This window comes from Streptomyces vinaceus, assembly GCF_008704935.1.
GTDB classification, from domain to species: domain Bacteria; phylum Actinomycetota; class Actinomycetes; order Streptomycetales; family Streptomycetaceae; genus Streptomyces; species Streptomyces vinaceus.
The window spans coordinates 1,708,297-1,823,639 of sequence record NZ_CP023692.1; the positions used below are offsets into that span (position 1 = coordinate 1,708,297).

A 115,343-nucleotide genomic window follows, 5' to 3' on the forward strand; every position below is an offset into this window, starting at 1 on the left:
CCCCAGCAGCCGGGGTCCGCCCTCGGTGAGCTGGCGGCGCAGCCCCCGGTCCGCGAGCTCCCGTACGATCCGGGCCGGATCCACGGCCGCCCCGTCACCCGCCAGGACCACCTCGGCCCCGGCCCCGGCGGCCGCCGCCACCCGTTCGGCGGATGCGGCCGCCCCCGTCACCACGAGGGTCGGCACGAGGGGCGAGGTGAACAGGGGCAGCGAGAAATCCAGGTCCAGGCTCGCCGTGACCACCGCGATGGCGGGGGCGGGACCCTGTCCGGCGGCCGCGCGCCGGGCCGCGAAGGCCTCCCGGGCCCGCGCCGGGCGGTACCCCTCCTGGCGAACCGTTTCCGCGCCGACCACCACCACGTCGGCCAGCGCCCGCAGGGTGCCGAAGATCCGCATGTCGGTCTCGCTGGAGATCGGCTGCGAGCGCCCGTCGTGCTGGGCCGCGCCGTCCAGGGTGGAGACCATGTTGGCCCGCAGCCAGTGGCCCTCCGGAGCGATCGCCGGGTACGCGTACGCCTCCGCCAGCTCGTCGAGCGACCACTCACGGTCACCGTGGTCCGCGGGGGCCGATGTCGGGTCGGCCGATGTCTGATCGGTCACAGGGAACAGGCGTCGCATCGGTGCAGTGTGCCACGCCCCGTAGAGTTAAGAGCTGTGTCAACATCACTCTCCACCTCCGGATCCACCTACGGGCGACCCCCGATAGCCGGCCCGGCCGCGACCGGCCCGCAGGCCCTGTGCGCCCGCGAGCCGCGGGTGCCCGCCGAACGGCTGGTGGCCGAGATGGTGCCGCCGCCGCGTTTCGACTCGGTGCGCTTCGACACCTACGAGCCCGACCCCGGTCAGCCGAGCCAGGCCGAGGCCGTCACCGTGCTCAGCGGCTTCGCCGCCGGGCTGGGCGGGGCCCACGCGAGCGGCGGCGCCAAGCGCCGCTGGTTCGCGAAGAAGGCACCTCTCTCCACGGCCCCGCGCGGGGTCTACCTCGACGGCGGCTACGGCGTCGGCAAGACGCACCTGCTGGCCTCCCTGTGGCACGCCACCCCGGCCGAACCCGCGCTCAAGGCCTTCGGCACCTTCGTCGAGCTGACCAACCTGGTCGGCGCGCTCGGCTTCCAGCAGACCGTCCAGACGCTGGGCGGCCACCGCCTCCTGTGCATCGACGAGTTCGAACTGGACGACCCGGGCGACACCGTCCTCGTCTCCTCGCTGCTCAGCCGCCTGGTCGAGCAGGGCGTGGCGCTGGCCGCCACCTCCAACACCCTGCCCGGCAAGCTGGGCGAGGGCCGGTTCGCCGCCGCGGACTTCCTGCGCGAGATCCAGGGGCTCTCGGCGCACTTCCGCCCGCTGCGCATCGACGGCCAGGACTACCGCCACCGCGGTCTTCCCGAGGCCCCGGCGCCGTTCTCGGACGAGCAGGTCACGAAGGCCGCGTACGCGACCGAGGGCGCGAGCCTGGACGATTTCCCGGGGCTGCTGGAGCACCTGGCCAAGGTCCACCCCAGCCGGTACGGCGCCCTCACGGACGGCGTAGCGGCGGTCTGCCTGACCGACGTCGGCCCCGTCCCCGACCAGTCGACGGCGCTGCGCCTGGTGGTCCTCGCCGACCGGCTGTACGACCGGGAGATACCGGTCCTGGCGTCCGGGGTCCCCTTCGACCGGCTCTTCAGTGAAGAAATGCTGAACGGCGGCTACCGCAAGAAGTACTTCCGGGCCATCTCAAGGCTCACCGCACTGGCACGCGACGCGAAACCCCTGGTGTCCCAGTAGGTTTGGGGACGCCGGACCGCCCCTCACCGGGACGGTCCGGCAGTTCCCAACATCTTCCGAAGGGATCCACCATGGCCACCACGCGTACCGCGCACACCGTCTGGGAAGGCAACCTGCTCAAGGGCGCCGGCACGGTCAGCCTCGACTCCTCGGGCCGGGGCTCGTTCGAGGTCTCCTGGCCCTCGCGCGCCGAGGCCGCGAACGGCAAGACCAGCCCGGAAGAGCTGATCGCCGCCGCGCACTCCAGCTGCTACTCGATGGCCCTCTCGCACGGTCTCGACGGCGCCGGCACCCCGCCCACCCGGTTGGAGACCAAGGCCGACGTGACCTTCCAGCCGGGCGAGGGCATCACCGGCATCCACCTGACGGTGCGCGCCGAGGTCCCCGGCCTGGACGCGGAGGGCTTCGCCGCCGCCGCCGAGGACGCCAAGAAGAACTGCCCGGTCAGCCAGGCCCTGACGGGTACGACGATCACCCTGAGCGCGGAGCTGATCTAAGGTTCCGCGGCCCGGCGCGTCCGGGGCAGGGGGGCGGGGGCCCGTGGTACCACGGGGCCCGTCACCCCCCTCGCCCCGGGAGCCGCCGATGTCCGTCACCCGCCGCACCCTGCTCGCCTCGGTCGCCTTCAGCGGCGCCCTCGGCTCCCTCTTCGCCGGCAGCTCCCGGGCCGTCCCGCCGCCCCGCCGGGGGTACGGGCCGCTGGTCCCCGACCCCCGCGGGCTGCTCGACCTCCCCGCCGGTTTCCACTACCGCGTGCTCTCCCGCGCCGGTGACCCCCTGCGCTCCGGCGAGGGCCCCGTACCGGCCAACTGCGACGGCATGGCCGCCTTCGACGCGGGCTCCGGCCGGGTCCGCCTGGTCCGCAACCACGAGAACCGCACCACCGCCGCCCTGCGCGTCCCCGCCGCCCGGGGCCTCACGTACGACCCCCAGGCGCTCGGCGGCTGCACGCTCCTCGAACTCGACCCGGCCGGCGCGGTCACCGCCGAGCGCGTCGCCCTCGCCGGTACCGCCGTCAACTGCGCGGGCGGCCGCACCCCCTGGAACACCTGGCTCAGCTGCGAGGAGACCGAGGACCGCGCCGGGACCTCCGGGTACACCAGGGACCACGGCTACGTCTTCGAGGTCGACCCCGCCGACCCGCACCGCAGCGGCGCCGTCCCGCTCACCGCGATGGGCCGCTTCGCGCACGAGGCCGTCGCCGTCGACCCGTACCGCGGGACCGTCTACGAGACCGAGGACGCCTTCACCCGGCCCTTCGGGCTCTTCTACCGCTTCCTGCCCGCCCGTCCCCTCGGCGGACCCGGCTCCCTGCGCGCCGGGGGCGTCCTGCACGCCATGCGCGTCCCGGGGCTGGCCGACCTCTCCGTCGTGGACGAGCCCGGGGCCGAGTTCCCGGTCGAGTGGGTCCCCGTGCCGGACCCCTCGGCGGCGCGGACCCCCGTCCGGTTCCAGGACTTCGGTCCGGGCGGGATCACCCACGCGCAGAAACTGGAGGGCTGCTACTGGGGCGACGGCGGCGTCCACTTCGTCTCCAGCTACGCCCGCCGACTCGAAGGCGCGCCCGCCGACCACCACGGCCAGGTCTGGTTCCACGACCCGCGCCGCTCCACGATCCGCCTGGACGTGCTCTTCGGTCCGGCGGCCGACGTGCAGCTGCCCGGGGACTCCCCCGACAACATCTGCCTGGCCCCGGACGGCGGCCTGATGGTCTGCGAGGACGGCGGCGGGGCGCAGTACGTGCTCGGCGTCACGCCGGACGGCGAGGTCTACCCGATGGCCCGCAACGCGCAGGACATCGGCCGGCCCGGCGCCCCGGAGTGGGGCGAGTTCGCCGGGGTCACCTTCGCCCCCGACGGGCGGACGATGTACGTCAACGCCTACGCCCCGGGGACCACCTTCGCCGTGACGGGCCCCTGGCACTGACCTGCGGCCCGCCGCCCCGCCCTCGCAACCCCGCCCGTTCTGATGGATTATCGGAGGAATCGACCGGATCGGGGTAGGTGGCTGTGGCCAAGGAGAGCAAGAAGGCCGACAAGGACAAGAAGAGCGGCAAGAGCGGCAAGGCCGGCAAGGGCAGCAAGGGCGGCAAGGCCGAGAAGAGGGACGAGAAGGAGAAGGACGGGCGTGCCAAGGGCCGGGCGGCCCAGGAATCCCGGCCCGCGCCGGAGCGGCGGGACGTCCCCCTGCGTACGCTGCTGCGCGCCCCGGCCGGCGAGCGCCTCGACCTCGGCGCCTTCGATCCCGGCGCGACCCCCGGCGGCCCGGCCGGCAAGGCCGCGGGCCTCACCGCCACCGCCGCGCTGGCCGAGCCCCTCGCGTCCCTTCAGGAGCGGCTGTACGCGGCGGCCACCGCGGGCGACCGCCGCCGCGTCCTCCTCGTCCTCCAGGGCATGGACACCAGCGGCAAGGGCGGCACGGTGAAGCACGTGATCGGCCTGTTCAACCCGGCCGGCTGCCGGATCAGGTCCTTCAAGGCGCCCACGCCGGAGGAGCACGAGCACCCCTTCCTCTGGCGCATCAGGAAGGCCCTGCCCGTGGCGGGCGAGATCGGCATCTTCGACCGCTCGCACTACGAGGACGTCCTCATCGCCCGCGTCCGCGAGCTGGTGTCGCGCAGTCAGCTCAACCGCCGCTACGCCCAGATCAACCGGTTCGAGCAGTCCCTCGCGGACGACGGCGTCACGCTGGTGAAGGTCTTCCTCCACATCGGCTACGAGGAGCAGCGCGAGCGGCTGCTGGAGCGGCTGGACAACCCCGACAAGCACTGGAAGTTCAGCCCGGGGGACATCGAGGACCGCGGGCTGTGGCCGGAGTACCGGCACGCGTACGAGCTGGCCCTGCAGCGCTGCTCCACCGAGGCCGCGCCCTGGTACGTGGTGCCCGCGAACCGGAAGTGGTACCGCAACTGGGCGATCAGCACGCTGCTGCTGGAGCATCTGGAGGAGCTGGATCCGCGCTATCCGGAGGCCGGTTTCGACGTGGAGGAGAGCCGGAGGCGGCTGCTGGAGACCTGATGCCCGTCACCCGGGCGGGCGATTCGTATGCCTGCCTCGGCGCCGCTGCGATCTGCTTGGCAGATGGTCATATATTTTGCGTCCGTGACCCTTTCTGTGCGCAATGTGGCGGTCGCGGCCGCCCTCACTGCCGCTCTCTGCACCGCCCTCGCCGGATGCGGAGGCGGCAGCGGCGGCCCGGCTTCAGGCGCCGGCGACCGGGCCGCCCGTATGGGTACCCCCGGGGCCTCCGCGCCGCCCTCCGCCGCCGCCTCCGCCTCCGCGCCGGGCACGGCCGGCTCCTCCCCGGCCGCCGCCCCGCCGCCCGCCAAGGCCCCGACCCTGGCGCCCGGGCCGAACGGTCTGACCCCGGTCTTCGAGCGCGCGAAGCAGCAGGGCGACAAGACCGTCGCGCTGACCTTCGACGCCGACATGACCTCCGACCAGGGGCAGCGCGCCGCGGACGGGGAGCACTTCGACAACCCGCAGCTCATCTCGACCCTGCGCTCGCTGAAGGTGCCCTCGACGATCTTCATGACCGGCCGCTGGGCCGAGGAGTACCCGGACCAGGCCAAGGCCATCGGCACCGACCCGAACTTCGAGATCGCGAACCACTCGTACAGCCACCACGCCTTCAAGTCGCCCTGCTACGGGCTGCCCGCGCTCGACGCGGCCGCCGCCCGGGCCGACGTGGACCGGGCCTTCGCCGCCTTCCGTACGGCCGGCGCGGTCAACACGGTCCCGTACTTCCGCTTCCCCGGCGGCTGCTACGACGACCAGGCGCTGCGGGCCCTGTCCACGGCCAAGGTCACGGCGGTCCAGTGGGACGTGGTCAGCGGCGACGCCTTCGCCAAGGACCCGGACGCGGTGGCCGAGCAGGTGCTCACCGGTGTGAAGCCCGGCTCGGTGGTGGTCATGCACTGCACGCGCAGCGCGGCCCCGGTCACCGAGGAGGCCATCCACAAGATCGTCCCGGAGCTGCGCAAGCGCGGCTACCGCTTCGTGAAGGTCTCCGAGCTCATCGGAAAGTAGGCGGGCGCGCGGCCTCAGCCGGAGCAGGCCGAGCGCTGCGCGTCCTGCCACTCGCACACCGGGCACAGCACCCGGCCCGGGGTCGCGGCCCCGTACTCGGTGGGCCTGCCGCACTCCACGCAGTCCGCGTACGGCGGCCCGGCCACCGGCTCCACGGGAGCCGCCGGGGCGGCGCAGTACGCCTCGGTTCCGGTCGGCGCGTCGACTTCGTCCATGCCCCCGAGCGTACTCAGCCCCGCCGCGCGCGGCCCACACCGTCGGGCTTCAGTGCGCCGCCGCCGTCTCGGTCACCTCGCTGGGGCGCACGATGACGAAGCCCTCGCCGCGCAGCATCAGCTGCACGGCCTCGCCGGAGCCGCCGCGGATCATCGAGCCGACGGACTGGGAGCGGTGCAGCCCCGTCTCCAACCGGGCGCTCCAGCCGACCACCGCGTCGGTGTCCACGTACACCGGGTTCTGCGCGGTGACCGGGATGATGATCGGGTGGCCGTCGCAGACCAGGGCCAGCTTGCCGGTGCCGGTGAAGAGGCTGTTGAAGAGGCCGCCACCGGTCATGCCGGCGCCCTTCAGCATCTTTATCTCGTAGGAGAGCGTCGGGTCGAAGCAGAGCACGTTGCGCCCGTTGACGGTCAGCGAGTCGCCCGGCTCGAAGTCCACGATGAAGCAGTTGCCGGCCTGGTGCGCGAACCAGGCCTCGCCCTGCCCGCGTACGGACATCAGCGCGAGGCCCTCGCCGGTGACGGCGCGCTTGAGCATGCCGCCTATGCCCTGGCCCTTCCGCTCGAACTGGAGGTTCCCCCGGAAGGCGACCATCGAGCCCTGGCGGGCCAGCATTTCACCGTTGACGGTGTACTTCACGGACTTGGCGTTCTGCAGGGTCATGCCCGGAGCCGCGGCCGACTGGGCAAGGTTCTCGGACGCGAAAAGGTCGCTCTTCATGCACCCGATCCTCGCCCGGCCGGACCCCCCGCGGCATCATCCTGAAGGGGGAGCCTGGCATCCTTGGCGGGATGAGCAGCCAGCACCAGAACCACACTTCAGAGGTACCGGCGGTCGGGGCGGACAGCCCCTTCCGGCGCGAGCACGCCGCCCGCGACGAGGCGCCCCAGTTCGTCCTTCCCCTGGTGGTGCGGATCGAGAAGGCCGAACCGCCCGCCCGGACCGACGCGCTGGAGACGGCGGCCCGCGCCGTGCTGGTGCTGCTGACCGACGAGCGGTCCCGCGGCGAGGGCGAGTGGGCCGAGGCCGTCCGGGACTGGCAGGACGCGCGCATCCGGAAGGTGGTGCGGCGGGCGCGCGGTGCGGAGTGGCGCAAGGCCGGGACCTTGCCCGGTATCACGGTGCACGGTGACATGGCGGAGGTACGGGTCTTCCCGCCGGTGCCGTTGGACGGCTGGCCCAAGGAGCTCGCGAAGCTCCAGGTCTCGGGGACCGACCTGGACGACCCGGAGCCGGCGCCGCCCGCCGCGCCGGGGACCGCCGTCCTGTGGCTCAACCCGGAGCTGGAGATGTCCGCCGGCAAGGCGATGGCCCAGGCCGGGCACGCGGCCCAGCTGGCCTGGTGGGAGCTGACCGCCGCCGAACGCGCCGCCTGGCAGGGCTCCGGCTTCCGGCTGGCCGTACGGACGGCCCCGCGCGAGCGGTGGTCCGAGCTGAGCGGCAGCGGCCTGCCGGTGGTCCGGGACGCCGGTTTCACGGAGATCGCCCCCGGCTCCGCGACGGTGGTCGCGGACCACCCGGCTCTGAGAGCCCGCCTCACGGGCGGCGTTCCCCACTGACCGGCCCACTGCGGCGGCGCCGGCCGGGAACCTCAAATGTTGCTCTGAACGTCCCTGACCGCGGTTGGCCCGACTCCGTCGGGGCCATCACATCGGCACACGACCGATGAGAGGGGGCGAGGGGACATGAACACCATGGCGCACCTGGGGGTGGGCATCGGATGGCGGCCGGAGATCGCTGACGCGGTGGAGCGGCTGCCGGGTCTGGACTGGGTCGAGGTGGTGGCCGAGAACATCTGCCCCGGCCACCTGCCCGCCTCGCTGCTGCGGCTGCGCGAGCGCGGGGTGCGCGTCGTGCCGCACGGGGTCTCGCTGGGCCTCGGCGGCGCCGAGCGGCCCGACGCGGCGAAGCTGGCCGCGCTCGGGGAGCGGGCCCTCGCGCTGGGGGCGCCGCTCGTCACGGAGCACATCGCGTTCGTACGGACCTCCTCGCCGGCGCTGGAGGCCGGGCACCTGCTGCCGGTGCGGCGGACACGGGACGCGCTGGACGTACTGTGCGAGAACGTGCGGATCGCGCAGGAGGCCCTGCCGGTGCCGCTGGCGCTGGAGAACATCGCCGCGCTGGTCTCGTGGCCCGGGGAGGAACTGACCGAGGGGCAGTTCCTGACGGAGCTGGTGGAGCGGACCGGGGTGCGGCTGCTGATCGACGTCGCCAACCTGCACACGAACCGGGTAAACCGGGGCGAGGACCCGTTCGCCGTCCTGGACGCGATCCCGCTGGAGGCGCTGGCGTACGTGCACGTCGCCGGGGGCGTGGAGCGGGACGGGGTGTGGCACGACACGCATGCGCACCCGGTGCCGGCCGTGGTGCTGGAGGTCCTGGCGGAGCTGCGCGAGCGGGTGGCCCCCGCGGGCGTGCTGCTGGAGCGGGACGACGACTTCCCCGCCGAGGCGGAGCTGGCCGGGGAACTCGCCGCCATCCGGGGGGTCGTGGGCCCGCCGGAGGGCGACGACTTCCCCGCCGAGGCGGAGCTGGCCGGGGAACTCGCCGCCATCCGGGGGGTCGTGGGCCCGCCGGAGGCCGTGGTGCTTTCCCCCGCCGGCCCGTCCGCCCTTCGCCGGGGCTCCGCCCCGGTGGACCCGCGGCGGCGGACCCGCGTCGGGGAGGAGCAGGGCGCGCTGCTCTCCGCGCTCGTGGCGGGGGCCGAGGTGCCCGAGGGCTTCGACGAGGAGCGCGTACGGGTGCAGGCACGGGCGCTGGCCGCGAAGCGGGCCGGGGTCGTCGCGAAGCTGGCGCCCGAGCTGCCCGGGATCCTGGGTGGTGAGGCCCCGTACCGCGAGGCCTTCCTCGGGTACGCCGGCAGCCGGCCCATGACCGCCGGATACCGGCGCGACGCCCTCGACTTCGCCGAACACCTGCTGATCCGGGACCTGCCCGCCGACCCCGCCGCCCGGCGCCGGCTGACCGCTTGGTGGCAGGACCGGGCCGGGGCGCGGCCGCCGCGCCGGATCGTGCGCTGGGCCCGGGCTCTCGCGGGGCGTGCGGCATGAACGCCCTCGCCCTCGCGATCTGGATCGCCGTCCTCGTCTCCACCCTCCTGCTGGCCCTCGGCGTACGGCGCTCCCGGCCGCGCCCGGTCGGCCCGGCGCCGCGCCTGCACGACCTGTCCGAGGCCGCGTTCATGGCCGGCGGCCCCGGCGCGGTCGTCGACAGCGCGCTCGTCTCGCTGCTCGGCGACGGCCGTCTGATGGTCGGCGGTCCGGGGATCGTCGCGCTGCGGCCCGGGGCGCGGGCCGGCGACATCGCCGAGCGTGCCGTGTTCGAGGCCCTGCGGCAGGCGCCGTCCGGCTGGCTGTACCAGGTGCGGTACGCCGCCATGCTCGACCCCGCCGTCCAGGAGACCGGTGACGCGCTCGCCGCCCGCGGGCTGCTCGCCGTGCCCGGCTCCGGGCGCGGGTGGCGGCGCTGGGCGCTGGCCCAGGTCGTGGTGTGCGCGGTGTGGGTGGTGGCCTCGCTGCCCCTCACGTTCGTGGCGCTGGCGCTCGATCCCGGCCCGCAGGTGCCGTTCGTGTTCAAGGTGCTCCCGGTGCTGCTGGCCGGGATCGTCCTCGGAGCCGTCCTCGCCGCCCGGGCCCGCGGGCGGCTCACCCCGGCGGGGCGGGCCGCGCTGCGCGAGATGCGCACGCACTACGTGAACGACCGGACCCCGCACGTGCAGACGGCCCTGTTCGGGCTGAAGGGGCTGCGGGATCCCCACCTGCGCGGGCAGCTGGTGCCGGCCGTGCGCGGTACCCGGCTGGCGGCGGCCCAGGCGCGGGGCGCCCGGCGCGGCTCCACCTCGTCCTCCTCCTCGTCCTCGTCGTCCTCGGGCGTCTCCTGCGGGTCTTCCGCCGAGGTCCTGCCCGTCGTATGGTGCGCGGGCAGTGACGGCGGTTCCTCCTCCGGCAGTTGCGGGAGCAGCGGCTCCTCCTGCTCCGGCGGTTCCGGCGGATCGAGCTGTTCCAGCGGATCGAGCTGCTCCAGCGGCTCCAGCTGCTCCAGTGGTTCCAGCTGCTCCAGTGGTTCCAGTTGCTCCAGCAGCAGTTCGAGTTGCGGCAGTTCGTCGGGTTCGAGCTGCAGCAGCAGTTCCTGACCGGGCACTTCTCCTCCTCGTGGGAGTCAGCCATGTTCTGGGTCCTGCTCCTCCTCACCGCCTGGGCGGGGGTGCTGGCGTCGTGCGCCCTCCTGCTGAGGGCGGCCGCCGTGGCCTCGGTGGCCGTGCCCGCGCCGCCCGACGGCGGTGCGGGCGGATACCGCCCCGACGAACTGAACCTGTACGAGACCGCCTACCTCGCGGGCGGCCCCCGGCGGGTCGCCGAGCTGACGCTGCTCTCCATGCAGCGGGGCCGCCGGCTGCTGCTGGCCCGCACCGGATGGGCGACCGTCGTCGACCCGGTGGGGCGGGACCCGCACGAGCACGCGGTCCTCGCCGCCCTGGGACCGGACGGGCAGGCTCCGGTGGTCGCCGTACGGAGCGCCGCGGCCCGGGACGAGGCCGTACGGGTCCTCGCGGACCGGCTCGACGCGGCGGGCCTGGCGCTGCCGGCCGCCGCGCGCGACGCCGTGGCCGGCGGGGTCCGGGCGGTGCGGCGGGCCGCCGCGCTGGTGGCGGCGACGGCGGTGGCCGCTCTGTGCCTCCCGGCGGACGGGACCGCCCGGGCGGTGGTCCTGTGCTGGTTCTCGATGCCGCTGCTGCTCGCGCTGGGGTGCCTGGCCATCGCCCGCTTCGAGACGTACCCGTACTCCGCCTGGGCCTCCCCGGCCGGACAGCGGCTGCTCGTCGCGCTGGACCGGGAGCAGGGCGAGGCGGACCCGCTCACGGCGGTGGCGCTGCGCGGGGTCCGCGTGCTGGCGGATCCCGCCCTCCGGGCGGCTATGGCCCAGGGGGTGTCCGGCGGATCATGGCCGGGCCCGGGGCGGCCGGACACCCCCTAGCCTGAAGCCGAGTCTCCGAAGGAGGAACCCGTGCAGATCGCCGTCACCACCCCGACCGGAAACGTCGGCCGTCACGTCGTCGCCATGCTGGTCCGCGCCGGAGTCCGGCCTCGCGTCCTGCTGCGCGATCCCGACCGACTGGCTCCCGGGATCCGGGACGAGGTGGATGCCGTGACGGTCGACCAATACGACGCCGACGGGGTGGCGGCCGCCACCCGCGGCGTCGACTCGCTGTTCTGGGTGGATCCGACCACCGGCGGCGAGGAGCCCCTGGCGGACTACGCCCGCGCCACCGCCGCCGTGGTCCGCGCCGTCACCGACAACCGGATCGGCCGCGTCGTCTTCCAGAGCAGCGTCGGAGCCGAGAAACGCCACGGCGCCGGCGAGATCGACGGCCTGGCGCACACCGAAGCCGCACTGGACGACACCGGCGTCCACGTCACCCACCTCCGCTGCGGCTACTTCTTCACCAATCTCGAACTGCAACTCGACGCTCTGCGGGCGGGAACCCTCCAGGTGGTCCTTCCGCTCGACCAGCCCATGGCCTGGGTGGCGCCCCGCGACATCGCCGAGGTCGTGACCACCCGACTGCTTTCCCCCACCTGGTCCGGACGCTGCGTACAGGCGGTTCACGGACCCGTCGACCTCACCTGGCGACAGGTCGCCGACATCCTCACCGCCGCCACCGGTCGGCGGATCAGGGTCGAACGGATCACCGACCATGCCATGCGCGTACAGCTCCACCAGGCCGGGATGACGGACGGATTGGTCGAGGCCGTGCTCGGAATGTCGACCGGCCTGCGCGAGGACTTCGTCCCCGAACAGCAGCGAACCGTCCGCACCACCACCCCGACCACCCTCGCCGCCTGGGCCTACGACCACCTCCGGCAGCGGATCGCCGACTAGCGCATCGGGGGGACAGAGCCCGACACCGGGCGGCGGTCCTGTACAAGGACCCCGCACACCGCATCTCATCGCTTCATCCGAAGAGATGAAGGCGGTCGCGATGCTGACTCCGCTCGCCCGCTGCGGAGTCGCCGCGGCGGTCCTCTCCCTCACCCTGTGCATCCCCTCCCCCCACGCCCACGCCACCACCGCCGCCCCGGGCCCGGGCCCGGACGCCCCGGGTGCGGCCGCCCGAAGCGCCGCCTCCGCGGCCCGGACGGCCGCCGCGGACGCGGGCGCCGAGCTCGTCGCGCGCCGCGCCGCCAAGGCGGCCGGCGCGCTGGACTTCCGGGCGTGTCCCGCCGTCGAGGAGCTTCCCCCGCCCGTCCGCTGCGCGACCCTGCGGGTGCCGCTCGACTACGCGCGGCCCGACGGGCCCCCTATCTCCCTCACCGTCAGCCGGGTCCCCGCGACCCGGCACGGCGGCGCGGCGCGCCAGGGCGCGCTCGTCTACAACCCCGGCGGCCCCGGCGCCTCCGGGATGTTCTTCCCCCTCGTCTCCGGCCTCCCCGAATGGGAGCGGATCGGGGCCGCCTACGACCTCGTCGGCTACGCCCCGCGCGGAGTCGGCCGATCCTCCCCGCTGTCCTGCGAGGACCCCGCCGGCCGGACGAAGGGGCCGACGCAGGTCCCGGCGGAGCCCTCCGCCGCGTACAAGCAGCGGCGCGTCGCCGAGGCCCGGGCCTACGCCCGCGGCTGCGCCGAGCGGGCCGGCGCCGCGCTGCCGTACTACACGACCCTGGACAACGTCCGCGACCTGCACGTACTGCGCGCCGCGCTCGGCGAGGAGAAGCTGAGCTTCCTCGGCGCCTCGTACGGCACCTACCTGGGCGCCGTCTACGCCACCCTCCACCCCGGCCAGGTCCGCCGGATGGTCCTCGACTCCGCGGTCGACCCGGACCCGCGCCGCATCTGGTACGTCAACAACCTCGACCAGGCAACCGGGTTCGAGCGGCGCTGGTACGACTTCCGCGCCTGGGCCGCCCGCCACCACGCCGCGTACCGGCTCGGCGCCACCCCCGAGGCGGTGCAGGCGAGTTACGAGCGCGTACGGGAGGCGGTGGCGCGCACCCCGGCGGGCGGGGCCGTGGGCACCGGCGAGCTCCAGGCCGCCTTCCTCCAGGCGGCGTACTACGACGACGTCTGGCCGGAGCGGGCGGCCGCGCTCAGCGCCTTCCTGGCCGGTGACCCCGGCCCGCTGGCCGAACAGGCCCGCCCGGACCCGGAGTCGGCGGCCGCCCGCGAGAACGCGCGGGCGGTGTACACGGCGGTGCTCTGCAACGACGCCGCCTGGCCCGCGCAGTGGGAGACCTGGGACCGCGACAACACCGAACTGGCCCGCCGGGCCCCCTTCGAGACCTGGGCCAACGCCTTCCTGAACCTGCCGTGCGCGTACTGGCCGGTCGGCGAGCGGCAGCAGCCGGTGGCGGTGGGCGGCCGGCCGGGGGCGGCCGGGGCGCGGCCGGCGGCGCTGCCCCGCACGCTGGTCGTGGCGGCGGAGCGGGACGGGGCCACCCCGTACCCGGGTGCGCTGGAACTCCAGCGGCGGCTCGGCGCCGAGGCGGCCCTCGTCACCGAGGAGGGGGCGGGCTCCCACGGAGTGGTCGGCGGACGCAATGACTGCGTGGACCGTCACGTGGAGCGGTACTTGCTGACGGGTGACACCGCAGGATGGCGTGTCACGTGTGCGCCGCATCCGGAGCCCGCACCGGTGTCGCTGGACGACCGGGCAGCAAGAGGCCCCGGGAAGGTACCCAGGGCTCTGCTGCCGCCAGTCGTCTGAACTTCCGGGCGGGATCTCCGGCTGCGTCGTTTCGGGGGTCAGGCCGTCATCCGGACCAGCCTCCCGATCCACCGGAGGCCGCTCCCCAGTCAAGAGAGCGGTCTTCCGGTTCCTTCCCCCCAGGGGAGGTATCAGGCGAGCCCGGCGACCAGATCGGCGACGGACTTGCGGCGCCCGGTGTAGAAGGGCACCTCTTCACGGACGTGCATACGGGCCTCGGAGGCGCGCAGGTGACGCATGAGGTCGACGATGCGGTACAGCTCGTCGGCCTCGAAGGCCAGCATCCACTCGTAGTCGCCCAGCGAGAAGGACGCGACCGTGTTGGCCCGGACGTCCGGGTAGCCGCGGGCCATCTTGCCGTGGTCGGCGAGCATGCGGCGGCGGTCCTCGTCGGGCAGCAGGTACCAGTCGTACGAACGCACGAACGGGTAGACGCTGACGTAGTCGCGCGCGACCTCGTCGGCCAGGAACGCCGGGATGTGCGACTTGTTGAACTCGGCCGGGCGGTGCAGGGCCATGTTCGACCACACCGGCTCCAGCGCGCGGCCCAGCTTGGTGCGGCGGAACAGGTTGTAGGCGCTCTGCAGCTCGTCCGAGGTCTCGGCGTGCCACCAGATCATGATGTCCGCGTCGGCGCGCAGGCCGGAGACGTCATAGGTGCCTCGGACGGTGATGTCCTTGGCGGCCAGCTGGTCGAACAGCTCCTGGACCTCGTCGGCGTAGCCGGCGCGGTCAGCGTCAAGACTGGGGAGAACGTCCTTCAGCTTGAAGACGGACCACAGGGTGTAGCGGATGACCTCGTTGAGGTCCTTCGCCTTCTTCCCCGCGTTGGGAATCTTCTCTGGTGCAGTCATGTGTCCATTGTCCCGTGTGCTGATCAGTGGTCGGTGCCAGGGGGGTCTTACGCGGTGCCTTGCGCGCCCACCCCGGCGAACGTGGCCTTCACCACGTCGGCGGCCCTTCCCGCGCTCGCGATGCACGCCGGGATGCCCACGCCCTCGTACAGGGCGCCGCACACGGCGAGGCCCGGCAGGGCCGAGACGGCGGAGCGGATCCGCTCCACGCGGGCGAGGTGGCCGACCGGGTACTGGGGCAGTCCGCCGTCCCAGCGGGTGACCGTGGAGGCGACCGGCCGGGCCGCGAGGCCCACGGCCGCGCCGAGGTCGCGCAGCGAGACGTCGACCAGCTCGGAGTCCTCGCGCCCCAGATCGCCCTCGTCCCCGTACCGGCCGACCGAGGTGCGCAGCAGGAAGAGCCCGGGGTCGGCGCCGGCCCAGGCCCACTTGTTGCTGGAGAAGGTGGAGGCCTTGATGGTCCGCCCGTCGACCGGCGGTACGAGGAACCCGCTGGCCCCGCCCTCGGTGATCGCGGCGGGCAGCTCGGAGCGCCGGAAGGCCATCGTCACCAGGGCCATGGAGGCGTACTCGACGCTCCGCAGCTCCGCGGCCGCGGCCGGGGCGAGCCCGTCCAGCAGCCGGGCGGCGGGCCCGGCCGGGACGGCCAGGACCACGGCGTCGGCCTCGATGGCCCCGGCCTCGGTGACGACCTTCCAGCCTCCGGCCGTGCGCAGGAGCTCGCGGACCGCAGTGCCGGTGCTGACGCGGGCCCCGGCCGCCCTGCACGCCTCGGCCACGGCCTGCGGGAGCCGGCCGATGCCGCCGTCGATGCCCGAGAACACGGGCCGGCCCGCCTGTTGGGCCTGCTGCGCGGCCGCCCGGTGCTGGAGTGCGCGTACGCCCTCGCCCAGCGAGGCGTGCGTACGGGCGGCCTCGAAGAGCTGGGGGACGGCGGCGCGCATGGAGATGCGGTAGGCGTCGCCGGCGTAGACCCCGCCGAGGAGGGGCTCCACCAGGCGGTCGACGACCTCGTGGCCGAGGCGGGCGGCGACGTACTCTCCGACGGCGACGTCCTCGCCGATCTCGGTGGGCGCCAGCTCCCGTTCGGCCTCGATGCGGGCCAGGCCCTCGGCGGAGAGCACGCCGGAGGCGGCGAGCGGGGCCAGGTCGCCGGGGACGCCCATGACGTGGCCGCGCGGCATGGGCCGCAGCGCGCCGCGGGTCCACAGGTGTGCGGTGGCGGTGGCGGGCGGCTGAAGGGCCTCGCCGAGGCCCACGGCCCGGGCCAGCTCCAGGGCTTCGGGGCGGCGGGCGAGCACGGACTCGGCGCCGAGGTCCACGGGGGCGCCGGCGAGTTCACCGGCCAGCAGCTTGCCCCCGAGGCGCGGGCCCGCCTCCAGGAGCGTGACGCGCAGGCCGTCGGCGAGCAGCCGGTGGGCCGCGGCGAGCCCGGCGATGCCGCCGCCGATGACGACGGCGTGGCGGGCCGGGGCGCCTTCGCCGGCCGCCGCGGCGGTGCCGTCCGTACGCATGTCCGCTTCGTGCATGGACACATCGTCTCAGACCGCACGGCGGACGATCACCGAGGCCGGACCGTGACCGCATCGGGACCGGGTCTCAACCGGCGGGGCGAAACCCGCGGCGCCACCCTGTACGTCTCACCGGCGACATCAGCCGATCCTTCGGGGGGACCACCGATGCGCACCATCCGCAGCAGCAGAGGTACGGCAGGACGACACCGCGGCGCGGCCGTACTGGCCGGGCTGTCCCTGGCCGGGGCGCTCGCGCTCACCGGGTGCTCGGACGGCCAGGACGCGGCGGGCCCGGCCTCCGCCGACAAGGCCGCGGTCGCCCCGGAGGGGGCGGCCCAGGGCAAGCCCGGAGCGGCGGCTCCCCCGGCGGCCGCCGGGCAGGCCGCCACCGGGGGATCCGACGCGGCCAAGAACGGGCAGCAGCCGGCCGTACGCCCGCACGTCATCCGTACGGCCACGCTCGCCCTGGAGACGGCGGACGCGCAGAAGGCCCTGGCCGCGGCCCGTACGGCGGCGGAGGGCGCGGGCGGGTACGTGGGCAACGAGTCCACCCGGCGCGGCGACGGGGGCCGGATCACCTCGACGCTGACCCTGCGCGTGCCGGGCGAACGCTTCGACGCGGTGCTCGGCGCCATGGAGGGCAGCGGGAAGCTCCTGAACCGCAAGGTCGAGGCGCAGGACGTGACGGAGAAGGTCGCGGACGTCGACAGCCGGGTCAGATCGCAGCAGGCGAGCGTCGCCCGGGTGCGGGACATGATGGACAAGGCCACGGCGCTCGGTGACGTGGTGATGCTGGAGAGCGAACTGAGCAAGCGCCAGTCGGACCTGGAGTCGCTGCTCGCGCAGCAGACGGCGCTGAAGGACCAGACCTCGATGGGCACGATCACGATGGAGGTCTCGGAACCCGCCCCGAAGGCGGCGGACAAGAAGGACGAGGAGCCCTCCTTCACGGGCGCCCTGAGCGCCGGCTGGAACGCCTTCACGAGGATCGTGCGCTACCTGGCCCTGGCGCTCGCCGTCGTGCTCCCGTTCACGGTGACGGCCGCGCTGGTGCTGCTGGCCCTGCGCGCGTACCGGCGGCTGCGCCCGGCGAAGCCGAAGACGGGCCTGGTCGCGAAGACCGTCCCGGCGGCCCGGCCCGCTGACCCGACGGAAACGACGGGGGTCCGCGACTGAACGGGCCTTGCGCCCGTAGCGTGTTCTCCACGAGACGGCGGTAGGCGTGCCTGCGCGGAGCACGGAGAACGGGGCGGACGATGGCGACGGAACGACTGGTGGTGGTCGGGGGCGACGCGGCGGGGATGTCCGCCGCGTCGCAGGCCCGGCGCCTCAAGGGCCCTGCGGAGCTGGAGATCACGGCCTTCGAGCGCGGGCACTTCACCTCGTACTCCGCGTGCGGGATCCCGTACTGGATCGGCGGACAGGTGCCCGGCCGGGACGACCTGATCGCCCGTACGCCCGAGGAGCACCGCGCCCGCGACATCGACCTGCGCATGCGCACGGAGGTGGTGGAGCTCGACCTCGCCGGGGGCCGGGTGCGCACCCGCGACCTGGACTCCGGGTCCGAGGCCTGGACGGGCTACGACAAGCTCGTCCTGGCCACGGGCGCCCGGCCGGTCCGGCCCAAGCTGCCCGGGATCGCCGCGCACGGTGTGCACGGCGTCCAGACCCTGGACGACGGCCAGCGCCTGATGGCCTCTCTGGAACTCACCGAGGGGTCGGAGCACGCCGAGGGCCGCAGGGCGGTCGTCGTCGGCGCCGGCTACATCGGCGTGGAGATGGCGGAGGCGCTGGTCGCGCGCGGGTACGAGGTCACGGTCCTGCACCGCGGACCGCAGCCGATGGCCACGCTGGACCCGGACATGGGCGCCTTGGTGCACACGGCGATGAACCGGATGGGGATCCGCACGGTGTCCGGCGCGGAGGTCACCAAGATCCTCACCGACGACCAGGGCGCGGTCCGCGCGGTGGCCACGGCGGCGGGCGACGAGTACCCGGCGGACGTGGTGGTCCTCGGCATCGGCGTGGAGCCCCGCACGGCGCTGGCCCGCGAGGCGGGGCTGCCGCTGGGCGAGTCCGGCGGCATCCTGACGGACCTGTCCATGCGGGTGCGGGGCCACGAGAACATCTGGTCCGGCGGCGACTGCGTGGAGGTCCTGGACCTGGTGGCGGGGTGCATGCGGCACATTCCGCTCGGCACGCACGCCAACAAGCACGGCCAGGTGATCGGTTCGGGCGTGGGCGGCGGCTACGCCACCTTCCCCGGGGTGGTCGGCACGGCGGTGAGCAAGGTCTGCGACCTGGAGATCGCCCGTACGGGGCTGCGCGAGAAGGACGCCCTGGCGGCGGGTCTGCGCTTCGTGACGGCGACGATCACCTCGACGACGACGGCGGGCTACTACCCGACGGCCGCGCAGATGACGGTCAAGATGCTCGCGGAACTGCGCACGGGCCGCCTGCTCGGGGTCCAGATCGTCGGCGGCGCGGGCTCCGCGAAGCGGGTGGACATCGCGGCGGTGGCCCTGACGGCGGGCATGACGGTGGACCAGGTGGTCTCCTTGGACCTCGGCTACGCCCCGCCGTTCTCCCCGGTCTGGGACCCGGTCCTGGTGGCCGCCCGCAAAACCGTCTCGGCCCTGCGGGCGGCGGGGTAGCGCCCCCGGCCCGTTCGGATCAGCGGGCCGTCTTCGTGTGGACGTAGTCGACCAGGCGGGTCAGCGCGTCCGGGGGGGTGGTGGGGAGGACGCCGTGGCCCAGGTTGAAGACGTGGCCCTCCAGGCCGGAGGCGGCCGCGAGGACCTCGTCGGTCTTCGTCCGTACGGCCTCCTCGGTGGAGAAGAGCACCGCCGGGTCCAGGTTGCCCTGGAGCGCCTTGCCGGGGCCGACGCGGCGGGCCGCCTCGTCGAGCGCGACCCGGTAGTCGACGCCCACGACGTCCGCGCCGGCCTCGCCCATCAGGCCGAGCAGCTCGCCCGTGCCCACGCCGAAGTGGATGCGCGGGACCCCGTACGAGGCGACGGACTCCAGGACCTTGGCCGACGCCGGCATCACCGAGCGGCGGTAGTCCGCCGGGGCGAGCGCGCCGACCCAGGAGTCGAAGAGCTGGACCGCGGAGGCGCCGGCCTCGATCTGGACCTTGAGGAAGGCCGAGGTGATGTCCGCGAGGCGGTCCAGCAGGTCGGCCCAGAGCTGCGGGTCGCCGTACATCAGCGCCTTGGTGTGCTCGTGGTTCTTCGACGGGCCGCCCTCGACCAGGTAGCTCGCGAGGGTGAAAGGCGCACCGGCGAAGCCGATCAACGGCGTGGCGCCCAGTTCACCCGTGAGCATGCCGATCGCCTCGGTGACGTACGGGACGTCCTCCGGAGTGAGGTCGCGCAGCTGTGCGAGGTCCTCGCGGCGGCGGATCGGCCGGGCGACGACGGGGCCGACGCCCGGCTTGATGTCCAGGTCGACGCCGATGGCCTTGAGCGGGACCACGATGTCGGAGAAGAAGATCGCCGCGTCGACGTCGTGGCGGCGGACCGGCTGGAGCGTGATCTCCGTGACCAGGTCGGGCCGCATGCACGACTCCAGCATCTGGGTCCCCTCGCGCACCTTGCGGTACTCGGGGAGCGAGCGCCCGGCCTGCCGCATGAACCACACCGGGGTGTGCGGCACCGGCTCCCGCCGGCACGCCTTCAGGAAGGCGGAATCGTACGTCTGACTCGGCTGGCCCTGGAAGGGGGTCTCCCCGGCGTCGGCGGAGCCGTGCGCGAGGGGAAGGTCGTTGGCGCTCACGCGCCAAATCTTCGCACGTATGAAGAAGTGCCCGGCCCGGCGCGGGTGTCCCTGCGCCGCACGGACGCTCGTTCCGCCTAGTCTTCCCCGCATGGCTGCGGCTCAGGGACGATTTTCAGATGGCGCTGACGGTATGGACAGCGCGAAGGAGAGCTCCGTCCCGCTCCCGTTCCGACGCGCGGTCGACGGCTTGAAGAAGGCGCGGCTGCGGCCGGGGATCGAGATCGAGCCCACCAGACCGCCCCAGCGCCTGGCCCCGCACGCCTACGCCCTGGAAGCCGCGGTCGTGGACGGCGAGGACGATCTGGCCGACGGCCGGCTGATCCTGCTGCACGACCCCTCCGGCCACGAGGCCTGGCACGGGACCTTCCGCCTGGTGACGCTCGTACGGGCGGAACTGGAGCCCGAGATGGCCGCCGACCCGCTCCTGCCCGAGGTGTGCTGGTCCTGGCTGACGGGCGCCCTGGAGGCGCGCGGTCTGGCGTACGGGGAGGCGAGCGGGACCGTGACCATGGCGAGCTCGCACTACTTCGGCGGGCTCGCGGAGCGGCGGCCGGCCACCCAGATCGAGATCAGAGCCTCGTGGACGCCCCGCGAGGGCGTCGGCGGGGTCCCGGACACCTCGGCGCACCTGTCGGCGTGGTGCGAGCTGCTGTGCCAGATCGCGGGGCTGCCGCCGGTCGGGCCGACCGACTCGGGGACGGGCGTGGTGTCCCTGCCACAGCGGCGCGGTCCGCACCACCCGTAGCCGTGCCCCCGTACGGCGGCGGCGGCCGCCGTACGCGCTGGGCCCCGTAGAACGGCCGATCGAGCGACGGCGGTCCCGTGTCGGAACCGGGCGCCCCTTGCGGGCTTCTGATCACCCGATGATCGATCGTGCGTCCGAATTGCCCGAATTGTTACTCACCAAATCGTGATCATTCCCTAAAGCCGGGCGGGTGACGTGCCGAAGGAGTCAGTGACCATCCGCACGGTTCGCACCGGCTTCCTTCCCCGAGCCGGCCGTCCCGCCACTCCCCCAGGAGGCCTAGGTGTCCGTTCTTCTCGAGCAGCCCGCAAGCCTGGTCGCCTACCGCCCGAACAAGCCGACGGCCATGGTCGTCGTGGCCGACCCGCGCGTCCGTTCCACCGTGACCCGCCATCTGTGGGCCCTCGGAGTACGCGACGTGATCGAGGCGTCGTCCATCGCGGAGGCCCGCCCCCGCGTCGGCAGCCCGCGCGACATCTGCGTGGCCGACGTACACCTGCCCGACGGTTCCGGTCTCACCCTGCTCTCCGAGACGCGGGCCGCCGGCTGGCCGAACGGCCTGGCCCTGTCCGCCGCCGACGACATCGGCGCGGTGCGCAACGCCCTCGCGGGCGGCGTGAAGGGCTACGTCGTCACCGGTACGCGGACCAACATCGGGCTCCCCACCCGGCCCGGCGCCGCCCCCATCGGTGCCGCCGCCGCCCGTATGCACCGCCGCCCCCCGGGTGCCCCGAGCCACCCGGGCGGCTACCGCGAGCTCTCCGGCCGTGAGGTCGAGGTCCTGCGCCTCGTCGCGGAGGGCCAGTCCAACAAGGCCATCGGCGTCTCGATGGGCCTGTCCGCCCTGACCGTCAAGTCCCACCTGGCCCGCATCGCCCGCAAGCTGGGCACCGGCGACCGCGCCGGAATGGTCGCCGTCGCCCTGCGGACCGGGATCATCCACTGACAGCCCGCACGCCGGCGCACCCGGGGCGAAGCCCCGCACCGGCCCGGGCGGCTCCCGGGCGAACTCCCGGCGAACCCGAGGAAACGCCCCCGCCCGCGCCCCGCACCCGTCGACGGAACGTTCCGGCGACGGGTGCGCCGTATCCACGGATACCCTTGAGCGGTGACCGACGCCCAAGAGACCGCAGCAGACCTGCGCACCACCACCGGGGGCGGCCCCCCGGACGACGTCGAAAAGGCGCCGATTCCGTTGCTCGAACCCCGTGAGGGGATCCCTCCGGTGGTCGCCGACGAGGACGCACTCGCCCGGGTGGTCGCGGCCTTCGCCGCGGGCACCGGGCCCGTGGCCGTCGACGCCGAGCGCGCCTCCGGATACCGCTACGGCCAGCGCGCCTATCTGGTGCAGCTGCGCCGCGAGGGCGCGGGATCCGCGCTGATCGACCCGGTCGGCTGCCCCGACCTGTCCGCACTGGGCGAGGCCCTGTCCGGAACCGAGTGGATCCTGCACGCCGCCACCCAGGACCTGCCGTGCCTGCGCGAAATAGGCATGGTGCCCACCTCCCTGTTCGACACCGAGCTGGCCGGCCGCCTCGCCGGCTTCCCCCGGGTCGGACTGGGCGCGATGGTCGAGAGCGTGCTCGGCTACGCGCTGGAGAAGGGCCACTCCGCCGTCGACTGGTCCACCCGCCCGCTCCCCGAGCCGTGGCTGCGCTACGCCGCGCTCGACGTGGAGCTGCTGGTGGACCTGCGGGACGCGCTGGAGAAGGAACTGGACCGGCAGGGCAAGCTGGAATGGGCCCGCCAGGAGTTCGACGCGATCGCCGCCGCCCCGCCCGCGCCGCCCCGCAAGGACCCGTGGCGCCGTACGTCCGGCATGCACAAGGTGCGCCGGCGCCGGCAGATGGCCGTCGTACGGGAGCTGTGGGAGTCCCGGGACCGGATCGCGCAGCGGCGCGACGTGTCGCCCGGCAAGGTGCTGGGGGACGCCGCGATCGTCGAGGCCGCCCTCGCGCTGCCGGCGAACGTGCACGCGCTGTCGGCCCTGCCCGGATACGGGCAGCGGATGGGCCGGCGCCAGCTGGAGCAGTGGATGGCGGCCGTGGACCGGGCGAAGGCCCTGCCCGAGAACGAGCTGCCGCAGCCGGGGGCCAGCCCGGCCGGTCCGCCGCCGCCGCGTTCCTGGGCGGACAAGGACCCGGCGGCCGCCGCGCGGCTCGCGGCGGCGCGGAGCGCCGTGTCGGCGCTCGCGGAGGGGCTGAACCTGCCCCAGGAGAACCTGATCACCCCGGACACGGTCCGCCGGCTGTGCTGGGAGCCGCCGCAGCGGCTGGAGCCGGAGGCGGTGGCGCAGGCCCTCGCGGGCCACGGCGCCCGCCCGTGGCAGATCGAACAGGTGACACCGGTGCTCGTGCGGGCACTGGCGGCGACCGCCTGACGCGGCACCACATCACGCAGAGCCCCCGGCCGTTGGCCGGGGGCTCTTTCCGTCCCGGTTCCGCAACAGGGTCGCCCGAGCGCTTTTGAACACGCTCAAACGTGGCTAGCTTTTGAACATGCTCAACAACGGATACGACACATGGGTACGCGATTTCGAGGCCGAGCGGGAGCGCCGCGCGGCGATCGGGGATCCGCAGTGGGAGCGGGGAGCGGCCCTCGACCCGGCGCTCGTACGGAGCCTCCAGCGGTTCCAGGTGGGTGAGGACGGGGACGGCTCGGCCTTGATCGGCAAGGCGGACCGGGCCGGGGACCCGGTCTACGCACGGGCCGTACGCCTCTTCGTGGCGGAGGAGCAGAACCACGCGCGGATGCTGGCCCTGCTCCTGGCGGCGGGCGGGGCCGGGACCCTGGCCAGGCACTGGAGCGACGCGGTGTTCGTACGGCTGCGGCGGCTGCTGGGGCTGCGGGTGGAGCTGCTGGTGCTGATGGTGGCGGAGGCGGTGGCCCTGCGGTACTACCGGGCGGTGCGGGACGGGGCCCCGGATCCGCTGGTCGCGGAGGTCGCGGGGCGGATCCTGGCGGACGAGGAACGCCACGTGCCCTTCCACTGCCGCCGGCTGCGGGAGGCCCTGGCGCCCCTGCCGGCGCCGGCCCGCCGGGCGGCCACCCTGGCCTGGCAGGGGCTGCTCGCGGGGGCGGGCGCGGTCGTGGCGGTGGACCACGGCCCGGCCCTGCGCCACCTCGGCGTGGGGCGCCGCGGTTTCACGGCGGACGTGCTGCGCTCCTCGGGCCCCCTGGCCAGGGCCATGCACGCCGCACCCGCCGCCGCCCCCGCCCCGGTCGCCCCCGCCGGCTCCGCCGGAGTGTGACGTTCGCCGCTCCTCCCGGAGGGGGTGTGCACGTCGGTTACCGACAAGTAGCATGGCCGGGTGAGCGGGCGCTCAGCCACTGGCCGACCGCCCCCGCGCAGCAGTGCACACCCGCACCTGGAGGAGAGCCAACGTGCCTCGTACCGTCAGGGACGTCGTCTTCGTCGACGGCGTCCGCACCCCGTTCGGCAAGGCGGGCCCGAAGGGCATCTACCACGAGACCCGCGCCGACGACCTCGTCGTGAAGGCGATCCGGGAGCTGCTGCGCCGCAACCCGGACCTGGACCCCAAGAAGATCGACGAGGTCGCCATCGCCGCGACCACGCAGATCGGTGACCAGGGCCTGACGCTGGGCCGTACCGCCGGCATCCTCGCGGGCCTCCCGCAGTCCGTCCCGGGCTACTCCATCGACCGCATGTGCGCCGGCGCGCTCACCGCCGTGACCGCCGTCGCGGGCGGTGTGGCCTTCGGTGCGTACGACGTCGCCCTCGCCGGCGGTGTCGAGCACATGGGCCGCCACCCCATGGGCGAGGGCGTCGACCCGAACCCGCGCTTCGTCTCCGAGAAGCTGGTCGACGAGTCCGCCCTCTTCATGGGCATGACCGCCGAGAACCTGCACGACCGGTACCCGACGATCACCAAGCTCCGCGCCGACGAGTACGCCGTGCGCTCGCAGGAGAAGGCCGCCAAGGCGTACGCCGACGGCAAGATCCAGCAGGACCTGGTCCCGATCTCGGTGCGCAACACCAACGAGGCGGCCGGTGAGACGGGCTGGGGCCTGGTCACCACCGACGAGCCGATGCGCCCGGGCACCACGCTGGAGAACCTGGCCGGCCTGAAGACCCCGTTCCGTACGCACGGCCGGGTCACCGCGGGCAACGCCGCCGGTCTCAACGACGGTGCCACCGCCGCGATCATCGCGTCCGAGGACTTCGCCCGCGAGAACAACCTCCCGGTCAAGATGCGCCTCGTCTCGTACTCCTTCGCGGGTGTCGAGCCCGAGGTCATGGGCTACGGCCCGATCCCGGCCACCGAGAAGGCCCTCGCCCAGGCCGGCCTGTCCATCGAGGACATAGGCCTGTTCGAGATCAACGAGGCCTTCGCGGTCCAGGTCCTCGCGTTCCTGGAGCACTACGGCATCGCCGACGACGACGCCCGCGTCAACCAGTACGGCGGCGCGATCGCGTTCGGCCACCCGCTGGCCTCCTCCGGCGTCCGTCTGATGACGCAGCTGGCCCGCCAGTTCGAGGAGCAGCCGCACGTCCGCTACGGCCTGACCACCATGTGCGTCGGCTTCGGCATGGGCGCGACCGTCATCTGGGAGAACCCGCACTTCAACACCGAGGGAGACTCCAAGTGAGCACCACCACTGAGCTCCTGAAGGGCGCGGCCGAGCTGTTCCCGGACGAGGTCGTCACGCAGGCGCACGTCCGCCACCTGGACCTGCCGTTCGGCGCCGGGCGCTTCGCGCTCGTCACGCTGGACAACGGCTTCGACCACACCAAGCCGACCACCTTCGGCCCGCAGTCCCTCGCCAACCTGAACGCGGCGATCGACCAGGTCGAGCAGGAGGCCCTCGCGGGCTCCATCGTCGGCGCGGGCATCACCGGCAAGCCGTTCATCTTCGCGGTCGGCGCCGACCTCAAGGGCGTCGAGCTGCTGAAGAACCACGACGAGGCGCTCGCCATCGGCAAGGGCGGCCACGACGTCTTCAAGCGCCTCGCCGCGCTGGCCGTCCCCACCTTCGCGTACTACAACGGCGCGGCGATGGGCGGCGGTGTCGAGGTCGGTCTGCACTGCACCTACCGCACCGTCTCCAAGGCCATCCCGGCCTTCTCCCTGCCCGAGGTCTTCCTCGGCCTGGTTCCCGGCTGGGGCGGCTGCGCCCTGCTGCCGAACCTGATCGGCGCGGAGCGCGCGGTCTCGGTGATCATCGAGAACTCGCTCAACCAGAACAAGCAGCTCCGCGGCAAGCAGGTCTTCGACCTGGGCATCGCCGACGCGCTGTTCGAGGGCGCGGACTTCCTGGAGCAGTCGCTCCTGTGGACCGCGAACGTCCTGAACGGCACGACCGAGGTCGTCCGCGCCGAGATCGACCGCGGCGAGGGCTGGGACGCGGCCGTCGCCAAGGGCCGCTTCATCGCGGACTCCAAGGTGCACGGCGCCGCTCCGGCCGCCTACCGCGCGCTGGACATCATCGCCGCGGCCAAGGACGGCGACCTCCAGGCCGGCTTCGACGCCGAGGACAAGGCCCTCGCGGACCTGATCATGGGCGGCGAGCTGCGCTCGGGCATCTACGCCTTCAACCTGGTCCAGAAGCGCGCCAAGCGCCCGGCCGGTGCCCCGGACAAGTCGCTGGCCCGTCCGGTCACCAAGGTCGGCGTCGTCGGCGCGGGCCTGATGGCCTCGCAGCTGGCGCTGCTCTTCCTGCGCCGCCTGGAGGTGCCGGTGGTCCTCACCGACATCGACCAGGAGCGCGTGGACAAGGGCGTGGGCTACGTCCACGCCGAGATCCAGAAGCTGCTCGGCAAGGGCCGCATCAACCAGGACAAGGCCAACCGCCTGACCGCCCTGGTGACCGGTGTGCTCGACAAGGCCGAGGGCTTCGCGGACGCGGACTTCATCATCGAGGCCGTGTTCGAGGAGATGTCCGTCAAGCAGAAGGTGTTCGCGGAGGTCGAGGCGGTCGCCCCGGCGCACGCGATCCTCGCCACCAACACCTCCTCGCTGTCGGTGTCGGAGATGGCCTCGAAGCTCCGGCACCCGGAGCGCGTGGTCGGCTTCCACTTCTTCAACCCGGTCGCGATCCTCCCGCTGCTGGAGATCGTCCGCGGTGAGCAGACCGACGACGCCTCCCTGGCCACGGCCTTCGGTGTCGCCAAGAAGCTGAAGAAGACCGCGGTCCTCACCAAGGACGCCCCGGCGTTCGTCGTGAACCGCATCCTGACCCGCTTCATGGGCGAGATCCAGAACGTCATCGACGAGGGCACCCCGGTCGTCACGGCGGAGAAGGCCATCGAGCCGCTCGGCCTGCCGATGTCCCCGCTGGTGCTGCTGGAGCTCGTGGGCCCGGCGATCGGTCTGCACGTGTCCGAGACCCTGAACCGCGCCTTCCCGGAGCGCTTCACCGTCTCCCCGAACCTGGCTGCGGTCGTCAAGGCCGGCAAGCGCGGCTTCTACGTCTACGATTCCGGCAAGCCGGAGCTGGACCCCGAGGTCGCCGCCCTCCTGGTCCAGGGCGACTCCGTCCTGACGGAGGAGCAGGTCCGCGACCGCGTCCTGGACGCGGTGGCGCAGGAGATCGGCCTGATGCTGGAGGAGGGTGTCGTGGCCGAGGCCCAGGACATCGACCTCTGCCTCATCACGGGCGCCGGCTGGCCCTTCCACCTGGGCGGCATCACGCCGTACCTGGACCGCGAGGGTGTCTCGGAGCGCGTGAACGGCAAGAAGTTCCTCGCCCCGGGCCTGGCGAGCGTCCCGGCCTGAGGTCCGTACGCCCGACCGCCCCGGACGCCCGCCCCTCTCGGGGGCGGGCGTCCGCCGTTTCACGGGACCGGACCGGGCCCGGCGCGGAACCCTCCCGTCCGGGCTGGCAGAATACGGCCCATGGCGGATGACACGAAACATTTCAGCCGCCGCAACCTGCTGTTCGCGGGCGGCGCGGTGGCCGCCGGCCTCACGGCGGGCGGTCTGTCCTGGGCACTGAGCACCGGGGCCGATGAGCAGGACGACGCGGGTCCGGTCGCCGCCGGCCCGATGGCCGGCGCGTTCGACATGCGCACCGGTGAGCAACTGCTCGCCCCGACCGCGCTGTTCAATACGACGGGCCCGCAGTCCTTCGCGTTCGACGATACGAACGGCCAGGTCTACGTACTGCAGACCGTCGAGGGCGGTATCCGGCTCGACGGCGAGGAGGATCCGCTCGACTCGGGCGAGCGGAAGACTTCCGGCGATATGTGCCTGACCCGGCTGAGCAGTTCGGGGAAAACGCTCGGGCATATGTATCTGCGCGGCTTCGGCCACGGAATTTCCTGCGGTGTCGAGCCGACGGGCCAGCGCACGTACATTTGGGTCGAGGGCCGCGCCGACGCCGAGAGCGGCTACGGCCGCACCGTGGTCCGGGTGCCGTTCAAGGACGGCTCGGTCCTCGACAGTGCGGACGAGTCCGTCCGCCATTTCGACCCGGTCCCCGGATCCACCGACGTCTGCCCCGCGCTCGACCTGCCCGGCGGGCGGGTGCTGGTGAGCCACGAGGAGGACGGCGTGCACCGGTTCTCGGTGTACGGGACGGCGGATTTCCTGGCCGGACGCTTCGACGCCGCACAGGTCCTCAAGGCCGGGGTGCAGGTCAAGCAGGAGGAGTGGTTCCAGGGCTGCGCGCTGTACGGGGACCACGTCTACGTGCTGACCGGCGGCCCGTACACCGGTAAGAACGGGGACAATCCGCGGAAGTCCGGCGGAAATACCTATGTCTCCGCAATTGACGTACGCACGGGGAAGGCGCAGGGGCGCCATCACGTGACCGTGGCCCCGGATCTGGTGTACAGGGAGCCCGAGGGAATCGCGATCTCCATGGCGGGCGGACGGCCGGCATTGTGCATCGGCTTTTCCGTGAAGACCCAGGACCGGCGCGAGCTGGCGTTGTATCGCTTCACGGCCTGACGGCATTGGCCCTTGGTTAACCCTGCGTCCTTCGGCCGTCAATGTTGCTGCTTATACTACTGCGACACTTCACAGAATCCTTATACCTCCATGGGGGAGGAACCGCACGATGGGCTCCAAGCGGCTGCGCGCCGTGCTCGGCGTACTGATCACCTCTGGGCTCATCCTCAGCTTCGTCGGGATGCTCGTCGCCGTCGCCTTCGTCTCCCTCCCCCTCTTCGCCGGCTGCGCGGCGCTCAGCTACGCCGCCGACCTGATGCTCCACACCACCGAGTCGCCGACGCTGGAGAAGCTCCGCGACTCGCGCTTCGGCCTGACCATGCGCTTCCTCATCCGGCAGTTCCTGCTGCTGGGGCTGTGCGGGGCCATCTCCGACATCGAGTCGTTCGTGGCGCAGATGACCACCATCGGCCTGCTCCTCCTGTTCATCCTGCAGCTCGCGTACGGCGCGCTCCTCAAGCACGTCCGCAAGATGCGCAACGAACTGCCGTTCACCACGCGCGGGCTGGACCTGGAGGCGCTCGGCATCCGCCGCATGCCGCACCCGTTCCTGATGAACAAGCACGTCCGCAAGACGCTGCACCTGGACATCCCGCTGGTGGCCGGGGCGCTGGCCACCATCGCGACGGACGACTGGCGCTTCGTCACGTACGGCATGATCACCACCGTCTTCCTGGCCTACTTCTCGCTGCTGGTGCTGGTGCCCGACGCGCGCAACGCGCTCAAGCTGCCCACCACCGACGAGGCCATCGAGGAGCTCAACCACCAGCTGGCCCAATATCGACCCCAGGTCGCGCTCTACTTCACCTTCGCGGCGGTCTCCAAGGACTTCATGTACCAGGTGAACATGTGGCTGGAGTCGCTGGAGGCACTGGAACTGCGGCCCATCATCGTGCTGCGCGAGCGGGCCACCCTGCGCTACCTGGACGCGACCTCGGTCCCCGTCATCTGCATCCCGAAAGCGGACAATCTCGCCCGTATCGAGATGAACGAACTGCGGGTCGCCCTCTACCCCGGCAACGCGGGCAAGAACGTCCACATGCTCCAGCGCGCCGAGGTCAAGCACGTCTTCATCGGCCACGGCGACAGCGACAAGCTCGCGAGCAGCAACCGGGTCAGCAAGGTCTTCGACGAGATCTGGGTGGCCGGCCGGGCCGGCCGCGACCGCTACGAGCGCATCAAGCACGCCGTCTCGCACCACCAGATCGTCGAGGTCGGCCGCCCCCAGCTGATGCCCCTGCACCGCTGGACCGGCAAGGTCGCCGCTCCCGTCCCCACCGTCATCTACGCCCCCACCTGGGAGGGCTGGACCGACGACGCCTGCTACACCTCGGTCATCCCGGCCGGCGAGAAGCTGATCAAGGCGCTGCTCGACTACGAGCGCGACATCCGCATCATCTACAAGCCGCACCCGCTGACCGGCTCGCGCTCCGCAGAGGCCGCCGCCGCCCACCGCCGCGTCATCGCCCTCCTCGAAGAGGACAACGCACGGCGCTTCGGCCGCAACCTCACCGACTCCAAGGCCGCCGCCAAGAAGCTCGCCCGGATCGACCAGCGCATCGCCGACCTCTCCGAGCGCGGCGTCCGCTCCAAGTACCCGGACCTCACCGAGGAGGAGCGGACCGCACGCATCCGGCGCAGCCGCAACCAGGCCGGCGCCCTGTACTGGAACGCCGTCCCCGACGCCGCGCACCACGTGGTGACCGAGCGGATCCCCGCCCTGTACGACTGCTTCAACCAGTCCGACCTCCTCATCGGCGACATGTCCAGCGTCGTCTCCGACTTCGTCGCGACCCTGAAGCCGTACGCCATCTTCAACCTCGACGGGCTGCCCGACGAGCAGTTCCGCAACGAGCAGCGGACGGCCTACGCCTCCTACCTGCTCGACGGCGACTGCAACGGTCTGGCCGAGGCCATCGAGGCGACGCTGAACCCGCGCGAGGACGTCATGGCGCCCTACCGCGAGCAGCTGAAGGAATACCTGCTGGGCGAGGAGTACCCGCCCTCGATCGTCCGCTTCAACGCGGCCGCCAACAACCTCTACCGGCGGGGGCTGCGCGACTTCCCCATCGAATACCCGGATCAGGTCCCCTACCCCGTGTAGCCGGGCCCCTCCCGGGCATCCGAGTCGCACCGCCCGTCCACCCACCGCCACCCCGCACCACCGCCGTGCCGCGCCCTCACTCAGGAAGAAGGAGCCTTGTCCTCCAGACCTGTCCCCCACCGCACCGTCGCCGTCGTCCTCGCGGGTGGCACCGGCCAGCGCATCGGACTTGAAATACCGAAGCAGCTGCTCAAGATCGCCGGAAAGCCGATCCTGGAGCACACGCTCCACGTCTTCGAGAACGCGCCGGACATCGACGAGGTGATCCTCCTCATGACGCCCGCGTACGTGGAGGACGCCCGCCGCATCGTCGAGCGGGCCAAGCTGGGCAAGGTCACCCAGGTCCTCGCGGGCGGCTCGACCCGCAGCGAGACCACCCGGATCGCCATCGACGCCGCGGCCGCCGGCCTCGGCGAGGGCGAGGACTGCAACCTCCTGTTCCACGACGCGGTCCGCCCGCTGCTCTCGCAGCGCGTGGTGCGCGAATGCGTCGAGTCCCTGGAGCGCTACCAGGCCGTCGACGTGGCCATCCCGTCCTCCGACACCGTCATCGTGACCCGTACCCACGGCAACGACGGCGAGTTCATCACCGAGGTCCCCGACCGCTCCCGGCTGCGCCGCGGCCAGACCCCGCAGGGCTTCCACCTCTCCACGATCCGCGCCGCGTACGAGCGGGCGGCCGCGGACCCCTTCTTCCAGGCCACCGACGACTGCTCCGTCGTCGTCAAGTACCTGCCGCACGTCCCGGTCCACATCGTCACCGGCGACGACTACAACATGAAGGTCACCCAGCCCGTCGACGTGTTCATCGCCGACAAGCTGTTCCAGCTCGCCTCCCACGCCGCGCCCGCCCAGGCCGGCGAGGCCGCCTACCGCGAGCAGCTGGCCGGCAAGACGATGGTGGTCTTCGGCGGCTCGTACGGCATCGGCGCCGACATCTCCCGCATCGCCGAGGGCTTCGGCGCCCGCGTCTTCGCGCTGGGCCGCTCCACCACCGGCACGCACGTGGAGAACCTCGACCACGTCGAGGCCGCCCTGGCGAACGCCTACGCCGAGACCGGCCGCATCGACTACGTCGTCAACACCGCGGGCGTGCTGCGCGTAGGCCGCCTCGACGAGACCGACAACGAGACGATCCGCGAGGCGCTCGACGTCAACTACCTCGCCCCGGTCAACATCGCCCGGACCTCGTACAAGTACCTCAGCGAGACCCAGGGCCAGCTGCTGCTCTTCACCTCCAGCAGCTACACCCGCGGCCGCGCCGAGTACAGCCTGTACTCCTCCACCAAGGCCGCCATGGTCAACCTGACCCAGGCGCTGGCCGACGAGTGGGCCGAGGACGGCATCCGCGTCAACTGCGTGAACCCGGAGCGCACGGCCACCCCGATGCGCACCAGGGCCTTCGGCCAGGAGCCCTCGGCCTCGCTGCTCACGTCCGAGTCGGTCGCCCTGACCTCCCTGGACGTCCTGGTCTCCGAGATGACCGGCCACGTCATCGACGTACGCAAGCAGGACCCGACCGCGACGCCGGCGCAGGCGGCAGTGGAGTCCGTACCGCAGCAGCGCTCCGGTTTCGAGGCGGCGCTGGCGTCCGTACTGGCGCAGGCCACGGAGGACCGGGAGGTCTAGGCGTGACGAACAGGATCTTCGTCGCCGGCGACTCGGCGGCGGTCACCCGACCCCAGGGCCAGCTGCCGATGGCGGGCTGGGCCCAGGCGCTCGCGCTCTTCCTCACCGACGCGGTCGAGGTGGTGGACTGTGCCCGCGCCCGCGCGAGCTCGAAGAGCTTCCGTGAGGAAGGGCGGCTCCAATGGGTCCTGGACCAGCTGGAGCCGGGTGACCACCTGCTCGTCACGTTCGGCCACGAAGACGGGAAGGCGGACCCGGGGCTTCACACCGAGCCGTTCTCCACCTATCAGGAGCACATGGCCGCGTACGTGCACGGTGCACGAGAGCGGCAGGCCCATCCCGTGATCGTGCTGCCGTACGAGCGGCGCCGCATGGACGTGCACGGCAATGCGGCCCGGACACTGGGCGACTACCCGGTCGCTGCACGGCAATTGGCCGACGACGAGCACGTGCCCGTCGTCGACCTGTACGGCCAGAGCGTGCAGTGGTGGGGAGAGCTCGGACCGGAGGCGTCCAAGGGCGCCTTCGCCCACCGGCGTCAGGGTGAGCCACTGCTGGAGAAGGTCCAGGACGGGGACAATGTGCACCTGCGCGCGGAAGGCGCGATCGAGTGCGCCCGGTTCGTCGCCCGCAGCCTGGCCGAGCAGGGCGTCATCCCCTTCCCGTGGGTCCGCGATCTCGACCGCCGCCGGTTCTCGTACGAGGAGATGGGCTGGCCGGACGAGGAGACGTTCTCGCACCGTACGCATTCCCGGGTGTCCGAGCCCGCGCCACGCAAGGAGTCCAGCGCGTGAACCTCCTCCTTCGCGCACAGGCCGTCGGCGACGCCCCGTCGCTGGGCACCGTGTACGCGGCCTTGTACACGTCGGCCGACCCGCGGCGGGGCGCGGTCCCGGGTGAGACCGTCCAGTTCGGCCTGTCCGTGGCACCCGACGGCGGGGCTTCGCGCGGCTGCGCGTACCTGCCGGAGGAACCGCTGGCCGCCGTCGGCGAGATCGTCGGCGTACAGGGGCTGGAGTACTTCCCCCGCCAGCGCTGGTTCCGGGCCCGCGCGGACGCCGCGGAGCAGACGACGGGGGTGCTGCACCTGCGCGTCGCCGAGTCGGCCACGGCACGCAGCATCCGGGCCCGGCTGATCGTGGGCATCCCGGACGCCTCGGGCCGCAAGCTCGTCCGTACGGGAAAACTCGCCGCCGAGCCCCTGCCGCTGCGCCCGGCCACCCCTCGTGGCCTGCGGCTCGTGACCGAACCGGGCCGGCCGGGCACGGTCAACGTGCTCTCCGCGGCCGCGGCCGCCAGCACGGGCGTCTCCGTGACGCAGCCGCGGGGAGGCAGGGCGGAGCTGTCACCGGACGGCTGGGTCACCTACACGCCCTCCCCCGGTTTCACGGGCTACGACCGGTTCGACTACACGGTCGCCTCCGCCGCGGCCGGGCAGATGACCTCGCACGTGAACGTGTTCGTGGGCTCCCTGGAGCACGTTCCGGGTGCTTTCCCGCAGCATCCGGCGGACAGTGCCCCACGGGCTTGGCAATGGCCCGAACTCACCGGGGAGATGCCGTGGCCCCGTCCCTTCGCTCCGCAGAACTGACGAGGATCCTCCCATCATGTACACCGACGTCAAGGACGTGACGGTCGCCGTCCGGGTCTCCAACCAGGCCTCCGCCCTCGACGCCTGCCTGGCCTCCGTCGTCGTCCAGTCCATCGGCACGGACCGGCTGGAGGTCATCGGGGTCGACGACGGGTCGACCGACGAGAGCGGGTCCGTCCTGGCCCGTGCGGCCCACCAGTACTCCGCGTTCATGCGCGCGGGGCAGGTCTCGCCGGGTCTGAGCCCGGCCGGGGCCCGCAACTGGTCGCTGAGCCAGGTGCGCGGACGGTACGTCATCTTCCTGGAGGCCACCGACCGGCTGGCGCCCGACGCGCTGGAGCGGATGGTCGCGGCGGCCGACGCGTACGAGGCCGATGTCGTCCTGGGCAAGCTGGAGAGCTCGGGCCGCCACGCGGTCGAGACCGCGATGTTCCGCAAGAACCAGGCCTACACCGACCTGTACGCCTCGCGCGTGTACTGGTCGCTGACCCCGGACAAGCTCTTCCGCACCAGCCTGCTGCAGCGCCGTGGTCTGGCCTTCCCCACCGACATGCCGATCGGCGACGACCAGGCGTTCACGGCCGGCGCGTTCATCGGGGCGGACAACGTCGCGGTGGTCGGGGACGCGACCTGTGTGGTCAAGGGCCCCCCGGTGGCCCCGCGGGTGACGCTGTCGGACCGGGTCGCCCTGGCTTCGCGGATGCTGGCGCTGGTCGCCGCGCAGCTGCCCGAGGGGCCCCGCCGGGACAAGCTCCAGTCGCGCCACCTGGAGGTGGAGCTCGGCAGGGCGACCGCGGCCGCGCTGCTCTCCGCCACCGACGCGGCGGAGCGGGACCAGGCCCTGTGGGCGTCGGCCGAGGTGCTGCGCGCCCAGGCCTCCCCGGGCGCGCTGGCGCTGCTGCCGCGCATGGTCGCCGTACGGTTCGCCCTGCTGGCGCAGGGCCGCTTCGCCGAGGCGCAGCGGATGGCCGCCTTCGAGGCGGACAAGGACCGGCCGGTGGTGCGCAAGACGGTGGAGAACGGGCGGGTGTTCACGACGCTGCCGTTCTTCCGCGACCCCCAGGTCCCCCTGCCGGACGAACTGTTCGACATCACGGACGACATGACGGTCAGCCACCAGCTGCAGAAGGCCCGCTGGGAGGGGCCGATGCTGACGCTGGACGGCTTCGCGTTCTACGAGCAGCTGTCGACGAAGGACCGCACCACCCGGGTCGTCCTGCGGGAGCGGACGAGCGGAGCGCAGGAGAGCTACGCGGTGACGGCCCGCCGGGACGACACGCTGACCAACGCCAAGGGCAAGCCCCGGGCCATGGGCCGGTTCTCGGCCCGGGTCAACCTGGCGCAGACCTCCAGCGGCTGGCCGCTGGAGCCCGGCACCTGGGACCTGTACCTCGCGGTCGGGTTCGAGGGGGTGACCCAGGAGGTGCGGCTGGGGCCGAAGCGTGCCGCCGACCTGGACACCACCGCCCGGATGCCGGTGCCGATCGGGGCGGCGCCCGATGCCCGGGGCATGGAGCTGGCGGCCACCCCGTACTACACGGAGTCCGGCGGTCTCAGCATCGAGGTGTCCCGGCGGACGCCGCTGCCCCGGCGGGCCTGAGTCCGGACCGCGGCCGGCCTGAGTCCGGGCCGCCGCGCGCCGGGCCGCCGGCCTCAGGCATCAGGCGGCCTCCCAGGGGCCGAACGCGAGCCCCTGCTGCGTCATGTCCTGGCGGGTGCTGATCAGCGCGCCGTCCGCGTCGAAGGCGGCCACGACGAGGCGGCCCGCCGCGTCGAGCGCCACCTGGGGGGCCTGCGCGCCGTGACCGCCGAGGGAGGCCCACCACGTGCCGTAGCCCTCGTTCTCGGTGACGTAGGCCGTGAGTTCGACGTCGCCCTCGGCCCCGGTCTGCGCGAGCACCGTGCAGTCGTAGCCGCCGACATCGGCGCGTACGACGCCCGGGGCTCCGCGGCCGCCCGCGCCGCCGAGGCCCATCAGGCCGCCCTGGACGCCCTGCCGGGCGGCCCGCCAGGCGACGAGCGAGCCGTCGCCCGGGTAGCGCCAGAAGTACGTCACCCGGCGCGGGCCCGTCTCGCAGACGGCGGGGGTGCCGGGGACGACCGGGGTGGGGATGCGGTCCGCGAGGGCGAAGCGGCCCTGGCCGATGCCCGACCACCGGTCCGCGCCGGCCGGGCCGAGGAGGAGCATCTCCAGCTGCCCGCCCGCGGGCATCAGCGGGGTCACCCCGCTGTCGTACGGCTCCGGAGCGACCTGCTTCCAACCGCCCCACGCCCCCTCGGCGTTGCGGCTGCGGCGCAGGACGCCGCCGCGGCGCATCGAGACGAGGACGTGCGTGGAGCCGGAGCGCTGGTTCACGGCGATCCGCGGCGGGCCGGCGAGCCGGTCGTCGGCGGGGCCGCCGCGCAGCCCGGGGGCGCCGAGGCTGTGCCATTCGGTCATGGGGCGGCCCGGCTGGAACTGGGTCGCGACGATGATTTCCGGCCGCCCGGAGCCGTCCTGGGCGGCCCGCAGGGCGACGAGGTGCACGTACCCCTCGCGGCTCTGCGCCATCGCGGCCGTACCGGCCCAGCCCTCGACCTCGAAGGCGTCCGGGCCGGTCCAGCCGGTCTGCGGCGCTGCGGCCTCGGTCCAGCGCACCAGGCCGCGCGGGGTGCAGGCGTAGGCCGTCAGGCGGCCGTCGCCTCCCTTGAACAGCCAGTTTCCGGCCGGTGGCGAGGAACGGCGGGAACCCGGTCCGCCCGGGGGTGCGTGCTGCTCCGCGCGGGCGGAACTGGCGCCCCGGATTCCGCTTTTGCCTCGGACCACGCCGCTCTTCACCCTTCTGCCGAGAATGTCCTGCTCAAGCAGCCGCGTCCGTCACCGGAAAGAACCAGCCACTCGAAAGTGTGTCTTATGATGCACCCCATCGATAATAGAAGGGCCCTGCTTCCATGACCGACCTGCCCTCTGCCACCCCTCCTTCCTCCCGGCGGCGCGGGCGGCGGCGCGGCGGCAGGCGCGCCCTGCGGATCGTGCTGCTGACGGTGGCCCTGCTCGTCCTCGCCGCCGGGGGCGCGGGCTGGTGGGCGTACAGCCACCTCAACGGCAACATCGACAGCGTCGACCTCGACCAGGCCCTCGGCGACAACCGCCCGAAGAAGGTCGTCGCGGGCGCGCAGAACGTCCTCGTACTCGGCTCCGACTCGCGCGCGGGCGCCAACGGGGACCTCGACCACGGCGACGTGAGCGGCGCCCGCTCGGACACCGCCATGCTGGTGCACATACCCGAGGGCCGGTCCAAGGCCACCGCGGTGAGCATCCCGCGCGACACCCTGATCAGCCGGCCCGAATGCAAGGACGCGGACGGCAAGACGGTCAAGCCGGCGAACCGGGTCATGTTCAACTCCGTCTACTCGCTGGCCGGTCCGGCCTGCGTGGTCAAGACCGTGGAGGAGATGTCCGGGATCCGTGTGGACCACTTCGTCGAGGTGGACTTCGCCGGGTTCAAGGGCCTGGTGGACGCCCTCGGCGGGGTCACCGTCACCCTGGACAAGCCCATGAGCGGGGCGAAGGGCGGGCTCAAGCTGGACGCCGGCACGCACCGGCTGAACGGCACCGATTCGCTCAAGTTCGTCCGTACCCGCTACGGCTACGGGGACGGCAGCGACCTCGGGCGCATAGGCCTCCAGCAGCAGTTCATGATGGCCATGCTCTCGGAGATCAAGAAGCAGGACGCCCTCGGCAACCCGGCCCGGCTCTACAAGCTGGCCGACGCCGGCACCAAGTCCCTGACGACCGACTCCGACCTGGCCTCCCTCACCTCTCTGGCCGACTTCGCCCAGAGCATGAAGGGCGTGGACCCGGACACCATGGAGACGATCATGCTCCCGGTCGCCTACGACAAGGTGGACCCGAACCGCGTGATCGTCGCCGAACCGCAGGCGGGCAAGCTCTGGGAAGCCCTGCGCACCGACCAGAAGATCCCGGCGGAGGCCAAGAACTCCCCCGCCAAGGGCTGACGGCACGCCCCCGCACGCGAGCGGGTCGTACGGGAGGACTCCCGTACGACCCGCTTCCTCGTGTCCCGGGCGGGCCCACCGCGCCCGGCGCCCTGGTACTCCGCGTCAGTACTCCGCTTCCTGGCCGGACCTGCCGAGGCGGCTGTGCGAGCGTCCGTAGGCGAAGTAGACGACGATGCCGATCACCATCCAGACGCCGAACCGGATCCACGTCTCGGCCGGCAGGTTGAGCATCAGCCAGAACGAGGCCGCGATGGACAGGATCGGGATCAGCGGCACCCACGGGGTGCGGAACGCCCGGTGCAGGTCGGGGCGGGTCTTGCGCAGGATGATCACGCCGAGGGCGACGAGCACGAAGGCGAACAGCGTGCCGATGTTCACGAGTTCCGCCAGCTTCTCCAGGCTGGTGAAGCCCGCGACGACGGCGATGATCCCGCCGAGCAGGATGGTCGCGCGGTACGGCGTGCGGTACTTGGGGTGGGTGACGGAGAAGACGCGCGGCAGCAGTCCGTCACGGCTCATCGCGAAGAACACGCGGGTCTGGCCGAGCAGCAGGATCATGCTCACGGTGATCAGACCGACGGCCGCCCCGAGACTGATGGCACCGGAGAAGAAGGGCTGGTTCACCGACTTGAAGGCCTCGGCCAGGGGCGCGGTCGGCGACATCTGCGAGTACTTCTGCATGCCGGTGACCACCAGCGTCACGGCGACGTACAGGAAGGTGCAGATCAGCAGCGAGCCGAGGATGCCGCGGGGCATGTCCCGCTGCGGGTTCCTGGTCTCCTCGGCCGCCGTGGCCACGACGTCGAAGCCGATGAAGGCGAAGAAGATGAGGGAGGCCGCCGTGAAGATGCCCATGACGCCGAAGTTGGTGGGCGCGTAGCCGAAGAGGAGCTGGACCAGTGGCGCGTGGAGGCCGTTGCCCGCCTCCTGTGGCTGGGCCGGCGGGATGAACGGCGAGTAGTTGTCGGCCTTGATGAAGAACAGGCCCGCGACGATGACCAGCAGGACCACGAACACCTTGATCGCGACCACGATCGCCGTGATCCGCGCCGACAGCTTCGTCCCGACGACCAGGATCACGGTCAGGACCAGGATCAGCAGGAAGGCCAGCAGGTCGAAGCTGCCTCCCGCGTCCGGTCCCTCCAGCGCCTTGGGCAGGTCCCAGCCGAGGTTGGTGTGCATGAGGTGGCGCACGTAACCGGACCAGCCGACGGCCACGACCGCGGTGCCGAGCGCGAATTCGAGCACCAGGTCCCAGCCGATGATCCAGGCGGGCAGCTCGCCGATCGAGGCGTACGAGAACGTGTACGCCGATCCGGCCACCGGCACGGTGGACGCGAACTCCGCGTAGCAGAGCGCCGCGAGGGCGCAGACGATGCCCGCCGCGACGAAGGCCAGGGCGGTGGCGGGTCCGGCGTTGTTCCGGGCTGCGATGCCCGTGAGCACGAAGATGCCGGTGCCGATGATGACGCCCACACCGAAGACCGTCAGGTCCCAGGCGGAGAGCGACTTACGGAGCGCGTGTTCCGGCTCCTCCGTGTCGCGGATGGACTGCTCCACCGTCTTGGTGCGGAAGACGCTGTTCAGGTCCTTGCTCACCGACGCACCTCCGACAGGTGACGACGTACGCGAACGGGCCGGGAGGCCCACCCCTTCAAGGGTGATCTCCCGGCCCGTGACGTGCAACCGCGCGACCGGTCGTGACCGGTTATCGCCGGAGTCAGTCGACGGCGGCCGCCGGCTCGCTGTCGTAGCGCCCGTCCAGCTTGGCGACCAGGCCCGTGACCTGCCGGGCGATGTCCGGAGCGGTCAGCCCGATCTCGGCCATGATCTCCTTGCGCAGGGCGTGGTCGAGGAAGCGCTGCGGGATGCCGAAGTCGCGCAGCGGTACGTCGACACCCGCGTCGCGCAGGGCCTGCGCCACGGCGGAGCCCACGCCGCCGGTACGGCCGTTGTCCTCGACCGTGACGACCACGCGGTGCCGCTCCGCGAGCGGGGCCAGGGCCTCGTCCACGGGCTTGACCCAGCGGGGGTCGACGACGGTCGTGGAGATGCCCTGCTTGTCGAGCAGGTCGGCGATCTCCAGGCACATCGGGGCGAGCGCGCCGACCGAGACGAGCAGTACGTCCGGCCGGGTGACCTCGGCCCCCGGGGCGCGCAGCACGTCCATGCCGCCGATCTTCCCGACGGCCGGGACGGCCGGGCCGACGACGCCCTTGGAGTAGCGCACGACGGTCGGGGCGTCCTTGACCTCGACGGCCTCGCGCAGTTGCGCGCGCAGCTGCTCGGCGTCGCGGGGGGCGGCGAGCCGCAGACCGGGGACGACCTGGAGGATGGACATGTCCCACATGCCGTTGTGGGAGGCGCCGTCGTCGCCGGTGACGCCGGCGCGGTCCAGGACGAAGGTGACCCCGCACTTGTGCAGGGCCACGTCCATGAGGACCTGGTCGAAGGCGCGGTTGAGGAAGGTCGCGTACACCGCGAAGACCGGGTGGACGCCGCCGGTGGCGAGGCCCGCGGCGGAGGTCGCGGCGTGCTGCTCGGCGATGCCCACGTCGTAGATCCGGTCCGGGAACGTGTCCGCGAACTTCTTCAGGCCGACCGGGTGGAGCATGGCGGCGGTGATGCCGACGATGTCCGCGCGCTCGTGGCCGAGCTTGACCATCTCGTCGGCGAAGACGGAGGTCCAGCTGGCGGCGGCGGTCTTGACCGGCAGGCCGGTGTCCGGGTGGATCGGGCCGATCCCGTGGAAGCGGTCCGCCTCGTCCTGCTCGGCGTGCGTGTAGCCCCGGCCCTTCTGGGTGAGGCAGTGCACGATGACCGGGCCGCTGAAGCGCTTGGCGCGCTGCAGGGCGGACTCCAGGGCCTCGATGTCGTGGCCGTCGATGGGGCCGATGTACTTCAGGCCCAGGTCCTCGAACATGCCCTGCGGGGCGATGAAGTCCTTGAGGCCCTTCTTGGCGCCGTGCAGGGTCTCGAAGAGGGGCTTCCCGACGACCGGGGTGCGCTCCAGGAGCTCCTTGCCGCGGGCCAGGAAGCGCTCGTAGCCGTCCGTGGTGCGCAGGGTGGCCAGGTGGTTCGCGAGACCGCCGATGGTGGGGCCGTACGAGCGCTCGTTGTCGTTGACGACGATGACCAGCGGGCGGTCCTTGGCGGCGGCGATGTTGTTCAGCGCCTCCCAGGCCATGCCGCCCGTCAGCGCGCCGTCGCCGATGACGGCGGCGACGTGGTGGTCCTCGCGGCCGAGCACCTCGTTGGCCTTGGCCAGACCGTCGGCCCAGCCCAGCACGGTGGAGGCGTGCGAGTTCTCGATGACGTCGTGGTCGGACTCGGCGCGCGAGGGGTAGCCGGACAGGCCGCCCTTGCTGCGCAGTCCGCCGAAGTCCTGGCGGCCCGTGAGCAGCTTGTGGACGTAGGCCTGGTGGCCGGTGTCGAAGAGGACCTTGTCCTTGGGCGAGTCGAAGACCCGGTGCAGGGCGATCGTCAGTTCGACCACCCCGAGGTTGGGGCCGAGGTGCCCGCCGGTCTTGGAGACGGCGTCGACGAGGAAGGACCTGATCTCGGCGGCGAGCTGGTCGAGCTCCTCCTGGCTGAGCCGGTCCAGATCGCGCGGTCCCTTGATGCGGGTCAGCAGCACCCGTGCCTCCTTGCAGTTGCTTGCTGGTCTGTCGAGTCTAATGTTCCGCTCGCGGCAGCCGTCATCGGGCGGTCTCTGGCGGGTCACACCTTTGTCATACATGTACACACCGCCGCGAGGTCACACATCCCAAACGGGCGTATACCTGCACAGCTGTACGCACATTTGTACGCACGGGTGCCCGGTGCCACACGAAGTGGCACCGGGCACTGTGACCGTTCTTACCGCACGGGCGCGGTGTCAGGCGCGTCCGGCCGTCTTCTGGGTCTTGCGGGTGACCGAGTCGATCACCACGGTGGCCAGCAGAACCGCACCGGTGATCATGTACTGGATCGGGGTCGCGATGCCCTGGAGAGCCAGACCGTACTGGATCGAGGTGATGACCATGACACCGAGGAGGGCGTTCCAGGTCCGGCCCCGGCCGCCGAAGAGGCTGGTGCCGCCGATCACGGCCGCCGCGATCACGTTCATCAGCAGGTCGCCGGCGCCGGCGCTCTGGTTGGCCGCCGCGATCTTGGAAGCCCAGAAGAGCCCGCCGATGGCGGCGAAGGTGCCCGCGATGGCGAAGACCGCGATGCGGATCCCGGCGACGTTGATGCCCGCACGCCGGGAGGCCTCGACGCTGCCGCCGAGCGCGAAGACGTTGCGGCCGAACGAGGTACGGCGCAGGAGGAAGTCCGTGCCGACCAGCACCAGCACGAAGAGCACCACCGCGAGCGGGAGGCCCTTGTACTGGTTGAACACCGCGGCGGGGCCGAACGTGAACAGGGCCAGCAGGCCCGTGCGCAGGGCGATCTCGCTCATCGGGCGGGACGGGACCCCCGCGGCCTCGCGGCGGCGGTTGTCGAAGAAGCTGGCCAGGAAGTACCCGATCACCGCGACCGCGGCGAGGCCGTAACCGGCCGCCACGTCCGTGAAGAAGTACGTGGTGAGCTGGCCCACCGGACCGTCGGGGTCGATGTTGATCGTGCCGTTGCTGCCGAGGATCTGCAGCATGGCGCCGGACCAGAAGAGCAGGCCCGACAGGGTGACCGCGAAGGCCGGTGCGCCGATCCTGGCGAAGAAGAAGCCGTGGATTGCGCCGATCAGGGCGCCGCCGGCGACCGCGGCCAGGATCGCCACCCACTGGTTGACCCCGTGGGTGACGGCCAGGACGGCGAAGATCGCACCCGAGACACCGCTGACGGAGCCGACCGAGAGGTCGATCTCGCCGAGCAGGAGCACGAAGATGATGCCCACGGCCATCATGCCGGTGGCGACCATCGTGATCGCGATGTTGGTGAGGTTCTCCGGGGACAGGAAGTTCGCGTTCAGCCCCTGGAAGATGGCCCAGATGATGACCAGGCCGATGACGACCGGGACGGATCCCAGGTCGCCGGCCTTCATCTTGCGGCCGAACTCGCTCAGGTAGCCGGACAGGCCCTGCTCGCGCACGAGCAGGCGCGGGTCCACCGCGGGGATGGCGTCCGCCGGCGCGGAGGGGTTGGCCAGCTGGGCCACCTCTTCCGCCGAGGTGTGGTGTTCGGTGCTCACTTCTGAGCCTCCCCAGTGCGGGCCGCGCGGCGGGTCACGGCGTTGTCCGTGGCTCCCGTGATGGCGGAGATGATCTCTTCCTGCGACGTGTCCTTGACGTTGAAGACGCCGTTGTTGCGGCCCAGCCGCAGGACCGCCACCTTGTCGGCGACGGCCTTCACATCGGCCATGTTGTGGCTGATGAGGATGACGGCGTGGCCGCGCTCGCGCAGCCGCTCCACCAGGTCGAGGACCTGGGCGGTCTGCTCGACGCCGAGGGCCGCCGTGGGCTCGTCGAGGATGACGAGCTTGGGCTCGCCGAGCATCGAACGGGCGATCGCCACGGTCTGGCGCTGGCCGCCGGAGAGCGAGGCGATGGGGATGCGGACACTGGGGATCCGGATGGAGAGGGTGGTCAGGAGCTCGCGGGCGCGGCGCTCCATCTCCACCTCGTCCAGGACACCGCGGCGCTTGAGCTCGCGGCCCAGGAAGAGGTTGCCGACGACGTCGATGTTGTCGCACAGCGCGAGGTCCTGGTAGACCGTCGCGATGCCCAGGTTCTGGGCGTCGTGGGGCTTGCCGATCGAGACCGGCTTGCCTTCCCACTCGATGACTCCGTCATCGATGGGGTGGACGCCGGCGATCGTCTTGACGAGCGTGGACTTGCCGGCGCCGTTGTCGCCGACCAGGGCGACCACCTCGCCGGAATGGATCTCGAGCTCTACGTCGGTGAGCGCCTGGACGGCACCGAATCGCTTCGAGACCCCTCGCAACGCCAGCACGGGCGCAGCGGACACATGAACCATCTCCTTCGCCGCCTGACCGGCGGGGATGTCGTGCAGTAAGTGCAGGAGCGGGGTGGGGTGGGGGAAATCGTTTCTGCCCGGCGCCCCGCGGGTGGCGGGGAAGGAGGGGGCGGGGCGCCGGGCAGGCGCGGGGGTCCCGGTGGACCGGAGGCCGCGGGGGCGGGCCTCCGACCGGCGGGACGACGGGCCTCGTGGGAGGCCGGGAGGCCCAGGGGAGGCCCGGGGGGCCTACTTCAGGCCGAGGGTGGTGCAGGCGGCCGCGTACTTGTCGGTGCAGATCTCGTCGGCCGTGTAGACGCCGTCCTTGATGACAGTGTCCTTGATGTTGTTCTTCGTCAGCGAGACGACGGGGACCAGGACCGACGGGACGCCCTTGGTGGTGGGGCTGTCGACCGTGGAGGTGGTGACACCGTCCAGCTTCTCGCCCTTGGCGAGCGCGACGGCCATCTTCGCGGCGGCCTCGGCCTCGGGGGCGTACGGCTTGTAGACGCTCATGAACTGCTCACCCGCGACGATGCGCTGCACACCGGCGAGCTCGGCGTCCTGGCCGGTGACCGGGGGCAGGGGGTCCATGCCGGCCGCCTTGAGGGCGGTGATGATGCCGCCGGCCATGCCGTCGTTGGCCGAGTAGACGCCGACGATCTTGTCCTTGCCGATCGCGGAGATCGCACCCGCCATGTTGGTGTTGGCGTTCTCCGGCTTCCACTCCTTGGTGTCGTACTCCTTGCCGACGGTCACCTTGCCGTCGAGGACGGAGTGCGCGCCCTTCTTGAAGAGGGCGGCGTTCGGGTCGGTGACCGAGCCGTTCATCATGACGATCTGGCCGGAGCCGGCCTTGTCGCCCAAGGCCTCCAGCAGGGCCTTGCCCTGGACCTTGCCGACCTCTTCGTTGTCGAAGGAGGTGTAGGCGTCGATCGGGCCCTCGGCGAGGCGGTCGTAGGCGACGACGGGGATGCCCGCGTCCTTGGCCTTCTTGACCGAGCCGGCGATGGCCTTGGAGTCCACCGCGTCGACGACCAGGACGTTCACCTTGTTGGTGATCATCGTGTCGACCTGGGAGTTCTGCGTGGTCGCGTCCTGCTTGGCGTTGGCGTAGACCACCTCGGCCTTGCCGCCGGTGAGTTCGGCGACCTTCTTCTCGAAGAGCGGCTTGTCGAACTTCTCGTAACGCGCGGTCTGGTTCTCCGGCAGGAGCAGACCGATCTTGATCGCGCCACCCGCGGCGGCGGAGCCGGACGCCTTCGGCTTCTCGCCGGCCTCCTTGGCGCTGCCACAGGCGGCAAGGGAAGCGGCCATGGCGGTGGCGGCTACGGCAACGGCGGCTCTGCGCATACGCGTGTTCATTTCCTGAACCTCCCTGACGAGGCCGCAACATTGCGGCCGAGGTGGACGTGAGTCAACCTCGGCCGCAGTTTGCCGTCAAGGAGTGAATCCTTAACGAGATGACAACGGTGCCATCCGTTATCTAACTGAAGGCAAGAGCTTGAGGGTCGGCGAACCGGCCAAAAGGGTCGAATCGCCCATCTCGCTCAGCACCAGGGCCAGCGCCCCCAGCACCTCGGCCCGGCCGCCCAACGATCCGGTGAGCACGGAGAGTTGGCGTGCCGCGCTGGGGATCGCGTACCTCCCCACGGATTCACGTATGGGGGCCAGGATCAGTTCACCGGCCTCCGCCAGCGAACCGCCGAGGACCACCCGGCTCGGGTTGAGCACGTTGCACAGGTTCGCGACACCACTACCCACATGGCGGCCCACGTCCGCGATCACGCGACGGCAGCCCGGATCACCCTCACGGGCCAGTTCGACCACGCGCTCCATGGTGAGTTCGGGCCCGTGCGTGCTCTGCAGCAGCGGCAGTACGTACCGGGCCGCGGCGAAGGTCTCCAGGCAGCCGCGGTTGCCGCAGCGGCACACCGGGCCGGACTCGTCCAGGGTGATGTGCCCGATCTCGCCGGCGGTGCCGCCGGGACCCCGGTAGATCTGCCCGTTGATCACCAGCCCCGCGCCGACGCCGCTCGCGACCTTGATGTACGCGAGGTCCTTGACCCCCCGGCCGCTCCCCCACACCAGCTCCCCGAGCGCTCCGAGGTTGGCGTCGTTGTCCACGTACACGGGCACGCCGAGGCGCTGCGAGAGCTCCTGGCGCGGGTTGATCCCGGCCCAGCCCGGCAGGATCGCCGTGGAGCCCAGGGTGCCGGATTCCACGTCGATGGGGCCCGGGACGCCCAGCCCGACGCCGATGACCTTCTCCAGGCCCACCCCGATGCCCGCGATCAACTCCCCGACCAGGGCTTCCGCCCGGTCGAAGCCGTCCGCCCAGGAGGCGTCCACGTCCAGCGGGGCCGATTTCTCGGCCAGGACCTGGTGGGCGAGGTTGCCGACGGCCACCCGCAGGTGGGTGTGGCCGAAGTCCACGCCGATCACGATGCCCGCGTCACCGCTGAGCGAGACGCTGCGCGCGCGGCGGCCGCCCGCCGAGGTGTCCGTGACCTCGACGGTCCCACCGTCCTTGAGCTCGCGGACGATGTTGGAGACCGTGGCCGCCGACAGTCCGGTGGACCGGGCGATCTCCGCCTGGGTCAGCGAACCCGCGAGCCGCACCGCCCGCACGACCCGTTCGAGATTCGCGCGGTGCAGCGAAGACTGCGATCCGGGAGTCTGCACGACTCATCCACTCCTGCCCATTAGCGACGGCTGGCCGTCGCCCCCCGAGCCGGCGGTCGCGGCTTGGTGCTCCGAGACCCCGGCGTCTCTCCAACTTGTGAACCTTAAGTCGAGCCTTTGGCCCTCCAGACGTCAAGAGGCTGACGCAGAACGAATCGGCCACTACCGGTCATAAGTATGAAAGACATCCCTCCAGATCGTGTTACGGTCGCTGAGGCAACCGGTTCTCTGCGGCTTTCGGGCCGGACCGGGTGCCCTGTACTGACGGCGCTACGCAAGGAGGTGTTCGGGATGAGTCCCGATCGAAGTCTTTGCAGCGCTCTCGTCGGCTGAGCTGATCGGCTGATCTTCCCCTGAGTGCGCACGGCCGCGCCCGGTCGCGGTTCGGCCGCGGCACCCGCCGCTGCCCGTGCGGTTCTGCATTCCTTCTCCTTTCTCCCCCTCCCCTTCCTTCCGCATGCCCCGGCACTTCCGCCGCGCGTGCGTCATCCATGCCCCTCGGCGTGCCCAGCGGCGCTCTCGCGCCGTCCTGCGCCGACCCATGATCACTCCACGTGACCGTGCGGCTTCGCGCTGCCCGGACACGGTGGAGGGAGGTATTCGTCATGACCATGCTCACCCCCCGTACCCCCACCACGCTCGCACCGCCGGGCAAGGGCCGCCGCGAGCGCAAGGCGGCCGAGCTGGAGACCCGTACCCGGCTCGCCGGCGAGCGGCTCGCCGGATTCAGCGCCCGCCCCGGCGTGCAGGTGCTCCAGGAGCTCGACGCCTCCCGCAGCGGCCTCACCCACGCCGAGGCGGCTCTGCGCCTGGAGCGGCACGGCGCCAACGTCGTGGCCCACGAGCGCGCCCCGCGCTGGTGGTTCCAGCTGGCGAAGGCGTTCTGGAACCCCTTCATCGGCGTCCTCGTCTTCCTGGCCGCCGTCATGTGGTGGCAGGACCCCGCCGATCCGGGCGTCGTCATCCTCTCCGTGATGGTGGGGATCAGCGGACTGCTCCGCTTCTGGCAGGAGTTCCGCTCCGGCCGCGCCGCCGACGCGCTGAAGAAGCTCGTCACCACCACCTGCGCGGTGCAGCGCCGGGCCGGCAGCGGCTCCGCGCCGACCACCTTCGAGGTGCCCATGGACCGGGTGGTCCCGGGCGACGTGGTGAAGCTGGCCGCCGGCGACCTGATCCCGGCCGACCTGCGGCTCATCACCTCCAAGGACCTGATGGTCGGCCAGGCCGCACTGTCCGGCGAGTCCCTGCCGGTGGCCAAGGCCGACACGCGGTCCGAGGACTTCGGCCCGGGGGTCCCCCCGGCGGAGCGAGGGGGAGGGACCACGGACCCCGTGGAGGCCGACAACCTCTGCCTGATGGGGACTTCGGTCACCTCCGGCACCGCCACCGGCGTGGTCGTCGCCACCGGCGCCGACACCTACTTCGGCTCGATGGCCGGCTCCCTGGTCGGCGAGCGCCCGCAGACCAACTTCGACAACGGCGTGCGCAAGGTCAGCTTCCTGCTGATCCGCTTCATGCTGGTCATGGTCCCGGTCGTGTTCGCGGTCAACGGCCTCACCAAGGGCGACTGGAACGAGGCCTTCCTCTTCGGCATCGCCGTCGCCGTCGGGCTGACCCCCGAGATGCTGCCGATGGTGGTCTCCGCCAACCTGGCGCGCGGCGCGGTCGCCATGTCCCAGCGCAAGGTCGTCGTCAAGCGCCTCAACGCGATCCAGAACCTGGGCGCCATGGACGTGCTCTGCACGGACAAGACCGGCACCCTCACCGAGGACCGGATCGTCCTGGACCGCTACCTGGACGTGCACGGCGACGAGGACGACGAGGTCCTGGAGTACGGGTACCTCAACTCCCACTTCCAGACCGGTCTGAAGAACCTGATGGACCAGGCCGTCATCGACCGCGTGGACGAGGCCGAGGAGGTTGTCGTCGACGCACGGTTCTCGATGGTCGACGAGATCCCCTTCGACTTCGCCCGCCGCCGCATGTCCGTGGTCCTGGCCCGCAACAGCATCGTCGGCGGCCCCGGCCGCCCCGAACACGTCATGATCACCAAGGGTGCGGTGGAGGAGGTCCTGGCCCTGTGCACCCACGTGCGGGACCGCGGCGAGACGGTCGAGCTCACCGATCAGCTGCGGTGGCACGTCACCCGCATCGCCGAGGACAACAACCGCCGGGGCCTGCGCGTCCTCGCCGTCGCCACCCGCACGATGGAGAGCCCGCACGACACCTACTCCGTCGCGGACGAGGACCGGCTGACCCTGGTCGGCTTCCTCGCCTTCCTCGACCCGCCGAAGGCCGACGCCGCCCGGGCGCTCGCCGCCCTGGCCGACAAGGGCATCGCGGTCAAGGTCGTCACCGGCGACAACGAGCTCGTGGCCGCCCGGGTCTGCGCGGACGTCGGCATCGACGTCGGGCACGTGGTGCTCGGCCCCGAGACCGACGCCCTCGACGACACGGCGCTGCGCGCGCTGGCCGCCCGTACGACGGTCTTCGCCAAGGTCAACCCGGTCCAGAAGGCCCGGATCGTCCGGGCCCTGCAGGCGGACGGGCACACCGTCGGCTTCCTCGGGGACGGCATCAACGACGCGGCGGCGCTGCGCGACGCGGACGTCGGCATCTCCGTCGACACCGCGGTCGACATCGCCAAGGAGTCGGCGGACATCATCTTGCTGGAGAAGGACCTGACCGTCCTGGAGCAGGGCGTGATCCAGGGCCGGACCACCTTCGGCAACACGATCAAGTACATCAAGATGACGGCCTCGTCGAACTTCGGCAACGTCTTCTCGGTCCTGGTGGCGAGCGCGTTCATCCCGTTCCAGCCGATGCTCGCGATCATGCTGCTGGTGCAGAACCTGGTCTACGACATCGCCCAGCTGGCCACGCCGTGGGACCGGATGGACGAGGAGTACCTGAGGAAGCCCCGCAACTGGGACGCCAAGGGCATCGGCCGGTTCATGGTCTGCATCGGCCCGATCAGCTCGGTCTTCGACATCGCGATGTTCGTGATCATGTGGAACGTGTTCGCGGCGAACAGCGAGGCGCACCAGGCGCTGTTCCAGTCCGGCTGGTTCATCGAGGGCCTGCTCTCGCAGACCCTGATCGTCCACATGATCCGTACCCGGAAGATCCCGTTCATCCAGTCCCGCGCCTCCTGGCCGGTGATGGTGATGACGGTCCTCGCGGTGCTGACCGGGCTGTACCTGCCCTTCTCGCCGCTGGCCTCCTCGCTGGGCTTCGTGGCCCTGCCGGCGAGCTACTTCCCGTGGCTGATCGGCGTGCTGCTGGCGTACTGCACGCTCACGCAGTTCCTGAAGACCCTGTACATCCGCAGGTTCGGCACCTGGCTGTAGAGCGCCGCGCACGAGGAAGGGGGAGCCGATGCTGCTCAGCGAATGGGAGATGGCCGGACACCTCGCCGCCGCGCTCGGCTTCGGGGCCGCGATCGGCCTGGAAAGGCAGTGGCGGGCCCGGATGGCAGGCCTGCGGACGAACGCCCTGGTGGCGGGCGGTGCGGCGCTGTTCGTGCTGCTCTCGCAGTACGGGTTCATCGGCGCCGTCTCGGAGGTCCAGTACGACGGCTCCCGGGTCGCGGCCCAGATCGTCTCGGGCATCGGCTTCCTCGGCGCCGGCGTCATCATGCGCGACGGGCTGAGCGTACGGGGCCTGAACACGGCCGCCACCCTGTGGTGTTCCGCGGCCGTGGGCTGCCTGGCCGGCACCGGGATGTTCGTCCTGGCCGCCTTCGGCACGGCGGGCGTGGTGGGGGCCAACCTCCTGCTGCGCCCGCTGGGCCGGCGCCTGGACCGCGAACCGCGCGGCGGCGCGGAGGTGGCCACCGATTTCCACTTCGAGGCCGTGTGCCTGGAGGCGGAGGAGGCCCACATCCGCCACCGGCTGGTCGACGCGCTCGGCCGGCCCGGCTACACGCTGCGCTCGATCCGCAGCCAGGACGGCCCGGGGGCCGGGCTGGTGACGGTGGCCGCGCTGCTGACCGCCGAGGGCGCGGTGGGGGGCCGGATGCTGGAGGAAGCGGTCAGCAACCTCTCGCTCGACCCCTCCGTCTCGGCGGTCAGCTGGTCGGTCGTGCCCGACCCCTCGGCCTGCGCTACTTGAGGGTGGCCGAGGTCAGGCCGGCCTGGATCTGCCGCTGGAAGGACAGGTAGACCACCAGCATCGGGATCATCGCGATGGTCACGCCGGCGAACAGCACCGGCAGGTCCGTCTCGTACCCCATCTGGTACTGCAGCTGGATCAGGCCCTGGGTGAGCATGTAGCGCTCGGGGTCCGATCCGGTCTGCGGCTGCATCAGCACCGACGGCAGGATGTACTGGTTCCACTGCCCCAGGACATTGAATATCCCGACGCTGATCAGGCCGGGCTTGGCCATCGGCAGCATCACCTGGAAGAAGATCCGGGTGTCGGAGGCCCCGTCGATCACCGCCGCCTCGTACACGGCCGTCGGCAGCGTGCGGAAGAAGGAGTGCATGAAGAAGACGGTGAAGGGCATCGAGTAGGCCACGTACACCAGGATCAGGCCCTGGTACGTGTTGAGCATGTCCAGGCGCTTGACCATGAAGAACAGCGGGACGAGCGCCAGGAACACGGGGAACATGGCCCCGCTGACGAAGAAGTAGTAGAAGAGCCGGTTCCCCGGGAACGGGTAGCGGGCCAGCACGTACGCCGCCATCGAGCCGAGCAGCATGGTCAGCGGGACCGAGAACACCATCACGATCAGCGTGTGGGCGAAGTAGTCGCCGATGCCCTTGTCCCAGGCCCGGGAGAAGGCGTCGAAGTGCCAGTTGGAGGGCCAGCTGAGGGCCGAGCCGCCGATCTGGGCGTCGGTCTTGAACGAGCCGAGCGCCAGCCAGATCAGGGGCAGGACGATCAGTATCGCCCAGACGGCGAGGAACCCGTGGGAGAAGACGTTCAGCACCATGCCGTCGGAGCCGCTCTTCGCGCCCTGCCCGGGGCGGCCGCCGGTTCCGGAGCGCTCGGCCGAGGCCTCGCCCGGCGCCTTGATCACTGTGGACTCTGCGGTCATCGGGGATCTCCTCTCAGAACTCGATGCGCTCGCGGCGGGTGGCGCGCAGCGTGACGACGGAGAGGACCATGGTCAGGACGAGCATGACGACGCCCATGGCGCAGGCGTAGCCGCTCTTGCCGAAGTACAGGAAGTTGCGCATCAGCACCGTGGCCATGACCTCGCTGTGGTGGTCGGGCCCGCCGCCGAACTGGCCGGAGGTCATGGTCGACACCAGCACGAACATGTCCATGGCGGCGATGCCCAGGTAGACCGCGGAGGTCTGTACGGAGTCCCACAGCAGGGGCAGGGTGACCCTCAGGAAGGTCTGGGCGCGCCCGGCGCCGTCGAGCAGGGCGGCCTCGTAGATGTCCTTGGGCACGGACTGCATGGCGGCCGAGAACAGTACGAGGTAGAAGCCGACCCCGTGCCAGACCACCACCAGGAGCAGGCACCACAGCACGAGGTTCGGCTGGTTGAGCCATTCGACGGGGTGGGCCGGGTCCACCAGGCCCAGCTTGGTGAGGAATCCGTTCAGCAGGCCGCCCTCGTCGCTGCGGTACACCGCGCCGAAGAGCACGGCGAGGATGGCGAGGGACAGGACCTGCGGGAAGAAGTAGACGATCTTGTAGACGGAGGAGCCTCGGACGCCCCGCACCCCGCCCGCGCCGCTGCGCCCTCCCGCGTTCACCATGAAGGCGAAGAAGAGGGCCAGCAGGATGGTGATGGTCGGGACGAACACCAGGAGCAGCAGGTTGTGCCACAGGGCTCCGCGGAAGACCTCGTCCTTCATCAGCGCGGAGTAGTTGTCCAGGCCGACGAAGTCGAACGTGGGCGACTGTCCGGACCAGTTGGTGAAGGAATATCCGAACGTCTGAACGTACGGCCAGATGACGAAAGTCAGGTACAGCGCGAGCGGCAGGATGAGGAAGCCGGCGATGAAGCCGGCCCTTCCCTTGCCCTGGGCTACTTGGCTCATGGTGTCCGCCCCTTGGACGAGGTCAGCTGCGGTGGTTGTTCTTGGCGTTCGGGTCCTTGGCAGCCTTGTCTACCGCAGCCTGGGCCCGCTTGATCCATTCCTTTGGCTGGATCCGCTTGGCCATCAGCTCATTGGACGCGTTCTGGATCTCGGTGTCCATCTCGCTGTACCAGTCGGGGTACAGGTAGTTGAAGGTGTTCGCGCCGGCCGTCTTGACGGCCGCGACCGCCGACGCGGTGCCCGGGCGCAGCTTGACGTTCGGGTCGACGCCGTCCTTGACCACCGTGAGGGAGTTGGCCTGCTGGGCGAAGAGCGTCGACCATTCGCGCGACAGCATCGAGCGCAGGAACTCCAGGCCGCCGGCCTTGTTGGCGGCCTTCTCCGGGACGATGAAGGGCTCACCGGCGCCGGCCCGGATGGCCTCGAAGGGCAGCTTGCTGTCGGCGAGGGTCGGCACCGGCAGGAACTTCATGTCGAAGTCCTCCGGGGTCTGCTTGAGCTGCTCGTTCTCCAGCCAGGAACCGGAGGGGATGAAGGCGGCCTTGTACTGGTTCCAGGCGGTCTGGGACTCCGTGTGGGTGAGGCCGTTGGTGCCGGCCATCAGCAGGTCCTTCTCGACGACCTCGTAGACGGCCTCGACGGCGGCGAGGGCGGCGGGGTTGCCCTCGAAGGCGTTCGGCTCCAGGTTGTCGATCGCCTTCATGGCCTCCAGACCGCCCTTCTTGGCGATCAGGTCCATGATGACGACGTTGATGTAGTACGGGTACTTGCCCTGGTGGGCGAGTCCGCCGATGCCGGCGGCCTTGGCCTTGGCGCAGATGTCCAGGAACTCGTCCCAGGTCTTCGGCTCCGCCCAGCCCTTCTCCTTGAAGAGCTTGCCCGAGTACCAGAACCCGAACACGGTGTAGACGTAGTAGAGGGCGACGAACTTGCCGCCCTGGGTGCCCTGTTCGACGGTGCCGGGGATGAGCATGTCCCGGACCTTCTTGGCCGGGTCGTCGAGCGAGGGCGCGTCGAGCACCGGGTTGAGATCGGCGAGCTGGCCGCCCTTGGCGAGGACGTCGACCTTGATCTGCTGGGCGCCCGAGTCGTCGATGACGTCCGGCGGGTTGCCGCCGTTGAAGCGGGGCTGGAGCTTGGCGGCGATCTCCTGGGTGCCCAGGTGGGAGCTGGTCGTGCCCCACTTCTTGTCGAAGGCGGCCTCCCAGGCCTTCGCGTAGTCGTCGCCGAACCCGCCCTTGAAGACGACCACGTCCAGCTTGCCGCCCTTGGCGACGCCGAACGGGTTCTCCTTGGTCACCGCGCCCTTGTCCGGCCCCTTCGTGGTGTCCTCGCCGCCGGAGGCGCAGGCGGACAGGAAGCTCATCGTGGGCACCGAGATCAGTCCCAGCGCCGCGGAGCGCTTGATCAGGTCACGGCGGCCGAGGCCCTCACCAGTGGATCCCATGCTCATGTCCTCGCCTTCGTCAGAAGTGTGAAGGAGGCCGGAACTCGACGAATGCCCGTGGTCACCGAACGTACGGACGTCACCGCGGTCCCCACCGTCCCCCGGTCCGGTGCCGCTCGCAACGCGATGATCCGGACGAGGCACAGGTATAGTCCACTTCCGTTCATGTGAGCAAGATCATGCACACGGTTGTCCGTCAGCTTTTCCGAGTTGAGACCTCCCCGAAACCTGGCCCCGGCCGGAAAAAGCGGAAGGGCCGCACCCCCTTAACGGGGGTACGGCCCTTTGGTGCCGCTACTGCCGTCAGCCTCGGATGAGGTTGCGGAGCACGTACTGCATGATGCCGCCGTTGCGGTAGTAGTCCGCCTCACCGGGGGTGTCGATGCGCACGACCGCGTCGAACTCCACACCGGTGTCGGTGGTCACCTTGACGGTGCGCGGGGTGGTGCCGTTGTTCAGCTCCTCCACACCGGTGAAGGAGAAGGTCTCCTCGCCGGTCAGACCCAGGGAGGCGGCCGAGGCGCCCTCCGGGAACTGGAGCGGGAGCACGCCCATGCCGATCAGGTTCGAGCGGTGGATGCGCTCGTAGGACTCGGCGATGACGGCCTTGACGCCGAGCAGCGCGGTGCCCTTGGCGGCCCAGTCGCGGGACGAGCCCGAGCCGTACTCCTTGCCCGCCAGGATGACCAGCGGGATGCCGGCGGCCTGGTAGTTCTGGGAGGCGTCGTAGATGAAGGAGACCGGCGCGCCGTCGACCGTGAAGTCGCGGGTGAAGCCGCCCTCGGTGCCCGGCGCGATCTGGTTGCGCAGGCGGATGTTGGCGAACGTACCGCGGATCATGACCTCGTGGTTGCCGCGGCGGGAACCGTACGAGTTGAAGTCGCGGCGCTCGACGCCGTGCTCGGTGAGGTACTTGCCGGCCGGGGTGTCGGCCTTGATCGCACCGGCCGGGGAGATGTGGTCGGTGGTGACCGAGTCGCCCAGCTTCGCCAGCACGCGCGCGCCGGCGATGTCGGAGACCGGGGTGGTCTCCATCGTCATGCCCTCGAAGTAAGGGGGCTTGCGCACGTAGGTCGACTGCGGGTCCCACTCGAAGGTGTTGCCCGTCGGGATCGACAGCGCCTGCCACTGGGCGTCGCCCGCGAAGACGTCCTGGTAGGACTTGCTGAACATGTCCTCGCCGATGGCGTTCGCCACGACGTCGTTGACCTCGGCCTCGGAGGGCCAGATGTCCTGGAGGAAGACCGGCTTGCCGTCGGTGTCGGTGCCGATGGCGTCCTTGGTGATGTCCACCTTCATGGAGCCCGCGATGGCGTACGCGACGACCAGCGGCGGGGAGGCCAGGTAGTTCATCTTGACGTCGGGGTTGATGCGGCCCTCGAAGTTGCGGTTGCCCGAGAGCACCGAGGTGACCGCGAGGTCGGCCTCGTTGATCGCCTTCGAGATCTCCTCGTCCAGCGGACCGGAGTTGCCGATGCAGGTGGTGCAGCCGTAGCCGACCAGGTTGAAGCCCAGCTTGTCCAGGTACGGGGTCAGGCCGGCCTTGTCGAAGTAGTCGGTGACGACCTTCGAGCCCGGGGCCAGGGTGGTCTTGACCCACGGCTTGCGGGTCAGGCCCTTCTCGACCGCCTTCTTGGCCACGAGCGCCGCGGCGACCATGACGTAGGGGTTCGAGGTGTTGGTGCAGGAGGTGATCGCGGCGACGGTGACGGCGCCGTGGTCGATCTCGAAGGAGGAGCCGTCGGCCAGGGTCACCAGGGTGGGCTTGGTGGGCACACCGTTGGAGGACGCCGGGGCGTCGGACGCCGGGAAGGACTCCTTGCCCGCCTCCTCGTCGTCGCTGACGTAGTTGCGCACGTCCTGGGCGAACTGCTGCGCGGCGTTCGCCAGGACGATGCGGTCCTGCGGGCGCTTCGGGCCGGCGATGGAGGGGACGACCGTGGAGAGGTCGAGCTCCAGCTTCTCGGAGAAGTCGGGCTCGGCGGCCGGGTCCAGCCACAGGCCCTGCTCCTTGGCGTACGCCTCGACCAGCGCGACCTGCTGGGCGTCGCGGCCGGTCAGGCGCAGGTACTTCAGCGTCTCGTCGTCGATCGGGAAGATCGCGGCGGTGGAGCCGAACTCCGGCGACATGTTGCCGATGGTGGCGCGGTTCGCCAGCGAGGTGGCGGCGACGCCCTCACCGTAGAACTCGACGAACTTGCCGACGACGCCGTGCTTGCGCAGCATCTCGGTGATCGTCAGCACGAGGTCGGTGGCGGTGGTGCCGGTCGGCAGCTCGCCGGTCAGCTTGAAGCCGACGACGCGCGGGATCAGCATGGAGACCGGCTGGCCGAGCATCGCGGCCTCGGCCTCGATGCCGCCGACGCCCCAGCCCAGCACGCCCAGGCCGTTGACCATGGTGGTGTGCGAGTCGGTGCCGACGAGGGTGTCGGGGTACGCCTGGCCGTTGCGGACCATGACCGTGCGGGCCAGGTGCTCGATGTTGACCTGGTGGACGATGCCGGTGCCCGGCGGGACGACCTTGAAGTCGTCGAAGGCGGTCTGGCCCCAGCGCAGGAACTGGTAGCGCTCCTTGTTGCGGCCGTACTCCAGCTCGACGTTCTGCGCGAAGGCGTCCTTCGTGCCGAACTTGTCGGCGATGACCGAGTGGTCGATGACCATCTCGGCGGGCGAGAGCGGGTTGATCTTCGCCGGGTCGCCGCCGAGGGCCTTCACGGCCTCGCGCATGGTGGCGAGGTCGACGACGCAGGGGACGCCGGTGAAGTCCTGCATGATCACGCGGGCCGGCGTGAACTGGATCTCCTCGCTGGGCTGGGCCTGCGAGTCCCAGTTCCCGAGCGACCGGATGTGGTCGGCGGTGATGTTCGCGCCGTCCTCGGTGCGGAGCAGGTTCTCCAGCAGCACCTTCAGGCTGTAGGGAAGGCGGGCAGCGCCCTCAACCTTGTCCAGCCGGAAGATCTCGTACGACTCGTCGCCCACCTGCAGCGTGCTGCGGGCGTCGAAGCTGTTCGCCGACACGACAGTCTCCTTCATGCATGAAATTCGCGCGTTTACCGCAATCCTGCCGCCACGCCCTGTGGCCAATCCGCTAAGGTAAGGCTAAGTTAGGTGAGCCTTACCAGCAGGGGCGGCTGCGGTACGCCTTCGGCAGATATCTCGATGTCGAGATAACTCTAGTGCATTGCCGCGCCCTGGTCATGCACGGCATGGGCCAGATCACAGAGACGGCCCGCCCGGCGCCGCCCGCGGGGGTATGCGGGAAGAGGTGCGTACGGTCAGCGCGGCCGGGACGGTCAGCTGACCGGGCTCCGCCGCGTGCGGGGATTCCAGCAGCGCCACCAGCGCGGCGACGGCGCTCTCGCCGATCACCTCCGGGCGCAGGGTCACGGTGCTCACGGGCGGGTCGCCCGCCGCGTACGAGGGGTCCTCACTCGCGCAGACGAGCAGCAGATCGTGCGGTATCCGCAGCCCGTGCCGGGCGGCGGCGGCCAGCACCTGGCGCCCGCCCGGGTCGTACACGCAGTACACGGCGTCGGACCCGGGGCGGCCCGGCCCGGCGAACACGGGGTCGAAGGCGTGGCCGGCCCCGTCCTCGGGGTCGAACGGGACCACCAGCCGGGCCATCCCGCGCTCGGCGCACCAGCGGGCGTACGCCGAGGTGACGGCCCCGGTGTAGTACTCGCGGCCGTACGCGGAGTGCAGCGCGATCCGCGTGGCCCCGGCGGCGGCGAGGTGGTCGAGGACCTCGCGGGTGGTGGCCTCGTGGTCGTTGTCCACCCACACGTCCCCGGGCCGGGGGTCGGGGGGCCGGCCGTCGAAGACCACCGGCAGACCGCGCGCCCGCAGGGCGCGGAGCACCGGATCGCCGGCCGGGCTGTCGAGCAGCAGCATCCCGTCGACGGCGAGGTCGTGCCAGAGCGGCTCGGCGCCCCGGTCGGCGGGCAGGAGGGTGAGGGCGTAGCCGCGGGCGTGGGCCGCGGCGGTGGCGGCGGTCAGCAGCCGGGAGAAGTAGGCGATCTCGACGTAGTTCCAGGGGGAGCCGGCGTACGTGGTGACGGCGAGGCCGAGCGTACGGGTGCGCGGGCCGCGGCGGGCGCTGTAGCCGAGGGCGGCCGCCACCTCGCGGACCCTGCGGCGGGTGGACTCGCCGACGCGGCCGGTGCCGCCCAGCGCGTGCGAGACGGTCGCGGTGGAGACCTCCGCGGCGCGCGCGATGTCGGCGATGGTCGGTCCGGGGCCGGGCACGGGGTCATCGTACGGACGGCGGTACGGATTTCGTCGGCCGCGGCGGGTTCTGGTTAAGGGGTTAATCAAACAGTGTCCTGGCCACACCGACCTTGGAGTGGCCATGACCTCTTCTTCCTCTTCCTCTTCCTCTTCTTCCTTCTCTTCCCCCCTGTCCCGCCGGGGCCTGCTCGGGGCCGTCGGGGCAGCGGGTGCGGCCGGTCTGCTGGGCGCCGGGCCCGCGGCGGCGAGCACCGGCTCGGGCTCGGGCTCCGGCTCGCGCGGCTCGGCCGCCCTGGTGATCCACAACGCCCGGGTGTTCACCGGGACCACGGGCGGCGGGGCGCCCGTCGAGGCGCTCGCGGTCGGGCGGGACGGGAAGATCCTGGCCACCGGGGGCGGTTCGGCGGTGCGCCGGCACATCGGGCGGGACACCGAGGTCGTCGACGCCCGCGGGAACACGGTGATGAGCGGCATCCACGACGGCCACGTGCACCCGCTGGGCGCCGGCGACCGGTCGCTGCGGCCCTCGCTGGAGGGGGCGGAGACCACGCTGCCCGAGCTGCGGGAGCTGCTGACCGGCTTCCTCGCCGACACCGGGGGCGCGGAGGCGGAGCCGGACCGCTGGCTGGTGGTGGAGGACTGGAATCCGGTCGGACTGCTGCCGACCGGGACGGTGCCGCACCACTCGATGCTGGACGCGCTGGCGACCCGCAGGCCGGTCGCGCTGGTCGGCGGCGACGGGCACAACCTCTGGGCCAACCAGCGGGCCCTGGACATCGCCGGGATCACGGCGGCCACCCCGGACCCGGTCGGCGGCCGGATCGTGAAGGGCTCGGACGGGCAGCCGACCGGCGTCCTGAAGGACGACGCGCAGGACCTGGTGAAGCGGCACGTCCCGGAGCCCTCCCGGGACGAACTGGTCGCGGCCTGCGCGAAGGTGCTGGAGCTGGCGGCGGCGTCCGGGGTCACGACGATGATGGACGCCCTGGTCGGGCGGCACGAGCTGGAGCTCTACCAATCCCTGGCGGCGGCCGGGAAGCTGCCGCAGCGGATCGTGCCGGCGATCCGGCTCGACGCCGGACAGACCAAGGACCCGGCGGCGGCCCTGGCGTACGCGCGCGGGCTGCGCAAGGAGTTCGAGGGGGTACGGGGCCTGCGGTTCGGGATGGTCAAGGTGTTCCTCGACGGGGTCATCGAGTACCCGGCGCAGACGGCCGCGCTGCTGGAGCCGTACCTGGACGGGAACGGCAGGCCCACGGCGAACCGGGGCGAGCTCTACACCTCGGCCGCCGACTACGGGCGGCTGACGGCGGCGTTCAACAAGGCCGGCTGGCAGCTGCACGCCCACGGGCTCGGAGACCGGGCGGTACGTACGGCTTTGGACGGTTACGAGTACGCCCACCGGGTGACCGGGCAGCGCGACGCGCGCAACGCGGTCGCCCACCTGCAGATCGTGGACCCGGCTGACCTGCGGCGCTTCGCCCGGCTGAGCGTAGCGGCCTGCATGCAGCTCCAGTGGGCGGCGCAGGACACCTGGACGATGGACGCGCTGCTCCCGTACATCGGGCCGCAGCGCCACCGGTGGATGTACCCGGCGCGCAGCCTGGAGCGGGCCGGTGCCCGGCTGTCCGGCGGCTCGGACTGGCCGGTGGACGCGCTCCAGGTGTGGAACCAGCTGCGGACCGCGATCGACCGGCAGGGCGCGTACGGGACGGGCGAGCTGTACCGGGAGCTGGAGGGGCTGAGCCGGAGCTCGGTGCTGCGGATGCACACGGCCGGGACGGCGTGGCAGCTGAGGCAAGAGGGGCTGACGGGAACGGTGGAGCAGGGCAAGGCGGCGGACCTGGTGCTGCTGGACCGGGATGTGACCCGCTGTCCGGTGGCCGACATCAGCGGGACCGGCGTACGGATGACCCTGGTCGGCGGCCGGGTGGTGCACGACGCGGACTCGGCGCCCGGCCGCGCCGCGGCGGCCCGCGCGGCGCGGGCGGGATCCGGACCGCGCCCGGCGGCGTACGCGGCGGTGCACGGTGGCCGCCACCACGCGTGCGGCCACTAAATCTGCATAATGAGTGTGATGTCCACAATTGGAACGATGCGTTGGGAGACGGGTGGAAGCGACACGCCGGACATCTGACGGTCGGTAACACCCGTCTGCCACACCCGACGCAGGGGACATCTCATATCTGAGATACGGTGCATCCATGGCAGACGACTACCTCGTACGCATCGGCAAGCTCATCCGTGACGCCCGGCAACACAGGGGCTGGACGCAGAGTCAACTCGCGGACGCGCTGGGCACCAGCCAGAGCGCCGTGAACCGGATCGAGCGCGGCAACCAGAACATCAGCCTTGAGATGATCGCCCGAATCGGTGAAGCGCTCGACAGCGAGATCGTCTCTCTGGGCTACGCCGGTCCGATGCACCTGCGCGTCGTCGGCGGCCGCCGGCTGTCCGGCGCCATCGACGTCAAGACGAGCAAGAACGCGTGCGTGGCGCTGCTGTGCGCCTCACTGCTCAACAAGGGCCGTACGGTGCTGCGCCGGGTCGCCCGCATCGAGGAGGTCTACCGGCTCCTCGAAGTCCTGAACTCCATCGGCGTCCGCACCCGCTGGATCAACGAGGGCGTGGACCTGGAGATCGTCCCGCCGGCCCGTCTCGACATGGACGCCATGGACGCTGACGCGGCCCGGCGCACCCGCAGCATCATCATGTTCCTGGGCCCGCTGCTGCACCGGATGGACCAGTTCCGCCTGCCGTACGCCGGCGGCTGCGACCTCGGCACCCGGACCATCGAGCCGCACATGATCGCCCTGCGCCGCTTCGGCCTGGACATCACGGCGACCGAGGGCATCTACCACGCGAAGGTCGAGGCCGGGGTCTCCCCCGGCCGTCCGATCGTGCTGACCGAGCGCGGGGACACGGTCACCGAGAACGCGCTGCTGGCCGCCGCCCGGCACGACGGCGCCACGGTCATCCGCAACGCCTCCTCCAACTACATGGTCCAGGACCTGTGCTTCTTCCTGGAGGCGCTCGGTGTGCGCGTGGAGGGCATCGGCACGACGACGCTGACGGTCCACGGCGTCCCGAACATCGACGTGGACGTGGACTACTCCCCCTCCGAGGACCCGGTCGAGGCGATGAGCCTGGTCGCGGCCGCGGTGGTCACGGAGTCGGAGCTGACGATCCGCCGGGTCCCGATCGAGTTCATGGAGATCGAGCTCGCGGTACTGGAGGAGATGGGCCTCGACCACGACCGCTCGGCGGAGTACACGGCGGACAACGGCCGCACCCGCCTGGTCGACCTGACGGTCCGCCCCTCGAAGCTCGAAGCCCCGATCGACAAGATCCACCCGATGCCCTTCCCCGGGCTGAACATCGACAACGTCCCGTTCTTCGCGGCCATCGCGGCCTCGGCCCAGGGCCAGACGCTGATCCACGACTGGGTGTACGACAACCGGGCCATCTACCTGACGGACCTCAACCGCCTCGGCGGCCGCCTCCAGCTCCTGGACCCCCACCGCGTCCTGGTCGAGGGCCCGACGCGCTGGCGCGCGGCGGAGATGATGTGCCCGCCGGCCCTCCGCCCGGCGGTGGTCGTCCTCCTGGCGATGATGGCGGCCGAAGGCACCTCGGTGCTGCGCAACGTCTACGTCATCAACCGCGGCTACGAGGAACTCGCGGAACGCCTCAACTCGGTGGGCGCCCAGATCGAAATCTTCCGCGACATCTAGTCCCGGTCCGGCGTCGACTCCGAGGCCCCGCCGATCCCCGCCCGCGGGGATCGGCGGGGCCTCGTCCCACAGCCAGCGCGCCCAGCGCGTGATCGCCCGGCCCGTCAGAGGGCCGGACGCCGGATCCGGCCGGATCCCGCCGGTCGCGTCGGGCGTGCTCGGCGGGGCGGGTGTCCGGCGGGCAGAATCGGGGGCGTCGGTACGGGTGGTGTCGAGGGGGCGGCCATGGCAGTGGAAACAGGGACGGGGTCCGGAAGCGGTACGGAGGTTCCGACGCTCGGCGGGGTCCCGCTGCTCGGCTCCCTCCTGGACCTGACGTCGGACTCGCTCGGGACCTACCTGCGCGCCCAGCAGCGGCACGGAGACGTCGTACGGATCACCGCGGGCCCGCCCGGGCTGCGCGCCGAGCTCTACGCGGTCTTCTCCGCCGAGGGCGCGCAGCAGGTCCTGGCCTCGGAGTCGGCCAACTTCCGCAAGGACAACGCCTTCTACCAGGAGGTCCGGGACTCCTTCGGCAACGGGCTGCTGACCAGCCAGGACGAGGACTACCTGCGCCAGCGCCGGCTCGTCCAGCCGCTGTTCACCAAGCGCCGGGTCGACGGGTACGCCGGAGCCGTCGCCGCCGAGACCCGGGCCGTCGTCGCGGGCTGGGAAGGGGTCCGGGGCGGCGTGGTCGACGTCGGCGAGGAGATGACGCGGCTCGCCCTGCGCGCGGTCGCCCGCATCCTCTTCGGCACCGACGTGGAGGCCACCGTCGACGTCGTCGACCGGTGTTTTCCGGTCATCACCGAGTACGTGCTGCGCCGCGGCTACTCCCCCGCCAACATCCCCCGCAGCTGGCCCACTCCGGGCAACAGGCGGGCGGCCGCCGCGATGGACGAGCTGTACGCGGTGTGCGACTCCATCATCGCCGCCCGGCGCGGTGGCGGTACGGACGCGGGCGACGGCCCCGGCGAGGACCTGCTCGGACTGCTCGCCGCCGCCTCCAGCACGGACGACGGGGAGTTCGACGCGGCCGAACTGCGCGACCAGGTGCTGATCTTCCTGCTCGCCGGGCACGAGACGACCGCCACCTCGCTCGCCTTCTCCCTGCACCTGCTGGCCCGCCACCCCGAGCAGCAGGCCCTGGCCCGCGAGGAGATCTCCCGCGTCCTGGGCGACCGTACGCCCGAGGCGGCCGACCTCGACCGGCTCCCTTACCTCACGCGGGTCCTCAAGGAGGCGATGCGGCTCTACCCGGCGGCCCCGGTCATCGGCCGCCGCGCGGTCGCGGCCACCGAGGTCGGCGGGCTGACCATCCCGGCGGGCGCGGACGTGATCCTGGCCCCGTGGGTGACGCACCGCCATCCGCGCTACTGGCCGGACCCGGACCGCTTCGACCCGGACCGCTTCACTCCGGAGGCGGAGGCCGGGCGCCCCCGCTACGCCTGGTTCCCCTTCGGTGGCGGCCCGCGCGCCTGTATCGGGCAGCACTTCTCGATGCTGGAGTCGGTCGTCGCGCTGGCGATGATCCTGCGCGCGTACGCGTTCGAGGCCGTGGACACCGACGTGCCGCTCGGCGCCGGGATCACCCTCCAGGCGCAGGGCCCGGTCCGCTGCCGGATCCGGGGCGCCGGGCGGTAAGCCGTCCTCAGACCGCGGCGGGCGCGTGGTTGCCCTTGAGGCGTTCCAGGTCCGAGGGGCGGACCTGGATCGCGAACAGCGCGATGACCGCCGCGATGAGGGCGAAGCAGGCCGCGACGATGAACGCGGCGCTCACACCGGAGGTGAGCACCTGGTCGCCCCACGGGTCCGGCAGCCGGCCGGTCCGCAGGAACATGCTCTTCTGGGCCGCGTCGGCCTGGCTCAGGAAGGCCGGGACCTGGTCGTGCGCCTCGTTGCGGCTGGCCGTGCCGAAGACGGTGACCAGGATGGACAGTCCGAGCGATCCGCCCACCTGCTGCGTCGTGTTGAGCAGACCGGAGGCCGCGCCCGATTCCCGGTCGGCGACGTTGGACAGGGCCATCAGGGTCAGCGAGACGAACTGCATGCCCATGCCGAGGCTGAACACGAGCATCGGACCCAGGATGCTGCCGAGGTAGGTGGAGTGGATGTCGGTCTGCGTCAGCCAGGCCAGGCCGGCCGCCGAGCACAGCGCGCCCGTCACCATGAAGGGTTTCGGCCCGAACTTCGGCAGCAGCTGGGAGGTGATGCCCGCGCCGACGGCGATGACGACGCTCACCGGCAGGAAGGCGAGGCCCGCCTCCAGCGGGCTGAACCCCAGCACGTTCTGCACGAACAGGGTCAGGAAGAAGAACATGCCGAACATCGCGCAGGCGAGGAAGAGCATGATCCCGTAGGACCCGGCCCGGTTGCGGTCGGCGAACATGTGCAGCGGCGTGATCGGCTGCGGCGAACGCCGCTCGTTGAGGAAGAACAGCAGGAGCAGGACCACGGCCGCCCCGAAGGAACCGAGGGTGATCGGGTCGGTCCACCCCTCCTCGGCGGCGCGGATGAAGCCGTAGACGAGCGTGATCATGCCCAGGGTGGACAGGAGTGCGCCGGCGAGGTCGAAGTGTCCGGGGTGGCGTTCGGATTCGCGGATGACCCGCCTGGCCATGAAGGCGATGGCCAGGGCGATGGGGACGTTGACGAAGAGCACCCAGCGCCAGCTGAGCCATTCGACGAGGATGCCGCCGGCCAGCAGTCCGATCGCGCCGCCGCCCGCCGAGACGGCGGCGAACACGCCGAACGCCCGGTTGCGGGCCGGGCCTTCGCGGAAGGTGGTGGAGATCAGCGCCAGCGCGGTCGGGGAGGCGATGGCGGCGCCGACGCCCTGGAGGGCCCGGGCGCCCATCAGCTGGCCCTCGTTCTGCGCGAGTCCGCCCAGCATCGAGGCCAGGCCGAAGAGCAGCACGCCGGAGATGAACACGCGTTTGCGGCCGAGGATGTCGCCGGTGCGTCCGCCCAGCAGGAGCAGGCCGCCGAAGGTGAGGGTGTACGCGTTGACGACCCAGGACAGGCTTTCGGTGGAGAAGCCGAGGGCCGTCTGGATGTGCGGGAGCGCGATGTTCACGATGGTGATGTCGAGAACGACCATGAGCTGGCAGGACGCGATGACGAACAGCGCGAGCCCGTTGCCGCTTCCTCGGACCTTGCCGTCGGTCCCGTTGCTGATCGGCGTTGCGTTCCCATCCACCTTTTCGACGCTAAACCTGCTCCCGGGGGCACACCACTCGAATGGCCTAGCGCGCATGACATGTACAGTGTGCCATTTCACATGACACACTTCGGATCATGGATGACTTCCTCAGGCTCTCCGCGAGCACCGGCCGCTTCACCTACGGCGCCCCGCGCGCGTTCTCCTTCGGGGACGACGGCCGGCTGCTCTGGTTCCTCCGCTCCACCGGCCCCACCGACGCCTTCGACAGCCTGTGGGTCCTCGACACCGCCACCGGCGCCGAAACCCGGCTCGCCGACCCCCGGGCGCTCTCCCCCGAACCGGGCACCCTCCCGGTCGCCGAGCGCCGGCTGCGCGAGCGGATCCGGCTCGTGGCCGCCGGGATCGGCTCGTACGCGCTCTCCGGCGACGGCCGCAGCGCGGTGTTCCCGCTGTACGGGCGCCTGTACCGGGTGAGTTGCGAAGGCGGCGCCGGGGGGAAGGGCCGGCCCGAGGAGATCCCGGCCGCCGGACCGGCCCTCGACCCGCGCCCCAACGCCGACGGCTCCCGCACCGCGTACGTCAGCGACGACGCCCTGTACGTCCACCCCGGCGGCCGGGTCAGCCCCGCCGACGGTGCCCGCTGGGGCCTCGCGGAGTTCGCCGCCGCCGAGGAGCTGGACCGGGACCGGGGCCACTGGTGGTCCCCCGACGGGCAGACCCTGCTGGCGGCCCGCGTGGACGAATCCGCCCTCCAGCGGCGCCACTTCGCCGACCCCGCGCACCCCGAGCTCCCGCCCGAGGACTTCGCGTACCCCGAGGCCGGCGGGCCCAACGCCGAGGTCCAGCTGTGGGTGCTCGGCCCGGACGGCGCCCGGGTCCGGCTCGACTGGGACGCGGCCGCGTACCCGTACGTCTCCGACGCGGGCTGGGAGTCGGAGACGGAGATCCTGCTGACCGTCCAGGACCGGCTCCAGCAGAACGTGCTGCTGCTCACCGCCGATCCGGCCACCGGCCGTACCCGGGAGCTGTCCCGTACCGTGCACCCGCTCTGGGTCGACCCGCTGCCGGGCACCCCGGCCCGGCTCGCCGACGGGCGGATGCTCACCGGCGCCGACACCCCGGGCGGCGCCGCGCGCGCCCTCGCCCTCGACGGGAAGCTCCTGACCGGGGAGGGGATCCAGGTCCGCCGCGTGGCCGGGGTCCACCAGGACCGGCTGCTGATCGAGGCCGGGCAGCGCGACCCCTCCGAGCAGCAGGTGCTCCTGCTCGACCCCGACACCGGTGAGCTGACCCCGGTCGCCGACGGACCCGGGGTGCACGGGGCGCAGGCCTCGGCCGGGACGCTGCTGCTGACCACCGCCGACGCCGACGGGGTGCGGCGGACCGTACGCACCGCCGACGGGCGCGAGTTCGTACCGGCGGACCTGTCCGCCCCGCTGCCCTACCGGGTGGTCCCGGTGCTGGAGCGGGTCACCGAGCACGGCCTCCCGACCGCGCTGGTGCTCCCCCGCGGCCATGTCCCGGGCCGGCGGCTGCCCGTCCTGATGGACGGCTACGGCGGCCCCGGGTACCAGGACGTCTGCGCCGAGCCGCGCCGCTGGCAGCAGCGCCAGTGGTGGGCCGACCGCGGCTTCGCGGTGGTCACGGTCGACAACCGCGGCACCCCCTACGTCTCCCCCGCCTTCACCCACGCCATGTACCGCGGGTTCTCCGAAGTCACCCTGGACGACCAGGTCGCCGCCCTGCACGCCCTGGCCCTGCGCCACCCGGACCTGGACCTCGGCCGGGTCGGGGTGCGCGGCTGGTCGTACGGCGGCTACCTCTCCGCGATGGCGGTGCTGCGCCGCCCCGACGTGTTCCACGCGGCGGCCGCCGGGGCCGCGCCGACCGACTTCCGGCAGTACGACACGGCGTACACCGAGCGGTACCTGGGACTCCCCCAGGACCACCCGGACGTCTACGAGCGGGACTCCCTCCTGCCCGACGCCCCGAACCTGGCCCGGCCGCTGCTGCTGATCACGGGCCTGGCCGACGACAACGTGCACCCCTCGCACACCCTGCGCCTGTCCCGGGCCCTGACCGACACGGGCCGCCCGCACCAGCTCCTGGCCCTCCCCGGGGTCACGCACATGACCCCGAACGGCACCCGGGAGAAGATCACGGCGCTGGAACTGGAGTTCTTCCGCCGGGAACTCGCCTGAGGGCCGCCCCGCAACGGCGGGAGGACCCCGGGCCGATCGTGTCGGCCCGGGGTCCTCCTTCTTCCCCTGGATCCCCGTCAGTCACCGGGGAAGTGGCAGGCCACCTCGCGGGAGGCGGCGATCCGCAGCAGGGGGCGCTCGGTGCGGCAGACCTCCTGCGCCTTCGGGCAGCGCGGATGGAACGTGCAGCCCGGGGGCGGGGCGGCCGGGCTCGGCGGATCGCCCAGCAGCACGATCCGCTCGCGGCGCCGCTCGGCCGCCGGGTCCGGCAGCGGTACGGCGGACAGCAGGGCGCGGGTGTACGGGTGCTGGGGGCTCTCGTACAGGGCCCGCTTCTCGCCGATCTCGACGATCCGGCCGAGGTACATGACGGCGACCCGGTCGCTGACCCGTTTGACCACCGACAGGTCGTGCGCGATGAACACGTACGCCAGGTCCAGTTCGCGGCGCAGTCGCTCCATCAGGTTGACGATCTGCGCCTGAACGGACACGTCGAGGGCGGAGACCGGCTCGTCGGCGACGACCAGGCGGGGGCTGGTGGACAGCGAGCGGGCGATCCCGATGCGCTGCGCCTGGCCGCCGGAGAACTCGTGCGGATAGCGGTCGATGTGCTCCGGGATCAGCCCGACCAGCTCCATGAGCTCGGCCGCCCGGCGCCGGGCGTCGGAGGCCGACCAGCCCTGCACCAGCAGCGGGTCGGAGATGATCCGGGCCACGCTCTGGCGGGGGTTGAGGGAGGAGTGCGGGTCCTGGAAGACCATCTGGAGGTGGCGCCGGTGCGGGCGCATCGCCCGCTGCGAGAGCCTCGTGATGTCCCGCCCGTCGAAGGTGACGGCGCCGGACGTGGGCTCCAGCAGCCGGACCAGCATCCGGCCGGTGGTGGACTTCCCGCAGCCCGACTCCCCGACCAGACCGAGGGTTTCGCCCGGCGCGAGGTCGAAGGAGACCCCGTCGACGGCGCGCACGGGCGCCCCCCGGCGGCCGGACGCGGAGCGTCTGCCGGGGAAGGTCATGGTCAGGTCGCGTACGGAGAGCAGCGGCCCGGGCGGGGCCGGTTCCCTCCCGGTCCCCTCCGCGCGTGCGGTGGTGTCCGGGGGGCGGGCCTCTACGGTCATCGGGTCGCCTCCGGAGCACTCGTCGGGGTCGGTACGGACTCGGCGGTCGCGGCTGACCCGCCGGCCCCCGCGAGATGACAGGCAGCGGCGCGCGGGCCGCCGCCCTGGGGCAGCAGCTCGGGGCGCTCGCCGGCGCAGCGGCCGCGCTGCTGCGGGGTGGCCGCGGCGGCGAGGCCGCAGCGCGGGGCGAAGGCGCACCCCGGGGCGGGGGTGAGCAGGGAGGGCGGGGAGCCGGGAATGGCCCGCAGCGGCTCGTCGTCGGCGTCGTCGAGCCGGGGCAGCGAGTCGAGCAGGCCCCGGGTGTACGGATGGGCCGGACCGGCGAACAGCTCGTCGACCCCGGCCTGTTCGGCGGCCCGGCCCCCGTACATGACCAGTACCTCGTGGGCGACGCGGGCGACGACCCCCAGGTCATGGGTGATCATCACGACGCCCAGGCCGCGCTCCTGCTGGAGCCGGGCGATGAGTTCGAGGATCTGCGCCTGCACGGTCACGTCGAGGGCCGTGGTGGGCTCGTCGGCGATCAGCAGATCGGGCTCGCAGGCCAGGGCCATGGCGATCATCGCGCGCTGGCGCATGCCGCCGGAGAACTGGTGCGGGTACTCCCCCGCGCGGCGGGCCGGTTCCGGGATACCGACCTCGCCGAGCATGTCGACGGCCCGTTTGCGCGCGGCGGCCCGCCCTGCCTTGAAGTGGACGCGGAAGTGCTCGGCGATCTGCTCGCCGACCGTGTAATAGGGGTGCAGGCTGGACAGGGGGTCCTGGAAGATCATGGCCATCTTCCGGCCGCGCAGCCGGGACAGCTCCTTCTCGGACATGCCGGTGAGCTCCTGCCCGGCGAGTGCGATGGAGCCGCCGACCTCGGCGCCCCGGTGCAGGCCCATGACGGCGAGCGAGGTGACGGACTTGCCGGATCCGGACTCGCCGACGATGCCGAGTGTCCGCCCGGCCTCGACCGTGAAGCCGAGCGAGTCGACGGCCCGTACGGGGCCGCGCGGGGTGGTGAAGGTGACGCGCAGGTCGCGCACCTCCAGCAGGGGGGCGGCGGGGGCGCCCATCAGTACCTCACCCTCGGGTCGATGACGGCGTACAGGAGGTCGACGACGAGGTTGGCGACGACGATGAAGAAGGCGGCGAGCAGGGTGACCCCGAGGACCACCGGCTGGTCCGAGCTGACCAGGGCCCCGTAGAACAGCCGCCCGATGCCCGGGAGTCCGAAGATGGACTCGGTGATGACGGCTCCGGCGAGCAGCCCGCCGAGGTCCATGCCGAAGATGGTGAGGATCGGGGTCATCCCGGAGCGCAGGCCGTGCTTGACGACGACGGTGCGCTCGGGCATCCCCTTGGCGCGGGCGGTACGGATGTACGGCTCGGCCATCGCCTCGATCATCGAGCCGCGGCTCTGGCGGGCGTACATGGCGGCGTAGAGCAGGGCGAGCGCGGTCCAGGGCAGCAGCAGGTTGGTCGCCCAGGCGAACGGGTTGTCGGTGAAGGCCTGGTAGGTGGGGTAGGGCAGCAGCCCGGCGACCCGGATGACCCCGTAGATGAGCATCACGGAGGTGAAGTAGACGGGCAGCGAGGCGGCGGCGACCGCGCCGACCATCAGGGCCTTGTCGGTGGCGGTGTCCTTGCGCAGGGCGGCGGTGACCCCGGCGCCGAGGCCGAGCAGCAGCCACAGCGCGGCGGCGCCGACGGCGAGGGAGGCGGAGACCGGGAGGCGGTCCATCAGCAGGTCCCACACGGGCAGGGAGTTCTCGTACGAGTAGCCGAGGCACGGGAAGTCGCACTGGACGGCGTACTGGCCGGTGCCGAGGGTGCGGCCGGTGAAGATGCCGGTGAGGAAGTCGGCGAACTGCCGCCATATCGGCTGGTCCAGGCCCAGGTACTCCCGTACGTCGGCCAGCCGTTCGGCGCTGCAGGTCTTGCCGCAGGCGGCCGCGGCCGGGTCGGTGGGCAGGACGTAGAAGATGAGGAAGGTGACGGCGGCGATGGCGAGCAGGACGCCCGCGAGGGCGAGCAGCCGGCGCGCGAGGTAGAGGATCAACTGCGGCCGCCCCTCGGGTCGAGGATGTCGCGCAGGGCGTCGCCGAGCAGGGTGAAGGCGAGTACCGCGAGGAAGAGGAAGGTGCTCGGGATGACGAAGTACATGGGGTCGGTCTCGTAGAAGGCGACGGACTCGGCGATCATCTGGCCCCAGGAGGGGGTCGGCGGGCGGACGCCCACGCCGAGGTAGCTGAGCGCGGCCTCGGTGCTGATCATGCCGGGGATGAGCAGGGTGGTGTAGGCGATGACCGGGCCGGAGACTCCGGGGAGGATGTCGCGGGTCAGGATCCGCCAGGAGCCGGCCCCGCCGACGCGGGCGGCGTCCACGTATTCGCGGTGTTTGAGGGAGAGGGTCTGGCCGCGGACGACGCGGGCGACGCCGGGCCAGCCGAAGACGCCGATGACGGCGGTCATGAGCACGATCCGGTTGACGTCCTTGGCCACCGACAGCATCGCGATCATGAAGATGAGCGAGGGGAAGGACATGGTCAGGTCCATCAGGCGGGACAGGAGCGTGTCGGTGCGGCCGCCGAAGTAGCCGGCGGCGATCCCTGCCGCGGTGCCCGCGACGACAACGATGGCGGTCGCGGCGAAGGCGATGAGGAGGGAGACCTGGGCTCCGTGGACGACGCGGGCGAACAGGTCCCGGCCGGTGACGGGTTCGACGCCGAGCCAGTGCTCGGGGCTGATCCCGCCGAGGGGGCCGAGGGGCTGGCCGCCGAGGTAGGGGTCGACGGCGGCCTTGTCGAACTCCTCGGGTGACCAGCCGCCGAGGGCGCCCAGCCAGGGCGCGGTGGCGGCCATCAGGACGAAGAGGAGGACGACGCAGAGGCTGACGCGGACGGCGGGGCGGCGGCGCAGCTCGCGCCGGGCGAGCTGCCAGGGGCTGCTGCCGGTGGCTGCCGCCGCGGGGCCGGCTGTCGCCCGGGGCCCGGCTGACGCCACGGGCCCTCCGTCGGCTCCGGGCCCGGCTTCGGCTCCGGGCCCGGCTTCGGCTCCGGGTGCGGTGGTGGTCATGGTGTCGGGGTCCGTGTCCCTCAGCCCTGGCTCTTCGAGGGGTCCTTGAGGCCGACGGTGGCGTAGTCGATGGTGCCGGTCCACACGGGGTGGCCGTAGGCGCCGGCGATGTTGGGGCCGACGAGCAGCGGCTTGCGCTCCAGCAGGACCGGGACGGCCGGGGACTTCTTCATGATCTCGGCGTCGAGGTCGATCCAGGCCTGGTTGGCCTGCTTGGCGTCGGCCATGGCGTTGATCTCGTCGATCCGCTTCATGGTGGCCTCGTCGCGGAACTGGCTGTTGTTGCCCTGGTTGCCCTTCTCCTTGATGGTGCGTCCGTCGAAGACGAAGGGGATCCAGGTGGAGCCGGAGGGGTAGTCGGGGCACCAGCCGGACAGCGTCATGTCGGGGGTGGTGGAGAGGTCGCCGATGACGTCGTAGTACGCGCCCGGGTCGATGGTGTCGACGACGACTTCGATGCCGACGCGGGACAGGCCCTGCTGGATGGCCTCGGCCTTGCCCTTGTCGCCGGTGGAGACCGCGAGGGAGACCTTCAGCGACTCCTTGCCGGCGGCCTTGAGGAGTTCCTTGGCCTTGGCCGGGTCTCCCGCCGGGGCGATCTTGAGGGTGTCGGCCTGCTTGCCGCCGGAGAGCGCCGGGGGAAGGTAGGCGGTGGCGACCTCGTTGAGCGCCGGGCCGCCGCCCGCGGTGATCACCGCCTCCTTGTCCACGGCGTACTGCATGGCTTCGCGGACCTTGGGATCGTTGAACGGCGCCCGGGAGTTGTTGAGGGAGAGCATCTCGGTACAGCCCTGGGACTCGGCCAGCAGGCGCGCCTTGACCTCCGGCTTCGGCAGCACCTTGGGGGCGCTCTCGGGGCGCATGTCCATGTACTGGACGGCGGAGGCGTCGGCGCCCTCGCCCGCGATGATCCGGTCGTCGATCTGGCCGCCCTTGAGGCCCATGACCACGACGTACTTGTCCGGGTAGGCCTTTCTGACGGTGTCGGTCTTCGGGTCCCAGTGCTCGTTGCGGACGAGGACGAGCTTCTTGTCGCGGTCGTACGACTCGATCTTGTACGGGCCGGAGGAGAACGGCCGGGTGTCGTACTGGGTGCCCTTCTCCTGGGACTGCGGGACCGGGGCGAAGGTCGGGAGGGTGGCGGTGGCGGAGAACTCGGCCACCGGGCGCTTCAGTTCGAAGACGATGGTGCGGTCGTCGGGGGTCTTGACGGAGTCGAGGTGCTGCCCTTGGAGCGGACCCTTGTAGCCCTCGCCGCCGGCCAGGTACTGGGCGGCGTAGTCGGGGCCGCCCGTCAGGTCGGGGGCGAAGGAGCGCTCGACGTTGTACTTGACGTCCTGCGCCTTGATGGGCGTGCCGTCCTCGTACTTCACGCCCTCCTTGAGGGTGAACGTCCAGGTCTTGCCGCCGTTGGAGGGGGTGCCGAGGTCGGTGGCGAGGTCGGGGACGAGCTCGCTGCCGCCCTTGCCGGGCTCGGCCTTGAAGGTGACGAGGGTGCGGTAGAGGAGGCGGGTGCCGAAGTCCATGGCCGGCATCACCCAGTTGCGGGCCGGGTCGAGGTGGGAGAAGTCCTGGTTGGACAGGACGGCCAGGGTCCCGCCCTTGACCGGGGTGCCGCCGAGGACCTTGCCGTCGTTGGCGGCGGCGGGGTTGCTCGCACCGGCGGCCGCGGAGCCCTTCTTGGGGTCGGAGCAGCCCGAGGCACCGAGTGCGAGTGCCGCCACGAGAGTGGTGGCGAGGGCGAGTTGGGTGCGCTTGGTCATGGTCACTCCAGTGAAGGGCCGCGCTCTATGATGTGACCGGTAACATAGTAATGTGAAATTGTACTGACAAGAGGTAGGCACCTCCGTTATCCAGCCGTGTCCAAATCCGGTTCCCTGCAACGGTGTTGGGGCCGCGCAGGGGAGGGTCAGCGCGTGGCGAGCAGCTCCCTGGCCGCCCGTACGCCGGGGCCACTGTCCTCGACCACCACGCACGCCACCGGGTCGACGCCCATCCGGCGGGCGGCACGGAGGATCTTCTCGTGCGAGCCGCTGGAAGCGACGCAGGTCGCCAGGGCGAGGGCGGCGATCCCCTCCAGCGCCTCGGGCAGTCCCGCCACGGGCTCCAGTGCGAGGTCGACGGCGTCGCGGTGCCGCTGGATGAGCAGCTTCCACCACAGGCGGGCGCTCTGCACGCCGAGCCGCTCCGCGATCTGCCCGACGATCGACTCCTCGGAACGCCCGATGAAGCGCTCGACGACCTCGTCCTCGGTCAGCGGCCAGCCCAGCTCGGCCCCGAGCTCGACCTGGAGGCGGACGGCGAGGCGCTCGGTGTCCCGACGAGGACGCCGTCGCAGTCGAATATCACGAGCTCTACCGGCTTGATCATTCCCACAGGGTAGGCGCTGGGGCGGCCGGGGGCGCCGGTATGTGATCCACACCTCTTCGTTCGGCAAATCCTGGTGCAGGCCGTAGTTCATCTTGCAATCTTTCATACAGGCCAGATGAAATTCGGGCGGCCACCCGTCAGGAAGGGAAGGTCCCATGACCAGCCAGCGCCCCGGGCTGTACGAGGTGCTCGACGACCGGTTCCGTACCGGGCGGTGCATGAACGGCGATGACGCGCTTGAGGTCCTCCACACCGGCTGCCGCTGGGCCGAGGGGCCGGTCTACCTGCCCGCCTGGCGGCAAGTGGTCTGGAGCGACATCCCCAACGACCGGATGCTGCGCTGGGACGAGGAGACCGGCGCCGTCGGCGTCTTCCGCCGCGACGCCGGGAACGCCAACGGCAACACCATCGACGGCCAGGGCCGACTGATCACCTGCGAGCAGGGCAACCGCCGCGTCACCCGCACCGAACACGACGGCACCGTCACGGTGCTGGCGGACCGCTGGAACGGCCGACGCCTCAACAGCCCGAACGACGCGGCCGTGAAGTCGGACGGTTCGGTCTGGTTCTCCGACCCGGACTTCGGCATCACCAGCGACTACGAGGGCCACCGCGCGCAGAGCGAGATCGGCGCCGGCAACGTGTACCGCGTCGATCCGGACACCGGGGCGGTGCGGTTGGTCGCGGACGGGTTCGGCGCGCCGAACGGGCTGGTCTTCTCCCTCGACGAGCGGCGGTTGTTCGTGTCCGACACCCGGGCGGGCGTCATCCGGGTCTTCGACGTGCGCGACGACGGCACGCTGTCCGAGGGCGAGGTCTTCGCCGAAGCGGCGCCGGGCAAGGCCCGCTTCGACAACCTCCGCTTCGACGAGGGCGGCCGGCTCTGGGCCGCCGCGATGGACGACGGGGTGCACTGCTACGACCCCGACGGCAGCCTGATCGGACGGCTCCACGTCCCCGAGGCCGTCTCCAACATCGCCTTCGGCGGCGCCAAGCGCAACCGCCTCTTCATCACCGCGCAGACCAGCCTCTACTCGGTGGTCATGGGTGTCACCGGCACGCACCCGACCGGCCCGGGCCGCAGGCGCTGGCTCGACGGCTGAGCCCCCGGGGGGGGCGGGGCGGGGCGGCGGACCGCCGTGGCGCCCCGCCGCTCCGACAGCTCCTCTAGACGCCCGAGCCGAGGCCGCCCGGGGTGCGGCCCACCGGTTCGTCCCGGCCCTGGGCCCAGAGGGAGCGGACGTGGCCGAGGTGGCGGACCATGCAGGCCTCCGCCGCCTCCGCGTCGCCGGCGATCATCAGGTCGAGCAGCTCGATGTGCTCCTCGGCGGAGGAGACCAGCTTTCCGGCCTCGTCCAGGCCCGTCAGTCCGTACAGCCGCGAGCGCTTGCGCAGGTCGCCGACCGTCTCGACCAGGCGGTCGTTGCCCGCCAGGGCCAGCAGGGAGAGGTGGAAGCGGCGGTCCGCCTCCAGGTAGCCGATGAGGTTGTGCTCGCGGGCGCTGGTGACGATCTCCTCGGCGATGGGCCGCAGCTCCTCCAGCTGCTCCGTCGTGGCGATCTTCGTGATCCGGCCGATGGTCGGGACCTCGATCATCGTGCGCAGCTCGGTGTACTGGTCCAGGTCCCGCTCACTGACCTCGGTGATCCGGAAACCCTTGTTGCGCACGGGTTCCACCAGGCCCTCGCGGGCCAGGTCGAGCATCGCCTCGCGGACCGGCGTGGCGGAGACCCCCAGCTCGGCGGCGAGGCCGGGCGCCGAGTAGACGCTGCCGGGGCGCAGTTCACCCGCTATCAGGGCTGCTCGAAGGGCGTGGCCGACCTGGTCGCGGAGCCGTTCCTGGGCCTTGATGAGGCTGTGCTGCTTCAGGTCACCCATTGCTTTTCCTCCGAGCCGGCTTTGCACCACCGAGTGCAGAGGAACAGCGTACAATGTCACGTTGCGCTTGATCCCCGACCGGTGGTGCCTCCCGCGGCGCGATACATCGCCACCGCCACGGCCAGATCTTCCCAGGCCATGCCCACGCTCTTGAAGAGCTGTGGACAACCCTGCTCCCCGGCCGCCGGCATCCGGCCCGCCACCAGGTCGGACAGGGTGCCGTTGATATGACCGGGACCGATCGCCCCCTCCGCCTCCGGCACCAGCAGATCCCCCGCCTCGCGCAGGGCCGCCGCCCTCGACTCCACGTACACCGCCGCCCGCCGCACCAGGGCCGTGTCGGTCTCGCGGGCGTCCGGCTCGTGCGAGCCGACCGCCACCACCGTCGCCCCCGGGGCCACCAGCCGCCCGTCGAAGAGCGGTTCGCGGGCCGTCGTGCAGCAGAGCACCAGGTCCGCCTCCGCCACGTCCGCCGGGGTGCCCGTACGGGCCGGCACCCCCAGGGCGCCGGCGTGCTCGGCCAGCTTCCGCGCGGCGTCCGGGGTGCGGCCCACGACCACCACCCCCGCCAGCTCCCGTACGTGGAGCACGGCTTCGAGGTGCCCGTACGCCTGCGGTCCGCTGCCGAAGAGGACCAGCCGCAGTGCCCTCCCGGTCGGCGCCAGGTACCGCAGGGCCAGCGCCGAGACGGCCGGAGTGCGCAGCGCGGTCAGCGCCGAGCCGTCGAAGAGGGCGAGCGGGCGCAGCGTCGGTGCGTCCAGCAGCAGGTACGACCCGGTGATGCGGGGGAGCCCGAGAGCCGGGTTGCCGGGTGCCACCCCGGCGATCTTCACTCCGGCGTACTCCCCCGCCGCGGCCGGCATCAGCAGCAGCTCGCCCCCGCCCGGCACGGGCAGGGCGGAGCGCTGCGGGCAGGTCTCCGGGTCCAGCCCGGCCCGCAGTACGCCGGCCAGCGCGTCGGCCGCCGCGACCGGGGTCAGCAGCGCGGCCGTCTCCGCGGCCTCGAACTGCGGGATCACAGCAGGAATCCCGCGCCGAGGGCGTCCTGCGGATCGCGGATGAAGGCGTGCTCGCCGGTGCGGTAGGCCGTGCCGGTGACCTCGGTGACCAGGCCGTCGCGCGCGTCCTCGCGAGAGCCGTCCCGCGGGCCGCCCCCGGATCCCTCCGGCACCACCCGCCCCGTGAACACCGTGCCCACCACCGACTCGTGGAGCAGGTCCTCCCCCGCCCCGATCCGGCCGTCCTCCGCGAGCAGCGCGAGGCGCGCCGAGGTCCCCGAGCCGCAGGGCGAGCGGTCGACCTGCCCGTCGGCGAACACGGTGACATTGCGCTGGTGCGGCCCGAACGGGGTACCGGGCAGCTCCTCGTGGAGGATCACCCCGTACACCCCGGAGAGCAGCGGTCCGCCGGGGTGCCAGGTCCCGGGGTGGGTGGCCAGCGCGGCCCGGATCTCCTGTCCTGCGCGGACCAGCCCGGGCAGCGCGGCCCGCGTCACCTCCAGGCCGAGGTCCCGGGCGGCGACGGACGCGTAGCAGGCACCGGCGTGCGCGATGTCCACCTCCGCCAGGCCCAGCGTGGTCGCCACCGGCACCTTGCGGGCGCCGACCCGGGCCGGCACGTTGCGGAAGGTGACCCCGGTGGTACGGCCGCCGGCGCGGTGCACGGTCGCGGCGACCCGCCCCGAGGGCACGTCGATGCGCACCTGCGCGTCCCCGTCGTCCGGCGCGGGAACCCGGCCGGTGTCCACGGCCCAGGCGCCGAGGGCCATCGTGCCGTGGCCGCAGGCGGTGGAGTAGCCGTCCTTGTGCCAGAACAGCACGCCGAAGTGGGCCCCGTCGTCGTCCGGGGGCACCACGAACCCGCCGTACATCCCGGCGTGTCCGCGCGGCTCCTGCACGAGGAAGCGCCGTACGTCGTCGAGGGGACTGCGGCGCGGAGCCGTCCCGGAGCCTCCCGGGCCGATGGCGGTGGCGCAGCGCTCGGCGACGGTGTCCCCGGGTACGGCCGGCAGGCCTCCCGAGGCGAAGTCGACGATCCGGAAGGGCTCCCCGGCGGTGTGGTAGTCCACGGTGCGTACGACGGCGGCTGCGGCGCTCACAGCAGGAACCCCGCCGGGAAGGGGTCGGACGGGTCGAGGAAGTACTGGGCGGTGCCGGTGATCCAGGCCCGCCCGGTGACGGTGGGGACGACGGCCGGGAACCCTCCGACGGTGGTCTCCCCGGTCAGCCGGCCGGTGAACTCGGTCCCGATGAAGGACTCGTTGACGAAGTCCGCGCCGACGGCGAGGAGGCCGCGGGCGTGCAGCTGGGCCATGCGCGCGCTGGTCCCCGTACCGCACGGCGAGCGGTCGAACCAGCCCGGGTGGATGGCCATCGCGTGCCGGGAGCGGCGGGCGTCGGAGCCGGGGGCGGCGAGGTAGACGTGCTTGACCCCGCCGATGGAGGGGTTGTCGGGGTGGACGGGCCGGTCGGCGGAGGCGTTGATCGCGTCCATGACGGCGAGGCCCGCCGCGAGCAGGTCGTCCCCCCGCTCCCGGTCGAAGGGGAGGCCGAGGGCGTCGAGTTCGACGAAGGCGTAGAAGTTGCCGCCGTAGGCGAGGTCGTAGGTGACGGTGCCGAAGCCGGGGACCTCCGCCTTGAGGTCGAGCCCGACGCAGAAGGAGGGGACGTTGGTGAGGGTGACGGCGGTGGCCGCCCCGTCCTCGACCCGGACGTCCACGCTCACCAGCCCGGCCGGGGTGTCGAGCCGCACGGTGGTGACCGGCTCGACGACCTCGACCATGCCCGTCTCGACCAGGACGGTGGCGACCCCGATGGTGCCGTGCCCGCACATCGGGAGCAGGCCCGACACCTCGATGTAGAGCACGCCGAAGTCGGCGTCGGGGCGGGTGGGGGGCTGCAGGACGGCTCCGCTCATCGCGGAGTGGCCGCGCGGCTCGTACATGAGCAGGGTCCGGACGTGGTCCAGGTGCTCGATGAAGTGGAGCCGCTTCTCGGCCATCGTGGCGCCGGGGATCACCCCGACGCCCCCGGTGATCACCCGCGTCGGCATGCCCTCGGTGTGCGAGTCGACCGCGTGGTAGATGTGACGCGTACGCATTCCGGTTTCCCCCGGCTTCAGTTGTGACCCTCGGCGAGGGCCTTCTCGGTGGCGGCGCGGACGGCCGCCTCGGTCTCCCCGGTGAGGGGGAAGCGGGGCGGACGGGTGGCGCCCCCGGGGCGTCCCGCGAGGTCCATGGAGAGCTTGATGGCCTGGACGAACTCGGTCTTGGAGTCCCAGCGCAGCAGCGAGTGCAGGGACTTGTAGAGGGGCAGCGCGGTGGCCAGGTCCCCGGCGACGGCGGACCGGTAGAGCTCGGCGCAGGAGCGCGGCAGGGCGTTGGGGTAGCCGGCGATCCAGCCGACCGCGCCCGCGAGGGCGAGTTCGAGGAGGACGTCGTCGGCGCCGATGAGCAGGTCGAGGCCCGGGGCGAGTTCGGCGATCTCGTACGCGCGGCGGACGTCCCCGCTGAACTCCTTGACGGCGACGATGCTCCCGTCGCCGTGCAGGCGGGCGAGCAGGCCGGGGGTCAGGTCCACCTTGGTGTCGATGGGGTTGTTGTACGCGACGACGGGCAGTCCGGCGCGGGCGACGTCGGCGTAGTGGGCGCGTACGGTCGCCTCGTCGGCCCGGAAGGCGTTGGGGGGCAGCAGGAGTACGGAGCCGGCCCCGGCCTCGGCGGCCTGGTCGGCCCAGCGGCGGGCCTCGGCGCTGCCGTACGCGGCGACGCCGGGCATGACGCGGGCGCCGTCGCCGGCCGCCTCGACGGCGGTACGGACCACGCGGGCCCGCTCCTCGTCGGTGAGGGTCTGGTACTCCCCGAGGGAGCCGTTGGGGACCACGCCGTCGCAGCCGTTGGCGATGAGCCAGGCCACGTGCTCGGCGTAGGCGTCGTGGTCGACCGTGAGGTCCTCGCGCAGGGGCAGCGCGGTGGCGACCATGATGCCGTGCCAGGGGCGGGTGCGGGTGTCCGCAGCGGCGGTGGGCGCGGCGGTGTGCGCGTCGGTCATGAGAGAGCTCCCTAGAGTGGTGTGTGACATTTTACTAGTGGGTGCGAGTCGGCCACAAGAGTCCCGACCCTCCGATCGATCCGCCCGGTCAGCCGTCCGCCGGGGGAAGTTCGGCGAGGTGGCGCAGTGGGACCGGGCAGGACAGGGGCCGCCGGTCGGGCGCGGGCCCGTCGCCGGCCAGGGCGGCGACCGCGGGCCCGCACATACGGCCCTGGCACCAGCCCATTCCCGCGCGGGTGAGGAGTTTGACCGTACGGGCGTCCCGCGCGCCGAGGTCGCGGACGGCCTCGCGGATCCGGCCGGCCGGGACCTCCTCGCAGCGGCACACGTCGGTGTCCTCGCGCAGCCACCCCGTCCACCCGTCGGCGGGGCGGTGGGCGGCGCCCATGGCCTCGGCGAAGGCGCGCAGGCGGGCGCGGCGGCGGAGCAGGGCGGTGGGCGCGGCCGGCCCGGCGGCGGCGCGGGCGCTGCCGGAACCGGCGCTGCCGGAACGGGTGGCGACGGCACGGGCCGCGACGGAGTGGGCCGCGACGGAGTGGGCGGCGACGGAGTGGGCGGCGACGGAGTGGGCCGCGATCTCCCCTTCGAGGAGCGCCAGTTGGGCGCCGCCGATGCCGCCGGTCTCGCCCGCCGACCAGACCCCGGGGACGGAGGTGCGCTGCTCGGCGTCGAGCGCGAGGGCGACGGTGCCGTCGGCGGCCCGCCGGGTGGCGCAGCCGAGGCCGGTCGCCAGCTCCAGCTGGGGGACGAGCCCGTGGCCCACGGCCACGGCGTCGCACGGGATCCGGCGCCCGGTGCCGGGCACGGGCCGCCAGTCCCGGTCCAGGCGGGCCACGGTGACGGCCTCGACCCGGTCGGTCCCGTGGGCCTCGGTCACGGCGTGCCGGGTGAGCAGGCGGATGTGGCGGCGCAGCAGGGCGCTGCCGTAGGTGGCGCCTTCGGCCAGCTTGCCGGGGTTGCGGAGCAGGGCGGGGACGTGGCCGGCGTACGCGGTGTACGCGGCGGCCTCGACCACCGCCGGCACCCGGGCCCCGGCGGCCGCGAGGGAGCCGGCGACGGCGAGCAGCAGCGGGCCGCTCCCGGCGACGACGACGCGCCGGCCGGGCAGCACGAGCCCGCTCTTGAGCATGGCCTGCGCCCCACCGGCCCCGACCACGCCGGGGAGGGTCCAGCCGGGGAAGGGCAGTTGGCGCTCGTAGGACCCGGTGGCCAGGAGCACGGCCCGGGCGTGCAGGGTGTCGGCCGCCTCGTCGGGACCGGTTCCGGCGAGGGCGTGCAGGGTCCAGCCGCCGCGGCCGTCCGGGACCACGGTCCAGACGTGGTGGGAGGGGAGGTACGTGATGCGGCCGGCCGACCGGTGGGCCCGGAGGGCGGCTTCGCGCTCGGCGAAGGCGGACCACCCGTGGTGCAGGGCTTCGGGGCGCGCGGCCCCGAGCCCCGGCGCGGGGTGGCGGTAGTACTGGCCGCCGGGGCGCTCCCCCGCGTCGAGGAGGGTGACCCGGAGCCCGAGGCCGGCGGCGGTGACGGCGGCGGCCAGTCCGGCGGGGCCGGCTCCCACGACGGCGAGGTCAGTTGCCGGGTTCGGCTTCGGCACGGCCGGTTCCCTCCTGGGTGGTGACGGTGTCCCCGGGGCGGGCGGGGACGAGGCAGGCGCGCTGATTGGGGCGGCCGTTGACGGTGACGAGGCAGTCGTAGCAGCTGCCGATCCCGCAGAACGCCCCGCGCGGGGCGCCGCCTTGGCGGGTGGTCCGCCAGGCGAGGATCCCGGCGCCCCACAGCACGGCGGCGATGCTCTGGCCCGCCTGGGCGGTGAGCTCGCGGCCGTCGAAGCGCAGCACGTACGTGGCCGAGGGGGCTCCGCCGACGAGGTTTCGGGGGGTGCGGCTCATGGGCGGCTCTCCTTGGGCGGGTACGGGCGGTGGGCCGGTGACGGGTTCCGCGGCGCGGGCCCGCTGCCCGTCCCGCCGCACCTCTCCCTCCCGGCGGCTCCGCCCCGGACCCCGCGGCGGGGCTTCAGGCCGGCGCCGGTCACCGGGCGGGGTCCGGGTCGGCGGACGGGGCGAAGCGGTCCGGCCGGAAGGGGTGTCCGGGGAGCGGGGGTTGCGCGCCGGTGAGGGCCGCCGCGATCAGGAGGCCCGTGGCGGGGGCCAGGCCGATGCCCGCACCCTCGTGGCCGCAGGCGTGCAGCAGCCCCGGGACCCGCGGGTCCGGTCCGATCGCCGGGAGGTGGTCGGGGAGGTAGGGACGGAAGCCGTGGTAGGTGCGCAGCACCCGGGCGTCCGCCAGGACGGGGAACAGCGCCGCCGCCTGCCCGGCGAGCCGGCGCAGGGCCTCCACCGACAGGGAGCGGTCGAAGCCGACCCGCTCCCGCGTCGCACCGATCAGCACGGGCCCCGACGGGGTGCCCTCGACCACCGCCGAGGACTGGAGGGACGCCGAACCGCTGGCGACGTCCGCGATGTAGTCGGCGGCGTAGACCTTGTGCCGGACCAGCCGCGGCAGCGGCTCCGTCACCAGGACGAACCCGCGGCGCGGGAGCACCGGCAAGGTCACCCCGGCCAGTTCCGCGATGCGCCCGCCCCAGGTGCCGGCCGCGTTCACCACCGCCGGCGCGAGGAGTTCACCGCCACGCGTGCGCACACCGCGTACGCCCGCCGGCCCGGTCAGGATCGCGGTCACCTCCTCCCCCAGGTGGACCGAGGCGCCCGATGCGGCCAGCAGTCTCGCCGCCGCCTGGGCCGGGTGGACCTGGGCGTCCTGCGGGTACAGGAATCCGCCGGCCGGGCCCCGGGCCAGATGGGGTTCCAGCTCGCGGAGTTCTCCGGGCCCCGCCTCGACGGCTTCGACCCCGCAGGTGCGCTGTCCCTCGGCGAACTTCCGCAGGGCGGCCAGCGAAGCCTCGTCCGGGGCGACGACGAGCCCGCCCTTGGCCTCGTACTCGATCTCCTGCGGGAGGGTGGCGGCGAGTTCGCGCCACAGGCCCGCCGACAGCAGGGCCAGGTCGAGTTCCGGGCCGGCCTCCTTGTCGGAGACGAGCAGGTTGCCCTCGCCGGCCCCCGTCGTACCGCCCGCGACGGGGCCGCGGTCGACGACGGCGACGGAGAGTCCGGAGCGGGCCGCGTAGTAGGCGATCGCGGCGCCGACGACGCCGGCGCCGATGATCACGACGTCCAGGGGATGTCTCTTGGGCACGGCAGTAATATGTCACATTCTTCAGGAGGTGCCTAGACGCCGCCGAGGTCCGGCGGCCGGTCCCGCCCCCGCTTGCGGAAGGGACCGGCCGCCGTCGCCGGTCAGCTGCGCAGCGGGCCCTCGCAGCTGTAGCTCGACGTGCCCGCCTTGTGGTCGGTCCAGATCTCCACGGGGCTGAAGGAGCAGTTCATGTCGGCCAGGTTGTTGGAGGCCGCGCCCGCCCGGTCGAGGATGAAGTAGTCCACCGTCTCCGACATGTCCTTGAAGTTCTGGTCGTCGCTGCGCCAGTTCTTCAGGTTGGCGGTGATCCGGCCGGTACAGGTGAACCGGCGCTTGCCGGAGTCGCCGTTCTCCACGCAGTCCGGGGTGTTGTACGTGGCCGTCGCGAAGGCCGACTTCACGGATCCCAGCGCCGCGTCGCGCAGCTGGTCGTTGGGCGTGTAGCTGGTGTTCGGCACGTACAGCTGGTCGACCTTGGCGATCTGCGCGTCCAGGAAGCGGTTGTAGTCGCGCTGGAGGTAGGTGTCCGCGCCCATGCGGTGGCGCCAGGCGTCGTACCCGGCCACGTCGTTGGCCCGCAGGTGGGTGTACATCTCGCGCAGCAGCGAGGGCTTCTCGGTCCACAGGAACTCGAAGAAGGTGCCCGCGTAGTTGTAGAAGCGGAAGCCGTCGCCGTCGTACGTCGCGTTCAGCAGCTGCTCGACCGTCATCCGCGGGCCGCCGCCGGCCGTGTCGGCCATGACGCCCTTGACCAGGGACTTGCGGACGGCGATGCCGTTGTCGCGGGTGGCGCCGTCGAAGAACTCGGCCGTGCCCTCGTCCATGGCGGTCGTCCGGTCGCCCTCGTACCAGGGGCCCTCGCCGAAGAACCCGGGGACGGCGAAACGGCCGTTGAGGTAGTGCGTGTACTCGTGCCGGAAGAGCTCTTCGAGGGTGAGGGAGGAGTCCTGCGGGACACGGCGCTGGTACGTGTAGAACGTGGCGCCGTTCTCGATGTACATGCCGCCGTTCTCCGTGCCGTATCCGTACAGCATCGTCTGGTAGGTCACGTAGTCGGCGCGGGAGGCGTACAGCACGATGTTCAGCGTGGTGTTGGGGTCGCCGGCCAGCGGCTGGTCGGTCCCGACGACCCGGTGGAACTGCGTCTTGACCTGCTTGCTCGCGTAGTACAGCTGGTCGACGGTGGCCCGGTCCAGGGCCGTGCGGACCTTGATGCCGCCGTTGTCGTAGGTGTAGGTGTTCGGGAAGAGCATCTTCTCGATGTCCTCCTTGCACACCCCGTACTGCTTGCACGCGTTGTAGGTGTTCAGCCAGGAGACGATCTTGGCCCAGGGCTCGCTGCCGGTCCCGAAGGCGGACTTGACCGGCTCCAGCAGGCCGCCGAGGTCGGCGGATATCTGGTCCTGGAGTCCCTCGATCTGGCCGAAGCGGCCGTACTCGCCCAGCGCGTCGCGCACCACCCAGGCGTTGGTGGTGCCCTTGAGGTGGGTGTAGCCGGCGAAGGCCTTGAAGGCGGCCCGGTAGCCGGGGTCGGCCTTGGCGGCGGCCTGGAAGGCGGCGTCCTGGTTGCCCGGGTACACACCGAGGTAGTTGACCGTGAGGGCCGCGAGGGCGGCGCCGCCCCAGTTCGCGTCGCCGCTGGTGGCGGGGTGCGAGGCGTCCAGGGTGGTCAGGACCTTCTTGATCAGTCCGAGCTGGGTCTGGCGCATGCCGGGGCCGGTGGAGTAGAGGGCCTCGCGCAGGGTCCGGGCGTTGGAGGCGGTGGCGTCGAAGGTGCGGGCCGCGTTGCCGAAGTCGGTGACGGCCCGGCTCATGACGGCGGCGGTCGCGGCGTCCGTCAGGTCGATCTCCTCGCGCGAGAAGTCGTGGTAGACGGCCGCGTGGAGGTAGGTGAACATCTCCTCCAGGTGGGAGGAGTTACGGCCGTCGTGCGCGGCGGCCAGGCCGGATATCCGGCGGGCGACGGCCTGGACGTGCGCGTCGTCCATGACGGGTGCGAGGCGGGCGTCCCAGGTCCAGATCAGCCCGCGCAGACAGCCGTCGGCGGTGACGGCCGGGTCGGCGAGGAAGTCGGCGAGCTGCTCCGGGCTCAGGCCCGTGATCCCGTCGAGGGTGCAGGGGACGCCCGCGGCGACGCTGCGCGCCGTGGGCGCGGCCTGGACGGCGGCGCGCTCGCGGCTCTTCTCACCGCGCTCGGTGAGGTGCGCGGCCGGGGCGGCGGCCGGGGCGGCGCCGGGGACGCGGCCGTCGGCGGCCAGCCCGCCCGGAGCCTGGGCCGTCGCCGGCGCGGCCTCCTTGGGCGAGGCGAGGTGGTCGACCTCGTCGAACGGGTTCGCGCCGGGAGCGCCGGAGGTGAAGGTGCCGGGCACGGCGGCCGGGGCGGGCGCGGCCACGGGGGCCCGGTCCGCGGTCTGGGACACGGCCTGGCCGGCGGAGGCGAGGAGCGTGACGGCGACGGCGGCGGAGAGGAGGGACGTACGCACAGCTCTGTGCTGGGACACCAAGAACTCCTGGTTGGGAAGGGAGGTGGGGGAAGTGGTGCGCGAATACATGAAATGTCTGAACTGCCCTGCGTCACCCGGCGTTTGACGGGGATTAACGTGCCGCGGTGTGAGCTGTAACATAGTAATGTGAAATTGCACTGACAAGACCTGTGCGCCCACCAGTTCGCACCTTCTTGAGGGAGCCCCGATGACCGACACCCCCTCCCGACTCAACATCGGCAGCCACGACCTCCCGGTATCACCGGAGTTGTCCCGCTTCATGGCCGCCGACTGGGCGCCGTCCCCCCTCCCCGACACCGCGCGGGTGTCCGCGTACGAGGTCACCCCGGTCCGGCGCGAGCGGCTCTCGGCGCGCTTCCCGGGGGAGCGGCTGATCATCCCGGCCGGCGAACTCAAGGTCCGCACCAACGACTGCGACCACCGCTTCCGCCCGCACAGCGCGTACGCCTGGCTGACCGGGCTGACCGGCGAGGACCAGGTGGGCCACGTCCTGGTCCTGGAGCCCTCCGGCCCGCACGGCCACGAGCCCGTGCTGTACCTGCGCCCCCGCTCCCCGCGCTCCGGCGGCAACGAGGAGTTCTACCGGGACCGCCGCTACGGGGAGTTCTGGGTCGGCCGCCGCCCCGACCTGGCCGAGGCCGAGCGGCTGACCGGCCTGCGCTGCGCCCACCTGGACGATCTCGGCTCCCCGGCGGGCCGCGACGCCGCCACCGACACCGAACTGGCCGCCGCCCTGTCGGAGCTGCGCCTGGTGAAGGACGCCTGGGAGGTCGGGCAGCTCCAGCTCGCCGTCGACCACACCGCCGCCGGTTTCGAGGACGTCGTACGGGCGCTGCCGCGCGCCCTGGCGCACCCGCGCGGCGAGCGGTGGATCGAGGGGGTGTTCGGCCTGCGCGCGCGGGCGGAGGGCAACGGCACCGGGTACGACACGATCGCCGCCTCGGGCGCGCACGCGTGCGTGCTGCACTGGATCCGCAACGACGGCCGGCTCGACCGCGGCGATCTGCTGCTGCTGGACGCGGGCGTGGAGACCGACAGCCTCTACACCGCGGACATCACGCGCACCCTCCCGCTGTCGGGGCGGTTCTCCCCCGTCCAGCGGCAGGTGTACGAACTGGTCCTGGCCGCGCAGGACGCGGGCATCGCGGCGCTGCGCCCGGGCGCCAGCTTCCGGGACTTCCACCGGGCCGGGATGCGGGTGATCGCGGAGGGGCTGGCGGAGTGGGGCGTCCTGAAGGACGCGCGGGGCGATCTGCACCGGCGGTACACGCTGTGCAGCAGCGGTCACATGCTGGGGCTCGACGTCCACGACTGCGCGAAGGCGCGCGCGGAGACCTACCTGGACGGGGTGCTGGAGGAGGGCCAGGTGCTGACGGTCGAGCCGGGCCTGTACCTCCAGCCGGACGACGAGACCCTGCCGCCGGAGCTTCGGGGCATCGGCGTGCGCATCGAGGACGACCTGGTCATCACGGCGGAGGGCGCCCGGCTGATGTCGGGCGCCCTGCCCCGCACGGTCGCGGGGATCGAGGAGTGGATGGGGAACCTGCTCGCCGGCTGAGCAACCGCGGACGGAACGGGTCCTGCCTGCCTTCGGGCAGGCAGGACCCGTGTCCCGCGTGGCTGGATCTAGTGGCCCCCGCCTCCACCACCGCCGCCACCGCCGCCGTTGCCGCCACCACCGCCGCCGTTGCCTCCGCCGCCGCCACCGTCGCCACCGCCGCCGCCGTCGTGGCCACCGCCACCGCCACCACCGTCGCCGCCGCCGTTGCCACCGCCGCCGCCACCGTCGTGGCCGCCACCGCCACCGTCGCCGCCGTAACCGCCGCGGCCGGATCCGTTGTCGCTCCAGCCGTTGTCGTGGCCACCGCTCCAGTTGTTGTCGTTGCGGTTGTCATGGCCCGAGCGACTGTCGTTCCAGCGGCCGTTGTTCCAGTTGTCGTTCCAGTTGGCGTTGTTGTGACGGCCGTTGTTCCACGAGTCGTCGTCCCAGCACCAGCTGGGCCGCTCGTTCCAGTTGTTCCAGCGCGAGGAGTCGCAGCAGTCACGCCAGTTGTTGTGCGAGCGCCAGTCGTCGGAGCACCAACCGGAGTTGTTCTGCTGGGTCTGCGGCAGACCTGCGGCAACCGCTCCGCCGACAGGCATCAGACCGAGCGCGACGCCCGCGGCTCCTGCCACGATCGTCGCGGTGATGACACGGCGCATGACCATGCACCTCCGAGGATTGAGACATTCCTTACAAAAAGGTCATTCCCACCCTCACCCCTCCCCGGCCGACTGTCAAAGGCACCTGGTCAGCGCTGCGGCAACCAGAACTAGCCCGTACCGAGTACGGCGATACCGTCCAGTTCCACCAGGGCGGGCTCGTCCCAGAGCCGGACGACCCCGATGACGGCCATCGCCGGATAGTCCCGGCCGGCCAGCCGGCGCCAGATACGGCCCAGTTCGGGCGCGTGCACGCGGTACGCCTCCACGTCGACCGTGTACACGGTCACCCGGGCCAGGTCCGCCGGAGTGCCGCCCGCCGCGGCGAGGGCGGCCAGCAGGTTGCCCAGCGCGCGTTCGAACTGCCCGGGCAGGTCCTCCCCCACCACCTTGCCCTCGGTGTCGAGCGCGGTCTGGCCCGCCAGGAAGACGAGCCGGGTGCCGCTCGCGGCCACGGCGTGCGAGAAACCCGTCGCCGGGGAGAGCTCCGCCGGATTGATCCGCTCCAGGCTCACCGGTAGAGCTCCTTCGCGATGATGGTGCGCTGGACCTCGCTGGCGCCCTCGTAGATCCTCGGCGCCCGGACCTCCCGGTACAGGTGCTCCAGCAGGTGGCCGCGCTGGAGGGCGACGGCCCCGTGCAGCTGCACCGCGTGGTCCACCACGTACTGGGCGGTCTCCGTCGCGAGCAGTTTGGCCATCGCCGACCGGCGCGGGACGTCCGGCGAGCCGGCGTCGTACGCGCCCGCCGCCGCGTACACCAGGAGCCGGGCGGCCTCGGTCCGGGTGGCCATCTCCGCCACCCGGTGGCCCACCGCCTGGAGGTCCCCCAGGACGCCGCCGAAGGCGCGGCGGGCCGCCGTGTACGCCAAGGTCGCGTCCAGGGCGGCCCGGGCCATGCCCACGGCGAAGGCGCCCACGCTGGGCCGGAACCGGTTCAGGGTGTCCATCGCCACGCGAAAGCCCCGGCCGGGCTCGCCGAGCAGGTCCTGCGGGCCCACCGGGACCCCGTCGAAGGACAGCCGCCCGATCGGATGCGGGGAGAGCATGTCCAGCGGCTCGCCGCAGAGCCCGGCCCGGTCGGCCGGGACCAGGAAGGCGGTGACCCCCTTGGCCGCGGGGCCCTCGCCCGTCCGGGCGAACACCGTGTAGAAGTCCGCTTCGGGGGCGTTGGAGATCCAGCACTTCTCCCCGCTGAGCCGCCAGCCGCCGCCGTCCCGGTCCGCCGCGCTCCCGGTGTCCCGTACGGCCTCCAGCGCCAGTGCCGCCGCGTCCGAGCCCGCCCCCGGCTCGCTCAGCGCGAAGGCGGCCACCGCCCGCCCGGCCCGTACCTCCGGCAGCCAGCGCGCCCGCTGCTCCTGCGTACCCGAGGCGAGCACCGGATGCGCCCCCAGGCCCTGCAGGGCGAGGGCCGTCTCCGCCTCCGTGCACCCGTACGCGAGGGATTCGCGGAGCAGGCAGAGCTCCAGCGCCCCCGAGGTGAAGACCCGCTCCAGCAGGCCCAGCTCGCCCAGCGCCGCGAGCAGCGGGCGGTTGACCCGCCCCGGCTCCCCCTTGTCGGCGAGCGGCCGCAGCCGCTCCGCCGCCAGCGCGCGCAGCTGCCCGCACCACTCCTCTTGTTCCGCCCCGAGCGCGAATCCGGTCATCCGAACATCCCCGCTTCTATCGCGTCCTGTTGACTGCCGTCACCATCACGATACGCTCGTACCGCACCCGCACGGCCCGCTCCGCCACTTCGGCCCCTCGCCCGGGGAGCCGCTGTCGTTGCAAGGGGGCGAACCCGCCTTGGAGCTCAAGCCTTCCGCCCACGCCGACACCTTCGCGCGCGATCATCTGCCGCCGCCGCACGCCTGGCCGCGGCTCCTCTTCGAGCTCCCCGAACTGGCCTACCCGGACCGGCTCAACTGCGGCGCGGAGCTGCTCGACGCCACCATCGACCGGTTCGGCCCGGACCGCCCCGCCTTCCGCAGCGGCACCGGCGAGGTGTGGTCGTACGGCGGGCTGCGGGCGCGCGTGGACCGCATCGCCCACGTGCTCACGGCCGACCTCGGCGTGGTCCCCGGGAACCGGGTGCTCCTGCGCGGCCCCACCGGGCCCTGGCTCGCCGCGTGCTGGCTGGCGGTGATGAAGGCGGGCGCGGTGGCGGTGACGGTCCTGGCCCAGCAGCGGGCGCAGGAGCTGGCCACGGTCTGCGCGATGGCCCGGGTAGGGCACGCGCTGTGTCACGCGGACGTGCTGGACGACCTGGCCAAGGCGGAGGTGCCCGGCCTGCGGATCACCCCGTACGGCGGGGAGGGCGCCGACGACCTGCTGCGGCTGGCCGACCGGTACCGGGCGCCCTTCCCCGCCGTGGAGACCTCCGCCGACGACGTGGCCCTGATCGCGTTCACCTCGGGGACCACCGGCCGCCCCAAGGGCTGCATGCACTTCCACCGCGATCTGCTCTCGGTCGCCGACACCTTCTCCCGCAACGTCCTGCGCCCCCGCCCCGACGACGTCTTCGCGGGCAGTCCGCCCCTCGGCTTCACCTTCGGGCTGGGCGGCCTGGTCGTCTTCCCGCTGCGGGCCGGGGCCTCGGCGCTCCTGCTCGACCAGGCGGTCCCGCGCCGGCTGCTGCCGGCCCTCGCCCAGCACCGGGTCTCGGTGCTGTTTACCGCGCCGACCGCGTACCGGGCGATGCTGGACGAGCTCGGGACGGGCGAGGTGGGCACGTACGACCTGTCCGCGCTGCGCCGCTGCGTCTCGGCGGGCGAGAACCTCCCGGCGGCCACCTGGCAGGCCTGGTACGAGCGCACCGGACTGCGCATCATCAACGGCATCGGCGCCACCGAGCTGCTGCACATCTTCATCTCCGCGGCCGACGAGGACATCCGCCCGGGGACGACCGGCCGCGTGGTGCCGGGCTGGCAGGCCCGGGTCGTGGACGCCTCCGGGCGGCCGGTCGCGGACAACGAGCCGGGGCTGCTGGCGGTGCGCGGCCCGGTGGGCTGCCGGTATCTGGCGGATCCGCGGCAGGAGGAGTACGTACGGGACGGCTGGAACCTGACCGGCGACACCTACGTCCGCGATCCGGAGGGCTACTTCCGGTACGTCGCCCGGGCCGACGACATGATCGTCTCGGCGGGCTACAACATCGCGGGCCCGGAGGTGGAGGAAGCCCTGATGCGCCACCCGGACGTGGTGGAGGCGGCGGTGGTGGGCCGCCCGGACGAGCGACGCGGGCAGATCGTGGTGGCGTACGCCGTCGTACGGGCGGGCGCGGAGCCGGACGAGGAGGCCCTGCGCGCGTTCATGCGGGCGGAGCTGGCCCCGTACAAGTGCCCGCGCGCCTTCGTCTTCCTCCCGGCCCTCCCCCGGACGGCGACGGGCAAACTGCAGCGCTTCCGGCTGCGCGACACCGCGAGCCCGGCCTGATCGACAAGCCTAGAGTGAACCCGTGGTCGAGCAGCACACTCCGCGATCTCTGATCGTCACGTTCTACGGCGCCTACGGGCGGTCCTTCGAGGGACCGGTCCCGGTGTCCGCGCTTGTCCGCCTGTTGGGGGCGGCCGGCGTGGACGCCCCGTCGGTCCGCTCGTCGGTGTCCCGGCTGAAGCGGCGCGGCTTCCTGCTGCCCCAGCGCGCCGCGGACGGCTCGGCGGGGTACGCGCTCTCCGCGGAGGCCCGGCAGCTGCTGGACGACGGCGACCGGCGGATCTACGGGCAGCGGGGCGCGGACCCGGCGGGGGAATGGCTGCTGGCGGTGTTCTCCGTACCGGAGCAGGAACGGCACAAGCGGCACCTGCTGCGCTCGCGGCTCGCGCGCCTGGGCTTCGGCGCGGTGGCGCCGGGGGTGTGGATCGCCCCGGCCCACCTGTACGAGGAGACCGGGCACACCCTGGACCGGCTGCACCTGACGGCGTACGTGGAGCTGTTCCGCGGCGGCCACCTGGGCTTCGCCCCGACCGCCGACGCGGTGGCCCGGTGGTGGGACCTGACCTCGCTGGCCAAGCAGCACGAGGAATTCCTCGACCTGCACGAGCCGGTGCTGCGCGCCCTGCAGTCGGGCCCGGCCCCCACCGCGGAGGAGGCCTACCGCGGCTACCTGCTCGCCCTGGACACCTGGCGGCGCCTGCCGTACGCCGACCCGGGCCTGCCCCGCGAACTGCTGCCCGCGGACTGGCCGGGCGACCGCGCGGCGGCGGTCTTCACGGAACTCCACGCCCGCCTCCGCGAACCCGGAGCGGCCTTCGTCGAACCCTAGCCCCGCCGCACCGGGGCCCGTCGTCAGCCGCGGCCGGTCGGGGGGGTGCGGCTGCCGGCCTGGTAGGGGGTGGGCCAGGGGGCGGCCGGGCCCGCGTAGGACTGTTCGGCGGCCGCGTGCAGGGTCCAGTGGGGGTCGTACAGGTGGGGGCGGCCCACGGCGCAGAGGTCCGCGCGGCCCGCCAGCAGGAGGGAGTTCACGTCGTCCCAGGAGGAGATCGCGCCGACGGCGATGACGGGGACGCCGAGCGCGTTGCGGATCCGGTCCGCGTAGGGGGTCTGGTACGAGCGCCCGTACTCGGGGCTCTCGTCCGCCACCACCTGCCCGGTCGACACGTCGATGGCGTCGGCGCCGTGCGCGGCGAAGGCGGCCGCGATGTCCACCGCGTCCTGGGCGGACGTCCCGCCGGGGGCCCAGTCGGTGGCCGAGATGCGGACGGTCATCGGCCGGTCCGCGGGCCAGACGGCGCGGACCGCGTCGAAGACCTCCAGCGGGAAGCGGAGCCGGTTCTCCAGGGGGCCGCCGTAGGCGTCCGTGCGGTGGTTGGTGAGCGGGGACAGGAAGCCGGACAGCAGGTAGCCGTGGGCGCAGTGCAGTTCCAGCAGGTCGAACCCGCAGCCCGCGGCCCGCACGGCGGCGGCCGCGAAATCGGAGCGGATCGAGGCGAGGTCCGCCTCGGTCAGTGCGCGCGGGACGGCCGAGACGCCCGGCCGGTAGGGCAGTTCCGAGGCGGCCACCAGCGGCCAGTTGCCTTCCGGGAGCGGGTCGTCCATGCCCTCCCACATCACCCGCGTCGAGCCCTTGCGGCCCGAGTGGCCGAGCTGGACGCCGAGGGCGGTGCCGGGCGCGGAGCCGTGCACGAAGTCGGCGATCCGGGTCCAGGCCCGCGCCTGCGCGGCCGTGTACAGGCCGGTGCAGCCGGGGGTGATGCGGCCCTCGGCCGATACGCAGACCATCTCGGTCATCACCAGGCCGGCTCCGCCGAGGGCCCGCGCCCCCAGGTGCACCAGGTGGAAGTCCCCGGGCGTCCCGTCGCCGTCCGGGGCGCTGTACATGTCCATCGGGGAGACCACGACCCGGTTGCGCAGGGTCAGCCCACGCAGCTTCAGCGGCGTGAACATCGGCGGGGTGTGCTCGTCCGGGCAGCCGAAGTCGCGTTCCACGGCCCGGGTGAACCGCTCGTCGCGCAGCCGCAGGTTGTCGTGGGTCACCCGGCGGCTGCGGGTGAGCAGGTTGAAGGCGAACTGCCGGGCGGGCTGGTCCACGTACCCTGCGAGTTCCTCGAACCAGCGCATGCTGGCGGCGGCGGCCCGCTGGGTCGAGGCCACCGCCGGCCGCCGGGCGGCTTCGTAGGCGGCGAGGGCGGCGGGTACGTCCGGCTCCGTGGCCACGGCCTCGGCCAGCGCGAGCGCGTCCTCCACCGCCAGCTTCGTGCCGGAGCCGATGGAGAAGTGCGCGGTGTGCGCCGCGTCCCCGAGCAGGACGACGTTCCCGTGCGACCACCGCTCGTTGACGACCGTACGGAACTCGGTCCACGCCGAGCGGTTGCCGTGCAGCGGGCGCCCGCGCAGGGCCTCGCCGAAGATCTTGGCGCAGCGCGCGGCCGACTCGGCCTCGTCGCACAGGTCGAAGCCGGCGGCGCGCCAGACGTCCTCGTGCATCTCCACGATGACGGTGGAAGCGTCCGCGGAGTACGGGTAGGCGTGCAGCTGCATGACGCCGTGCTCGGTCTCCGCGATCTCGAAGCGGAACGCGTCGAAGGCGAAGTCGGCGGCGAGCCAGATGTAACGGCACCGCCCGCTCGTGAGCGTCGGGCGGAAGTGCGCGGCGCCGCCCTGCCGGGTCGCGCTGTGCACCCCGTCGGCCGCGACGACCAGGTCGTACGAGGCCGCCAGGGCCGCGGCGGCGGGTGCGGGGGTGCGGAAGCGGAGCCTGACCCCGAGTCCGGCGCAGCGCTCGTGGAGGATCTCCAGCAGCCGCCGCCGGCCGAGGGCCGCGAAACCGTGCCCGCCGGAGGTCAGCAGCCGCCCCCGGTGCACGATGTCGATGTCGTCCCAGCGTACGAACTCGGCGCCGAGGGCCGCGTAGACCACCGTGTCGGCCCGTTCGATGCCGCCGAGGGTCTCGTCGGAGAGCACCACGCCGAAGCCGAAGGTGGCCTCGGGGGCGTTCTTCTCCCACACCTCCACCGTGTGGCCCTGGCGGGCCAGCAGCGCGGCGGCGTACAGGCCCCCGGGCCCGCCGCCGACGACGGCGACCCGCAATGCGCTGCCTGCCCGCATGGCGCTACCTGCCCTTCCACTCCGGCGGCCGCTTCCCGGTGAAGGCGGCGTGGAACTCGGCGTAGTCCCGGCCGTTCATCAGCAGGGCCTGGGTGTTGGCGTCGAGCTCGACCGAGGCCGCGAGCGGCATGTCGAGTTCGGCGGTCAGCAGTGCCTTGGTCTGCGCGTAGGCGAGGGCCGGCCCGGCGGCGAGGTGGGCGGCGAGCTCGGCGGCCCGTACGCCGGCCTTGCCCTCCTCGGTGACCTCGCTGAGCAGGCCGATGCGCTCGGCCTCCGGTGCGCGGACGGCCTCTCCGAGCATCAGCAGCCGGGTCGCGTGGCCGAGGCCGACGACGCGGGGCAGCAGGTACGCGGCGCCCATGTCCCCGCCGGAGAGGCCGACGCGGGTGAAGAGGAACGCGAAACGGGCGGTGGGGTCGGCGATGCGGAAGTCGGAGGCGAGGGCGAGGACGGCCCCGGCGCCCGCGGCGACCCCGTGTACGGCGGCGATCACCGGGAAGGGGCATTCTCGGATGGCGCGGACCACCTGGCCGGTCATCCGGTTGAAATCGAGGAGCTGGGAGGTGTCCATGGCGAGGGTGGCGCCGATGATCTCGTCGACGTCCCCGCCGGAGCAGAAGCCGCGCCCCTCGCCGCCGAGGACGAGGGCGCGCACGGTGCGCTCGCGGGAGAGCTCGGCGAGCAGGTCGCGCAGGTCGGCGTAGGCGCCGAAGGTGAGGGCGTTGAGTTTCTCGGGGCGGTCGAGGGTGACGGTGGCCACGCCGTCCTGCCGGGTCACCCGCAGGTGGCGCCACCGTTCGGTCGCTGCTGTGGAACCGATGAAGGGGCTCACGTGATCGACGGTATCACTGCATCGTGACTGCCGTCACAGAAACGCGACACAAGGGTGAGGGCCGGCTCCCGCCGACACGGGGTCGAAGGCTCCGGCGTCGAAGGTCCCGGCACGCCGTGACCTACGTCCCTTGCGCGGGCGCCGGGGTGCCCTGCGGAACTTCTGAGGCACTCCGTATCGTTGAAAGCGGAAGTTCCCCCTCCCCCCGGCCCCTGCCCCTGCCCCTGCTCCTGCTCCCGGAACGGACGGTCCCCGCATGCCCGACGTCTCCGCCTGGCGGATCCCGCTGCCCCGCACGCCTGCCGCCGTGCCGATCGCCCGCGCCCTCGTCCGTACGGCGCTCACCGACGTGCCCGTCGTGCACGCCGACAGCGACACGGCGGAGCTGCTGACCGCGGAACTGGTCGCCAACGCCGTGGAGCACACCGCCGGGGACGCCCCGATCGAGCTGGTCGTGGAGCTGCGGGCGAGCGGCTGCCAGGTCGAGGTCCACGACGGGGACCCGCGCCCGCCCGGCGTCCTGGGCGCGATCGCCGCCCAGGGCCCCCCGGGCACCCGTCTGGACGACCTGATGCCGGACCCCTGGCAGGAGCACGGCCGCGGGCTGCTGCTGATCCGCGCCCTCAGCTCGGCCTGCGGCCACCGCCCGACGGCGGACGGCAAGGCCGTCTGGTTCACCCTGGCGGCCCGGCCCGCATGAGTATGCGGAGCTGAGCGGTCCTAACCGGCGACCGGCGGGGCGAGGGTCGCGACGAGCACGGCCTTGATGGTGTGCAGCCGGTTCTCGGCCTCGTCGAAGACGACGGAGTGCGCGGATTCGAACACCTCGTCCGTCACCTCCAGCGAGTCCAGCCCGTGCCGCTCGTGGATCTCCCGGCCGACCTTGGTGCCCAGGTCGTGGAAGGCCGGCAGGCAGTGCAGGAACTTCACGTCCGGGTTGCCGGTCGCGCGCAGCACGTCCATCGTGACGGCGTACGGGGCCAGGGCGGCGATCCGCTCGTCCCAGACCTCCTTGGGCTCGCCCATGGACACCCACACGTCCGTGGCGACGAAGTCGGCCTGGGCCACGCCCTCGGCGACCTCCTCCGTCAGCGTGATCCGGGCCCCGCTGGCGGCCGCGAGCTCACGAGCCCGCGCGACCACGGCCTCGGCCGGCCAGTAGGCCTTCGGCGCGACGATGCGTACGTCCATGCCCAGCAGCGCGCCGGTGACCAGGTACGAGTTGCCCATGTTGAAGCGGGCGTCGCCGAGGTAGGCGAAGCAGACGCGCTCCAGCGGCTTGGCGCAGTGCTCGGTCATGGTGAGCACGTCGGCCAGCATCTGGGTGGGATGCCAGTCGTCGGTGAGGCCGTTGTAGACCGGCACGCCGGAGTGGGCCGCGAGCGCCTCGACGGCCTCCTGACTGTCCCCCCGGTACTCGATCGCGTCGAACATCCGGCCCAGCACCCGTGCCGTGTCCTTGACCGACTCCTTGTGGCCGATCTGGGAGCTGGCCGGGTCGAGGTAGGTGGTGTGCGCGCCCTGGTCGGCGGCGGCGACCTCGAACGCGCAGCGCGTGCGCGTCGAGGTCTTCTCGAAGACGAGCGCGATGTTCCTGCCCTGGAGGCGGCGCTGCTCCGCCCCGGCCTTCTTGGCCGCCTTCAGTTCGGCCGCGAGCTCGATCAGACCGCGGAACTCGGCGGCGGTGAAATCGAGCTCCTTGAGGAAACTGCGACCGACGAGGTCGGTGGCCATGGGGACACTCCAGGGATCACGCTGACAGGGGATGCTGGAAGTCTATACGATCCTTTGCATTGATATACAGAGGGGTCTCAGGCCGGATCCCGCTCCACCGGGCAGCTCATGCACCGCGGCCCGCCCCGCCCCCGCCCGAGCTCGCTGCCCGGGATCTCGATGACCTCGATCCCTTCCTTCCGCAGGTGGGTGTTGGTCGTCACGTTCCGCTCGTACGCCACCACCACCCCCGGCTCGACCGCCAGCACGTTGCAGCCGTCGTCCCACTGCTCGCGCTCCGCCGCGTGCACGTCCTGGGTCGCGGTCAGCACCCTGATCGAGTCCAGCCCGAGCGCCGCCGCGATCGCCCGGTGCATGTGCTCCGGCGGGTGGTCGGTCACCTTCAGCTCCTGGAGGCCCTCCCCCGGCTCGATCGTGTACGAGCGCAGCATGCCCAGGCCCGCGTACTGAGTGAACGTATCTCCGTCCACCATCGTCATCACCGTGTCCAGGTGCATGAAGGCCCGTCGCTTGGGCATGTCCAGCGCCACGATGGTGGTCGCCGACCCGGCCGCGAACAGGCCCCGCGCGAGCATCTCCACCGCCTGCGGCGTGGTCCGCTCGCTCATCCCGATCAGCACCGCGCCGTTCCCGATGACGAGCACGTCCCCGCCCTCGATGGTGGAGGGGTAGTCCGCCTGCCCCTGGGACCAGTAGTGGAAGGCCCCGGAGGAGGTGAAGAGCGGGTGGTGCTTGTAGATCGCCTCGAAGTGCACCGTCTCGCGCTGCCGGGCCGGCCAGCGCATGGCGTTGATGGACACCCCGTCGTAGATCCAGGCGGAGGTGTCCCTGGTGAACAGGTGGTTGGGCAGCGGCCCCAGCAGGAAGTCGTCCAGCTCCATCGCGTGGAAGCGGACCGACACCGGCTCCGCGTGCCGCTCCAGGTACTCGCGCTTGGTCATCCCGCCGATCAGCGCCTCGGCCAGCGCGGTCACCGGCAGCTGGTCGAAGACCGCGCGCAGGTGGTCGGTGGCGAGCGGACCGTACTCCTTCTCGTCGAACACCCGGTCCAGGACGAGGTGTCTGGCCTCCGGGACGTCCAGGGCCTCGCCCAAGAGGTCTCCGAAGAGGTGCACCTCGACTCCGCGGTCGCGCAGGACGTCGGCGAAACCGTCGTGTTCCTGACGGGCCCGGCGCACCCACAGCACGTCGTCGAAGAGCAGCGCGTCCTTGTTGCTCGGTGTGAGCCGCTTCAGCTCCAGATCGGGCCGGTGGAGGATGACGCGGCGAAGCCGCCCGGTCTCGGAGTCGACATGGAATCCCATGGCGTACACGTTCGCAGACCGGACGGCTTTTTGACCTGGCGTTCGCTCAGGAGACGCGGCACGGTCGGCGTCCCCCGCGGTCCCGGCGGCGCCGGCCGCGGTCAGCGCAGGCCGAGGAGCGCCGACGGGGCCCCGATCAGTTCCGGGGCGGTCAGGCCCAGCTTGGGGGTGGTCAGGTTGGGGATGCCGTAGTTGCTGCCGTCCGGCATCGTCAGCGGGGCGCCGACGACCGCGCCGGGGGTACGGGCGAGCACATCGGTGGCCGGGGCCTCCAGCGAACCCTCACCGTCCGTCTTCGGGTCGCCGAGCAGGTTCGGCACCGGCGTCCCGACCAGGGTGCTGCCGAGCTGGGTGGTGATCGGCATCGACGGGAGGATCGGGCTGGGGAGCAGATCTCCCGTGTGGTGCACGGGAACCTCCGGCGCGCCGACGACGGGCACCGGCACCGCGGTGGCCACGCGCGGGGCGTCCACGCCCAGCGTGGTCTTCACGGCGTCCAGGGGGACACCCACCGGCACCGAGTCGGCCACGGCCGGGGTGGCCGCGCCGGCCGCGGCCATACAGGTCATGAGTGCCGCAATGCTTCCGCGCGCGGTCATCTTCATAGGTGACGTTCCGTCCTTCCAGGGTCGCGGACATTCCGCTGCCCTGGATGAACGATCCCGCCGGTGGTTTTCCCGGCGTTCTCCGGGAAAGTTCCCCCATACGACCTAATTCGGGGCCGTACAGGGGCCTCTCCTTTACGGCTGTGCGTAGCGTCCCCGGTTCACAACCGCGGGTCGACCGGCTCCGATTCGAGGGCCAGCACCGCGAACACCGCCTCGTGCACCCGCCACAGCGGCTCCCCGCCCGCCAGCCGGTCCAGGGCCTCCAGCCCGAGCGCGTACTCGCGCAGGGCCAGGGAGCGCTTGTGCCCCAGGAAGCGCTGGCGCAGCTTCTCCAGCTGCTCCGGACGCGTGTACTCCGGACCGTAGATGATCCGCAGGTACTCGCGCCCGCGCACCTTGATCCCCGGCTGGACCAGGCGGCCCTTGCCGTCGCGGGCGTACGCCTGGAGCGGCTTGACGACCATGCCCTCGCCGCCCGCGCCCGTCAGCTCCAGCCACCAGTCGGTGCCCGCCCGTACGGAGTCCTCGTCGGCGGTGTCCACCAGGATCCGGCCGGTACGGCGCAGCAGCCCGGTCCCGGCCGCCTCGTCGGCGGCGACGAGCCGGTCCAGCCAGAACAGCTGCTCGTCGTGGGGTACGGCGGCCAGCGAGCGCCCGGCGGCCGCCAGCAGCTGGAAGGGGGCGAACCGTACGCCGTCCAGCCCGTCCGTGGGCCAGCAGTAGCGCCGGTACGCGTCGGTGAACCGCTCGGCGTCGGCGGCCCGCTCCCGCTGGCGGGCGAGCAGTCCGCCGGTGTCGACGCCCCGCTGCGCGGCCGCGGCCAGCGCGCCGAGGGCGTCCGGGAACACGGCGCGGGAGGCGGCGCCCACGGCGGCGTACTGGTTGCGCAGCAGACCGGTGGACTTCAGCGACCAGGGCAGCAGCTCCCCGTCCAGCAGCAGCCAGTCGGTGGCCAGTTCCTCCCACAGGCCCGCGTCGGTGAGGGCGCTGCGGAGCCGGGCGAGGACCTCCTCGGTGACCTCGGGGTCCTGGAAGAAGGCGCGTCCGGTGCGGGTGTAGACGGAACCGGTCGGGCCCTCGACGCCGAAGCGCTCGCGGGCCGCCCCGGCGTCCTTGCAGACGAGGACGGTGGCCCGGGAGCCCATGTGCTTCTCCTCGCACACGACCTGGGCGACGCCGTCCTTGCGGTACTGGGCGAAGGCCTCGGCCGGGTGCTCCAGGTAGCCACCATCGGCGGCTCCGCCCCGGGCGTCCTCCCGGGAGGTGGCGGTCGGCGCCATGGTCGGCGGCAGGTACGGGACCAGCCGCGGGTCCACCGCGAAGCGGCTCATGACCTCCAGGGCCGCGGCCGCGTTCTCCTCGCGCACGGTGACGTTGCCCAGGTGCCGGGTCTCGACGATCCGGCGCCCGTGGACGTCGCCCAGGTCCAGCGGGCGTCCTTCGTGGCCGCCCGGCGCCTCGGCGGCGAGCGGCTTGACCGGCTCGTACCAGACCTTCTCGGCCGGTACGTCGACCAGTTCGCGCTCGGGCCAGCGCAGGGCCGTCATCTTCCCGCCGAAGACGGCACCCGTGTCCAGGCAGATGGTGTTGTTGAGCCAGGCGGTGTCCGGGACCGGGGTGTGGCCGTAGACCACGACCGCCTTGCCGCGGTACTCCTCGGCCCACGGGTAGCGCACGGGCAGGCCGAACTCGTCGGTCTCACCGGTGGTCTCCCCGTACAGGGCGTGCGAGCGGACCCGGCCGGAGGTGCGGCCGTGGTACTTCTCGGGCAGACCGGCGTGGCAGACCACCAGCCTGCCGCCGTCGAGCACGTAGTGGCTGACGAGACCGCGGATGAACTCCCGCACCTCCTCGACGAACTCCTGCGGCTCACGCCCGAGCTGCTCGATCGTCTCGGCGAGCCCGTGGGTCTGCTGGACCTTGGACCCCTTGAGGTAACGGCCGAGCTTGTTCTCGTGGTTCCCGGGTACGCACAGGGCGTTGCCGGACCCGACCATGCCCATGACCCGGCGCAGGACGCCGGGGCTGTCCGGGCCCCGGTCGACGAGGTCGCCGACGAACACGGCGGTGCGGCCCTCGGGGTGGACCCCGTCCTCGTACCCCAGCTTGCCGAGCAGGGTCTCCAGCTCGGAGGAGCAGCCGTGGATGTCACCGATGATGTCGAAGGGGCCGGTGAGGTGGGTGAGGTCGTTGAACCGCTTCTCCAGGACGACTTCGGCGCTCTCGGCCTCCTCGGGAGTGCGCAGCACGTGCACCTTGCGGAAGCCCTCGCGCTCCAGTCCGCGCAGCGAGCGGCGCAGGTCTCGGCGGTGCCGCTGGATGACCGCGCGCGGCAGCCCGGCCCGGTCGGGGCGTCCGGCGTTGCGCTCGGCGCAGACCTCCTCGGGCATGTCGAGGACGATCGCGATGGGCAGGACGTCGTGCTCGCGGGCCAGCCGGACCAGCTGCCTGCGGGCCTCGGCCTGCACGCTGGTGGCGTCGACGACGGTCAGGCGTCCGGCCGCCAGCCGCTTGCCGGCGATGTAGTGCAGGACGTCGAAGGCATCGCGGCTCGCGCTCTGGTCGTTCTCGTCGTCGGCGACGAGTCCGCGGCAGTAGTCGGAGGAGATGACCTCGGTGGGCTTGAAGTGCTTGCGGGCGAAGGTGGACTTCCCTGACCCGGTGGCCCCGACGAGGACGACGAGGGACAGATCGGTGACGGGAAGTACGCGGTTTCCGGTACTGGTCATGCGGCCTCTCCCTCCTTGGCGGCAGCGGTGCGGGTGTCGGTGTCGGTGGGGGTCCGGGTGAAGACGGCCATCTGGGTCGGCGGCCCCACCTCGGGGTCGTCGTCGCCGACGGGCACGAAGGCGACCTCGTACCCGTGGCGGCCGGCCACGGAGGCGGCCCACTCCCGGAACTCCCCGCGGTTCCACTCGAAGCGGTGGTCGCCGTGGCGGACGTGCCCGGCGGGCAGGCTCTCCCAGCGGACGTTGTACTCCACGTTGGGGGTGGTGACCAGGACCGTACGGGGGCGGGCCGCGCCGAACACCGCGTACTCCAGGGCGGGCAGGCGCGGCAGGTCCAGGTGCTCGATGACCTCGCTGAGCACGGCGGCGTCGTAGCCCGCCAGCCGCTTGTCGGTGTACGCGAGCGAGCCCTGGAGCAGCCGGACGCGGCTGCTCTGCCTCTCCCCCATCCGTTCGAGGTGGAGCCGCTTGGCGGCCGTGGCGAGGGCCCGCATGGACACGTCGACACCGACGATCTCGGTGAAGGACGCGTCCCCCAGCAGCGCCTGGACCAACTGCCCCTGTCCACAGCCGAGGTCGAGGACCCGGGCCGCGCCGGCGGCGCGCAGCGCGGCCAGGATCGCCTCGCGCCGCTGCACGGCGAGCGGTACGGGCTTCTCCTCGGTGTCACGGTCCTCGTCCACGGCGTTGTCGAACTCCTCGACCTCGCTGCCGTCGGCCTCGGCCAGCCGCAGCAGCTCAAGACGCTCCAGGGCCTCGCGGGTCAGCCGCTTGTGACGGGCCAGGTAACGGGCGCTGATCAGCCCGTTCTCGGGGTGCGCGGCCAGCCAGCCGTCTCCGGCCCGCAGCAGCTTGTCGACCTCGTCGGGGGCGACCCAGTAGTGCTTGGCGTCGTCCAGCACGGGCAGCAGGACGTAGAGCTGCCGCAGCGCGTCGGCGAGCCGCAGCTCGCCCTCCAGCACGAGCCGCACGTACCGGGAGTCCCCCCACTGCGGGAACTGCTCGTCGAGCGGTACGGGATCGGCCCGTACGAGGTCCCAGCCGAGCGGATCGAACAGCCGGTGCACGAGCTCCGCACCGCCGCGCGCCGGCAGCGCCGGTATCTCGATCCGCAGCGGACGGGTCTGCTCCGGCAGTTCGGGCCGGGCGGCGCACTGCCCCTTGAGCGCGCTGCGGAAGACGGAGCTGAGCGCGACGGCGAGCAGCGAGGAGGCCGCGTACGGGCGGTCGTTGACGTACTGGGCGAGCGCGGCGTCGGGCGCCCCGCCCCGTCCCTTGCCCTGGCCGCGCCGCACGAGCGCGACGGGGTCCACCTCCAGCAGCAGCGCCGCCGTGCACCGCTCGTCGGCGGCCTCGGGATAGAACACGTGGGCGACGCCGTGGGAGGTGGAGAACGCCTGCGCCTTTCCAGGGTGCTTGTGCAGCAGGAAGCCCAGGTCGGTGGCCGGCTGCTCGGCTCCGCCAGTGGTGGAGATCGTCAAGAACATGCAGCTCAGCATGGATGCCGCCGTCGGCGGGGGCCACTGGATTTCCCCGCGCGTACGCCCGCCGCGGCGGCCGCGGATCCCGATTCGGGCAAGTGCCCGCCGCGTGTGCGTCCGGCGCTGTACGGTCCGCGGAACACGTCGTTCCCCGTGCCCCCGGCATCCCGGCAGCCCCAGGAGGGCCTCTCTCGTGTACCCGCCGAAGCCTTACCCACCCATGCCCGCGCCCGTGCGCCGCTGGTGGCAGCATCCCGTCCTTATCATCGCCCTGCTGGTCGTGCTCCCGCCCGTGGGGATCGCGCTCGCCTGGACGAGCCGGTGGGGGCAGGCCAAGAAGATCATCGCAACGGTCCTCGCCGGTCTGTGGTTCCTCACGCCCTTCCTGGGCGACCCGCCGAAGAAGGCCGAGGCCGACGCGAAGCCGGCCGCCCTCGCGTCCGCCTCACCGAGTGCGAGCCCGAGCCGGACCGAGCCGCCTTCCCTCGTCGGCCGGAACCTGAAGGAGGCGAGGGCCACGGCGCTCGCCGCCGGATTCCAGGTGCTCTCGCACGACGCCTCCGAGGCCGATGCCGCCCAAGTCGCCGAGGCCGACTGGAAGGTGTGCTTCCAGGCCGTGGCGGCGGAGAAGCCCGGTGCGATACGCACCCTCGACCTCGGCGTCGTACGGACCGACGCGCCGTGCCCCGCGAAGGACGGGGATCCGATCCCCTATCCGAAGATGCCCAAGGTCGTCGGTCTGACCTTCGCGAAGGCGTCTCAGGTGCTCAAACCGATCGGCTTCCAGAGGATCGAGGCGCAGAGCGCGTTCACGGACGTCACCCTGCCGGCCGCCGTGGACGACTGGGCCGTCTGCTTCCAGGAGCCCGCGGAAGGCAAGGAGATCAGCGCGCCGGCGACCACTTCCGCCCCGCTGAAGCTGGTCTCCCCCGGGACCGGCTGCCCGGCTGCGCCGAACACCCGCCTCCACCCCGAACCTACGCCGACGCACGAGGACTCGGGCAGCACGGCATCGGGCGGCTCCTCCTCCGGGGGCTCCTCCTCCGGGAGTTCGAGCTCCGGCGGCTCCTCTTCCGGGGGTTCGAGCTCCGGAGGCTCCTCCTCCGGCGGGTCTTCCTCCTCCGGCGGGTCGGACAGCGGCGGCGCAAGCACCGGCACCGTGACGCCCGGGGCGTTCTGCTCCCCGGCCGGGGCGACCGGCGTCAGCAAGAAGGGCATCACCTACACCTGCAAGGGTCCCGGTCAGCCCCGCTGGCGCCAGTGACCGGTCCCGCCCCGGGACACCTCCGCGGCCAGATCGGCGATGCCCGCCGGACCGATGCGGCAGCAGCCGCCGATCAGGCGGGCTCCCGCCCTGCGCCAGGCCTCCAGGGGCCAGGGCGCGGGGGCGGGCGGGGCGTGCCAGGTGGCGGTGGCGGCCTCCCAGACGGAGCCGTCGTTCGGGTAGGCGACGAGCGGCTTGGACGTCACGGAGGAGGCCGCCTCCAGGGCGGGCAGGACGTCCGCCGGGTCACAGCAGTTGACGCCGACCGCGATGACCTCCGGGGCCTCGGCCGCGAGGGCGAAGGCCTCGGCGAGCGGCTGACCGGCCCGGGTACGGGCGCCGGCCACGGTGTAGCTCAGCCAGGCGGCCGCCCCCGTCCCGGCGAGGACGCCGAGGAGCGCTTCGGCCTCCTCCGCGTCCGGGACGGTCTCCAGCGCCAGGACGTCGGCGCCCGCCGCGAGCAGCGCCTCGATCCGCGGGCGGTGGAAGGCGGAGAGCTCGCGCACGCTCAGCCCGTACCGCCCGCGGTACTCGGAGCCGTCCGCGAGCACCGCCCCGTACGGGCCGACGGAGGCGGCGACCCAGACCTCGTGGCCGGCGGCCCCGGCCGCCCGGGCCGCCAGCGCGACGCTGCGGTGCAGCAGGGCGGTGGTCTCGGCCCGGTCGTGCCCGTGGGCGGCGAAGGCCTCGTACCCGACCTGGTAGCTCGCGGTGATCAGCACCTCGGCGCCGGCCCGCGCATACGCCGAGTGGGCGGCCTCCACCTGGTCCGGCCGCTCGGCCAGCACCCGGCCCGACCAGAGGCCTCCGGTCAGGTCGCAGCCCTGGTCGGCGAGCTGGTTGCTCAGTCCGCCGTCGAGGAGCACGACCCTGTCGGCCAGTGCTTCGGCGAGCGGGCCGGACGCGCGGGGCACGGTCTTCCGCCTCCCTCAGCCGAGCTGGGAAAGTACCTGGGCCGAGATCAGCTCCAGGTGGTCCAGGTCGTCGAGGTCGAGCAGCTGGAGGTAGATGCGGGAGCTGCCGACGGCCGCGTAGGCGCCGATCCTCTCCACCACCTCGGCCGGGGAGCCGGCCAGGCCGTTGGCCTTGAGCTCGTCCACGTCCCTGCCGATGGCGGCGGCCCGGCGGGCGACCTCGGCGTCGTCCTTGCCGACGCACACCACGAGGGCGTTGGAGTAGACGAGGTCGTCGGCGCCCCGTCCGGCTTCCTCGGCGGCCTGCCGCACCCGGCCGAACTGCCGCTCGCTGTCCGCGATCGACGCGAACGGCATGTTGAACTCGTCCGCGTACCGGGCGGCGAGGCGCGGGGTGCGCTTGGCGCCGTGGCCGCCGATGAGCACGGGCACCTTGGCCTGGGCCGGCTTGGGCAGCGCCGGGGACTTCTCCACCTGGTAGTGGGTGCCCGCGTAGTCGAACGTGGCTCCGGGCGCGGTCGCCCACAGGCCGGTGACGATCGCGAGCTGCTCCTCCAGCCGGGCCATCCGCTCCGCCGGGAACGGGATGCCGTACGCCTTGTGCTCCTCCTCGAACCAGCCCGCGCCCAGCCCCAGTTCGACCCGGCCGCCGGACATCTGGTCGACCTGGGCCACCTGGATGGCGAGCACGCCCGGCAGCCGGAACGTGCCGGCCGTCATCAGCGTGCCGAGGCGGATCCGCCGCGTCTCCCGGGCCAGGCCCGCGAGGGTGATCCAGGCGTCGGTGGGCCCGGGCATGCCGTCCGCCGACCCCATCTTCAGATAGTGGTCGGAGCGGAAGAACGCGTCGAAGCCCAGGTCCTCGGTGGCCTTGGCGACGGTCAGGAGGGTGTCGTAGCTCGCGCCCTGCTGGGGCTCGGTGAAAATACGGAGATCCATGACTCCCATCCTGCCTCGCCCACCCCCGCAGGGTGAATCTGCGTCAACCGGACGGTCCACCCCGGTCCGGGCCAGTGACCAGCACGGACGGGGATCGTTGGCTCGGACGGAGCCGGACCGCCCGGCCCGCGCGCCGGCGGCCTCCGCCGATGCGCCCACCGCCCCCTTCCGCCTCGGAAGGGCCAGGGCCGAGGAGGCCGTCATGTCCCACGAGTCCGTGCCCGAGCACACCGGACAGACCGGGCAGGCCGCACACGACCACGCACGCCAGGAGCCCGCGGCGGCCGCCCAGGGTGGCGCGCCGAAGGGCCTGCTCCAGCAGATGGAAGAGCTGATGGCCGCGCTGAACGCCGACCTGTCGCAGCTCGACGCCGACCTCCAGTCCTCCACGGACCGCGCACCCGAGAGCGAGCGCACGTCCTACCGGTCGCATTGACCTTGCGGGTCCCGTCGTGCGCGACGGGACCCCGGCCGCCCTCTCGGCGCTCTCCCGTCAGGCCACGCCGGAGGCGGACCCCCGTTCACGCACCGTCAGCCGGCGCAGGACGGCCCGGACCCGGTCGCTCGATTCGTCGGCCGCGTCTATGGACTCTATGCACTGCCAGTACAGGCCTTCGTCGTCCGTCGCGCAGGCCACCCCGACCAGGGCTATCCCCACTTCGCCGAACAGCGCCTGCAGCCCGAGCAGAGCCTGGCGGACATCCGCCACCTTGGTCAGCTGCGCCGCTCTCGGCGGGTAGTCGGGCGCGCTGCCCTCTCCCCGCAGGGCCGCTCTGTCGAGCACCCCGCAGCCTCTGCCCCCCGCTTCCCCCAGTCCCCGTGCCTCCGATCTCAGCTCCGGCGGCCCCGTGACCGCCAGCCAGCTCCCGATCCCCTGCGCGAGCGCCTGGGCCTGCCAGGCCTCGCCCACGATGTCCATCGCCGCCCCGCTCTGTGCCAGCGCGTGCCGGCCGGCCGCGATGAGCCGTACCGCATCCATATGCCGTCCCCCGTCCGCACGACATCCGCCGTCCTCACCACTACCCAGAGTGAGGGCAATGGGCCAGTAAAGCCAGGGGTATTCGGAAATCTGTGGACACAAACATGGTTGTGGACGACGCCATCACTCCGAAGAGTGACAATTCGATGTCGGAGGCCCCGTCACCGGGAAGCGGAGCTCGTTCCTCTCGATCTTCGCGGCGAGCGCATCCATCACGTCCACCCCGAGGACCTCACAGAATTGCAGCAGATACGCCAGCACGTCGGCCACCTCGTCGGCCACGCGGTGTGCGGTTTCCGGCCTCTCCATGACCTTCGCCGACTCCTCCGGGGTCAGCCACTGGAAGATTTCGACCAGTTCGGACGCTTCCACGCTCAGCGCCGAGGCCAGGTTCTTGGGCGTGTGGTACGGCTCCCAGCCGCGCGCGGCCGCGAACTCGGCCAGTCTCCGCTGGAGTCGGTGCAACCGCTCGGTCCGGTGCGCCGGCTCCTGCCCGTGCTGTACGTCCTGCTCATCGCTCATGGCGTCAGGTCTACCACCGCCACCCCCGGGGTCACGCGGGCGGCTTCGGCCGCCCCCTCCCCCACCGCCGCCAGCAGGCGGACGTGGCCGCGTCCGCAGGACAGCAGGGCCAGCCGCAGCAGCTCGGCGCTCTGCCGCCGGTCCAGATCGCGGTCGAAGCCGTCGGCGAGGACGGTCAGCGCCTGCTGGGCGGAGAGCAGCTCGGCGGCCGGGTCCATGGCGAGCACCCCCGGGCCGGTCAGCAGGACCAGCGACAGCGCGAGGAAGCGGAGCTCGCCCGCGCCGAGCCGGCCCAGTTCCGTGGCGGGCCCGGCGCGGCCGCGGTCCAGCACCGCCGTGACCGGACCCTGCTCGGGGACCCGTACGTCCAGCCCCTCCACCGGGCCCGCGCAGCCGGTCCGCGCGGCCGCGGCGAGCAGCGCGTGGCGGGTGCCGCACTCGTGGCGGGTCCGGCGCAGGACGTCGGCCAGGTTGGCGCAGTCGCCGAGCAGCCGCCCCTCGCCCGGCGGGACGGGCGCCCGCATCCGCTCGGGCATCGGGTCGCAGGGGAACACCGACCGCAGCGCCACCACCACCTGCTCGGCGGCCGCCAGGACCTGTCGCTGTCCGGCTGTGGCGCCGGCGACGCGCAGCGGGAGCAGGGCGGTGCCGAGCCGGTCGTCGGGGAGCGGGGCCCGGGTGACGCCGACGGCTCCGCCGGTCAGCCAGGAGGCCTGCACGGAGCGCCGGCCGGGATCGCGCAGGGCGGTGGCGAGCAGGATCCGCCCGTCCACCGCGAGCCGTTCGCCGACGATCCGGAGCGTGGGCTCGGCCTGTACGGCGAGGTCGAGGCGGACGGGCCCGGCGGGACCGTCGACGGTGCAGCCGATGCGGAACCCGCGCCGCCCCTGCCCGTCGGGCAGCGCCCGGTCGGGGATCCGGCCCCGCGGATCGGGGAACGCCCCTTCCAGGGTGGCCCCGGCCCCGAGCGCGGCCAGCGCCCCGTAGGCCGCCAGGACCTGGGACTTGCCGCTGCCGCTGGGCCCGGCGAGGAGGGTCACGGGCCCCAGCGCGAAGACCGCGCCGCGGTGCGCCCCGAACGCGGAGAGCCGCAACTCGGTGACGACGGGCCGCTGGTGCACGGCGGCGGCCGCAGCGGGAGCGCCGTCGGCGACGGCGGCGGATAACCGGGCGGGGGCGGGGTCCGCCTGCGCGTCCGAGTCCAAGATGACGTCCATGCGCCGGACGGTACGGCCCGCCGGACCCCCGGGGGGTCCGGTGAACCGTTCCGCCCTGGCGACCTTCCTACGATCGGGGGACGGCGGCGGCCGCGATCCCCTCGACCTCGGTCCCGACGGGTGCCAGCAGGAAGACGTTCCGGTCCACCCGGTGCATCCCCGAGCCCAGTCCGAAGACCACGCCGCTGCTGAAGTCGAGGATCCGCTTGGCCACTTCGCCGTCCGCGCCGGTGAGGTCGAGCAGCACCGGGATCTGCGCGATCAGGTACTCGGCCACCTCCCGCGCGTCGGCGAAGACCTGCACCCGGATCACGACGAAGCGCCGCTGTTCCGCCGCGGACGCCCCCGGCGCGGTGGGGATCGTGCGGTGGTCCACCCGGGAGGGCCACTCGTTGCGACTGCGCAGGGGGACCACCTGCGCGAGCCCCTCCCACTGTTCGTCCGTGACGTCGTACCTGCTCACCGGGCCGCCTCGGCCGTGCGCTTCATGTGCATCCCCCCATCCTCTCGCGTTTCACCCGTTCAGCCCAACAACGACACGAGCGACACGGGGTACTCCCACAGAAGGGAATAGGTTAGGTTAGGCATACCTAAGTAAGTCGCCCGAGACGATGGAGAGACCCGCATGCGCATGCCCGGTGCCGCCCCCGCCACCCCGGCCGCCGGCCGGCCCACCGATGCCGAGCGGATCCGGTCGGTCCTGGCCGCCGCCCACTCCATGACCGTGGTCACCGACGGGCTCAGCAGCGAGGTCCGCCACCTCGACGGATCGGACCCGATGGGCCGGCTGCACCTGCACCCGTCCGAGCCCGGCGGCGAGTGCGAGTACCGGCCCTCGATCCGGCTGGAGTTCACCGACATCGCCCCCACCCCCGCACGGGACCGGGTGCGCGCCCGCGTCACGATCACGGGCCGCCTGCTCACGCCCTACACGGACGAAGGCGCCGACTCCACCTGCATGGAATTCGGCCGGGCCGTACTGGAGACCGACGAGGGACGTACGTGCGTCGGCCTCGAAGAGCTCGACGCGGCTCGCCCCGACCCCCTCGCCCCGTACGAGGCCGGCATGCTCACCCATCTCCTCGACGACCACGCCGAGCTCGTGACGCTCCTCCTGCGCCTGGTCCGGCCGCTGCCCGCCACCGCGGTCCTGCGCGTGCTGCCGCTCGCCATGGACCGGTACGGGATCACCCTGCGCCTGGAGCTGCACCGCGGCCACCAGGACGTACGGCTGCCGTTCCCCTCCCCGCTGGAGGACGTCGAGCAGTCCGGGGTGCAGATCCAGGCCCTGTTCAGCGCGGCCCGACGGCGTTCGCACCACAACAGCCTGCCCGCCTGAGGGTCCCGTACGGGAATAGGCCCGCCCGGGGCCCCGTTGGGGACGATCATGAAGGCAATCACGTACGACGCATACGGAACCACCCCGGACCTCAAGCTCGTTGACGTAAGCCCGCCCAAGGTCGGCCCCGGCGAGGTGCTGGTCCGGGTCAAGGCGGCCGGCGTCAACCCGGTCGACTGGAAGCTCGCCGCCGGATACCTCGACCCCATCCTCGAAGTCCGCCACCCCGTCATACCCGGCTGGGACGTGGCCGGAGTCGTCGAGGCCGTGGGCCCCGACACCTTCGACCACGCCGTCGGCGACGAGGTGTACGGATACGTCCGCAAGGAATGGGTCGAGCTCGGCACCTACGCCGAACTCGTCTCGGCCCCCGTGCGGACCCTCGCCCGCAAGCCCGCTTCCCTGACCTTCGAGCAGGCCGCGGGCATCCCACTGGCCGGTCTCACCGCCTACCAGTCCCTCACCCGCGCGGGCCTCAAGGCCGGCGAGACCGTCGTCATCCACTCCGCGGCGGGCGGCACCGGCTCCTTCGGCGTCCAGATCGCCGTCGCGCTCGGCCTGCGCGTCATCGGCACGGCGGGCGCGCACAACCACGACTACCTGCGCTCGCTCGGCGCCGAGCCCGTCCTGTACGGGGAGGGCCTCGCGGACCGGATCCGCGCACTCGCCCCCGAGGGCGTCGACGCCGGGCTGGACTTCTACGGGGACGGCGCCGTGGAGATCCTCCAGTCGCTCGTCAAGGAGCGCTCCCGGGTGGTCTCCATCGCCGATTACGAGGCCGCCGCCAAGGGCGCGCACCAGCTGTGGGTGCGCCCGGACACCGCCGACCTGACGTTCCTGGCGGAGCTCGCCGACACGGGCCGGCTCACGGTCAACGTGGAACACGCGCTGCCGCTCGCCGAGGCCGGGAAGGCCTGGGAGCTCAGCGCGGCGGGCCGTACCCGCGGCAAGATCGTCCTCACGGTCTGACGGCACGCGGCGGCCGCCGGAGCACGAGGCTGCGGCGGCCGCACGTTCACGTACCCGGGCCGCCTACGAGGCGGCCTGCGCGTACCGGTTCGCCGGGCGGGCGAGGCCGTAGTTCTCGCGCAGGGTCGACCCCGTGTACTCGGTGCGGAAGAGACCGCGCCGCTGGAGGATCGGCACCACGTGGTCGACGAAGTCGGTGAGCCCGGTCGGCAGCACCGGCGCCATGATGTTGAACCCGTCGGCGGCGCCCTGCGTGAACCACTCCTCCAGCTGGTCGGCGATCTGCTCGGGCGTGCCGGCGAAGACGCGGTGGCCCCGGCCGGCGCCGAGGCGGGCGATCAGGCCGCGCAGGCTGAGGCCGTCACGGCGGGCCAGTTCGGCGACGAGGGTGAAGCGGCTCTTGTTGCCGTTGATGTCCCGCTCCTCGGGGAGCTCCGGCAGCGGACCGTCGAGGGGGAGGCCGGTCAGGTCGGTGCCGAGCATGCCGGAGAGCTGGGCGAGCCCGTACTCCGGCACCTGGAGGTCGGTGAGCTGCTGCTCCAGGGCCTTGGCCTCGGCCTCCGTGGAACCGATGACGGGGGCGATGCCGGGCAGGACGAGCAGGTCGGACTCGGTCCGGCCGTACTTCGCCAGGCGCGACTTGAGGTCCTTGTAGAAGGTCTGCCCGTCGGCGAGGGTCTGCTGGGCGGTGAAGACGGCCTCGGCGTACCGGGCGGCGAACTCCTTGCCGTCCTCGGAGGATCCGGCCTGCACGAGCAGCGGGTGGCCCTGCGGGGAGCGGGGCACGTTGAGCGGGCCGGCGACGCCGAAGTACGTACCCCGGTGGGCGGCGGGGTGGAGCTTGTCGGTGTCGGCGTAGATGCCGCGCTCCTTGTCGAGGACGATCGCGTCGTCCTCCCAGCTGTCCCAGAGCTTGGTGGCGACGTCGAGGAACTCGCGGGCGCGCTCGTAGCGGAGGCTGTGTTCGAGGTGCTCGTCCTGGCCGAAGTTGCGGGCCTCGTCCACGGTGCCGGAGGTGACGATGTTCCAGCCGGCGCGGCCGTTGCTGATGTGGTCGAGGGAGGCGAACTTGCGGGCGAGGTGGAAGGGCTCGTTGAAGGTGGTGGAGACGGTGGCGATGAGCCCGATGTGCTCGGTGACGGCGGCGATGGCGGAGAGCAGGGTGAGCGGTTCGAAACCGCCGAGCGCGTTGTAGCGCGCCTTGCCCCAGAGCGCGAGCCCGTCCGCGAAGAAGATCGAGTCGAGCCGCCCGCGCTCGGCGGTCCGCGCCAGCTCCTGGAAGTACCGCAGGTCGGTGACCCGTTCGGGGCTGCTGTCGGGATGGCGCCAGGCGGCGTCGTGGTGACCGGCGTTCATGAGGAAGGCGTTGAGGTGCAGGGTCCGGGGTGCGGTCATGATGGTGTTCCTCGGGGTGGGAGAGAAGGGTGTCAGGCGGGGACGCGCCAGAGGCTGAGGCGGCGTTCCACGCTGACGAGGAGCTGGTTGAAGGCCACGCCGATGGCGGAGATGGTGACGATGCCCGCGTACATCTCGGGGATCGCGAAGTTGAACTGCGAGGCGTTGATCAGATAACCGAGACCCGCCTTCGCGCCGATCATCTCGGCGGCCACGAGGACCAGGATCGAGACGGCGCCGGCCAGCCGGATGCCGGTGAAGATCGCCGGTACGGAGGCCGGGAGGATCACCTTCTGGAACAGCCTCGGCGTGGACAGGTCCATGGACCGGGCCAGTCGCACCAGCGTCGGATCGGCGTTGCCGACGGCGCTGATGGTGTTCAGCAGGATCGGCCAGACGCAGGCGTAGACGACGATCGAGACCTTCGAGGTCTCGCCGATGCCGAGCAGCAGGACGAACACGGGCAGCAGGGCGAGGGCCGCGGTGTTGCGGAACACCTCCAGCAGCGGGCCGAGCAGCACCGCGACGGGGCGGTACCAGCCGATCAGCAGGCCGAGCGGGACCGCGACGACGACGGCGATGCCGAAGCCGCCGAAGGAGCGGATCAGGCTGGCCTGGGTGTGCTCGGCGAGCTGTCCGTTGCCCGCCAGTTCCCACCAGGCCGCCGCGACCTCGCTGACCGGCGGGAGGAAGGTGGAGTCCACCAGTGCGAGCCGGGGCGCCGCCTCCCAGACCGCGAGCAGGGCGAGGATCGCCGCCGACCGCAGTGCCGCCGCGCGCAGCCACCGGGCGAGGGCGCGCAGGGCGGGCGGGCCGCCCGCGGCCCGGGCCGGATCCGGGGCGGCGGCCGAGGGCGCGGGGTCCCGTACGGGCGCGGGCTCCCGTTCCGGTGCGGGTTCCTGTTCCGGTGCGGGTTCCCGTACGGGCGCGGGCGCCGGCGCCGCGGTGGGCGCGCCCTCCGCTCGAACGGCTTCCGCCTCGGCCGCGGTGGTCTTCGTATCGGCTGCGGTACTCATACGGTGGCCTCCTCCTTCTCCAGTTGCTGGGCGCGGGCCACCTCGTCGTGGAGCAGGGTCCAGATCTCGTGGCGGTAGCGGGCGAATTCCGGGCTGGAGCGCAGTTCCTCACCGCCGGCGCCGGTGGCCCGGTCGCCGAAGGAGACGGGGACGGCCTCCTTGATCCGGCCGGGCCGGGAGGTCATCACGGCCACCCGCTGCCCGAGGTACACGGCCTCCTCGATCCCGTGCGTGATGAACACGACGGTCTTGCCGGTGCGCTGCCAGATGCGGCGCAGCTCGTCCTGGAGGGATTCGCGGGTCTGCGCGTCGAGCGCGGCGAACGGCTCGTCCATCAGCAGGACGTCCGGGTCGTAGGCCAGGGAGCGGGCGATGGCCACGCGCTGGCGCATGCCACCGGACAGTTCGTGCGGGTGGCGGTCCTCGAAACCGCTCAGGCCGACGAGGTCCAGGAACTCCCGGGCCCGCTGCGTGCGTTCACGCCGGGGGACACCCGTCGCCTCCAGCCCGAACTCGATGTTGCCGAGCGCGGTGCGCCAGGGCAGCAGGGCGTACTGCTGGAAGACGATGCCCCGGTCCAGGCCGGGTCCGGTGACCGGCTCCCCGTCGAGGAGGATCCGGCCGGAGGTGGGCCGGGTCAGGCCCCCCAGGAGGTCGAGGAGGGTGGACTTGCCGCAGCCGCTGGGGCCGACGACCACCACGAACTCCCCGGCCGCTATCTCCAGGTCCACCCCGTCGAGGGCGGTGAAACTCCCGGCCCCGGGGGCTCCGGCCCTCCTGCCCTTGGCCTGCTTCGTCGGGAAGGTCTTCGTCACGGACTCGAACACGATCTTCGCCACGGTGCTCAGCCCTTCCCCTGGTCGTTGAACTCGTTCGTGTACAGGTCGGTGGCCTTGAGCTGGCCCTTCTTGATCTCGCCGCGCTCACCGAGCCAGTCGATCCACAGCTGGAACTCCTTGTCGGCGATCCGGCCGCCCGTCTCCGCCACCCCGTAGGAGCGCCAGTACTGGAGGGTGGAGGTGTCCTCGTTGCGGCCGCGCTTCTTGACGATCTCGGTCATCCGGGCGATGACCTCCTCGCGCGGGGTGGTCCGGGACCACTCGATCGCCTTGGCGACACCGGTCGTGAAGGTCCGTACGGTGTCGGGGTTCTCCTTGATGAACCGCCGGGTCATCACGTACGACCCGGCGCTGAAGGCGCCCAGCAGCTCGAAGTCCTTGAACAGCGGGCGGATGCCCCCGGCGGCGAGGGCCTTGTCGCGCAGGACCCCGCTGAGCACGCCGACCTCGATCTGCTTCTGGCGCAGCGCCTGTTCGGTGTTGACGGGCGGGACCACGAGGGACTCGACCTTCGCCGCGTCGGCCTTGGACAGGCCGCTGCGTTCCAGGTAGATCTCCAGCAGCGCCTGGGCGTGGGCGCCCAGCGTGTTCATGCCGACCTTCTTGCCGATCAGGTCGCGGGGCGAGCGGATCGGGCTGTCCTCCAGGACGTAGTAGCCGAGGTAGGTGTCCTTGTCGGAGCCGTAGTAGGAGATGATGGACTGGATCTGGGCCTTGCTCGCGGCGAGTTTGACGATCGCGCCGTTGAAGGCCCCGCCGAAGTGGGTCTGGCCGGTGGCGGCGGACTGGATGTCCTGGGGGCCGCTGATGGTGTTGCCGACCCAGTCGAGGGTCAGGCCGCCCAGGTAGCCGAGGTCCGCGGCCAGCTCGGGGAGCAGGACCGTGCCGACGGCCCCCTGGTACTTGAGGGTCGTGACCTGCTTGGCGGATCCGCCGGTGGCGGTGGCCGTGCCGCAGCTCACCGCGGCCGCCGAGATGCCGAGCAGGGTGAGGAACTGGCGTCGGGTGGTGGAGGTGGAGGCGAGGGCTGCGGGCATGGAGGTGGTCCTTGTTCGGGATCGGTGGTTTCGGGGCCGCTACGGGGCGGTGGTGGCGAGGGGGGCCGCGGAGGTCTGGGCGTTCAGCGCGTCGGCGAACTCGTCGACGGCCTG

At 72.3% G+C, this 115,343-nt stretch carries 96 protein-coding genes (2 of these 96 only partly in view); 41 read left to right on the forward strand and 55 right to left on the reverse strand.

Going from position 1 to position 115,343, the window contains the following annotated elements; genetic code table 11:
- Nucleotides 1–618: the 5' portion of a pyrimidine reductase family protein gene (locus CP980_RS07525; protein ID WP_150493181.1), read on the reverse strand. It extends 177 nt beyond the left edge of the window; 618 of the gene's 795 nt are visible here — the first part of the coding sequence; its start codon is at nucleotides 616–618; its stop codon lies off the left edge, out of view.
- Nucleotides 619–654: 36 nt separating this feature from the next.
- Between CP980_RS07525 and zapE the strand changes: the two genes are divergently transcribed.
- From zapE to CP980_RS07550, 5 genes are all read left to right on the forward strand, one after another.
- Nucleotides 655–1,767 (forward strand): cell division protein ZapE, encoded by a 1,113-nt coding sequence (gene zapE, locus CP980_RS07530; RefSeq protein WP_150493183.1) that lies wholly within the window; start codon nucleotides 655–657, stop codon nucleotides 1,765–1,767.
- Nucleotides 1,768–1,838: 71 nt separating this feature from the next.
- The gene (locus CP980_RS07535) at nucleotides 1,839–2,264 is read left to right on the forward strand and encodes an OsmC family protein (protein WP_099888970.1); all 426 of its coding nucleotides are present in this window, start codon (nucleotides 1,839–1,841) and stop codon (nucleotides 2,262–2,264) included.
- 88 nt (nucleotides 2,265–2,352) lie between these two features.
- On the forward strand, nucleotides 2,353–3,693 hold the full coding sequence (locus CP980_RS07540; protein ID WP_150493185.1) for an alkaline phosphatase PhoX: 1,341 nt from the start codon (nucleotides 2,353–2,355) through the stop codon (nucleotides 3,691–3,693).
- Nucleotides 3,694–3,953: 260 nt separating this feature from the next.
- Nucleotides 3,954–4,784, forward strand: a complete 831-nt coding sequence (locus CP980_RS07545; protein ID WP_207917750.1) for a PPK2 family polyphosphate kinase — start codon at nucleotides 3,954–3,956, stop codon at nucleotides 4,782–4,784.
- 84 nt (nucleotides 4,785–4,868) lie between these two features.
- Nucleotides 4,869–5,795, forward strand: coding sequence for a polysaccharide deacetylase family protein (locus CP980_RS07550; protein ID WP_229907417.1), 927 nt, complete (start codon nucleotides 4,869–4,871; stop codon nucleotides 5,793–5,795).
- Between the two features lie 14 nt (nucleotides 5,796–5,809).
- Here the strand turns inward: CP980_RS07550 and CP980_RS07555 are convergent, their stop codons facing one another.
- Together CP980_RS07555 and CP980_RS07560 are read right to left on the reverse strand one after the other, a co-directional pair.
- Nucleotides 5,810–6,010 carry a hypothetical protein gene (locus CP980_RS07555; protein WP_132759073.1) on the reverse strand — a complete coding sequence of 67 codons (201 nt, stop codon included), beginning with the start codon at nucleotides 6,008–6,010 and terminating at the stop codon, nucleotides 5,810–5,812.
- Between the two features lie 49 nt (nucleotides 6,011–6,059).
- On the reverse strand, nucleotides 6,060–6,734 hold the full coding sequence (locus CP980_RS07560; protein ID WP_150527810.1) for an AIM24 family protein: 675 nt from the start codon (nucleotides 6,732–6,734) through the stop codon (nucleotides 6,060–6,062).
- A gap of 71 nt (nucleotides 6,735–6,805) precedes the next feature.
- Here CP980_RS07560 and CP980_RS07565 point away from each other — a divergent pair, with 71 nt between their 5' ends.
- The 6 genes from CP980_RS07565 to CP980_RS07590 all read left to right on the forward strand — a co-directional run bounded on the left by CP980_RS07565 (nucleotide 6,806) and on the right by CP980_RS07590 (nucleotide 13,716).
- Nucleotides 6,806–7,573 carry a peptidyl-tRNA hydrolase gene (locus tag CP980_RS07565; RefSeq protein WP_150527811.1) on the forward strand — a complete coding sequence of 256 codons (768 nt, stop codon included), beginning with the start codon at nucleotides 6,806–6,808 and terminating at the stop codon, nucleotides 7,571–7,573.
- 126 nt (nucleotides 7,574–7,699) lie between these two features.
- Nucleotides 7,700–9,064 carry an MbnB/TglH/ChrH family RiPP precursor modification enzyme gene (locus tag CP980_RS07570; RefSeq protein ID WP_373313000.1) on the forward strand — a complete coding sequence of 455 codons (1,365 nt, stop codon included), beginning with the start codon at nucleotides 7,700–7,702 and terminating at the stop codon, nucleotides 9,062–9,064.
- Nucleotides 9,061–10,146 carry a TIGR04222 domain-containing membrane protein gene (locus CP980_RS07575; protein WP_132759076.1) on the forward strand — a complete coding sequence of 362 codons (1,086 nt, stop codon included), beginning with the start codon at nucleotides 9,061–9,063 and terminating at the stop codon, nucleotides 10,144–10,146. The genes CP980_RS07570 and CP980_RS07575 overlap by 4 nt, the downstream gene beginning before the upstream one ends.
- A 32-nt stretch (nucleotides 10,147–10,178) precedes the next feature.
- Entirely contained in the window at nucleotides 10,179–10,988 is an 810-nt protein-coding gene (locus tag CP980_RS07580; protein ID WP_150530159.1) for a TIGR04222 domain-containing membrane protein, read from the forward strand.
- 30 nt (nucleotides 10,989–11,018) lie between these two features.
- The gene (locus tag CP980_RS07585) at nucleotides 11,019–11,894 is read left to right on the forward strand and encodes an NmrA family NAD(P)-binding protein (RefSeq protein WP_132759077.1); all 876 of its coding nucleotides are present in this window, start codon (nucleotides 11,019–11,021) and stop codon (nucleotides 11,892–11,894) included.
- Nucleotides 11,895–11,994: 100 nt separating this feature from the next.
- The gene (locus CP980_RS07590) at nucleotides 11,995–13,716 is read left to right on the forward strand and encodes an alpha/beta hydrolase (protein ID WP_150527812.1); all 1,722 of its coding nucleotides are present in this window, start codon (nucleotides 11,995–11,997) and stop codon (nucleotides 13,714–13,716) included.
- Between the two features lie 131 nt (nucleotides 13,717–13,847).
- On the opposite strand, the gene hemQ is transcribed toward CP980_RS07590, so the two are convergent.
- A complete protein-coding gene (hemQ, locus tag CP980_RS07595; protein WP_099888980.1) occupies nucleotides 13,848–14,570 on the reverse strand; it encodes a hydrogen peroxide-dependent heme synthase in 723 nt (240 codons plus the stop codon).
- 47 nt (nucleotides 14,571–14,617) lie between these two features.
- Nucleotides 14,618–16,084: a protoporphyrinogen oxidase gene (hemG, locus tag CP980_RS07600; RefSeq protein WP_150530160.1), complete on the reverse strand. Its 1,467-nt coding sequence runs from the start codon at nucleotides 16,082–16,084 to the stop codon at nucleotides 14,618–14,620.
- A gap of 165 nt (nucleotides 16,085–16,249) precedes the next feature.
- Here hemG and CP980_RS07605 point away from each other — a divergent pair, with 165 nt between their 5' ends.
- A complete protein-coding gene (locus tag CP980_RS07605) occupies nucleotides 16,250–17,260 on the forward strand; it encodes a DUF4349 domain-containing protein (protein ID WP_150527813.1) in 1,011 nt (336 codons plus the stop codon).
- A gap of 80 nt (nucleotides 17,261–17,340) precedes the next feature.
- Nucleotides 17,341–18,738 carry an FAD-dependent oxidoreductase gene (locus CP980_RS07610; protein ID WP_150527814.1) on the forward strand — a complete coding sequence of 466 codons (1,398 nt, stop codon included), beginning with the start codon at nucleotides 17,341–17,343 and terminating at the stop codon, nucleotides 18,736–18,738.
- 19 nt (nucleotides 18,739–18,757) lie between these two features.
- Here CP980_RS07610 and hemE read toward each other — a convergent pair whose 3' ends face one another.
- Nucleotides 18,758–19,861 (reverse strand): uroporphyrinogen decarboxylase, encoded by a 1,104-nt coding sequence (gene hemE, locus CP980_RS07615; protein WP_373313001.1) that lies wholly within the window; start codon nucleotides 19,859–19,861, stop codon nucleotides 18,758–18,760.
- A 91-nt stretch (nucleotides 19,862–19,952) separates the two neighbouring features.
- On the opposite strand from hemE, the gene CP980_RS07620 reads away from it, so the two are divergent.
- The 12 genes from CP980_RS07620 (at nucleotide 19,953) to CP980_RS07675 (ending at nucleotide 35,446) form a co-directional block, all read left to right on the forward strand.
- A complete protein-coding gene (locus CP980_RS07620) occupies nucleotides 19,953–20,609 on the forward strand; it encodes a DUF3000 domain-containing protein (protein WP_150527816.1) in 657 nt (218 codons plus the stop codon).
- A gap of 283 nt (nucleotides 20,610–20,892) precedes the next feature.
- Nucleotides 20,893–21,555: a helix-turn-helix transcriptional regulator gene (locus CP980_RS07625; protein WP_007267191.1), complete on the forward strand. Its 663-nt coding sequence runs from the start codon at nucleotides 20,893–20,895 to the stop codon at nucleotides 21,553–21,555.
- Nucleotides 21,556–21,717: 162 nt separating this feature from the next.
- Complete coding sequence (locus tag CP980_RS07630) at nucleotides 21,718–22,989, forward strand: HRDC domain-containing protein (protein ID WP_150527817.1); 1,272 nt, start codon at nucleotides 21,718–21,720, stop codon at nucleotides 22,987–22,989.
- A gap of 118 nt (nucleotides 22,990–23,107) precedes the next feature.
- Nucleotides 23,108–23,860 (forward strand): ferritin-like domain-containing protein, encoded by a 753-nt coding sequence (locus CP980_RS07635; RefSeq protein ID WP_150527818.1) that lies wholly within the window; start codon nucleotides 23,108–23,110, stop codon nucleotides 23,858–23,860.
- A gap of 133 nt (nucleotides 23,861–23,993) precedes the next feature.
- A complete protein-coding gene (locus CP980_RS07640; protein WP_099888987.1) occupies nucleotides 23,994–25,220 on the forward strand; it encodes a thiolase family protein in 1,227 nt (408 codons plus the stop codon).
- A complete protein-coding gene (locus CP980_RS07645) occupies nucleotides 25,217–27,346 on the forward strand; it encodes a 3-hydroxyacyl-CoA dehydrogenase NAD-binding domain-containing protein (RefSeq protein ID WP_132759085.1) in 2,130 nt (709 codons plus the stop codon). The genes CP980_RS07640 and CP980_RS07645 overlap by 4 nt, the downstream gene beginning before the upstream one ends.
- A gap of 120 nt (nucleotides 27,347–27,466) precedes the next feature.
- Nucleotides 27,467–28,522 (forward strand): phage baseplate protein, encoded by a 1,056-nt coding sequence (locus CP980_RS07650; RefSeq protein ID WP_150527819.1) that lies wholly within the window; start codon nucleotides 27,467–27,469, stop codon nucleotides 28,520–28,522.
- Between the two features lie 109 nt (nucleotides 28,523–28,631).
- Nucleotides 28,632–30,626: a hypothetical protein gene (locus tag CP980_RS07655; RefSeq protein WP_132759087.1), complete on the forward strand. Its 1,995-nt coding sequence runs from the start codon at nucleotides 28,632–28,634 to the stop codon at nucleotides 30,624–30,626.
- Nucleotides 30,627–30,722: 96 nt separating this feature from the next.
- Nucleotides 30,723–32,255: a bifunctional cytidylyltransferase/SDR family oxidoreductase gene (locus CP980_RS07660; RefSeq protein ID WP_132759088.1), complete on the forward strand. Its 1,533-nt coding sequence runs from the start codon at nucleotides 30,723–30,725 to the stop codon at nucleotides 32,253–32,255.
- 2 nt (nucleotides 32,256–32,257) lie between these two features.
- Nucleotides 32,258–33,049 (forward strand): rhamnogalacturonan acetylesterase, encoded by a 792-nt coding sequence (locus CP980_RS07665; protein WP_132759089.1) that lies wholly within the window; start codon nucleotides 32,258–32,260, stop codon nucleotides 33,047–33,049.
- Nucleotides 33,046–33,846, forward strand: coding sequence for an Ig-like domain-containing protein (locus CP980_RS07670; protein ID WP_132759090.1), 801 nt, complete (start codon nucleotides 33,046–33,048; stop codon nucleotides 33,844–33,846). Before CP980_RS07665 ends, CP980_RS07670 begins: the two co-directional genes overlap by 4 nt.
- A 16-nt stretch (nucleotides 33,847–33,862) precedes the next feature.
- Nucleotides 33,863–35,446: a glycosyltransferase family 2 protein gene (locus CP980_RS07675; protein ID WP_132759091.1), complete on the forward strand. Its 1,584-nt coding sequence runs from the start codon at nucleotides 33,863–33,865 to the stop codon at nucleotides 35,444–35,446.
- A 60-nt stretch (nucleotides 35,447–35,506) separates the two neighbouring features.
- Here the strand turns inward: CP980_RS07675 and CP980_RS07680 are convergent, their stop codons facing one another.
- Nucleotides 35,507–36,652: a PLL family lectin gene (locus tag CP980_RS07680; protein ID WP_150527820.1), complete on the reverse strand. Its 1,146-nt coding sequence runs from the start codon at nucleotides 36,650–36,652 to the stop codon at nucleotides 35,507–35,509.
- Nucleotides 36,653–36,777: 125 nt separating this feature from the next.
- Between CP980_RS07680 and CP980_RS07685 the strand changes: the two genes are divergently transcribed.
- On the forward strand, nucleotides 36,778–37,845 hold the full coding sequence (locus CP980_RS07685; RefSeq protein WP_123512077.1) for an LCP family protein: 1,068 nt from the start codon (nucleotides 36,778–36,780) through the stop codon (nucleotides 37,843–37,845).
- Between the two features lie 105 nt (nucleotides 37,846–37,950).
- Here the strand turns inward: CP980_RS07685 and CP980_RS07690 are convergent, their stop codons facing one another.
- The 6 genes from CP980_RS07690 to CP980_RS07715 all read right to left on the reverse strand — a co-directional run bounded on the left by CP980_RS07690 (nucleotide 37,951) and on the right by CP980_RS07715 (nucleotide 46,467).
- On the reverse strand, nucleotides 37,951–39,447 hold the full coding sequence (locus CP980_RS07690) for an amino acid permease (protein ID WP_132759094.1): 1,497 nt from the start codon (nucleotides 39,445–39,447) through the stop codon (nucleotides 37,951–37,953).
- A gap of 121 nt (nucleotides 39,448–39,568) precedes the next feature.
- Entirely contained in the window at nucleotides 39,569–41,485 is a 1,917-nt protein-coding gene (dxs, locus tag CP980_RS07695) for a 1-deoxy-D-xylulose-5-phosphate synthase (RefSeq protein WP_123512079.1), read from the reverse strand.
- 240 nt (nucleotides 41,486–41,725) lie between these two features.
- A complete protein-coding gene (locus tag CP980_RS07700; protein ID WP_132759269.1) occupies nucleotides 41,726–42,985 on the reverse strand; it encodes a sugar ABC transporter permease in 1,260 nt (419 codons plus the stop codon).
- Nucleotides 42,986–43,014: 29 nt separating this feature from the next.
- Nucleotides 43,015–43,803: an ATP-binding cassette domain-containing protein gene (locus CP980_RS07705; protein ID WP_150527821.1), complete on the reverse strand. Its 789-nt coding sequence runs from the start codon at nucleotides 43,801–43,803 to the stop codon at nucleotides 43,015–43,017.
- A gap of 228 nt (nucleotides 43,804–44,031) precedes the next feature.
- Nucleotides 44,032–45,147, reverse strand: coding sequence for a substrate-binding domain-containing protein (locus CP980_RS07710; RefSeq protein ID WP_165937351.1), 1,116 nt, complete (start codon nucleotides 45,145–45,147; stop codon nucleotides 44,032–44,034).
- A 117-nt stretch (nucleotides 45,148–45,264) separates the two neighbouring features.
- Entirely contained in the window at nucleotides 45,265–46,467 is a 1,203-nt protein-coding gene (locus CP980_RS07715) for an ROK family transcriptional regulator (RefSeq protein ID WP_099889000.1), read from the reverse strand.
- 605 nt (nucleotides 46,468–47,072) lie between these two features.
- Between CP980_RS07715 and mgtA the strand changes: the two genes are divergently transcribed.
- On the forward strand, nucleotides 47,073–49,817 hold the full coding sequence (gene mgtA, locus CP980_RS07720; RefSeq protein ID WP_150527822.1) for a magnesium-translocating P-type ATPase: 2,745 nt from the start codon (nucleotides 47,073–47,075) through the stop codon (nucleotides 49,815–49,817).
- A 28-nt stretch (nucleotides 49,818–49,845) separates the two neighbouring features.
- The gene (locus CP980_RS07725) at nucleotides 49,846–50,580 is read left to right on the forward strand and encodes an MgtC/SapB family protein (protein WP_167535804.1); all 735 of its coding nucleotides are present in this window, start codon (nucleotides 49,846–49,848) and stop codon (nucleotides 50,578–50,580) included.
- On the opposite strand, the gene CP980_RS07730 is transcribed toward CP980_RS07725, so the two are convergent.
- From CP980_RS07730 to CP980_RS07750, 5 genes are all read right to left on the reverse strand, one after another.
- Entirely contained in the window at nucleotides 50,573–51,508 is a 936-nt protein-coding gene (locus CP980_RS07730; protein WP_132759096.1) for a carbohydrate ABC transporter permease, read from the reverse strand. The two genes, CP980_RS07725 and CP980_RS07730, sit on opposite strands and share 8 nt — an antisense overlap.
- A gap of 13 nt (nucleotides 51,509–51,521) precedes the next feature.
- Nucleotides 51,522–52,466, reverse strand: coding sequence for a carbohydrate ABC transporter permease (locus tag CP980_RS07735; RefSeq protein ID WP_132759097.1), 945 nt, complete (start codon nucleotides 52,464–52,466; stop codon nucleotides 51,522–51,524).
- A 22-nt stretch (nucleotides 52,467–52,488) separates the two neighbouring features.
- Nucleotides 52,489–53,913, reverse strand: coding sequence for an N-acetylglucosamine/diacetylchitobiose ABC transporter substrate-binding protein (gene ngcE / locus CP980_RS07740; protein ID WP_373313002.1), 1,425 nt, complete (start codon nucleotides 53,911–53,913; stop codon nucleotides 52,489–52,491).
- A 303-nt stretch (nucleotides 53,914–54,216) separates the two neighbouring features.
- Entirely contained in the window at nucleotides 54,217–56,931 is a 2,715-nt protein-coding gene (acnA, locus tag CP980_RS07745) for an aconitate hydratase AcnA (protein WP_099889005.1), read from the reverse strand.
- Nucleotides 56,932–57,129: 198 nt separating this feature from the next.
- A complete protein-coding gene (locus CP980_RS07750; RefSeq protein ID WP_229907418.1) occupies nucleotides 57,130–58,158 on the reverse strand; it encodes a LacI family DNA-binding transcriptional regulator in 1,029 nt (342 codons plus the stop codon).
- A gap of 103 nt (nucleotides 58,159–58,261) precedes the next feature.
- On the opposite strand from CP980_RS07750, the gene CP980_RS07755 reads away from it, so the two are divergent.
- The 3 genes from CP980_RS07755 (at nucleotide 58,262) to CP980_RS07765 (ending at nucleotide 63,497) form a co-directional block, all read left to right on the forward strand.
- Nucleotides 58,262–60,199 (forward strand): amidohydrolase, encoded by a 1,938-nt coding sequence (locus CP980_RS07755; protein ID WP_167535805.1) that lies wholly within the window; start codon nucleotides 58,262–58,264, stop codon nucleotides 60,197–60,199.
- A gap of 145 nt (nucleotides 60,200–60,344) precedes the next feature.
- The gene (locus tag CP980_RS07760; RefSeq protein WP_132759100.1) at nucleotides 60,345–61,874 is read left to right on the forward strand and encodes a helix-turn-helix domain-containing protein; all 1,530 of its coding nucleotides are present in this window, start codon (nucleotides 60,345–60,347) and stop codon (nucleotides 61,872–61,874) included.
- A gap of 225 nt (nucleotides 61,875–62,099) precedes the next feature.
- Nucleotides 62,100–63,497 carry a cytochrome P450 gene (locus tag CP980_RS07765; RefSeq protein ID WP_150527824.1) on the forward strand — a complete coding sequence of 466 codons (1,398 nt, stop codon included), beginning with the start codon at nucleotides 62,100–62,102 and terminating at the stop codon, nucleotides 63,495–63,497.
- 7 nt (nucleotides 63,498–63,504) lie between these two features.
- Here the strand turns inward: CP980_RS07765 and CP980_RS07770 are convergent, their stop codons facing one another.
- Nucleotides 63,505–65,052, reverse strand: coding sequence for an MFS transporter (locus CP980_RS07770; RefSeq protein ID WP_229907190.1), 1,548 nt, complete (start codon nucleotides 65,050–65,052; stop codon nucleotides 63,505–63,507).
- Nucleotides 65,053–65,150: 98 nt separating this feature from the next.
- Here CP980_RS07770 and CP980_RS07775 point away from each other — a divergent pair, with 98 nt between their 5' ends.
- Nucleotides 65,151–67,217, forward strand: a complete 2,067-nt coding sequence (locus CP980_RS07775; protein ID WP_150527825.1) for a S9 family peptidase — start codon at nucleotides 65,151–65,153, stop codon at nucleotides 67,215–67,217.
- Between the two features lie 77 nt (nucleotides 67,218–67,294).
- Here CP980_RS07775 and CP980_RS07780 read toward each other — a convergent pair whose 3' ends face one another.
- From CP980_RS07780 to CP980_RS07805, 6 genes are all read right to left on the reverse strand, one after another.
- On the reverse strand, nucleotides 67,295–68,230 hold the full coding sequence (locus CP980_RS07780; protein ID WP_167535947.1) for an ABC transporter ATP-binding protein: 936 nt from the start codon (nucleotides 68,228–68,230) through the stop codon (nucleotides 67,295–67,297).
- A gap of 98 nt (nucleotides 68,231–68,328) precedes the next feature.
- Entirely contained in the window at nucleotides 68,329–69,390 is a 1,062-nt protein-coding gene (locus CP980_RS07785) for an ABC transporter ATP-binding protein (protein ID WP_132759105.1), read from the reverse strand.
- Entirely contained in the window at nucleotides 69,390–70,376 is a 987-nt protein-coding gene (locus tag CP980_RS07790; protein ID WP_132759106.1) for an ABC transporter permease, read from the reverse strand. Before CP980_RS07790 ends, CP980_RS07785 begins: the two co-directional genes overlap by 1 nt.
- Nucleotides 70,373–71,392 (reverse strand): ABC transporter permease, encoded by a 1,020-nt coding sequence (locus CP980_RS07795; RefSeq protein ID WP_229907191.1) that lies wholly within the window; start codon nucleotides 71,390–71,392, stop codon nucleotides 70,373–70,375. Before CP980_RS07795 ends, CP980_RS07790 begins: the two co-directional genes overlap by 4 nt.
- Before the next feature lie 20 nt (nucleotides 71,393–71,412).
- Complete coding sequence (locus CP980_RS07800; RefSeq protein ID WP_150527827.1) at nucleotides 71,413–73,155, reverse strand: ABC transporter substrate-binding protein; 1,743 nt, start codon at nucleotides 73,153–73,155, stop codon at nucleotides 71,413–71,415.
- Between the two features lie 146 nt (nucleotides 73,156–73,301).
- A complete protein-coding gene (locus CP980_RS07805; RefSeq protein ID WP_189998943.1) occupies nucleotides 73,302–73,853 on the reverse strand; it encodes an HAD family hydrolase in 552 nt (183 codons plus the stop codon).
- A 64-nt stretch (nucleotides 73,854–73,917) separates the two neighbouring features.
- Here CP980_RS07805 and CP980_RS07810 point away from each other — a divergent pair, with 64 nt between their 5' ends.
- The gene (locus tag CP980_RS07810) at nucleotides 73,918–74,865 is read left to right on the forward strand and encodes an SMP-30/gluconolactonase/LRE family protein (protein WP_150527828.1); all 948 of its coding nucleotides are present in this window, start codon (nucleotides 73,918–73,920) and stop codon (nucleotides 74,863–74,865) included.
- 64 nt (nucleotides 74,866–74,929) lie between these two features.
- Here CP980_RS07810 and CP980_RS07815 read toward each other — a convergent pair whose 3' ends face one another.
- From CP980_RS07815 to CP980_RS07855, 9 genes are all read right to left on the reverse strand, one after another.
- Nucleotides 74,930–75,640 (reverse strand): GntR family transcriptional regulator, encoded by a 711-nt coding sequence (locus CP980_RS07815; protein ID WP_123512097.1) that lies wholly within the window; start codon nucleotides 75,638–75,640, stop codon nucleotides 74,930–74,932.
- A 56-nt stretch (nucleotides 75,641–75,696) separates the two neighbouring features.
- A complete protein-coding gene (locus tag CP980_RS07820) occupies nucleotides 75,697–76,659 on the reverse strand; it encodes an ornithine cyclodeaminase family protein (RefSeq protein WP_229907192.1) in 963 nt (320 codons plus the stop codon).
- Complete coding sequence (locus CP980_RS07825) at nucleotides 76,656–77,738, reverse strand: proline racemase family protein (protein ID WP_150527829.1); 1,083 nt, start codon at nucleotides 77,736–77,738, stop codon at nucleotides 76,656–76,658. The genes CP980_RS07820 and CP980_RS07825 overlap by 4 nt, the downstream gene beginning before the upstream one ends.
- A complete protein-coding gene (locus tag CP980_RS07830; RefSeq protein ID WP_150527830.1) occupies nucleotides 77,735–78,739 on the reverse strand; it encodes a proline racemase family protein in 1,005 nt (334 codons plus the stop codon). Before CP980_RS07830 ends, CP980_RS07825 begins: the two co-directional genes overlap by 4 nt.
- A gap of 17 nt (nucleotides 78,740–78,756) precedes the next feature.
- Entirely contained in the window at nucleotides 78,757–79,689 is a 933-nt protein-coding gene (locus CP980_RS07835; protein ID WP_150527831.1) for a dihydrodipicolinate synthase family protein, read from the reverse strand.
- A gap of 88 nt (nucleotides 79,690–79,777) precedes the next feature.
- A complete protein-coding gene (locus tag CP980_RS07840) occupies nucleotides 79,778–81,283 on the reverse strand; it encodes an FAD/NAD(P)-dependent oxidoreductase (protein ID WP_229907193.1) in 1,506 nt (501 codons plus the stop codon).
- A complete protein-coding gene (locus tag CP980_RS07845; protein WP_132759111.1) occupies nucleotides 81,258–81,578 on the reverse strand; it encodes a (2Fe-2S)-binding protein in 321 nt (106 codons plus the stop codon). The genes CP980_RS07840 and CP980_RS07845 overlap by 26 nt, the downstream gene beginning before the upstream one ends.
- Nucleotides 81,579–81,717: 139 nt before the next feature.
- Nucleotides 81,718–82,881, reverse strand: a complete 1,164-nt coding sequence (locus CP980_RS07850) for an NAD(P)/FAD-dependent oxidoreductase (RefSeq protein ID WP_132759112.1) — start codon at nucleotides 82,879–82,881, stop codon at nucleotides 81,718–81,720.
- A 101-nt stretch (nucleotides 82,882–82,982) separates the two neighbouring features.
- Complete coding sequence (locus tag CP980_RS07855) at nucleotides 82,983–85,382, reverse strand: collagenase (protein WP_150527833.1); 2,400 nt, start codon at nucleotides 85,380–85,382, stop codon at nucleotides 82,983–82,985.
- Nucleotides 85,383–85,572: 190 nt separating this feature from the next.
- Here CP980_RS07855 and CP980_RS07860 point away from each other — a divergent pair, with 190 nt between their 5' ends.
- Nucleotides 85,573–86,943 (forward strand): aminopeptidase P family protein, encoded by a 1,371-nt coding sequence (locus tag CP980_RS07860; RefSeq protein ID WP_150527834.1) that lies wholly within the window; start codon nucleotides 85,573–85,575, stop codon nucleotides 86,941–86,943.
- A 68-nt stretch (nucleotides 86,944–87,011) separates the two neighbouring features.
- On the opposite strand, the gene CP980_RS35520 is transcribed toward CP980_RS07860, so the two are convergent.
- The 3 genes from CP980_RS35520 to CP980_RS07875 form a co-directional block, all read right to left on the reverse strand.
- Nucleotides 87,012–87,587: a hypothetical protein gene (locus CP980_RS35520; RefSeq protein ID WP_189998945.1), complete on the reverse strand. Its 576-nt coding sequence runs from the start codon at nucleotides 87,585–87,587 to the stop codon at nucleotides 87,012–87,014.
- 110 nt (nucleotides 87,588–87,697) lie between these two features.
- Nucleotides 87,698–88,102, reverse strand: a complete 405-nt coding sequence (locus CP980_RS07870) for a RidA family protein (protein ID WP_132759115.1) — start codon at nucleotides 88,100–88,102, stop codon at nucleotides 87,698–87,700.
- A complete protein-coding gene (locus CP980_RS07875; RefSeq protein WP_150527835.1) occupies nucleotides 88,099–89,232 on the reverse strand; it encodes an acyl-CoA dehydrogenase family protein in 1,134 nt (377 codons plus the stop codon). Before CP980_RS07875 ends, CP980_RS07870 begins: the two co-directional genes overlap by 4 nt.
- Nucleotides 89,233–89,371: 139 nt before the next feature.
- Here CP980_RS07875 and CP980_RS07880 point away from each other — a divergent pair, with 139 nt between their 5' ends.
- Together CP980_RS07880 and CP980_RS07885 are read left to right on the forward strand one after the other, a co-directional pair.
- The gene (locus CP980_RS07880) at nucleotides 89,372–91,000 is read left to right on the forward strand and encodes an AMP-binding protein (protein ID WP_132759117.1); all 1,629 of its coding nucleotides are present in this window, start codon (nucleotides 89,372–89,374) and stop codon (nucleotides 90,998–91,000) included.
- Nucleotides 91,001–91,022: 22 nt separating this feature from the next.
- A complete protein-coding gene (locus CP980_RS07885; RefSeq protein WP_132759118.1) occupies nucleotides 91,023–91,829 on the forward strand; it encodes a PaaX family transcriptional regulator in 807 nt (268 codons plus the stop codon).
- A gap of 23 nt (nucleotides 91,830–91,852) precedes the next feature.
- On the opposite strand, the gene CP980_RS07890 is transcribed toward CP980_RS07885, so the two are convergent.
- A complete protein-coding gene (locus CP980_RS07890) occupies nucleotides 91,853–94,111 on the reverse strand; it encodes a bifunctional salicylyl-CoA 5-hydroxylase/oxidoreductase (protein ID WP_150527836.1) in 2,259 nt (752 codons plus the stop codon).
- A 4-nt stretch (nucleotides 94,112–94,115) separates the two neighbouring features.
- Nucleotides 94,116–94,943: an enoyl-CoA hydratase family protein gene (locus CP980_RS07895; protein ID WP_099889031.1), complete on the reverse strand. Its 828-nt coding sequence runs from the start codon at nucleotides 94,941–94,943 to the stop codon at nucleotides 94,116–94,118.
- Nucleotides 94,944–95,199: 256 nt separating this feature from the next.
- Here CP980_RS07895 and CP980_RS07900 point away from each other — a divergent pair, with 256 nt between their 5' ends.
- A complete protein-coding gene (locus tag CP980_RS07900; protein WP_132759120.1) occupies nucleotides 95,200–95,643 on the forward strand; it encodes an ATP-binding protein in 444 nt (147 codons plus the stop codon).
- A 20-nt stretch (nucleotides 95,644–95,663) separates the two neighbouring features.
- Here CP980_RS07900 and argF read toward each other — a convergent pair whose 3' ends face one another.
- The 5 genes from argF to CP980_RS07925 form a co-directional block, all read right to left on the reverse strand.
- Nucleotides 95,664–96,677, reverse strand: a complete 1,014-nt coding sequence (argF, locus tag CP980_RS07905) for an ornithine carbamoyltransferase (RefSeq protein WP_132759121.1) — start codon at nucleotides 96,675–96,677, stop codon at nucleotides 95,664–95,666.
- Nucleotides 96,678–96,754: 77 nt separating this feature from the next.
- Entirely contained in the window at nucleotides 96,755–97,981 is a 1,227-nt protein-coding gene (locus CP980_RS07910) for an arginine deiminase (protein WP_165937355.1), read from the reverse strand.
- Between the two features lie 101 nt (nucleotides 97,982–98,082).
- Nucleotides 98,083–98,550: a hypothetical protein gene (locus CP980_RS07915; RefSeq protein WP_229907194.1), complete on the reverse strand. Its 468-nt coding sequence runs from the start codon at nucleotides 98,548–98,550 to the stop codon at nucleotides 98,083–98,085.
- 197 nt (nucleotides 98,551–98,747) lie between these two features.
- Nucleotides 98,748–101,318 carry a polynucleotide kinase-phosphatase gene (locus CP980_RS07920; protein ID WP_132759123.1) on the reverse strand — a complete coding sequence of 857 codons (2,571 nt, stop codon included), beginning with the start codon at nucleotides 101,316–101,318 and terminating at the stop codon, nucleotides 98,748–98,750.
- Nucleotides 101,315–102,805, reverse strand: coding sequence for a 3' terminal RNA ribose 2'-O-methyltransferase Hen1 (locus tag CP980_RS07925; RefSeq protein WP_150527837.1), 1,491 nt, complete (start codon nucleotides 102,803–102,805; stop codon nucleotides 101,315–101,317). The genes CP980_RS07920 and CP980_RS07925 overlap by 4 nt, the downstream gene beginning before the upstream one ends.
- A 214-nt stretch (nucleotides 102,806–103,019) precedes the next feature.
- Between CP980_RS07925 and CP980_RS07930 the strand changes: the two genes are divergently transcribed.
- Nucleotides 103,020–104,063, forward strand: coding sequence for a PASTA domain-containing protein (locus CP980_RS07930; RefSeq protein WP_150527838.1), 1,044 nt, complete (start codon nucleotides 103,020–103,022; stop codon nucleotides 104,061–104,063).
- Here the strand turns inward: CP980_RS07930 and mmuM are convergent.
- Entirely contained in the window at nucleotides 104,042–104,977 is a 936-nt protein-coding gene (mmuM, locus tag CP980_RS07935; protein WP_150527839.1) for a homocysteine S-methyltransferase, read from the reverse strand. The genes CP980_RS07930 and mmuM overlap by 22 nt on opposite strands.
- Before the next feature lie 15 nt (nucleotides 104,978–104,992).
- Nucleotides 104,993–105,916, reverse strand: a complete 924-nt coding sequence (locus CP980_RS07940; protein ID WP_150527840.1) for an LLM class F420-dependent oxidoreductase — start codon at nucleotides 105,914–105,916, stop codon at nucleotides 104,993–104,995.
- A gap of 202 nt (nucleotides 105,917–106,118) precedes the next feature.
- Between CP980_RS07940 and CP980_RS07945 the strand changes: the two genes are divergently transcribed.
- On the forward strand, nucleotides 106,119–106,352 hold the full coding sequence (locus CP980_RS07945) for a hypothetical protein (protein WP_132759128.1): 234 nt from the start codon (nucleotides 106,119–106,121) through the stop codon (nucleotides 106,350–106,352).
- 57 nt (nucleotides 106,353–106,409) lie between these two features.
- On the opposite strand, the gene CP980_RS07950 is transcribed toward CP980_RS07945, so the two are convergent.
- The 4 genes from CP980_RS07950 to CP980_RS07965 all read right to left on the reverse strand — a co-directional run bounded on the left by CP980_RS07950 (nucleotide 106,410) and on the right by CP980_RS07965 (nucleotide 109,097).
- Complete coding sequence (locus CP980_RS07950) at nucleotides 106,410–106,895, reverse strand: DUF6099 family protein (protein WP_132759129.1); 486 nt, start codon at nucleotides 106,893–106,895, stop codon at nucleotides 106,410–106,412.
- A 123-nt stretch (nucleotides 106,896–107,018) separates the two neighbouring features.
- On the reverse strand, nucleotides 107,019–107,417 hold the full coding sequence (locus CP980_RS07955; protein WP_150527841.1) for a nucleotide pyrophosphohydrolase: 399 nt from the start codon (nucleotides 107,415–107,417) through the stop codon (nucleotides 107,019–107,021).
- Nucleotides 107,414–108,634: an AAA family ATPase gene (locus CP980_RS07960; protein ID WP_229907195.1), complete on the reverse strand. Its 1,221-nt coding sequence runs from the start codon at nucleotides 108,632–108,634 to the stop codon at nucleotides 107,414–107,416. Before CP980_RS07960 ends, CP980_RS07955 begins: the two co-directional genes overlap by 4 nt.
- A gap of 67 nt (nucleotides 108,635–108,701) precedes the next feature.
- A complete protein-coding gene (locus tag CP980_RS07965) occupies nucleotides 108,702–109,097 on the reverse strand; it encodes a cell division protein SepF (protein WP_030154409.1) in 396 nt (131 codons plus the stop codon).
- A gap of 162 nt (nucleotides 109,098–109,259) precedes the next feature.
- On the opposite strand from CP980_RS07965, the gene CP980_RS07970 reads away from it, so the two are divergent.
- Together CP980_RS07970 and CP980_RS07975 are read left to right on the forward strand one after the other, a co-directional pair.
- Nucleotides 109,260–109,973: a DUF2470 domain-containing protein gene (locus CP980_RS07970; RefSeq protein ID WP_150527842.1), complete on the forward strand. Its 714-nt coding sequence runs from the start codon at nucleotides 109,260–109,262 to the stop codon at nucleotides 109,971–109,973.
- A 48-nt stretch (nucleotides 109,974–110,021) separates the two neighbouring features.
- Nucleotides 110,022–110,942 (forward strand): NADP-dependent oxidoreductase, encoded by a 921-nt coding sequence (locus CP980_RS07975; RefSeq protein ID WP_150527843.1) that lies wholly within the window; start codon nucleotides 110,022–110,024, stop codon nucleotides 110,940–110,942.
- Between the two features lie 63 nt (nucleotides 110,943–111,005).
- Here CP980_RS07975 and CP980_RS07980 read toward each other — a convergent pair whose 3' ends face one another.
- The 5 genes in view from CP980_RS07980 to ssuE are tightly spaced (at most 39 nt apart) and all read right to left on the reverse strand, a layout consistent with a single transcriptional unit that may run on beyond the window.
- Nucleotides 111,006–112,337 (reverse strand): LLM class flavin-dependent oxidoreductase, encoded by a 1,332-nt coding sequence (locus CP980_RS07980; protein WP_150527844.1) that lies wholly within the window; start codon nucleotides 112,335–112,337, stop codon nucleotides 111,006–111,008.
- Between the two features lie 32 nt (nucleotides 112,338–112,369).
- A complete protein-coding gene (locus CP980_RS07985; protein ID WP_150527845.1) occupies nucleotides 112,370–113,353 on the reverse strand; it encodes an ABC transporter permease in 984 nt (327 codons plus the stop codon).
- On the reverse strand, nucleotides 113,350–114,192 hold the full coding sequence (locus CP980_RS07990) for an ABC transporter ATP-binding protein (protein WP_150527846.1): 843 nt from the start codon (nucleotides 114,190–114,192) through the stop codon (nucleotides 113,350–113,352). The genes CP980_RS07985 and CP980_RS07990 overlap by 4 nt, the downstream gene beginning before the upstream one ends.
- Before the next feature lie 5 nt (nucleotides 114,193–114,197).
- Nucleotides 114,198–115,229, reverse strand: a complete 1,032-nt coding sequence (locus CP980_RS07995) for an ABC transporter substrate-binding protein (protein ID WP_150527847.1) — start codon at nucleotides 115,227–115,229, stop codon at nucleotides 114,198–114,200.
- 39 nt (nucleotides 115,230–115,268) lie between these two features.
- On the reverse strand, nucleotides 115,269–115,343 hold the 3' end of the coding sequence (gene ssuE / locus CP980_RS08005; protein WP_150527848.1) for an NADPH-dependent FMN reductase. Its footprint extends 489 nt past the window's final position; the window shows 75 of its 564 coding nt (coding positions 490–564); its start codon lies off the right edge, out of view; its stop codon occupies nucleotides 115,269–115,271.

Excerpts from the sequence above, each read along its gene's own strand:
- CP980_RS07535 (WP_099888970.1), top strand. The coding sequence starts at position 1,839 with ATGGCCACCACGCGTACCGCGCACACCGTCTGGGAAGGCAACCTGCTC.
- CP980_RS07540 (WP_150493185.1), top strand. The coding sequence starts at position 2,353 with ATGTCCGTCACCCGCCGCACCCTGCTCGCCTCGGTCGCCTTCAGCGGC.
- CP980_RS07555 (WP_132759073.1), bottom strand. The coding sequence starts at position 6,010 with ATGGACGAAGTCGACGCGCCGACCGGAACCGAGGCGTACTGCGCCGCC.
- CP980_RS07560 (WP_150527810.1), bottom strand. The coding sequence starts at position 6,734 with ATGAAGAGCGACCTTTTCGCGTCCGAGAACCTTGCCCAGTCGGCCGCG.
- CP980_RS07565 (WP_150527811.1), top strand. The coding sequence starts at position 6,806 with ATGAGCAGCCAGCACCAGAACCACACTTCAGAGGTACCGGCGGTCGGG.
- CP980_RS07570 (WP_373313000.1), top strand. The coding sequence starts at position 7,700 with ATGAACACCATGGCGCACCTGGGGGTGGGCATCGGATGGCGGCCGGAG.
- CP980_RS07575 (WP_132759076.1), top strand. The coding sequence starts at position 9,061 with ATGAACGCCCTCGCCCTCGCGATCTGGATCGCCGTCCTCGTCTCCACC.
- CP980_RS07580 (WP_150530159.1), top strand. The coding sequence starts at position 10,179 with ATGTTCTGGGTCCTGCTCCTCCTCACCGCCTGGGCGGGGGTGCTGGCG.
- CP980_RS07590 (WP_150527812.1), top strand. The coding sequence starts at position 11,995 with ATGCTGACTCCGCTCGCCCGCTGCGGAGTCGCCGCGGCGGTCCTCTCC.
- hemQ (WP_099888980.1), bottom strand. The coding sequence starts at position 14,570 with ATGACTGCACCAGAGAAGATTCCCAACGCGGGGAAGAAGGCGAAGGAC.
- hemG (WP_150530160.1), bottom strand. The coding sequence starts at position 16,084 with ATGCGTACGGACGGCACCGCCGCGGCGGCCGGCGAAGGCGCCCCGGCC.
- CP980_RS07605 (WP_150527813.1), top strand. The coding sequence starts at position 16,250 with ATGCGCACCATCCGCAGCAGCAGAGGTACGGCAGGACGACACCGCGGC.
- CP980_RS07610 (WP_150527814.1), top strand. The coding sequence starts at position 17,341 with ATGGCGACGGAACGACTGGTGGTGGTCGGGGGCGACGCGGCGGGGATG.
- CP980_RS07620 (WP_150527816.1), top strand. The coding sequence starts at position 19,953 with ATGGCTGCGGCTCAGGGACGATTTTCAGATGGCGCTGACGGTATGGAC.
- CP980_RS07635 (WP_150527818.1), top strand. The coding sequence starts at position 23,108 with ATGCTCAACAACGGATACGACACATGGGTACGCGATTTCGAGGCCGAG.
- CP980_RS07650 (WP_150527819.1), top strand. The coding sequence starts at position 27,467 with ATGGCGGATGACACGAAACATTTCAGCCGCCGCAACCTGCTGTTCGCG.
- CP980_RS07655 (WP_132759087.1), top strand. The coding sequence starts at position 28,632 with ATGGGCTCCAAGCGGCTGCGCGCCGTGCTCGGCGTACTGATCACCTCT.
- CP980_RS07675 (WP_132759091.1), top strand. The coding sequence starts at position 33,863 with ATGTACACCGACGTCAAGGACGTGACGGTCGCCGTCCGGGTCTCCAAC.
- CP980_RS07685 (WP_123512077.1), top strand. The coding sequence starts at position 36,778 with ATGACCGACCTGCCCTCTGCCACCCCTCCTTCCTCCCGGCGGCGCGGG.
- CP980_RS07705 (WP_150527821.1), bottom strand. The coding sequence starts at position 43,803 with ATGGTTCATGTGTCCGCTGCGCCCGTGCTGGCGTTGCGAGGGGTCTCG.
- CP980_RS07710 (WP_165937351.1), bottom strand. The coding sequence starts at position 45,147 with ATGAACACGCGTATGCGCAGAGCCGCCGTTGCCGTAGCCGCCACCGCC.
- mgtA (WP_150527822.1), top strand. The coding sequence starts at position 47,073 with ATGACCATGCTCACCCCCCGTACCCCCACCACGCTCGCACCGCCGGGC.
- CP980_RS07725 (WP_167535804.1), top strand. The coding sequence starts at position 49,846 with ATGCTGCTCAGCGAATGGGAGATGGCCGGACACCTCGCCGCCGCGCTC.
- CP980_RS07730 (WP_132759096.1), bottom strand. The coding sequence starts at position 51,508 with ATGACCGCAGAGTCCACAGTGATCAAGGCGCCGGGCGAGGCCTCGGCC.
- CP980_RS07735 (WP_132759097.1), bottom strand. The coding sequence starts at position 52,466 with ATGAGCCAAGTAGCCCAGGGCAAGGGAAGGGCCGGCTTCATCGCCGGC.
- ngcE (WP_373313002.1), bottom strand. The coding sequence starts at position 53,913 with ATGGGATCCACTGGTGAGGGCCTCGGCCGCCGTGACCTGATCAAGCGC.
- CP980_RS07755 (WP_167535805.1), top strand. The coding sequence starts at position 58,262 with ATGACCTCTTCTTCCTCTTCCTCTTCCTCTTCTTCCTTCTCTTCCCCC.
- CP980_RS07760 (WP_132759100.1), top strand. The coding sequence starts at position 60,345 with ATGGCAGACGACTACCTCGTACGCATCGGCAAGCTCATCCGTGACGCC.
- CP980_RS07765 (WP_150527824.1), top strand. The coding sequence starts at position 62,100 with ATGGCAGTGGAAACAGGGACGGGGTCCGGAAGCGGTACGGAGGTTCCG.
- CP980_RS07775 (WP_150527825.1), top strand. The coding sequence starts at position 65,151 with ATGGATGACTTCCTCAGGCTCTCCGCGAGCACCGGCCGCTTCACCTAC.
- CP980_RS07780 (WP_167535947.1), bottom strand. The coding sequence starts at position 68,230 with ATGACCTTCCCCGGCAGACGCTCCGCGTCCGGCCGCCGGGGGGCGCCC.
- CP980_RS07785 (WP_132759105.1), bottom strand. The coding sequence starts at position 69,390 with ATGGGCGCCCCCGCCGCCCCCCTGCTGGAGGTGCGCGACCTGCGCGTC.
- CP980_RS07795 (WP_229907191.1), bottom strand. The coding sequence starts at position 71,392 with ATGACCACCACCGCACCCGGAGCCGAAGCCGGGCCCGGAGCCGAAGCC.
- CP980_RS07800 (WP_150527827.1), bottom strand. The coding sequence starts at position 73,155 with ATGACCAAGCGCACCCAACTCGCCCTCGCCACCACTCTCGTGGCGGCA.
- CP980_RS07805 (WP_189998943.1), bottom strand. The coding sequence starts at position 73,853 with ATGAACTACGGCCTGCACCAGGATTTGCCGAACGAAGAGGTGTGGATC.
- CP980_RS07810 (WP_150527828.1), top strand. The coding sequence starts at position 73,918 with ATGACCAGCCAGCGCCCCGGGCTGTACGAGGTGCTCGACGACCGGTTC.
- CP980_RS07815 (WP_123512097.1), bottom strand. The coding sequence starts at position 75,640 with ATGGGTGACCTGAAGCAGCACAGCCTCATCAAGGCCCAGGAACGGCTC.
- CP980_RS07830 (WP_150527830.1), bottom strand. The coding sequence starts at position 78,739 with ATGCGTACGCGTCACATCTACCACGCGGTCGACTCGCACACCGAGGGC.
- CP980_RS07835 (WP_150527831.1), bottom strand. The coding sequence starts at position 79,689 with ATGACCGACGCGCACACCGCCGCGCCCACCGCCGCTGCGGACACCCGC.
- CP980_RS07845 (WP_132759111.1), bottom strand. The coding sequence starts at position 81,578 with ATGAGCCGCACCCCCCGAAACCTCGTCGGCGGAGCCCCCTCGGCCACG.
- CP980_RS07860 (WP_150527834.1), top strand. The coding sequence starts at position 85,573 with ATGACCGACACCCCCTCCCGACTCAACATCGGCAGCCACGACCTCCCG.
- CP980_RS35520 (WP_189998945.1), bottom strand. The coding sequence starts at position 87,587 with ATGCGCCGTGTCATCACCGCGACGATCGTGGCAGGAGCCGCGGGCGTC.
- CP980_RS07875 (WP_150527835.1), bottom strand. The coding sequence starts at position 89,232 with ATGACCGGATTCGCGCTCGGGGCGGAACAAGAGGAGTGGTGCGGGCAG.
- CP980_RS07890 (WP_150527836.1), bottom strand. The coding sequence starts at position 94,111 with ATGCGGGCAGGCAGCGCATTGCGGGTCGCCGTCGTCGGCGGCGGGCCC.
- CP980_RS07900 (WP_132759120.1), top strand. The coding sequence starts at position 95,200 with ATGCCCGACGTCTCCGCCTGGCGGATCCCGCTGCCCCGCACGCCTGCC.
- argF (WP_132759121.1), bottom strand. The coding sequence starts at position 96,677 with ATGGCCACCGACCTCGTCGGTCGCAGTTTCCTCAAGGAGCTCGATTTC.
- CP980_RS07910 (WP_165937355.1), bottom strand. The coding sequence starts at position 97,981 with ATGGGATTCCATGTCGACTCCGAGACCGGGCGGCTTCGCCGCGTCATC.
- CP980_RS07915 (WP_229907194.1), bottom strand. The coding sequence starts at position 98,550 with ATGACCTGTATGGCCGCGGCCGGCGCGGCCACCCCGGCCGTGGCCGAC.
- CP980_RS07920 (WP_132759123.1), bottom strand. The coding sequence starts at position 101,318 with ATGACCAGTACCGGAAACCGCGTACTTCCCGTCACCGATCTGTCCCTC.
- CP980_RS07925 (WP_150527837.1), bottom strand. The coding sequence starts at position 102,805 with ATGTTCTTGACGATCTCCACCACTGGCGGAGCCGAGCAGCCGGCCACC.
- CP980_RS07930 (WP_150527838.1), top strand. The coding sequence starts at position 103,020 with ATGCCCGCGCCCGTGCGCCGCTGGTGGCAGCATCCCGTCCTTATCATC.
- CP980_RS07940 (WP_150527840.1), bottom strand. The coding sequence starts at position 105,916 with ATGGATCTCCGTATTTTCACCGAGCCCCAGCAGGGCGCGAGCTACGAC.
- CP980_RS07945 (WP_132759128.1), top strand. The coding sequence starts at position 106,119 with ATGTCCCACGAGTCCGTGCCCGAGCACACCGGACAGACCGGGCAGGCC.
- CP980_RS07950 (WP_132759129.1), bottom strand. The coding sequence starts at position 106,895 with ATGGATGCGGTACGGCTCATCGCGGCCGGCCGGCACGCGCTGGCACAG.
- CP980_RS07955 (WP_150527841.1), bottom strand. The coding sequence starts at position 107,417 with ATGAGCGATGAGCAGGACGTACAGCACGGGCAGGAGCCGGCGCACCGG.
- CP980_RS07960 (WP_229907195.1), bottom strand. The coding sequence starts at position 108,634 with ATGGACGTCATCTTGGACTCGGACGCGCAGGCGGACCCCGCCCCCGCC.
- CP980_RS07970 (WP_150527842.1), top strand. The coding sequence starts at position 109,260 with ATGCGCATGCCCGGTGCCGCCCCCGCCACCCCGGCCGCCGGCCGGCCC.
- CP980_RS07975 (WP_150527843.1), top strand. The coding sequence starts at position 110,022 with ATGAAGGCAATCACGTACGACGCATACGGAACCACCCCGGACCTCAAG.
- CP980_RS07980 (WP_150527844.1), bottom strand. The coding sequence starts at position 112,337 with ATGACCGCACCCCGGACCCTGCACCTCAACGCCTTCCTCATGAACGCC.
- CP980_RS07985 (WP_150527845.1), bottom strand. The coding sequence starts at position 113,353 with ATGAGTACCGCAGCCGATACGAAGACCACCGCGGCCGAGGCGGAAGCC.
- CP980_RS07995 (WP_150527847.1), bottom strand. The coding sequence starts at position 115,229 with ATGCCCGCAGCCCTCGCCTCCACCTCCACCACCCGACGCCAGTTCCTC.